The sequence below is a fragment of the Tunturiibacter empetritectus genome (genome assembly GCF_014201375.1).
Classification (GTDB): domain Bacteria; phylum Acidobacteriota; class Terriglobia; order Terriglobales; family Acidobacteriaceae; genus Edaphobacter; species Edaphobacter lichenicola_D.
The window spans coordinates 1-115,343 of record NZ_JACHDZ010000003.1 but is presented as its reverse complement, the minus strand read 5'-3'; the positions used below and the strand labels follow the sequence as shown (position 1 = coordinate 115,343).

Here is a 115,343-nt window from a genome sequence, read left to right as displayed (position 1 = left end):
ACCTGCTGGGCAGGATGGATGTGGTGTGTGAAGAGGCGAAGGATGGGAGCGACGCGCTGGCTGTGCTTCGGGCGGAGGAGTCCTTCGACCTGATGCTGCTGGATGTGAACATGCCGGTGATGAACGGGCTGGAGTGCGTGAAGAAGCTGCGCGAGGCAAAGCTTGGGCCTGAGATGAAGGTGATGATGGTGACAACCGAGGCTGATCATTCGTTTATTACGACCGCGCTCGACAATGGCGCGGATGAGTTTCTGATGAAACCGTTTACCCCGGAGAGCCTTCGGGAGAAGATGCTTCTGCTTGGTGTGATCGCAGCTTGAGGGTTGTGGGTGGAAGAGAAAGTCTGAGGAAAGCAGATATGGGACCCATGGAGGAACGGCCGCTCCGCATTCTTGCAGCGGACGACTCGGCGGTGATGCGCGGAGTGATGTGGAAGCTGTTTCAGCGGCACGCGGAGGATCGGTCGAGCGAGCTGCCGCCCATGGAGTTGTGCGGCGTTGCGTTGGACGGAGTGGATTGCCTGGAGTCGGTGAAGCGACTGTCGCCGGATGTTCTGGTGCTGGATCTTGAGATGCCGAGGCTGAACGGGCTGGAGGTTTTGCGTCGCCTGCAGGTAGAGAATCCTGGGCTACCGGTGATCATGTGTAGTGCGCATACAGAGCGCGGCGCGAGGTCGACGCTGGAGGCGCTGGCGTGTGGCGCTGCAGACTATGTGACCAAGCCGGCGGAGCAGCGTGATTTTGCTTCGGCGATGCTTTCGCTGTCGCAGCAGCTTCTGCCGCGGATTGCTGCACTGGCTAAAGGGGCAAAGCGGAAGGAAGAGAATGTTGTCGCGAGAAGTGGGGCGGCCAATGCTCCTAAGACTCTGGCTGGTGCGACGCTGCCGAGGTCGTCCGCTCCGATTGAGTTGGTGGTGATTGGGCTGTCTACCGGTGGGCCGTCTGCGCTGGAGCAGTTGCTGCCGCGGCTGCCCGCGGATTTTCCTGTGCCAGTGTTGATCGTTCAGCATATGCCGAAGCTGTTCACCGGAGCGCTGGCGGAGCGGTTGGATAAATGCTGTTCGCTGCGGGTGAAAGAGGCGTATGAGAACGCGATGATTCGGCCGGGCACGATCTGGCTGGCTCCGGGGGATGCGCACATGGAGGTAGGCGCGGGCAACGGGTTAACGGACAGACAGGATGGGGGGGTGGCGGGGCGGAGCAGCAGGGTTCGGCTGCATCAGCGGGAGCCGTTGAATCACTGCAGGCCGGCGGTGGATTACTTGTTTTTTTCTGCGGCACGGATGTATGGCGCGTCTGCGCTGGCGCTGGTGATGACGGGCATGGGTGCGGATGGCCTGGATGGAGCGCGGGCTGTTCATGAACGCGGGGGAGTGGTGCTGGCGCAGGATGAGGCGAGCTCAGCCGTATGGGGCATGCCGGCCAAGGTGACTGAGGCTGGAATTGCAAGCGCAACGCTTCCGCTTTCGGAGATCGCGGGCGCGTTGAAGCAGAGAGTTGACGCGGGAAGACTGACGAAGATGGAGACGGCACACCATGCAAGCTCCGCGATGGCGCCGCGACGGGAGATCAACGATGGCCTGCTCTGATACGGACTACGCTTATCTTCGTGAGCTTGTGCTGGAGCAGTCGGCGAACCTGATTGATCCGTCGCGCAATGCTCTGTTTGACACTAGACTGACACCGATCGCGCGATTGTCGGGTGCGGATAGCCTTCAGGATTTTGTGAATATGTTGAAGGCGGGGCGGCCGGCTCATCTGCATCGCGCGGTTGCTGAGGCGATGACGATCAATGAGACGAGCTTCTTTCGCGATATGAGACCGTTTGAGATGCTGCGGCAGATTCTTATTCCTCGGCTGATGGAACGACGAATGGAGGAGCGGCGGCTGAGGATCTGGAGCGCGGCGAGTTCGACCGGGCAGGAGGCTTACAGTCTGGCGATGATGTTTGCGGAGCACTTTCCGGAGATTGCGGGCTGGGATGTAAAGATCGTCGGCACCGATATCTCGCGGCATGTTGTCGATTATGCGCAGAAGGGGCGGTATCGACGGCTGGAGGTAAATCGCGGGTTGCCGGCGCGGATGCTGCTGAAGTACATGACTCGACATGGTGAAGAGTGGGAGATTAGTCCGCAGATTCGGTCGATGTGCGAGTTTCATTATGCCAATCTGTGTGCTCCGTTGCCTTTGCTGCCGACTTTTGATTTGGTGTTGTTGAGAAATGTGCTGCTTTATTTTTCTCAGCAGGATCGCAGGACGCTCTTCAGGGAGATTCATCGGAAGCTGTCTCCTGCCGGATACCTGGTGTTGGGAAATGCGGAGCAGGCAGAGGATTCTACGAATCTTTTTGAGGTGGAGTTTGCGGCGGACTGCTATTTCTATGGTCCGGCGAGCGGGAGTTGAAGGGATCGATCACAGGTCGCGGCTGGACCTGAGAGCTTGGGCGCGCATCCAATAGTGTGCGGCAAATATGCTGCTGAGAGCGCACACTTTGACTATGCCGCCAAAGACTACAAAGACGACGAAGCCTTCTAAGCCGAAGAAGAAGATAGTTCCGGAGAAGACAGAGCCGTTGCTGCCGGGGAATTTTGTGGGCGAGGAGGCGCTCTCGCTCTTTCATACAATTACAGCGAAGTGGTTTCGGGCGGTGTTTGATGCGCCGACGGCTCCGCAGGTGGAGGGCTGGCCTGCGATTGCCCGTGGAGAGTCGACGTTGATACTTGCGCCGACGGGCACGGGGAAAACCCTGACGGCGTTTCTGTGGTGTCTCGACAAGTTGATGATGCGGACGGCTCCTGAGGCTGAGCGTGGGTGCAGGGTGGTGTATCTTTCGCCGCTGAAAGCGCTGGCTGCGGATGTGGAGCGCAATCTTCGATCTCCTCTTGTTGGGATTGCCAACATGGCCAAGCGTGAGGGCGTTGCGGTGCGGATGCCGGAGATCAGCGTGCGCACGGGGGATACCTCGCAGAAGGAGCGCGCGCGGTTTCGGAGGCATCCTGGCGACATCCTGATTACTACGCCGGAGAGTCTGTACCTGCTGCTGACGTCGGAGGCGGGGGAGTCGCTGCGGTCGGTGGAGACGGTGATTGTGGATGAGATTCATGCGCTGGTGCCGAGCAAGCGAGGGGCGCATATGGCGCTATCGCTGGAGCGGCTGGAGGCGTTGACGGGGAGGAGGCTGCAGCGGATTGGACTGTCCGCTACGCAGAGGCCGCTTGAGGAGGTGGCTCGATTCCTTGGCGGTGCGGAGACCTCTGGATATGTAGCTAAGGAAGGCACAAATTTAAGCCAGGCCGCAGAGGCTGATGAGGAGACTGCCAGAGTGTTGATGGAGGTTGCGGGTCGCGAGGATTCGCAGGCAGAGGTGGGGGCTGGTGCGGCGAGATTTCGTCCCGTGACGGTGGTGAATGCTGGGGCTCGAAAGCTGCTGGAACTGAAGGTAGAGGTTCCGGTGGAGGATATGGCGCGGTTGGGGGAGATTGAGGAGCAGCCGAGCGGGCCGGCTTCGCAGGGGCCGAAGAGGACTTCGATCTGGCAGTCGATACATCCGCGACTGCTGGAGATTATTCAGGGGCGGACCTCTACGCTGATCTTTGTGAATGCGCGAAGGGTAGCGGAGCGGTTGGCCGGGGCGCTGAATGAGCTTGCGGGAGAGCAGATTGCGCGGGCGCATCATGGCTCGCTTGCGGCTACGCAGAGGACGGAGATTGAGGAGCTGCTGAAGGCGGGAAAGATCAAGGCGCTGGTGGCTACGTCTTCTCTGGAGCTGGGGATTGACATGGGGGCGATCGATCTGGTGATTCAGATTGAGGCTCCGCCTTCGGTGGCCAGTGGGATGCAGCGGATCGGGAGGGCGGGGCACCAGGTGGGGGCTCCGTCGCATGGGATTATCTTTCCGAAGTACCGGGCGGATTTGATTGCGTGTGCGGCGGTGACGCGGGCAATGCATGAGGGGCATGTGGAGTCGACGCGGTTTCTGCGGAACCCGCTGGATGTGCTGGCGCAGCAGATGGTGGCGGTGATCGCTCATCCACCGTTGAACGTCGCGGATGCGGAGCTGCGGTCGAAGCATAAGACGGAGGAGGAGGAGAGTCCCGGGATGAGTTACGCTGCGTTGTTTGCGCTGGTGCGGGGTGCGGCTCCGTTTGCGGGGTTGAGCCAGAGTGTCTTCGATGGAGTCTTGGATATGCTGGCGGGGCGGTATCCGTCGGATGAGTTTGCGGAGCTTCGTCCGCGGATTACATGGGACAGGACGAGGAACTGGATTACGCCGCGCGCTGGGGTGAAGCGCATTGCGATTCTGAACGGGGGAACGATTCCTGATCGCGGAACGTATGGGGTGTTTCTGGCGGGGCAGCGTTCTGGATCAGGCAGGGGGCCCGTGCGGGTGGGGGAGTTGGATGAGGAGATGGTCTTCGAGAGCCGGACGGGGGATACGTTCATTCTTGGAGCTTCGACGTGGCGGATCGACGAGATTACGCATGACCGGGTGCTGGTGACGCCGGCTCCAGGTGAAGCGGGGAAGATGCCGTTCTGGCATGGGGATCAGGCTGGGCGGCCGCTAGAGTTTGGGCGAAGGATTGGGGCGTTGGTGAGGGAGTTGCGGGATGCTCCGCGGAGCGTGGCGATGGCGCGCCTGACGAGTGAGCATGATCTGGAGCCGGGGGCGGCGGAGAATGTGCTGCGGTATCTGGCGGACCAGGAGCTGGCTACCGTGGTTGTTCCTGACGACCGGAATATTGTGATTGAGCGAGTGAGGGATGAGCTGGGAGATTGGCGGGTGTGTGTGCTGACTCCGTTTGGCAGTCGAGTACATGCGCCGTGGGCGATGGCGGTGACGGCCAAGCTCCGTGCGGGGAACGGGCAGGAGGTTGAGACGATGTGGTCGGAGGACGGCTTTGTGCTGCGCTTTCCTGAGACCGAGGAGGCTCCTGCAATTGAACCGATTCTGCTAGAGGCTGAGGAGGCTGCGGAACTGGTGCTGCGGCAGCTGGGGTCGACGGCACTGTTTGCAGCGAAGTTTCGCGAGAGCGCTGCGCGGGCGTTGCTGCTGCCGAGGAGGAGAGCGGATGGGCGGACTCCGCTTTGGCAGCAGAGGAAGAGGGCGTATGACCTGTTGAGTGTGGCGAGCCGTTATGCCTCTTTTCCGATTGTGCTCGAGGCTTACCGGGAGTGTCTGCGGGATGTGTTCGATATGCCTGCGCTGATGGAGACGCTGCGGAATATTGGCAATCGCTCGCTGCGAGTGCATACGGTGGATTCGCGGACGCCTTCGCCGTTCGCTTCGGCGTTGTTGTTCAGCTATGTGGCGAACTACATCTATGACGGGGACGCTCCGCTGGCCGAGAGACGGGCGCAGGCGCTTTCGATCGATCAGGATCAGCTGCGGGAGTTGATGGGGGATGCGGATCTTCGGGAGCTGTTGGATATCAATGCAATTGAGGAAACCGAGGAGCAACTGCAGTGTATGGCTGAAGGCTATCGTGCGCGGAATATGGATGGGGTGCATGATCTGTTGCTGCGGCTTGGGGATTTGACACGAGAGGAACTGCGATCTCGATGTGTAACGGACGAGGTTGCAGAATCAGTTGGGAAGCTGATGAGGGCTCGGCGGGCTCTAGAGGTGCAGGTCGCCGGGGAGAAGCGATTGATTGCGGTGGAAGATGCGGCGCGGTATCGGGATGCGCTGGGTGTGCCGCTGCCACCGGGGCTGCCGGGTGCGTTTCTTGAGGAAGCACCGGATGCGTTGCTGGATTTGATGAGGAGATTTGCGCGGACGCATGGCCCGTTTACGACGCCTGAGGCTGTGGGGCGTTTTGATCTGCCGATGGAGAGTTTGGAAGCAGTGTTGCAGCGGTTGATTCAGAGCGGCAAGGTGGTGGAGGGTGGATTTCGGCCAGGTGGGATTCATCGAGAGTGGTGCGATAACGAGGTGCTGCGATCGATTCGGCGGAGGTCGCTGGCTCGGTTGCGGAAGGAGGTCGAGCCGGTGGAGCAGAGGACGCTGGCGCGGCTCTTTACGAGGTGGCAGGGTGTGGTGCAGCCTCGGCGAGGACTGGATGCGTTGCTGGATGTGATTGAGAATCTGCAGGGAGCGCCGCTACCCGCTTCGATTCTGGAGACGGAGATTTTGCCGACGCGGTTGGTCGGGTATAAGAGCTCGGACCTGGATACGTTGATCGCCGCAGGAGAGGTGGTTTGGGTTGGGTTCGATCCGATTGGGGAGAGAGATGGGCGGATTGGGCTCTATCTCGCGGAGAAGCTGCCGGTGCTTTGGCCGATTGGACGGGTGGGTGTGCAGCAGAAGGAGCGGGGAGTTGGTTCTGCTCAGAGCGATGACCCTGCTGCGCTGAATGAGAGAGAGACCGCGATTGTGGAGTATCTGAAGGGGCGCGGGGCTTCGTTCTTTCAGGATTTGCATGATGGTGTTGGCGGCGGATATCCGGGAGAGACGCTCGAAGCTCTTTGGAGTCTGGTGTGGCGAGGGATGCTGACCAACGATGGGTTGGCGGCGTTGCGTGCGTACTGCGAGAGGCCGGCGGCGAGTGGGTCGAGAAAGCCAGCGCGTAGGCTGCATCAGCAGACGGGATTCCGTTCGAGAAGGACGACTCCGCCTACGGCGCAGGGGCGATGGGCGCTGAATCCTGCTGCGTTTGCCATGGACAGATCGGCTACGGAGTGGAGTCACGCGATTGCGCAGCAGTTGCTGACGCGCTATGGGGTGGTGTTTCGCGAGACGGCGCATGCGGAGAGTCTGCCGGGTGGGTTTTCGGCGATCTATGACGTGATGAAGGCGCTGGAGGAGAGTGGGAAGATTCGGCGGGGGTACTTTGCGGCGGATCTGGGGGCGACGCAGTTTGCTCTGCCGGCGGCGGTGGATCTGCTGAGGTCGCTGCGGGCTTCGAACCAAGGCGACAAGACGGAGATGCTGCAACTGGCGGCGACCGATCCGGCAAATCCTTATGGGGCTTTGATGCGGTGGCCTGCGGCTCCGGAGGTGGGATCTTCGTTGACGCGGAGCGTTGGGGCTCGGGTGATCCTTTGCGATGGGGCGCTGGTGACTTATCTACGGCGGGGGAATCCGAATCTGCAGGTGTTTCTGCCGGAGGAAGAGCCGCAGAGATCGCAGGTGGCGCGGAGTCTGGCGGAGTTTCTGGTGTCGCGGGTGCAGGACCAGGAGGATGCGCAGGGACGAGGTGGGATGTTGATTGCGAGTGTGAATGGAGTGGCGGTGGCGGAGCATTGGATGGCAAAGTTCTTGCTCGATGTGGGATTTGCGGCGGGGGCTATGGGGTTCAATGTGCGCAGGGGGTTACCTCCGCTGCCGGGCACTCGCGGTGAGGTGAGAGCGAATGCGTGACTCACAGGTAACCAAACCACCAATCAGTTCGTGTGGCCTTAATGTTTGCGAACCACCGACAAACGGGGTAAAGAGAGATGACGACGAACAGCCAGACAGCATAGACGACCCAAAGAGGATATCCAAAGTCTTCGGGGAAGATTTTTGCGGGGCCACCCATTGCCGGAGGAGAGCTGAAGAGGATTGGATACGAGTGGGCGCCGTAACGGATCCAACTTGTAAGAAGTGACAACAGATGGATGAGATAGAAGTGTGCGATGAAGTAGAAGAGAGGGACGCGTCCGAAGACTATAAGAGGATTCGCAATCTTGAACTGGTGGCGATCGAACGAGGCGAGAACGATCAGTGCCGGGCCAAGCGTCATGAGCAGGTACAGCAGTGAGGGCGGATACTTTGTGCAGTTCAGAAAAGAGAGAAGCGTGAACATCGCGGAGTGCTGTCGCGACCATTTTTCGGGGTCGCCGTAGAGGTTGATTGCGCGGAGGACGATGAAAGCTGTCGTCGTTGCACCGCCCGTGATGAGAATAATCTTCTGGCGACGTGTCGGTTCGAGCAGAAAGATTCGGCCGAAGCAAAAGCCTGCGGACATGACCGCGATCCAGGGGAACAGAGGATAGCCAACAACGATCACCAGACCATGCACGAGGAAAGCTCCTGGTTGATGGACTATGTTCCAGATCGGCGCATAGCTGCCGAAGGACGCGGCGTTAATTGGATCGAGGAGATTGTGCAGCGCAATGACCGCGATGCTGAAGACTACGAGAAGACGATACGGGAGCTGGACTAACAAGGCCAACGCTACCATGCAACCGCCTAATTCCCACATGACCAGAAGGAGGACCGGGAAACGAGAGGCAAAGTTGAAGTTGTAGGCGAGGCGCATGACGGTTACCTCGAGAAAAACCAGCCAAATTCCTCTTGTTAGCAAGAAGCTCGACAACTGAGCTTTCGTGCGGTCGCGCTGGAGCCACAGAAAAGCTCCGAAGCCAGCCGTAAAGGTGAAGACGGGAGCGCAGAAGTGCGTGATCCAACGAGTGAAGAACAGTAAAGGATAGGTGCGGGTGAGATCGGTAGGTGAGAAGTAAGCCGCGGAGACGTGAAAGAAATCACGCGTGTGATCGAGCGCCATGATGATCATGATGGCGCCGCGAAGAGCGTCAATGGACTGCAGGCGAGATCCGGATCTGACGATTGTGGCCATCCTGCTGGGTCATCATTATCGCCGGGGCGAAGAATATTCTGCAAGCGAGGTTGGTGCATCTGAGTAGAAGAGAGTTCAAACGAGAAGACTATGCCTGAGGGCGATACTATCTATCGGGCGGCGCGGGCGCTGCAGAAGGCGATTGGGGGCAAGGTGGTGACGGGGTTCGATACCGGGTTGGCTAAGCTGGCTCGGGTGAATGACGATGCGCCGCTGGTGGGGAGAACTGTCGAGAAGGTGGAGTCGCGGGGGAAGTGGTGTCTGATTTTTTTCTCGGGAGATTTGATTCTGGTGACGCATATGTTGATGAGCGGGAGCTGGCATCTTTATCGCACGGGAGAGAAGTGGTGGATGGGCCGCGATCGGATGCGGGTGGTTGTTAGGACGGCTAGTTGGGAGGCGGTGGGATTCAACATTCCGGTTGCCGAGTTTCATACGTCGCGGTCTTTGGAGCGAAGCAGCCAGGTGCCTAAGCTGGGGCCGGATATTTTGTCGGATGAGTTTACCGTGGAGGGTGGGGCGGCTCGGCTGGCTGCGTATGGGAGAGAGAATCCTGATGCGGAGATTGCGGTGGTGTTGCTGAATCAGCGGGTGCTGGCGGGATTGGGGAATGTTTATAAGAGCGAGGTGGCGTTTGCGGCGGGGGTGAATCCGTTTCGCGCGATGAGGACGATTACATCGCGAGAGATGGAGACGATGGTGGAGGTGTCGCAGAGATACATGAAGGCGAACGTGGTGGATGGAGCCGGGGATGGGATCGTGACTTACTCGGGAAACCGGCGGACTACTCATTCGTCGAATCGTGAGGAGAGGCTTTGGGTGTATGGGCGGCAGGGGCAGGAGTGCCGGCGGTGCGGGGCGACGGTGATGATGCGTAAGCAGGGGGTGCAGGCTCGGTCAACCTACTGGTGTCCGGAGTGTCAGCCCTGGGTGGGTGAGTTGCCTGCTCCAATAGGGAGGGCAACTGTGGTGAGGCGGGGGAAGATCGGGTGTTAGACGGCTGACGATTGACTACTGAGGGGGCGGGGTGGGTTGCTGTTGCTGTTTGTCTTTATCCTTGCCGCCGCCGAAGATCTTCTGGAGGAAGTTTTTCTTTTTGGGTGGGGCTGGCTGCTGCGTGGTGTCGGGGGCGTTGCCGTCAGGCGGGGTGTTGGGTGGGACGCGGACGATGGGTGCACCGGTGATGAGTGGTGGTGTGGTTGTTTCGGACTTGCCGCCTATGCCTAGGATTCTCTGGATGAGGTTCTGGGGGCTTTCGCTCATCTGGCTGCAGGTGTTGACCGGCGCGGTGCCGTCTAGGAAGGCGGCGTAGAGGACGTTGCTGGGGCAGGTGGAGTCGGCGATGAGGTTGGAGGTCTTGTCGATGCGGGCGGTGGTGATGCCGGCGGGCGCAACGAATGGCTTGACGTCGGAGTACTGGGGCAGGAGGATGGCGCGCTTCATGAACTCGGTCCAGATGGGTTCAGCGGCGTGCGCCCCTTCGATCTTGACGTCGGTGTAGTCGTCGTTGCCGACCCACACGATGCAAATGAGGTTGGAGGTGTAACCAGCGAACCAGGCGTCATGACTGGTTCCGGTCTTGCCGGCGGCGGGTGCGGTGAAGCCATGGCCTCGGACGCCGGCGGCGGTGCCATAGTTCATCACACCTTCGAGGAGAGATTGGGTGAGGTAGGCGGCGCGAGGATCCATAACCTGCTTGGCGTCGGGAGAGAAGTCGGAGACGACGTCCCCATTGGCGTTGCGGACGGAGGCGAGCATCCACGGGGTGAGGTGGACGCCGTTGTTGGCGAAGACTGTGTAGGCGCCGGCCATGTCGATCGGGGTGGCGTTGTAGGTGCCGATAGCCACGGAAGGAGTGCCGCGGGCGTTGGTGATTCCGGCAGAACGGGCGAGTGCCGCGACGTTGTCAAAGCCGACCATCTGGCCGAGCTGAACCGTGGCTGCGTTGAGCGAGTGAGCGAGAGCGTACGCTGCGATGACGTCGCCTTTATAGCCGCTGATGAGGTTCTTTGGCGTGTAGGTCTGGCGGCCATTGTCGTAGGTGAAGGTGGTCTCTTCGTCGTTGAGTTCGGTGAGTGCGGTGAAGACTCCGCTGCCGCCGGTGTCGTTGTTGCTGAGCGAGAGGCCGTTGAGGGAGCTGTTGTAGGCCGCGGCGTAGACGAAGGGTTTGAAGATGGAGCCGGTGGGGCGCTGGGAGACGGCGTGATTGAGCTGGGAGGCGCCGTAGTTGCGACCGCCGACGAGGGCGAGGATCTGTCCTGTGTGCGGGTTGATGGCCACGAGCGCGACCTGGGGATAGGTGATGGGTCCGGGCTGTTCGCCTTTGGGCGTCTTATGCTGTTTGCGGACGAGCTCGTCGACGTTCTTCATTCCGATCTCGACGGCCTCGGAGGCGGCGCGTTGAAGTTCGGGGTCGAGCGAGGTGTAGATGCGGAGGCTCTGGTGGGCGATGTCCTGGTCGCCGATGTGCTTGACGAGCTGATCGTGGACGAGATCGACGAAGTAGGGCGCTTCGCTGGCGTCGATGTTGGGCGGGGCGAGGCGGAGGGGTTCGGCTTTGGCGGCCTGCGCCTGACTGGCGGTGATGGCGCCGGTTTCGACCATGGACTCGAGGACTACGTTACGGCGCTCCATGGCGCGCTCGGGATGGCGGTAGGGGTTGAGGCGGGTGGGGGACTGGATGGTGCCGGCGAGGAGGGCGCACTCGGCGAGGTTGAGCTGCTGGAGATTTTTGCCGAAGAAGGTCTGTGCGGCCTCGCCGAAGCCGTTGATGGCGTAGCTGCCGCGCTGGCCGAGGTTGATCTCGTTGGCGTACATCTCGAAGATCTGCTTCTTGGTAAAGCGGGCTTCGAGCTGGAAGGTGATGAGGATCTCGATCATCTTGCGCTTGATGCGTTTTTCTGGCGAGAGGAAGAGATTTTTTGCGAGCTGCTGGGTGAGCGTGGAGCCGCCGCAGGTGCGGTGATGGGTGACGAGGTCGGAGAAGGCGCACTTGGCGATGCGCATGTAGTTGATGCCGCCGTGATTGAAGAAGTCGCGGTCTTCGATGGCGGTGACTGCCTGCACCATGCGGGGAGGGATCTCGTTGTAGGAGACGAGGCGGCGCTTGGTGCGGTTCTTGTCTTCGGAGAGGGCGGTGATGAGCTGGGGTTCGAGCTCGTAGGCGCTGAGGGTGACGCCGTTTTCGGCGGTGATGCTCTGCACGATACCGCCGGTGGTGTTGATGGTGGCGCCGTCGGTGTTGTGGTAGCTCTCGGGGCCGGGTTTGATGAAGATGTTGTCGGCGTTGAGCTGGTAGGTGCCGAGCTGGGAGTTGGCGTTGTAGCCTGCCTGGCGCAGGTCGGCGGCGATGGCGGCGGCGGAGAGTTTCTGCCCGGCGCGGACCTCGCGTGGCGCGGCGTAGATCTGCGAGACGCTGGCGAAGATGGGGCCGGAGGCGATACGGTCATCGACGACACGCTGGTAGTGGTAGTAGAAGTAGCCGAAGACACTGCAGCCGATGACCAGAATGGCGAGCAGAGCGATGAGAGCCACACGCAGGATCTGCGACTCCAGGCCAGAGGCTTTCAGTTTGTTTCGGACGTTGCTGCCGTATTTGAGTTTGACTGGCAAGAGGCTCTTTCGTTGGACGGTTAGAGGCCGGCTGTGGAGAGCGAGTTGTGCAGCGTGGAGGTTATCTGGCCGGATACCTTCGCGGTGACTTCGTTGAGGGCGACGTCTTCGGTAACGCTCCGGAGGCGATCGAGAAATTCTACCTTGCCCTCGGCGACTCCGCGACCGATATTGATTCGATAAGGGATACCGACGAGATCGGCGTCTTTGAACTTGACTCCGGCGCGCTCGTCGCGGTCGTCGAGGAGAACGTCTACGCCTGCGGCTTCGAGGTCAGCGGCGATCTTCTCTCCGGCGCTAAGGAGGGTCTCGTCGCCGATGTTGGTGATGGTGACGACGACCTGGAAGGGGGCGATCGCAGGGTGAAGGGCGTAGGCTTCCCCTTTGTTGGCGGCGGCTGAGCTTTCGATCGCGGCGGTGAGGATGCGCTCGATTCCGATGCCGTAGCAGCCCATGATGGGGATGACCTCTTTGCCGTCACGGTTGAGGACGGAGGCTCCCATGCTTTTGGTGTACTTGTTGCCCAGCTTGAATATGTGGCCGATCTCGACGGCTTTGCCGAGACGCAGGGGCTGGCCGCCGATGGGGTCGAGCTCACCTTCGACGATGTTGCGGACGTCGGCGGCGAGGGTGGGCTTGAAGTCGCGCATGGGCGTGACGTTGCGGAGGTGGTACTCCTCCTTGTTGGCTCCGGCGATGAGGTTGGTGCGGCCTTCGAGAGCCTTGTCGAGGATGACGAGGGTGCCGGGTTTTTTGGGATGTGGGGCGGCCTCGAGGCCGATGGGACCGAGGTAGCCTGCGGGGGCCTTGAAGGTGGCTTCGATCTCTTCGGCGACCATTGGGCGGAGTTCTCCGCCGGCGACGGCGAGGAGCTTGGCTTCGTTGAGGGAGTGGTCTCCGCGCAGGAAGACTACGACGGGGCGGAGCTTACCGAGTTTGGCGTGGTCGGCTTCAGGGAGTTCGACCATGTAGGCCATGGTCTTGATCTGGTGGACTGGCGCGAGGTTGAGGAAGGCGCCGACCTCGTCGATGGTGCGCTGGCCGGGGGTGTGGACGAGTTCGGGGAGGCCGTCGGCGGTGGGGGCGAGGTCTTGGACGGGGGCCAGCTGCGAGGTGGCCTTTTCGATGTTGGCGGCGTAGCCGGATGGGCTGCTGGCGATGAGGTCTTCGCCGGCGTCGGTGTAGACCATGAACTCCTGCGAGGCGGAGCCGCCCATAGCGCCGGAGTCTGCGTCGACGGCGACGAACTGCAGGCCGCAACGGGTGAAGATTCGGCGGTAGGCTACGTCGTGTTTGTTGTAGGAGACGTCGAGGCCGGCTTCGTCGATGTCGAAGGAGTAGGCGTCCTTCATGAGGAACTGGCGGACGCGGAGGAGACCGGATTTGGGGCGGGGCTCGTCGCGAAATTTGGTCTGGATCTGGTACCAGATCTGGGGTAGCTGCTTGTAGCTGCGGAGTTCGTTCCGGGCGATGGAAGTCATGACCTCTTCGTGGGTCATGGCGAGGCAGAGCTCAGCCCCCTTGCGGTCTTTGAGGCGGAACATGTTTTCGCCCATTCCGGTCCAGCGGCCGCTGGCTTCCCAGATCTCTTTCGGGTTGAGGGCGGGGAGAAAGAACTCCTGGCCGATGCGGTCCATCTCCTCGCGCACGATGGCGGTGATCTTGTTGACGGAGCGGTTACCGAGGAAGAGGTAGCTGTAGATGCCGGCGCCTAGCTGACGGATATAGCCGGCGCGGAGGAGGAGCTTGTGGCTGGCGACTTCGGCGTCTGCGGGTGCTTCGCGGAGGGTGGGGATGAAGAGTTGCGACCAGCGATGCATTGTCAAAAAAGGCACTTTCCGGCCTATCGCGTCGAGGCTCGCGTGGGCATTTTTAGGATGAGTTTTCATTCTAAACCGACGGTCGATATTTATTTTGAGATGAGGGTTGTTCTCGCTGATAGGGCATGCAATGGGGTTACCCCATAATTGGACTTGCTATGTCGTTCATGCGACGGACTTTCTAGTCTGATAAAGCCTATAGTCCAATCAATCGCATCTACCCGCCCTGCAATGTGTGGGCAACCCGTCTTTGCGGCTAGAGAGGCGACTCTCGTGCAAAGGACATCCAGGTGCGAAATAACCACACTATGACTGAGATACTTCCGCGACCAAGAAATCTCATACTGGCCCAGTTGCCGGATGCCGAGTATGAGGCGTTGGCGAGATTTCTTGTGCCTGTCGAGCTGCCTCTGGAGACTCGCCTCTCCGAGCCCAACGAGCCTATCGAGTTCATTTATTTTTTGAATAGCGGCTTGATCTCGACGGATGCGTTAACCGCGAAGGGCGAATCGGTGGAGGTCGGAGTGATTGGCCGTGAGGGGTTCTCCGGGTTGCCGGCGCTGCTGGATCAACCGCAGATGTCGCACTCGGTATTGATGCAGGGACAAGGCGAGGGGCTACGAATCCGGGCCTCTATTGTGCGCGATCAGTTTTTGAAGGGTGGAACGTTACAGCGACTCGTTCATTCGTTCGCCTATCTGCAGCTTGTGCAGACGACACAGTCGGTGTTGTGTAACCGGATGCACGAGGTGGATGCGAGGCTGGCGCGATGGCTGCTCACCTCTGCCGACAGGATGGAGTCGGAGTCGTTGCATCTGACGCAGGAGTTTCTGGCGCAGATGCTGGGGGTGCAGCGGTCGACGGTGACGGTGGCGGCGGGAGATATGCAGAGGGCCGGGGTGATCGGGTATAGCCGTGGGAAGATCAACATTCTGGATCGTCCGGCGCTGATCCAAACAGCTTGCGAGTGCTACAACATCGTGACTTCTTCGTACGATCGAATTATTAGCAAACGATCTTCAGAAGAGTTGAGTTATGCCGATTAGGAGAAGGATGTGCGGTTCCGATTGATCAGGTGAGTTGCAGGGTCCACAGGTCGTGGAGATGGACGACACCTTCTACGCGGCCGCCTGGGGCTACGACGATGAGTGAGGTGATCTTCTTATCCTCCATGATGGCCAGGGCTGAGGAGGCCAGCGCGCTGGCTGCAATGGTGTGAGGATGTGAGTTCATGATCTCGGCTGCGGTGTGCTCGAGGGCGTGGGAGCCGTCGCGCTCGAGGAGTCGGCGGAGGTCGCCGTCGGAGATCATTCCGGCAAGTTGGCCCTCTTTGAGGACGGTGGTCATGCCGAGTTTCTTTCGCGACATCTCGTAGATGACCTGCGGCATGGGTGTGGATTCGCCGACCTTTGGGAGGGCATCGCCAGTGTGCATCAGCTCGCGGACACGGGAGAGGCGTCTGCCGAGGCGGCCGCCGGGATGGAGGTCGGCGAAGTCTTCGGGCGTCCATTGACGGAGGCGGCTTACTTCAAGGGCGAGGGCGTCGCCGAGGGCGAGCATGACGGTGGTGGAGGCGGTGGGTGCGAGGTTGAGGGTGCAGGCTTCGGTGGAGACGCTAGTGTCGAGGAAGATATTGCCGGACTGGGCGAGGGTGGAGGTGGCGCAGCCGCTGATCGTGATCAGCGTGGTGTTGAGGCGCTTGAGCGTGGGGAGGAGGCGGAGCAGCTCTTCGGTTTCGCCGCTGTAGGAGAGAGCTATCACGATGCCGCCGGGCGCGAGCATGCCGAGGTCGCCGTGAATTGCTTCGGCAGCGTGGAGGAAGTGTGCCGGGGTGCCGGTGGAGCGAAAGGTAGCGGCGATCTTGCGCGCGATGATGCCGCTCTTGCCGATGCCGGTGACGATGACGCGGGTCTGATTTGTAGCGGCTTGAAGGAGATGATCGATGGCCTGGGTGAACGGGGCGAGCATCGTGGTGTCGAGGCGGAGGGCGAGGTCGTTGAGAGCAGCTGCCTCGATGCGGACGAACTCGGAGGGACGCGGTGAATCGGTTGGGCTGGTGGCTTTGCTGGACATAGTGACTGAACCATGTCGATGCTAGCAGAGGGACGCGTTGGGGAGCGCTGGTGTGGGCTTTAGGAGGTTTTCTGCTGAGGCGGCTGTGCAACTTGTGGAGAATGCTGTCGTTGCATCGTTTACAGGAGCTTTGCGTCTAAACTGAGAGGGTTAGTGTGGCGCGGAGTTTGCGCCGAAAGGATTCTTACGTGAAGCGGAGTGGATTGATCTTTGGTGTGATGGTGGGTGGGATTGCGCTGCTGTTGTGGGCGGGATGGCATAATCTGCGCGAGCGGAGGCTTGCCATGCAGCAGGCTCAGGAGAACCACGTGGTTCTTGTGCCGGAGAAGGCGGGATCGGCAGCGCAGGCGGATTCGCAGTCCCCTGAGGCGGAGGCGATGCAGATGCGTGGCAAAGTTGCACCTGCCTTTACGCTTGCGACTTTGGATGGCAAGAAGGTTTCGTTGAGCGACTACAAGGGCCGGCCGGTGCTGGTGAACTTCTGGGCGACGTGGTGCGGGCCATGCAAGGTGGAGATGCCGTGGTTTGAAGAGTTTCGCAAACAGTATGCGGCGCAGGGCTTTGAGGTACTCGGACTGGCCGATGACGTGGATGCGGGCAAGGATGCGATCGCGAAGGTGGCGCAGAAGACCGGCGTGACCTATCCCATTTTGTTGACAGATGGGAAGATTCAGAAGGCTTATGGCGGACCGGATGGGATGGACTATCTGCCGATGTCGTTCTACGTCGACAAAAACGGCGTGATCGTTGAAGAGACGGCTGGGCTTGGCAGCAAGGACGAGATCGAGGCGCACATCAAGAAGATAGTTGCTTCGGGAGCGACTGCGGCGGCGGGTGGACAGTGACGCGGTCGATAGGATTGACGAGGTTCTTCGCGGGATTGCTGATCGGGTTGCCGGTCGCGTTGACGGCGCAGCAGGTTGGGAGTCTTGATGCTCCTGTCGTGAAGCCGAAGTCGTATGTTGTGTATGGGGCGGAGCCGCAGAGTGTCGCGGCAGGGAAGCGCAGCGTGCTGGAGCTGCACTTTCGCGTGCTGGATGGCTACCATGTGAACTCGCATACGCCAAAGTCGGAGCTGTTGATCCCGACCAGGATTGAACTGCAGCCGGCTACGGGGGTGAAGGCTGAGGCGGTTGAGTATCCAGCTGGGACGTCGTACAGCTTTAGCTTCGATCCGACGGAGAAGCTGGATGTTTATACGGGTGCGTTTACGGTGAAGCTGCCGGTGGTGGCCGAGGCGGGGATGCATACGGTGGATGGGACGTTGCGGTATCAGGCGTGCGATCATGCGGCGTGCTATCCGCCGAAGAGCCTGCCGGTTCAGGTGATCTTTACGGCGAAATAGCTGGTGTTAGTAGCTCGTTGTGGCAGGATCGAGAAAACTTCTGTTGGTAGGCTCGATACGTCTGGCGGTTTTTCTCATGGAGTGGTGGCATCATGGAGGAACAGGACAGACAGGAGCGGGCGGACGGGAATGGAAGAATTTCGAAGGCTGACACGGCTGCCGGCGTATGTATTCAACATCACAAGCGAGCTGAAGGCTGCGGCGCGCAAGCGTGGTGAGGACATCATTGATTTCGGGATGGGGAATCCCGATGGCGCGACGCCGAAGCATATCGTCGACAAGCTGATTGAAGCGGCGCAACGGACGGCAACGCATCGGTACTCGTTGTCGCGTGGCGTTCCTCGACTGCGTCGGGCGATTTGTAACTGGTACAAGCGGCGCTACGATGTGGATCTCGATGCTGAGACCGAGGCGATCGTTACGATCGGTTCGAAGGAGGGGATTGCGCACCTCTGTCTGGCGGTGCTGGATGATGAGGATACCGTTGCTGTGCCGAATCCCAGCTATCCGATTCACATCTTTGGGCCGGTGATTGCGGGATCGAAGGTGCAGAGCATTCCTATGCGGGGCGGGACTGCGGAGGCGCTATTGGAGGAGTTGGAGCATGATCTGCCGCGTATGTCCCCGCGGCCGAAATTGCTGATTTTGAACTTTCCTTCGAACCCAACGGCGCAATGCGTGGAGCTTTCGTTCTTTGAGCGGATCGTGGCGTTGTGCCGGGAGTTGGGGATCTATATCGTTCACGATCTGGCCTATGCGGACATTGTGTTTGATGGATATCGTGCTCCGAGCATCCTGGAAGTGCCGGGGGCGAAGGAGATCGCGGTGGAGTTCTTTACGCTTTCGAAGAGTTACAATATGCCGGGCTGGCGGGTGGGCTTCATGGTGGGAAACCCCAAGCTGGTCGCGGCTTTGGGACGCATCAAGAGCTACTTCGACTACGGGACTTTTACGCCGATTCAGGTGGCGGCGATCTGTGCGCTGGATGGGCCGCAGGAGTGTGTGGCGGAGATTCGCGATATTTACAAGGAACGGCGGGATGTTCTGGTGCCGGGGCTGAATAAGCTGGGATGGCCGGTGGACTTGCCGAAGGCTACGATGTTTGCGTGGGCGAAGATTCCGGAGCAGTACAAAGGGCTTGGATCTATTGAGTTTTCGAAGAAGCTGCTGCTGGAGGCGAAGGTTGCGGTGAGCCCTGGCGTGGGTTTTGGCGAGCATGGGGATGGGCATGTGCGGTTTTCGCTGATTGAAAACGAGGAGCGGACACGGCAGGCGCTGCGGGGGATCAAGCAGATGTTCAAGGCGGGTTGAAGTTTTAATTTAGAAAAAAATATGCCCCGGTGAGAGCCGGGGCTTTTGCTGTTTTACTGGTATTTTGAGGGGTGTTTGGGAAAAACGTGGTGTTTGGTGATGGTTTTTTATGGTGAAGAACGTGGTGGATTGTGGTGAGATCGTGGTGTTTCGCCGCGTGGTTTTCGGGGTTGAAAAATACGCCACGGTTTTGAGATTTATTTTTGGGTTGCCGGTGGATTTGGGGCCCGGGGGATGGGGGTGCCCTGGTGGAAGGTGATCTGCCATTGGCCGTTGACGTGCATCCAGATGGAGCTGCGCCAGGATTGGCCGATGGGTTCTCCGGCGGAGTTTCGGCGGGTGGCTTTGTAGGTTGCGAGAATGACGTTGGGGGCTAGTTCTCTGGTTTTGAAGTCGGTGAGGAGTGAGGGCGGGCGGGGTGGTTCGGCTTGGAGGGCTTCGAGGATGGCGGCTTTGTCGAAGGCCCGGCCTGAGCCTCCGAACTCGAGGAAGTCGTCGGTGAGATGGGCGGCGACTGCTTTCGAGTCGCGGCGGATGGTTGGGTTGAGGAGCTGTTCTTCGAGCGACTTCAGGTGGTCGGCGATGTGCATGTTTGGCTGATAGTTTAGCGCTGCTCTGGGTTCGGGTTGCTCGGCTGTCAACTTCCGACCAACGGGAGGACCGGGCGAAGCAGGACAGAGGCGTGCTAACGCCCGCTCCACGCGCAGTGGGCCCGTCCGGCAGAACAAGTCTTCTCGTGTTGAGTCTGGGGTGTTAGTTCACTGTGAGGGTGAAGGTGGTTGAGGCGGTGATAGAGGAGTTGACGGAGTCTTTGCCGGTCAGGGTCAATGTGTAGGTGGTCGCATTGGGTGTTACTGCCGGTGGCGTGCCGGGTTTGCTTCCACCGCCTCCTCCGCATCCGGTGAGGACGGTGGTGATGCAGGTTAGGGAGGCCAGAGCGAGAAGCAGCGACAGGCGGATCTTGCGGCGGCGACCCGCCAGAGAGCCGCAGAGTATTAGCCCGGCGTAGAGAGCGATCTGCGGCGTTTTGCGCCATGGGGATGGAGTCTGCTGCTTCGAGGCAGCGCGAGAGTTGATAGGGCGAAGGTTCGAGCGCTCGGCCGGGGCCACTGAGTTGCATGCCGAACCTACGAAGATGGTGAGTGTCGCCGCGTTTAGGTTGTTGGAGGATGATGGGCTAATGGAATAGCACACTTCAGCTGTGCCATTCGTCGTTGCGGCGGCGAGAGACCAGGCAACTTTGCCAGTGTAGCCGCCGCTGGGTGTTGCGGCGATCTGAGTACTTCCCGTACTCCCGTTCGCAACGGTGAGATTGCCAGCCGTAACGCTGAAGCTGCCGGTGGCAGTTACGTTTCCTACGAGGACTGAAAAGGTTGCAGTCGAGGCAGAGTGCGTTGCGTCGCCAGGATAGGTGACAGTGAGAAGATGAGCGCCGGCAGTGGGGGGTGCCACGTAGCTGTAGTTGACCGACGCCTGGCTATATAACGGATTCGTTGATGTGATTGCAAGGGACGATTGTGCCACGACCCCATCCAGAGAGACCGAGAGGGCACCGGTGGGCGCAGGAGGAACGGCGTTCGCGTAAGACGAAGTAACGACGATCTGAACCGGAACGATATCTCCTGGGTTGGCCGTATATTGCGAACCGATAATCAAGACGGACGTGGGCGTAAGACTGTTGGTGCTGGTCGACGGCCATGCGGCTACGAGGTTGTTGAAGTCCACACTGCCTAGACCGGTTGCCTGGTCATAGCCGGGTGTTGCCGCATAGCCCGATTCCCCGGGAGTCGCACAGTTGCTGACGACTGGGATGCACGCGTTGGAGCCAGAGATGATGTCGTGAAAGGCGGAGGCGTAGGATTTCGGATTCGATGCCAGACTGTACAGTGTCGGATTGACGTTTCCCTGTCCGGTCGTATGCTTAGCCTGGTTGAGAATGGTGATGAGGCCGGCGAAGATGGGGGCTGCGAAACTAGTTCCCCCGGCTACGGTGTACTTGTTGTTACTGCCTACAAGTCCGTCGCCGCAACTGGATGTCTGACCTTCCGAACCGATGAGAGAAAGATCGTCTGAACATATGAGGAAGCCGGGATTTTCGATGGAAGCCTGAAGAGCTATATCTGGCAAGAGGCGAAACGATCCGGATGGTATTCCGGGTACGCCGCTCTGCCAGGTCGGACGAGTGAAGTGAGAGCTGGCGCCACCGCCACCCGCAGCGATACCGAACGAGGTTGAATCCTCATTCCAAGCTACCTCCGGAACGTAGGAGAGCAACGAGCCAACCGCATCGTGGAGGCTTGCACTTGCCCAATACTGGCTGGATCCTGCGGTGAAGGTTCCGGCCGCCATCTGAGTTCCACCGACTGCTGTGACGTAGGGGCTGGATGCGGGATATAAGACCGAGAGAGCTTGTTGTGTGGCAAGCGGAACACCTTCCGAAGTGGTGTAACCCGCGCAGGCTGTGGAGCCGCTGTCGCCTGCGGAGGCAACAATGGTTTGACCTTGTGCCGCCGCTTGTTCGAAGAGTGCATTCCCTCCGTCCATATCTGTAACGCTCATCAGCGACTCGCAGATGCCGTAGCTAATACTGACGACGGGAGCGATGTCCTGGTCGATAGCGAAACCTAAGGCATCGAAGACATCGTAGTTTTGGTTGTTGCCGACATAAACGAAGAAGATATTGGCGTTCGAAGCGATGCCTGTTGAGTATTCGATGTCAATCTCTGATTCGCCCTGATCTCCAGGGGAGATGGCCTCTACGCCGGAGCCGGGAACCAGGACGGGGCTGAAACCATTTCCCCCCATGACACTTTCGAACTGCCTGATGATCGAACTAGTCGACGTGTCGACATAGGACTGACCTACGACCGCCAGGCCCTGGCCTCCTCCCAGCTCTTGGTTCGTGAAGAACGAAGTCATGTCGTACATCGTGTAGATGTCTTTGGGGCCGAGGTAGTGGGTTTGCGTCGAAAGCGTCGTGTAGTCGGGTCGTGGACGGGTTTGTACCTTGACGTTTGGTCTGGGGCGGAAGTCGGAGAGGTGGAGGACGGCTGCGGTGACGGAGGCTAGATCGGCGGGGAGGGTGAGGTCGGCGGCTGGGGAGAAGTGTAGCTCGCCCTGGGCGCGGTAACGGTGGAGCTCGGTGCCGAAGGCGGCCTGGACTTGCGCGGCGGTGCCGGAGAAGGTGATGCGGTCGCGGCTGCGGGAGACGCTGTCGATATGAAAGCCGCGCGAGGTGAGCCAGCTTTGTGTGGCTGCGATGTCCTGGTCGGCGATGCCGAAGCGGGTGGCGAAGGTCTCCGGGGTGAGCCATTGGTGATAGAGGGGCGACGATGCGTTTTGCTGGGCGGAGAGAAGCTCCTGCAGGGTGGCTTCCTGTGAGGCGGAGCGCTTGAAGACGAGCGTGATGCCTGGGATGAGTGTCTCGGAGGAGACGGGGCCGAGGTCCTCAGCGTCGCGCACTCTTGGAGTGCGTGAGTTGGAGAGGACTGCGCTGGAGGCTTCGGTGAGGGGGCCTTTTATCCGGGGCTCCGGCGTTTGGGAGAAGGGGGCTTGGGCGAAAGAGGAGAAGGAAGAGACCAGCAGGGCCACTGTAAGGAGTGGCAGAACAACTCGACGAAGCTGCTTCATACGGGCTAATACTCTTTTCCGGGGCCTGAAAACGCGTTGGGAGGGACCAGAAGAGACTAGCAGACGAGGTTCGGGAGTTCCAATAGATTTTGCGTGAGAACAGCGCGACAGTAACGTGGCTCGGTCGTTCGATGGTCGGAGACGGAGGCTTTGGGATGCTTCGATTGCGAGTTGGAGCGCGACGGGGTGAGGCTTTTTCTGGAGTAGACTTTCCGCATGAAAAATCTCTTTGAAGTGTCGGCGGTGGAAGAGGTGAAGGGGCGGATGGCGCAGTTGAGGCCTGATAGCGCGGCGCAGTGGGGCAGAATGAATGCGGCGCAGGCGGTGGAGCATTGTGCTAGGGGAATGGAGTTGGCGTTAGGGGACAGGCGTCCGCCGCGGATGTTAGTCGGTAGGATTCTTGGGCCGATGGTGAGCCGAAGGCGTTTCGAGAGGGCGAGCCGATGCGCAAGAACTCGCCTACGGTGCCGGGGCTTGAGGTGGAGGACGAACGGGACCTGGAAGCGGAACGGAGGCGGCTGTGCGGGCTGATCGACCGATTTGCCGCAGCCGGGCCGGCGGGTTGCACTACGCATCCGCATAGCTTCTTCGGGAGGTTGACGCCGCAGGAGTGGTCGGCGTGGATGTATAAGCACCTGGACCATCACCTGCGGCAGTTCGGGGCTTAGTGCAGGCTTATGGTTGGCGTGGACGGGACAACCGCAGATTCCCTTCGGGAATGACAAGCAAAAAGGACGCGGCAAACTCTGTTGACTTGCCCGCAGCCAAAGAAGGAAAGCCCCAGTGTATCCGGGGCTTCCTTCTTACTTAATGATGGATGCGGTGATTATTTCGGCCTATTGCTCAGGCGAGTACTGGGGTTGAGATCTCAGTGATTTGAGAATGTTGGATGGAGGCTCCGATTGCCGGATCGGTGATGCTGTCTTCGCCGGTTTCGATGTGGCCGGCGAAGCGGCGATAGAAGCTGTCGTCGGAGCTGACTTTTACTATCAGGTCGTACCAGTTATGGAACTTTGCGAGAGAAAATGTAGCGAGGAATGTTTCGTTGGGTTTGAGGGTGCGATCGGTGTAGCCGTTGGTGTAGGCGTCGACGATGACGACCTTGGTCTCGGCGCCGTGATTGACGATCTCCACTCCGAAAGCTGAGCGATTTTCGTCGCGGAGGGTAACGTGGACGCTGGAGGTGTTCTGGCCTGAGGTTTTGCCTCTGAAGGAGCGGAGGAATCCGTTGGGGCCGTAGACCGAGAGATCGTACTCGCCGCCGGGGTTGGTGGAGAGGTTCCAGATATCGGAGACTTCTGTCCCGGCGCCGACGGTGTAGGTCCAGGGACCGGTTTTGGTGTTGCCGGAGCGGACCTGATAGACGACGGCGGCCTTGCCGGGATTTTTGAAGTCGAGGGTGAGGGTCTGGTCGTTTAGGTCGGGACGGCCGTGCACGTGGAGCTCATAGGGCAGGGTGCGAGCGGGGCGGGTTCCCGGCTCCTGTATGGGGAGAGCCTGGTCTGCGGGCGGTGTGGGAACGTAGTCGGGATGACGGTTGTTGTCGGGCGGGAGGTAGGCGACGGTGCTGGGTAAAGGCACTTTGGCGTCGTTGGGGGTTTTGAAGTTGAAGGCTGAGGTGAGATCACCGGTGACGGCGCGACGCCATTTGGTGATGTTGGGCTCCGTGATACCGGGGTACTGCGTGCCGAAGCGTTTCTCGACAAAGCGGATGAGGGAGGTGTGATCGAAGAGCTCGGAGTTGACGTAGCCACCTTTGCTCCAGGGAGAGATGACGACCATAGGGACGCGAACACCGAGGCCGTAGGGGCCGGCGGGATAGGAGGAGCTGCCGGGGAAGATCTCGTTGGTGATGTCCACGGTGGAGAGGCCCTGGGAGCGGGTCTGAGGGGGCGTGGGGGGAACCATGTGGTCGAAGAAGCCGTCGTTCTCGTCGTACATGAGGATGAATACGGTCTTGCTCCAGACGTCGGGGTTGGCGGTGAGGATATCGAGGAGCTGGGAGAAATACCAGGCGCCGTAGTTGGCCGGCCAGTTGGGATGCTCGGTGTAGGCTTCGGGGGCGACGACCCAGGAGACCTGGGGAAGGTTACCGGAGGTTACGTCCTGTTTGAAGATGTCGAAGAGAGTGCCTGATTCGACGATGTTGGTGCCGGTGCGCGCTTTTTCGGCGAGGGGTGAGCCCTGGGGGGCGTTTTGATACTGGTGGAAGTAGAGCAGCGAATTGTCGCCATAGTTTCCGATGTAGGCGTCGTCGGTATATCCCCAGAATTGGCTGGCGTTGAGGCCCAGGCCGGCGTCTTGGTAGATCTTCCACGAGACGCCTGCCTTTTGGAGACGCTCAGGGTAGGTGGACCAGTCGTAACCTGCTTCGGCGTTGTCAACGACGGGGCCACCTTTTTTACCGTCGTTGCCGACCCATCCGGTCCACATGTGATAACGGTTGGGGTCGGTGGGTCCGAGGAGGGAGCAATGGTAGGCGTCGCAGACGGTGAAGGCATCGGCGAGCGCGTAGTGGTAGGGAATGTCGCTGCGGGTGAGGTGCGCCATGGTGGTGGTGCCTTTTTGCGGCACCCACTGATCGTGATTGCCCTGGTTCCAGGCGGCGTGGGTACTGTCCCAGTCGTGGGCGAGATCCTGGATGAACTGGAGACCGAGGTTGGGGGCTCCGGGATGGAAGGGCAGGATGTAGTTGTTGCCGCCGTGGGGCTGATGGAAGACGGATTTCCCGGAGGGGAGGGTGACGGCGCGAGGGTCGCCGAAGCCGCGGACGCCGCTGAGGGTGCCGAAGTAGTGATCGAAGGAGCGATTTTCCTGCATCATGAAGACGATGTGTTCGACGTCGTCGATAGAGCCGGTACGATTGTTGGCGGGGATGCTGAGGGCGCGGGCGATGCTGGAGGGGAAGGTCGCGCCGAGAGCGCCGGTGGTTAGAAGCTGCAGGAAACTGCGTCGGTCGAGAGCCATGGGGACAGCCTCACTTTGAGTTGAATTTCGGACTGCGGGTGAGCGTATGCCCCTATTGTTTCGGCGACATGACAATTGAGTAATAATCTGTCCGGGTGGGTCGCGCTCTGGCATATGGAGAACAGGTGTCTTAAGACACCACGAGTGCCGGGCCGCTTATGTTTCTAAAAAGGCTTAGTTATTTTTTGGTGTTGGCTAGCTTCTTCTGGGTTTCGAGGAAGCGGCGGACTCGGTCGAGGGTGCGGGATTTGCCGAAGACGATCATGCTTTCGAGCAGCGGCGGGGACATGGTGCTGCCGGTGAGGATGGCGCGGAGGAGCATGAAGTTTTCTTTGACGGACCACTGCTGGGCTTCGCCTAGTTGCTTGAGAGCGGGCTCGAGGGCTTCGTGGGTCCAGTCGGTGGCTTCGAGGACGGTGAGTTGCTCGGCGGCGAAGGCGAGAGCGTCCTCGATGGTGCGCTTTTTGGGGATGAAGACTTCGGATGGCGGCATGATGTCGTCGGCGAAGAGGAAGTGGGTGAGGTTGCCGAACTCGCCAAGGGTTTCGACGCGGGTTTGGATGAGTGGGGCGATCTGCTGGAGGTAGGCGTCGGAGAGGATGGTATCGCGGAGGGCCTTGTAGAAGGCTTCGGGGGTGAGGGCGCGGATGTATTCGCCGTTGAGCCACTTGAGTTTGGTGAGGTCGAAGACGGGGCCGCCGAGGCGAATGTTTTTGACGTCGAAGCGGGTGACCATGTCGGGGAGGGTGAAGATGTCGGTCTCGCTTGATTTTGTTGCGGCGGGTTGTGCGGGGGTGAGTTCGGCGGTGGGTGCGGGCATGCCGCCGCCCATGAGGCCGAGGAAGTTGATCATGGCTTCGGGGAGGAAGCCAGCCTGGCGGTAGTAGATGAGGGAGACGGGATTTTTGCGCTTGGAGATTTTGGACTTGTCGAGGTTGCGCAGGAGAGGCATGTGCCAGAAGCGGGGGATGGCCCAGCCGAAGGCGTTGTAGAGCAGGACGTGCTTGGGGGTGGAGGAGATCCACTCTTCGGCGCGGATGACGTCGGTGATGTGCATGAGGTGGTCGTCGACGACGTTGGCGAGGTGATAGGTGGGGAAGCCGTCGGACTTCATGAGGACCTGGTCGTCGACGTTGTTGTGGTCGAAGGTGATGTCGCCGCGGAGTTCGTCGCGGAAGGTGGTTTGGCCGGCGGGGACCTTCATGCGCACAACGAAGGGGCGACCCTCGGCGAGGTAGGCGTCTATTTGTAACTGCGAGAGTTGGCGGTGGCCTCCGTCGTAGCGCGGGGGGAGCTTGGCGGCGATCTGGCGCTGTCTCAGAGCCTCTAGTTCTTCGGGAGTTTCGAAGGCGCGGTAGGCGGTTCCGTTGGCCAGGAGGAGTTCGACGTGCTGGCGGTAGATCTCGGTGCGCTCGGACTGGCGGTAGGGGCCGTAGGGGCCGCCGAGGTCGGGGCCCTCGTCCCAGGTGAGGCCGAGCCAGCGGAGGGAGTGGAAGATCTCCTGCTCGGAGGTGGCGACGAAGCGGGTGCGGTCGGTGTCTTCGATGCGGAGGACGAACTTGCCGTCGCGTTGGCGGGCGTAGAGGTAGTTAATGAGGCCGATGTAGGCGGTGCCTACGTGGGGGTCGCCGGTGGGAGAGGGAGCGATGCGGACGCGGATAGGGGTATCGGAGGTGTCGGGGGTGCTGATGCTATTTGTCATAAAGGCCAAGAGTTTAATGCTAGCAGAGGACGCGAAGGTGGTTGGTGCAGCACTTCAGGAATGCTTGAGGTCGGCAGGCTTCGTCTTGCCCAGCCGCTGATACCCAGGGTGAACACCGCGCGTGAGCCCCTGCTGGTCTCCAACCTGCTGGAGCAACTCCGTCAATTTCTTGCGATCGGCGGCGTTCAATGCGGAGAGAAGCGCTTCCTGGTGCTCGCGGGCCACCTTACCAATTCGCTCCAGGATTTCGCCCCCATCCTTCGTCAGATGTAGCGAATACAGCCGCCGGTCGTTGGGGTTTGGCTTTCGCTCGACAAGTTGGCGGCGTTCCAGATTGTCCAGGATGGCCACCAGGCGGCTTGGATGGATGCGCAACTTCTCGGAGAGTTCCTGCTGGCTGATCGCCGCCGCGACGCGCAGCAACCGCAGTATCCCCGCATCCGCTGGGGTAAGTTGCAGCACAGCTAATCGCTCGGTGAATTGATTGGCGGCATGCGCGCCCAACTGCGCGAGCAGAAATGCCGGCTGTCCTCTTTCCATCTCTTTGTGGTCCATGTCGTAAGAATATCATTGCATTTAATATTCATTTATAATATAAACGATTACATTATGAAAGTATCTTCGAAATTTCGTGGACCTTCGTTAACTCTGCTCGGGACGATACACATCCTGCTGTTCGCGGCGGGTCTCGTAGCAGCCGCGACGCTCCGGCACGGGGCGCCTTATATCAACCCTTTTGCGGCGGCTGAGGCTGTCCGCGCCTTTTTTGAACAAAACCCCGCCGCTGTCCGGGTGAGCAACTTCTTCTTATTCGCCTCCGCCGTACCTCTCGGGCTCTTTGCCGTCACCATGGTCAGCCGGTTGCAGTTTTTGGGGGTTCGGGCTGCGGGTACGAAGATCGCGCTCTTTGGCGGATTGACGGCGGCCAGCGCGTTGATTCTTTCCGGACTATTCGGCTGGGTGTTGTCTTTGTCTGATGTTGCCGCGTCTGTGCCGGTGGTTCGGGCTATCTTCTTTCTCAGCTTTCTGTTTGGAGGAGCTGCCTACGCGGTTGGATTCGGCTTGCTGGCCGCAGGGGTGTGCGTCACGTGCTATTTTTTTTGTCTTCTTCCACGCTGGTTGGTTGTACTGGGAATGCTTGTCGCAGTTGCGGGAGAGTTCTCTTCGCTCAGTCTGCTTGTATATCCGGCAAACTTTCTGATCCCAGTCACTCGATACCTGGGGTTCATATGGCTGATGCTGGCGGCTGTGAAGTTGCCGAAGAGCCGCGACGCAGGGGATGTGGTGGGTGTCTTCGAGGCGTAGGACGAACTTGCTAGCGTGCTGCAGATCGGTTCGGATGTGCGGACGCGCCGATGTCTTTAGATGCCTGCGTACCAGGAATAGCCGAATTCGGGCTCCGAGGAGCCCAAACCTTTTCCGAAGCCTTTGAGCGAATCGGTGGCTGTGATGCGCTGGATGAACTTCACACTCTTGTAGCCGAGCTGGCGGGGGACGCGGAGGCGAAGAGGGCCGCCGAAGGAGACCGGGAGGTCCCCGTCGTTCATGCCCCAGGTAAGGAGCGTTTGAGGATGCAGGGCGTCAGCCATGTCGATGCTATCCCACCAGTCGGCATCGATGGAGTGGTAGACGATGTAACGCGCCTGCGGCAGGATCCCTGCGCTGTGGAGCACGTCGATGAGCGGGGTGCCGATCCATTCGGCGATGTACGACCAGCCCTCTTCGCAGGCGACCTCGGTGATCTGGCTGCGAAGAGGCATGCTGCGGAGATCGGAGAGCGAGAAGCTGGTGGGATGCGCGACCATGCCTTCGACGTCCAGCTTCCAGTTGGCGAATCCACTTGCCTGATGAGCCTTGAAGGCGTCGTTGGGTGGGGCGATTGCGTTGGCAAATGGCATCTTCGAGATCATTCCGCGTGGGAACTCACGCGCCAGCGAGTGCGTGGTGATGAGACGTTGCGCGGCGTAGGTGAGTGTGGTGCCGAGGCCATAAGGACCGGCGCAGTCGGGTGGGATGAGTCCGAAGCGGCGAGAGAGATGGGAGGCGACGGCGAGGCCCGAGACTCCGGCGGTCGCGGCCAGGCCAGAGGTGATGAGTTTGCGTCGTGAGATAGGAGTCATGGCTGCTCCGGGAGGGATGCTACAGGTTGGGGAGCTGCTTGCGTGGGTGCGGGAGTGTCGGAGCGGCGACCGGTGATCATCGCCCGGACATGGCTGCGAAAGCCTGCGTGGATGACCATGGCGATGTGAGTAAGGACAAAGAGCAGGAGTGCTCCGGAGATGAGGAAGTGCAGCGTGCGTGCGGACTGCCGGCCTCCGAGTGCGGTTGCGAGGAAGGGATAGGCGGAGACAAGCGACGGCGATTGAGCGAGGCCCGTCCAGATGATGAGCGGGAAGAGCACGAAGATTACAGTCAGGTAGGCGGTCCGCTGCATCACGTTGTAACCATGAGCCCCGGATACCTCAGAGGGTGGGCGGCGGTGGAGGTACATTGCGATCACGTCGCGGTAGGCTCGCCAGGTGCGATGGCCACGGGGAGGGAACAGGTCGTTGCGGAGGTGCCCGTTCCACAGGCTTGCCCCGAGGTAGATCAGCCCCGTGAGAACGAGAACCCATGCGGCCTCAAAGTGGAGGTAACGACTCCAGCCGTTCTGGTCGGGGAGGACACGATAGCCAGTCGGTACTGTCCCCCGTGATGAAGGAATATGCAGGTTGACGAGCGGAGTCATGTTCACGTTGCCGGTCTCGCCCCAGTAGAAACGGGGATGAGAGATGACGATCTCAATGCCGGTCAACAGCAGGGCGAAGAAGGCTGCGGTTGTTATCCAATGCGTGAGGCGAACGAGTGCGGTGTGGCGGGGATCTTCGGATTCGCGCAGTACGGTCGTGCGTGGCACACCCGGAGGATAGCACCGAGAATGGAGGCGCTACATTTTTATTGCTTGTCGACCTTTCGCTGGTTTCTAAGGGCGTTTTGGCTTCGGGCGCTCAGATTATTTTCAGCTCCTTCAAGAGGAGCCATTCGAGGCAGTGCAATTGACTTTTGTCAGGCATTTATATATATACCTACTAGTACGTATTTTATTAGGAGGTATATGAGATATCTATCCGGTGCACCGTTCGTGCTTATCCTTCACGCGTCTTTATGCGTGCCAACCCATCTCTCGGCTGCAACCATCCAGGTTGTTTCCCAAGATCATGCCGTTCTTGCCACTGTCGCAACCTGGAAGTCCGCCAAGGCTGAGCATGTGTATGGGCTTCCTGATATGAAGCCCAATAAAAAAGGGACATTGACGCTCAGCGGGGATGCTCTTACGTTCACAGGAAAGTCGGGCAATACGTCCATTCAGCGCAGTGCTGTAACGGCGGTGAGTGCTGGCAACCAGAGAGTCGAAATCTGGGGTATTGGCGGAAGGCTCTTGAGAATGACGATTCCGGATGGTGGTGGCGTTGCAGCTGCAGCTGTTATGCATCACCGGGTAGACATGCTTACGGTTGAGTTCACCGACAGCAGCGGCGGCTATCACGCTGCGGTTTTCTTACTACCAGCCAAAGAGGCAGACCGTGCTCTTGAGAGCTTCGTCCTAACCCCTGTCCCGCCACGGAAACTTTCGGACACTGTCTGCCGGAACGCCCCGATTGAACCGAAGAGCGTGCTTGTGTCCGCTCCCAACTGGGATCAAGCTGAGGTACCGGCTGCCTATCGAGCACTCGTCTACGAGCACTTGATCGATCGTATTCAGAGTACGAAAGAAGTCGCGCATGTCTACCGGGGTGGCGAAGATAATGGTCAGGGTGCGTGCCCACAGTACAAGGTTCACCTGTCGATTGCGACTTTCAAGGAAGGAAGCTCGGTGAAGCGCGCGGCTCTGGGCCCTGCTGGAATGTTTGTTGGGACCACGCAGATGAAGTTCGATGTCACTTTCACCGATTCGTCGGGAAGGCTGAACACGAGCGAACAGATTACGGCCACGATGCGGGGCGAGTCCGAGAGCACAAACGTCGCGGACCACGTCGCCAAAAGTATTGCCAAGCACTACGCTACCGTGCTGAAGAACGCCGACAAGAGCAACTCAGCGAAAAACACAGTCAATCCTGCTTCGTAGATCCGCAGAAGCGCCGTCCGTCATGGAGGCTGTGTGACGGCGCTCTTAGAGAGTTTCTCGCTCGTTTCGACCCTGTAACAAGAACTTCACTTTCTGGGCTTTGAGCGACAACAGAGAGGAAACATGAACAGCCGCGAAATTCCGCACACGACTGACAACCGTTGGAGTAACGATTCCCACCTCGAAATGGATCACCAACTCAATTCCCTGCGCTCGCTTGTCTGTGATCTTCTCAAGACCAATCAGGAGCTCCGTCAGGCTCTTGTGACGGCGAGGTCAGGCATACCTAAGGACTAGGGCTCGCAGTCATCAGATGCTCCAGTCAGCCTGGACTGAGTCCGTCCTCGAACCACACTATGATGAGGAACAGTCTTCACGATTGCCCAGTACCATTGTCCGGAGCGCGTTTCCGCAGCCGAGAAAAAACTTACTTCACTAAAATGAGATCAGAGAAGATGACAGTCAAAACAGCCAACAAACACGAACTCAGAACAAGAGAGACGCGGGGGCTTTTACTCCAGGCCGCTGAAACGATCTTTGTACGGGACGGATACGAAGGGGCAGAACTGGGAGAGATTGCGGCTCTTGCCGGTCGCACCAAGGGCGCGATCTATGCGCAATTCAAGAGTAAGGAGGACATCTTTCTCGCGCTCATTGAAGACCGCGCGAGTTGTCACCGGGCTCGAATGGAAAAGATTCTGGCCGCATCAACGACCGTTGACGGGAACATGAATGCTCTTCGAAATTTTTTCCTCGAGCGCACTGAGGACCAGGCGTGGTCCCTTTTAGTATTGGAGTTCAAACTTTTTGCCTTGCGGCATCCTGAATCGAAGAAGAGGCTGCAGACGTTGTACGCCGGAATCCTCTACCGGACTGAGGAAAAGAAGCTTGCAGACATACTAGGGGCAGCCGCGAAAGGAAAAGATGCGATCAGTCGGGCGGTCGCGGTCCAAACCCTGGGACCTGTGATCTCTGCTCTCGTACTCGAATCTCAATTGGAAAACCATCTTTTGAATAAGACTGTCATCAAGAAGGTTGCTAACCGAATATTTGACGCTCTGCTGGAAGTTCCGACACGTTAGTTTGAGAGGAGATCAACATCTCTTCGGTGTGGGAAGGTTGCTATTTGAGTTCGCGGACCCAGATGTTGCGGAAGCTGATGGGTTCGCTTTTGTCGCCGTGGGCCTGGAGTTTGATGGGGGCAGTGTCGTACTTTTTGTAGAAGGGCTGGCCGATGTAGCGCGTCTCGCCTTTTAGTTCGAAGTGATTCTGGACGAGGACGCCGTTGAAGAAGACAGTAGCGTAGGCGGGGGTCTTGAGGGTGCCGTCTTCGTTGAAGTTGGGTGCGGTCCAGATTATGTTGTAGGTCTGCCACTCGCCGGGTTTGCGGTTTGGATTGGCGAGGGGAATGCCTTGTTTGTAGATGCTGCCGGCCTGGCCGTTGACGTAGGTTTTGTTGTTGTAGGAGTCGAGGATCTGGAGCTCGTAGCCAGCGTCTCCTGTGCCGGTGGAGGCAAGGAAGACGCCGCTGTTGCCGCGGGCCTGGTCGCTGCCGGTAATGTTCTCGGGGATTCGCCACTCGATGTGGAGCTGGTAGTTCTTGAAGGTGCGTTTGGTTTCGATGTTGCCGGATCCGGGTGCTTTGCTGACGGTGAGGATGCCGTCGGCTACGGTCCACTGAGCGGGGGATTTGTCTTTGGTGGAGACCCACTGGTCGAGGTTTTTCCCGTCGAAGAGGACGATTGCGTCGGAGGGAGGCGCAAAGTCGGTGGTGCCTGGTGTGACGATTGGGGGGACGGGCTCGTAGACTTCGGTGTCCTCGTGTTTTGGCGCGGCGGACTGTTGCGCAAAGGCGGTGGCGGCGAGGACGGTCACGGTTGCGAGGGCGAGGAGCGAAGTGTGGATGCGCATGATTTTCTATACGATTTTCTAGACGAGGATATACCCAATTGTGCGCTGCCTGAACAGAGGCATTGGTGGAAGTTCTCGGCTAGCTGCGGGCGGAGCGGACGGCTGCGGCTAGTTCGGCGAGGGCGGTTTTGGTTTCGGGCCAGTCGATGCAGGCGTCGGTGATGGATTGGCCGTAGACGAGGGGTTTGCCGGGGATTAGTTTTTGCGCGCCTGCGACGAGGTTGCTTTCGAGCATGACGCCCATGATGCGATTGTCTCCGGCGACGATCTGGGCGGCTACGTTGCGGGCTACGGCTGACTGCTGGGTGTGGTCTTTGTGGCTGTTAGCGTGGCTGCAGTCGATCATAACCTGGGGACGGATGCCGGCTTTTTCCATCTGCTTGCAGGTGTCTTCTACGGCAGCGGCATCATAGTTGGTGGTGTTGCGGCCGCCGCGCAGGATGATGTGGCAGTCCTGGTTGCCTTTGGTGACGAAGATGGCGGTCTGGCCGTGCTTGGTGTGGCCGAGGAAGTTGTGCGCCTCATTGGCGGAGAGGATGGCCTCGATGGCGATCTGCACATTGCCGGAGGTGCCATTTTTGAAGCCGACGGGGCAGGAGAGGCCGGAGACGAGCTCGCGGTGGACCTGGCTTTCGGTGGTGCGAGCGCCGATGGCTCCCCAGCTTACGAGGGAGGAGACGTATTGCGGGGAGATCATGTCGAGGAACTCGGTGCCGGCGGGGACGCCCATCTCGGCGAGATCGAGGAGGAGATGGCGGGCCTTGCGGAGGCCGTCGTTGATCTTGAAAGACTGATCGAGGTAGGGGTCGTTGATGAGGCCCTTCCAGCCGAGGGTGGTGCGGGGCTTCTCGAAGTAGACGCGCATGATGATGCAGAGGTCGCGGGAGTGCTCGGCGATGGCGGATTTGAGGAGTTCGGCGTACTCGCGGGCGGCGTCGGTGTCGTGGATGGAGCAGGGGCCGACGACTACGAGGAGGCGGTGGTCTTCGCCGCGGAGGATTTTGATGATCTCGGTGCGGGCTTTGTAGACGGTCGCCGAAGCGGCTTCGGTGATGGGGAGCTCATCTTCGAGGGCGACGGGCGGGAGGACGACTTTGGTCCAGGTAATGCGAAGGTCATCGGTGGGAAAGAGCATGGGTCTCGCTTGAGGTTGATCAGATGGAGCGGCGTTCCGCTGTGAGTCTTGAGAAATTATCACGTCCTCTCATCTTATAGCCTGATGCTGGCGATTGTAGGGCGGTGGCTGCGGACGATGCAATGCAGACTAGAATGTTAACTGCGGGTTGTCTTCGACGAGGCCGCGAGTCAGCTGCGAGACGCAACAGGAAAGGTTCCCCCAAGTGAAGGCATTAGTGAAGAGCCGCGAAGAGCGCGGCCTGTGGCTCGAGGATGTTCCTGAGCCTGAGATGGGTATCAACGACGTTAAGATTCGGGTTCTGGCTACCGGGATTTGCGGCACAGACCTTCACATCTATGAGTGGGATGCTTGGGCTCGTTCGACTATCAAACAGGGGCTGACGATTGGACATGAGTTTGTCGGCGAGGTGGTGGCGGTTGGGTCGAATGTAAACGATATCCCGATTGGGCAGCTGGTGAGCGGTGAGGGGCATGTGGTCTGCGGGCGCTGCCGCAACTGCCTTGCGGGGCGGCGGCATCTTTGTGCGTTCACGCTGGGCGTTGGGGTGAATCGTAACGGGGCGTTCGCGGAGTACGTTGTGCTGCCGATGTCGAATATCTGGATTCACAGCGCTGGCGTGCCGCGTGAGATTGCGGCGATCTTCGATCCGTTAGGCAATGCGGTGCATACAGCGCTGGCGTTTCCGGTGCTGGGCGAGGATGTTCTGGTTACTGGGGCAGGGCCGATTGGGATTATGGCTGCGGCTGTGGCTCGACATGCGGGGGCTCGACATGTGGTGATCTCGGATCCGAACGAGTATCGCAGGACGCTGGCGGAGAAGGTGGGGGTGACGCTTGCGGTCGATCCTCGGGCGACTCCACTGAAGGAGATTCAGCAGAGGCTGCATATGCAGGAGGGCTTCGATGTGGGGCTGGAGATGTCGGGAAATCCGAATGCGTTTCGGGATATGCTCGCGAATATGAGCCATGGCGCGAAGATTGCAATGCTCGGGATTCCTTCGGAGGACATTTCGATTAATTGGAATCAAGTGGTGTTCAATCAACTTACGATCCGCGGCATCTACGGACGGGAGATGTATGAGACCTGGTACAAGATGACCGTGATGCTTCAGAGTGGGCTGGATATCTCGGGCGTGATTACGCACCGGATGAACTGGCGTGACTACGAGGATGGCTTCGCGGCGATGCGGTCGGGGAACTCCGGAAAGGTGATTCTTGACTGGAGCGATGTTGCTTAGGTTGTTGCGACAGTCATTGAGTTGCGCTAAATAATCTAACGCTCGGCGATGGCTCGCTCTTGCTGCATAGAGCGGGCCGTGGTGCGTTTGGGTCCGTGGGCTGGGGATTCGTGAGTGCGACTTTCTCTGCGATCAACAAAAAGCTCAAAATTTCAAACAATTTCGATTGCCGAGGTGGCTTTCGCCCCAATGTCGGCGGATGACAGCTGTCTGCAGCGGGAGCGGCAATCCACCGATTTCGCGTAGCCGTAACCTTAATGGAAGATGTGCATCCAACCACGCAGGAGCAGAATGTTGAAGATTCCAGAGTAGTAAGCGTCTATTATCTGAGTCATTGCAAATCAGGGAGTTCTCGACCGAAGCGCACGTTCAAAACTTGACAGGGCCAAGAATGGAAACAAGCGACTGCGAAATGCCCGGCAGAACCTTCACGCATCCTCCTGCGCACCAGCCGGACAGCCTCTTTGAGAGTTGCTCCTGGTTTTACGCTCTTTGCCGTGAGTACTTGTTTCGCGATCACACCCCGGAGATCAGTCGAGCGCTGTTTCCTCCTGAGGGGCCGGCGCCGGGTACCAGGGTTTTTGAGTTGGGTTGCGGCCCCGGCTTCTATGCCTGTCGACTGTCGCAGGAGTATCCGCAGATTCATACCACCGGAGTCGATCTTTCGCGCAGGTTGCTGGCGAGGGCGAAGTCCCGGGCGGCCAGTCGCAGCCTTCAGAACTGCACCTTCGCTCATGCGGATGCGCACTCTCTCCCGGATGCTTCCAACTCTGTCGATGCAATTGTGGTCTCGCGACTCTTTCTGATTGTGGCAAATCGAGAGGCTGTTCTGGGCGAGATCTTTCGGGTTCTGCGGCCGGGGGGGCGATGTTTTATCGCAGAGCCTACCTCGGGCTTTCGCACCCGAATACCACTTGGCTGCATGTGGCTGCTCTCCAAGGTGACGAATAGTCCCGCAGGAAGATATCGCGAGCCGCGACAGGCTGATGTAATGACTGCGCCGGACTTTTCGGCGTTGATTCATTCGCAACCGTGGGGCGAAGCCGATCTGCAATATGATGGCTGGTATCAGTATGCGGTCTGCGAAAAAAAGGCGGCAGCTTCGGTCAACTCTGAGTGGCGGCCGCCGGTTGGCGTGGTGGACGGTCTAGTCCTATGACTCCTCCAACGATGTCTTACCCGATTCTCGATCCTGCGAGGCCGCTTGCTGTGAGAGCCGGGCAGACCGCTCTTGCGGTGATGGCGAAGGCTCCGCGCGCCGGCAAGGTGAAGACCCGCCTCGCACCTCCTCTTACGCCGGCTCAGGCGGCGGATCTCAATGTCTGCTTTCTTAAAGACACCGCTGAAAATATTTTCACTGTTGCTGGATCGGGTGGCGCGGCTGGGGTTATCTCTTACACCCCGGTTGGCGAGGAAGCTCTCTTCGACAATCTTCTGCCTGCGGACTTCGCCCTGATTCCGCAGCGGGGCGACAGCTTTGGCGAGCGCCTGCTTGCGACGGCACAGGATCTTTTGTCGTGTGGCTACGGGAGTGTTTGCCTGATCGACTCCGATTCGCCCACGGTTCCGGCTTCCGCTTTTGAGCAGGCTGTCGCGGAGTTGCAGAAGGAAGGCGATCGCATTGTTCTTGGTCCGGCGGTGGATGGTGGTTATTATTTGATCGGACTCAAGCGGGCTCATTCTGAGCTCTTCGCCGATATTGCGTGGAGTACTTCGTCTGTATTTTCCGAGACGGTTGCTGCGTCGAAGAAGGCAGGCATTGAGGTAGTCGTTCTGCCGCTTTGGTATGACGTAGATGATCGAGAGACGCTTGAGCTGTTGGTTGCAGAACTGCTTGGTGATGCGCCGCCGTCGTTTGCCAGGCTTTCAGGGTATCGCGCCGAACATACTCGCACTTACCTGCGTGAACTTCGGTTGCAGGGAGGGGAAGGTTGATGATCGCAACGACCGACTCGGCGACGAATTCAGCTGCAAGTGCTGCGCTGGGGTCTCGTGTTCGCCGACATTGGTCGGTCGCTCGTGCCTGGCAGACCAACGCTGCCTTGGGTCTGATTGGGGTTGCTCTATTTTTACTTACGCGACAATTGGTCAGCGAGTACGACCACTTCACGATTGGGTTTTCCGGCGTGTCGGGGTGGTCCTGCATTCTCTATCTTGGGGCAGCGTTTCTTGTGCTAACCCAACCGGTCGATAGATTTACTTTTCCGATTATTCTTGGTGTCGCCGTTGCGTGCCGTGTGGTTGCGCTAGGTGAGCCGCCCTATCTGTCGAGTGATATCTATCGTTATGTGTGGGATGGCGTGGTGCAACATGCACACGTCAGCCCCTATCGGTATGTTCCCGGCGATGCTGTGCTTGCGTTTCTGCGTGCGCCGCATCAGAGCATCTTCGAGAAAATCAATCGGCGAGATTATGCCCATACTATTTATCCACCTGCGGCACAGATGCTCTTTTATCTGATTACGTGGATCTCTCCGACGATCACTTTCGTGAAGACTGTGATGGTCCTGTTTGAAGGCGTGACGATGTATGCGCTGGTGACGCTTCTTCAGGCTCTTGGTCTTCGCCGCGAGCAGACGTTGCTCTATGCGTGGTGTCCGGTCTTGGTGTGGGAGATCGCCGGCTCGGGCCATCTCGATTCTGCTGTCATGGCATTCATTGCGCTTGCTCTGCTGGCGCGCTTTCGAAGACGTCCGGTGCTGACAGGGATTTTTCTCGGTGTCGCTATTCTGCTGAAGCTTTATCCGCTGGTGCTATTTCCCGCGCTCTATCGTCGCGGTGACTTCAAGATGCCTGCCACGGTTGCCGCCGTTGTTGCGCTGGGCTATGCGGCCTATTCGAGCGTTGGCGTTCTCGTCTTTGGATTTCTTGGGGGCTATGTACAAGAAGAGGGCATGGCGACTGGTGCGCGATATTTTCTACTGGAGCTTTCGCAACAGATTCCTGGACTGCGTGGTCTTTCTACGGCGTCCTACTACGTTTTCTGTGCTGGGGTTTTCGTGGGAGTCGTCTGGTGGTGCTGGCGGGTCGCGGGCTCTGACGGGAGCAACCGTAGAAAGCCGTTTGCTTCGGACGGGGTTGCGGGTTTTCTTCCGCCTGCCTTCGGGCTTGCGTCAGCATTGATGTTTCTGTTCTCTCCCCACTATGCCTGGTACATCGTCTGGCTGATTCCGTTTTTCACACTGATGCCGAATCTGCCGATTCTTACCTATGTTCTTGGCTTCTTCTATCTGTACACGACCCCTTTGGCAGAACCTGGTCCCAGGATGTTTCTTGCTAATAAAATTCTCTACGCCTCGGTGCTTGCAGCGTTCATAATTCAGTTAGTTCTCAACCGGTGGCCGATCCATCGCAGCTTGTTCGTCCAGCCAGTTATAGCGAGCGAATCTCTATGAGTACACTTCTTCCGATTCTTCCTCCCGACGACCTGCTCCATGATAAGGAGAGACTTAGCCCCGCGGCGCAGCAGGCGGAAGAGGAGAAGAACCGCATGCGCCGGTACTTCGAGAAGCCTGAGGCAGATGCGCATCTTGCTGCTGTGGCTGCGCAGGAGCCGGTTTGTCTTTATCTGGAGACGACGAACCGATGCAATCTGCTGTGCACGACCTGTCCGCGCACCTACGAAGAACTGGAGCCCGAGGCTGATATGCCGTGGGAGCTTTTCACTTCGCTGATCGACCAGTATCCGAAGATTGCGCGGGTTGTGCTGCACGGCATCGGTGAGCCTATGCTGGTCAAAGATATTGCTCAGCGCGTGAAGTATCTGAAGAATCGGAACATCTATGTTCTCTTCAACACGAACGGGACTTTGCTGACGGAGGCAAATGGGCGGGCACTGATCGAAGCAGGTCTGGATGAACTTCGCGTATCGCTCGACGCGGCTGAATCTGAGGCTTTTCAGATGGTTCGGGGCAAGGACTTCTTCGACAAGATAGTCGCCAACGTAAAGAACTTTACGCGGCTTCAACGTGAGCTTGATGCTCCCAAGCCGCGCGTGTCGCTGTGGCTGACTGGTCTGCGCGAGACGGTGGATCAGCTTCCTGACTTCGTGCGCCTGGCTCACTCGATTGGGGTCACTGAGGTCTATCTGCAGCGGCTGGTATTTTTCGATGTGCCGATGGATGAACACTCTCTTGCGCGTGCGGAGTCGGCGCTGTTTGAACACACAACTGAGCGGGAAGAGGCGTTGATTCGTGAGGCGGAGTCGGTTGCGCGGGAGCTGGGTGTGATGTTTTCGGCGTCCGGCGCAGTTGATCCCGGCGAGTCGATCAAGATGCAGCGCTCCGATAGTCCGTGGTCTTTGTGCCGACGGCCGTGGTCTCTGATGTACATTACCGCTAACGGCCGGGTACTTCCGTGTTGTATTGCGCCTTTCAGCATGAAGGGCTACGGTAGCTTTACGCTGGGCGACGCTACGCAGAGTAGCCTGCGAGAGATATGGAATGGGCCTGAGTATCAACATTTCCGCGAGGGGCTTCTGACCAGCTCTCCGCCGCCGGCGTGTGTCAACTGCGGGCTTCGTTGGAGCCTTTGAGGATCGCTCTTGCACCTTTACGGCAAGCCCTTATAATCGCACCTGCGAAACATAGAGAGGATGCGATGACTATCCAGCAGCACTCCGGGTTCTACGTGGTAGGCGTAGCGGCTCGCACGGATAACACGGCTGAGAGGAACGGCAAAGGAAAGATCGGGGAGATCTGGCATAGACTGCTGCGCGATAATCTTGCCGCAAAAATTCCGAACAAGCTTGGTATCGATCTGATTGCGGTGTATACGGACTATGAGAAGGATCATAGCGGCCAGTACACCTATCTTCTCGGGTTGCCTGTGTCTTCGATTCACAACGTGCCTGCGAAGTTCGTTGCGAAACATATTCCGGGAGGCCGCTACGCTGTTGTTACGTCGAATAGAGGGCCGGTGACAAAGGTTGTTCCTGAGACGTGGCAGCGTATCTGGTCTATGTCGGTTGCTGAGTTGGGTGGTACGCGATCGTTTCGAGCCGACTACGAAGTCTACGATCAGCGTTCGGCTGATCCAGAGAAGGCTCAGATTGAAGTGTATGTCGGCCTCCGTTAAACACACACTCACGCACTGCAACTCAGATTGAACAGACGCAAAGAATCAGGATGCCGCCACAAATATCTGTCATTATTCCCGCACTGAATGAAGCCGAATCGATCGGCCCCGTTGTCTCTGAGATGCCCTGGCAGCTTATCGCCGAATGTATCGTCGTCGACAATGGGAGCACTGACGAGACTGCTGCGATTGCCGAGGCTGCGGGTGCGCGTGTTGTCCGGTCTGCGCGCGGATACGGAGCGGCGTGTAAAGTGGGGGGCGATGCGGCAATATCTTCGAGCACTATTCTGGTCTATATGGACGGTGATGGCTCCGATGTTATTGCGGACCTGCCGAGGCTGGTGGCTCCGATAGAGGCCGGCGATGCGGACTTCGTTCTTGGATCGCGTATTCGTGGCAGGCGCGAGGCGGGGTCGATGCTCGGTTCACAGGTTTTTGCTGCTCACTTGGTCGGAGCTCTCCTACGCGTCTTTCAAGGTGTTCGATATACCGATATGGGGCCTTTTCGTGCAATTCGCAGAACGTCACTTAATGAGTTACAAATGTCAGAGTTGACCTATGGATGGAATCTCGAGATGCAGATTCGTGCTGCACGGAATAAGCTTCGCATTCAGGAGATTCCTGTTGATTATCGTAAGCGCAGGGGAGGGGCCTCCAAGGTTTCGGGTGATGTGAAGGCTAGTATGAAGGCTGCGGTTCGGATTCTCGAGGTGTTGTTTCGTACGGGCTTTTCGCGCAAACCAGGCTAAGAGCTGTCCGAACAAGGGGAGGTTCGCCGGCCACGTATACTTGTTGCGTTGCGGTATGAGGAGACCTTATGCAAAGTCGCATTCTTGGCACTACCATGCCCGTCCTTGAGTTTGCCCTTGGCGCGAATGACGCGGTCATCTCGGAGGCGGGAGAGCTCTCGTGGATGACTGCTTCTGTTCAGATGACCACGCACACTCAACATGCCGGCGGCGGTGGGTTCTTCGGTGCTATCGCGAGGGTGGCTGGAGGCGGATCGCTGTTTATGACGGAGTACCGCGCGATTGGAGGCCCCGGCGAGGTGGCGTTCGCGACGCGAGTGCCAGGACACATCGTGCCTGTGGAGGTTGGTCCGGGGCATGAGTACTTGGTTCATCGGCATGGCTTTCTCTGCGCTACCGCCGCGATCGAGCTTGGGGTTGGTTTTCAGCAGTCGCTTGGCGCGGGGATCTTCGGTGGTGACGGATTTTTGTTGCAGAAGATCAGCGGGCAGGGCATCGCGTGGCTTGAGCTATCTGGGGAACTCGTTATCAAGGATCTTGCTCCCGGTGAGACGCTGCGAGTTCATCCCGGTCATGTGGGCGCGTTTCAGTCTACCGTTTCATTTCAGATTCAGCGCGTTCCTGGCATCAAGAATCTGATCTTTGGCGGCGATGGTGTCTTTCTTGCGGCGCTCACTGGTCCCGGTCGTGTGTGGTTGCAGACTCTTCCTATCTCGCGGCTGGCACATCAGATTCAGGAGTACCTGCCGAAGGAACGCGCACAGCAGGCTGCGGAGGGTGGGGTTGTTGGCGGCATTGTGGGCTCTATTCTGAAGGGGATGTAAGTCATTTGGGCCCGATGCCGAAATTATGGCTGGTCGAGTCTAAACTCATGTAGAGGTCCAAATGACTACGGTTGCACTGGATATTCATCCTGGACGCTCGAAGAGATACCCTGCAGGTCCTTCTTTTCTTCCACGGTTTGTCTCTGGCCGCATGTTTCGACAGACAGCGGTGGAGTCTATGACAGAGTCTGCGCGTCGTTATGGAGACTTTGTTCATTACACGGTCTTCGGACGACACATCTACCAATTGAATCATCCTGAGCTAGTTGAAGATTTCCTTCTCAAGGATGCAAGTAAGCATCATCGCGGCATTGTGATGCAGCGAGCAAAGACTGTGCTGGGCGAGGGCTTGCTGACCAGTGAGGAGCCACTGCATATGCGTCAGCGAAGGCTTGCGCAGCCAGCATTCTTGCGTCAACGAATTGCGGCGTATGGTGAGGTGATTGGACAAAACGCTGCGGGGATCTCAGAGAGTTGGAGGCCGGGTTCGGTTCGCGATGTGCATGAAGATATGCTGGAGTTGGCTCTGCGGATCGTCGGCAAGTGCCTGTTCGATCTGGACGTTCAGTCGCACGAAGAGGTGAAGAAGGTTTCGACGGCGGTCGATGCGTTCATGGGATTTCTTCCGCTGGCTATTCTGCCTTTCTCCGAACAGATTCAGCGATTGCCTCTGCCTGCCATGAAGCGAATTCGCAAGGGACAGGCTGATCTCGACGCCATTATCTATGGAATGATTCGGGAGCGCCGCCGGTCGCCGGGAGATCGGGGCGACCTACTTTCCATGCTGCTTGAAGCAGTGGATGTAGAAGACTCCAGTGGCCGCATGTCGGATCAACAGGTGCATGATGAGTGTCTGACGATTATGCTTGCGGGGCATGAGACGACTGCGAATGCGCTGAGCTTCGCGTTATGGCTGATCGCGAAACATCCGGAGGTGCAGACACGTCTGTGGCAGGAGGCACGTGCGGTTCTTGGCGAGCGAGCGCCAACAGCGGACGACTACTCGCGTCTGCCTTATGCTACTCAGGTCTTCTCGGAGACCATGCGGCTTTATCCTCCGGTGTGGGTGACGGCCCGTACCTGTGTCGAGCCTTATGAGATCGCCGGCTACGCGATTGCTAAGGGCGCTGTGCTTATCGCGTCGCAGTTCGTCGTTCATCGGGACCCGCGCTTTTACGCTGACCCGCTTCGCTTCGATCCCGATCGTTTTGCCGTGGATAAAAGAGAACCGCGGCCACGATTCGCCTTCTTTCCGTTTGCGGCGGGAAGCCGACAGTGCATCGGCGAAGGGTTAGCCTGGATGGAGGGAGTGCTGTCTTTGGCTACGATCGTTCGTGACTGGCGGCTCAGCCTGCCCCCGGGATCAGCAGCTGAGATCGCGCTTAATCCTGCGATCAGCCTTCGGCCGAAACATGGAGTTCCGCTGCTGGTGGAACGAAGAGATTAGCGGCACTTCATCCAGGAGTCGATCGAGTATCCGTTGTATCGATGCAGAAAGACTAGCGTGAAGTAGACCAGGGCATAGGTTAGTTGGGTTCCTGTGGCGGCCCAGTCCTGCAGGAGCGCCGAGCCGAACGTCAACACTGCGATGAGGAGACTCGCGGCGATGAGCGCTGCTCGGGTTCTTAGGCCGATGAGAACGAGGAGACCTAGGAGAGATTCGATTGAGGGCAGGATTAGACCGAAGAACCAGATACTCCACGCTGGGAGCGGAGCATGGCTGAATTGCATGACCAACTTCGCGGCAAACTCTCCCGGGCCTGCGATCATGCGGCTTACGCCGTGCATCATCAGATTTATGCCGACCACTATGCGCAGCAGGGCGTAGGCTGTGCGCTCGTCAGCAAACTTTGATTCTTCCGCCATTCCGTTCTCCGCTTCTTATTTGTACGCTGCGTTCGAGACTATGTTGTTTCATCAGATGCCAAAACTGGCACAGGGTTAGGGACTTGCAATTTGAGCACAAGGAACGGCCGAGTGATGCTAAGTTAGTGGCTCTCTCTATATTCTGAAGCTATGCAAGGGAACCTAGTAGAACCTTTTCTTCATCTCGCCCACGTGAATGTAGCCCGTGGAGAGAATGTTGTTCTTCACGATATCAACCTGTCGGTCAATGCGGGGGAGCACATCGCGATTCTTGGCCCGAATGGGTGTGGCAAGTCGACGCTGATCAAGACTATTACTTGCGAATGTTATCCGCTGGTGCAGCCGGAGACGAAGGTCAGGATCTTTGGGCGGGAGCGGTGGGATCTGACGGAGTTGAAGAAGCGGCTGGGTGTGGTTTCGGCAGAGTTGCCGGGGAAGCAGACGCTGCAGACTACGGGGCGGGATGCGGTGATTACTGGCTTTTTTTCTAGTAGTACGCTGTGGCCGAATCTTGTTGTGACAGAGGCAATGCGGGCCTATGCCGAGGAGGTGTTGGAGCAGATTGATGCTTTGGGCTTTGCGGAGAAGATGGTCGGGGAGATGTCGGCGGGGCAGCAGAGGCGGATTATGATTGGGCGGGCGCTGGTGGGGTCGGCAGGGATGTTGCTGCTAGATGAGCCGTCGAATGCATTGGATCTGGCAGCGCAGACGGAGTTGCGGGGGTTGTTGCGGCGGCTGGCGCAGCAGGGGACTGGGATCATGCTGATTACGCACCATATTGCGGATATTCCTCCGGAGATTGACCGGATTTTGATGATGCGGGAGGGACGGATTGTGGCGGATGGGTCGAAGGGGGAGCTGCTTACGGCGGTTCGGCTTAGTGAACTTTTTAAGACTGAGGTGCAGCTTTCGGAGCGGGACGGTTTTTATCACGCCTGGTGAGGATTATTTTCTGGCGTGGTGATTTGCGGGTTTTGCAGTATATTTTGCGAAATGTGGGTGCGTAACGTGGTGTTTTGGGTGGTGAAACGTGGTGTTTAAGCACGGTAAACGTGGTGGGTTAGCAGTCGCTTTTTCAGTGATGAAAAATGCGCCACGGTTTTAAGATTTATTTTGAGTGGTTGAAAGAGCCGTCCGGGCAGGACGGCTTCTTTACTCTGCGTGGGGGATTACGCCGGTTTGGAGTTTGACTAGTTCAGGTTGTGCGATGCGTGACGGGCCGAGGACGGCGATCTTTGGCAGGGGGCCGCGGACCATGGCGACTTCGTCGCAGGCGTAGAGGCGCGGGCAGGTCTGGCAGTCTTTGTAGATCTTGTCGGGCAGGGTAGTGCGGTCGACTACGCGGAAGCCGAAGTGGAAGAAGAAGTCGGGGATGCGGGTGAAGAGGCAGACGGCGGTGACCTTTTGCTCTTCGGCTTCTTCGAGGAGTGTGCGGAGGAGACGGCCGCCTGCGCCCTGGCCCTTGGCTTCGGGTTTGACCACGATGGAGCGGACTTCGGCTAGGTGGGGGCCGTAGAGGTGGAGGGCTCCGCAGCCGAGGAAGACGCCGCCTGAGCCTCCGTCGATGGGGGATTCGGCTACTGCGAAGTCGCGGATGTTCTCGCAGATCTCGGCGTAGTTGCGGCGGAGGAGGGTGCCGTCGCCGGAGAGGGAGTTGACGAGGTCGAAGATGTCGACGGCGTCGGGGAGTTTGGCTTTGCGCACAGTTGCTCCGCCTACGCGGGGGCGTGTGGTCGAGGTGGACTCACTGACGGACATGAGAGGCGAAGTGGACAACGTGCGTTTTGCTCCTTCTTTATTTTCGCAGAGTATTGGATGTGTGATCGAGGAGTTTGATGCGGGGGTTGAAGAGTGCGGTTCGCGCGTGGCGCGAAGCCCCACTCATGCGGTGAGACTGCATGAATGGGGCACCCGGCTTCGTCGTCACGCGTGCTCCGTGAGGCGGGATTTTGCTTCATCGAGGGCGGTTTTGACGCGGGGGCGGGCGGTGCCGCCGATGACGTCGTGGCAGTCGAGGGTGGCTTCGAGGGTGATGGCGGAGAAGAAGTCTTCGCCAAACTGGGGGCAGATGGCGCGGAGTTCTTCGAGGGTGAGTTGCTGGAGCTCGCGTTGGGTTTCGAGACCGAGGCGGACGGCGTTGCCGATGTGCTCGTGGGCTTTGCGGAAGGGGATGCCCTTGTCGGTGAGGTAGGTTGCGGCGGCCATGGCGTTGAGGTAGCCGCTGTGGGCAGCGGTCTTCATGGTGTCGAAGCGGAATTTGAGAGATGCGGTGAAGGCGGGGAGGACGCTTAGGATTCCGGCGATGGTGTCGGCTGCGTCGAAGACTGGCTCCTGGCCTTCCTGCAGGTCTTTGTTGTAGGCGAGGGGTAGACCTTTGATGAGGGTGGCTAGTGTTGTCGCTGCGCCTAGCAGGCGGCCGGACTTGCCTCGGATGAGTTCGGTGAGGTCGGGGTTTTTCTTTTGCGGCATCGCGCTGGAGCCGGTGGAGAAGCGCTCGGGGAGATCGAGGAAGCCGAATTCGGCGGTGGAGTAGAGGGTGAGTTCTTCGGCGAAGCGGGAGATGTGGATGCCTAGTGTGGCGATGGCTTGGGTGAAGTCGAGGGCGAAGTCGCGGTCGCTGGTTGCGTCCATGCTGTTGGGTGTGGGGGCGTCGAAGTTGAGGGCGCGGGCGGCGAGGTTGCGGTCGAGGGCGAGGGTTGCTCCTGCGACTGCGCCGGAGCCGAGGGGGCAGAGGTTCATGCGCTTGCGGGCGTCGGTGAGGCGGCTGGCGTCGCGCTCGATCATCGTTACATAGGCTAGGAGCCAATGGACTATTAAGACGGGCTCGGCGCGCTGGAGGTGGGTGTAGGAGGGCATCGTGGCTTCGCCTGCGGATTCGGCGAGGTCGATGAGGGCCTTGCGCCATGCTGTGAGGCTGGCGAGGGTGTTGTCGATGGCTTCGCGGACGAAGAGGCGCATGTCGGTGGCGATCTGCTCGTTGCGGCTGCGGCCGGTGTGGAGCTTGAGGGCTAGGTCGCCGATTATCTTTGTTAGTTGGAGTTCTACGAAGTGGTGGATGTCTTCGGCCTGGGGATTGAGTGCCACGATACTGCTGTAGGCGGAGATGACGAAGCCGACACCGGGGCTGTTGAGTTTGTGGGCGTCGCGGAGGGCATCGAGGTTGGTGAGTTTTGCGCTTTCTTCTAAAGAGAGCGGGATAACGCGGTCCAGGCCGTAGAGCATTTGCTTCAGTTCATCCGATACGAGGATGCCGGCGGCCGCGATGGTCTCTGCGTGCGCTTTTGAAGCTGCTATCTCATGCGAGAGAAGCCGCACATCGAAGGGGAAGGAGCGCTGCCAAGATTCGAAGGTGGCGTCGAGTGGTTCGCGGAAGCGGCCTGACCACATTTTGGCGGATTGTTGATTGATGTTCGTCATCTGTTCCTGTCTTTACGAATTAGCGAAAATATGGGCAATCCTCACGAAGGATTGCGTGAAATTCGTCTGGAGTCGGGCCATCCGGATAGACGAAGGCGGAATTTCTGAAGAAATCCACTCTGCCGCACTTGTAAGAGATTTCAATCTTTGACGGTGAAAGCCAGTGGACCGAGAGATCGCTATCGAAGTCATAACCGTGAAGGAAACACTGTTGCTTTTCGTTCTGAATGCTTCGGTCAGATATCTTGGCTATGCAGATATCTACATTAACTGGGCCAGAATTGTTGAATTCCTGAGTGCGGATAATGGCTTTGTAATTTCCGGACGGCGTTTCCGTAAATGTTTCTTTCGGCTTGCCCCTTACGACCTTGGGCAAAAGATAAGCCGCAAGCAATATCACAACGCATGAAACCCCGAGGATCGTCAGTCTTCTCATAGAAATTCTAGTCTCAGCTAAAAACGAAAAGCAGATTCCTCCGCTTTGCTGCGGAATGACAACAAAAAAGCAATGACAAAGAACAGGCAACGACAAAGGCGAAATACGGGGATCCTTCGCTTCGCTCAGGATGACGACGGTTTCGGCGACAGCAATGGTACGGTGTGGCTATTCCTTAGTGTTGCTGCTGTTGAGGTGGGGCATTTCGGAGCCTTTGCTTAGGGTGATCAGGCCGGATTGGGCGTAGGTGATTAGCTTGGCGCGGGTGTCGGTGATGTCGAGGTTGCGCATGGTGAGCTGGCCGATGCGGTCGCGGGGGGAAAAGGTGGATTCGCCCTTTTCCATGGTGAGGCGCTCGGGGTGGAAGGTTAGGTTGGGGGAGGCGGTGTTGAGGATGGAGTAGTCGTTGCCGCGGCGGAGTTCGATTGTAACTTCGCCGGTTACAGGCTTGGCGACCCAGCGTTGGGCGGCTTCGCGGAGCATGATGGCCTGGGGATCGAACCAGCGGCCCTGGTAGAGTAGGCGGCCTAACTTGCGGCCGTTTTCGCGGTACTGCTCGATGGTGTCTTCGTTGTGGATGCCGGTGATGAGGCGCTCGTAGGCGATGAAGAGGAGCGCGAGGCCGGGGGACTCGTAGATTCCGCGGGACTTGGCTTCGATGATGCGGTTTTCGATCTGGTCGCTCATGCCGAGGCCGTGGCGGCCGCCGATTGCGTTGGCTTCGAGCATGAGGGCTACGGGGTCGGAGAGCTCTTTGCCGTTGAGGGCTACGGGGAAGCCTTCTTCGAAGCGGATGGTGATCTCTTCGGGCTTGATGGCGACGTCGTCACGCCAGAAGGCGGTGCCCATGATGGGAGCGACGATCTTCATGCTGGTGGTGAGGAGCTCGAGGTCTTTGGCCTCGTGGGTTGCGCCGAGGATGTTGGAGTCGGTGGAGTAGGCTTTTTCGGCGGACATCTTGTAGCCGAAGCCGGCCTTGGTCATGAAGGCGGACATCTCGGCGCGGCCGCCTAGCTCGTCGATGAAGGTGGGGTCGAGCCAAGGCTTGTAAACTTGCAAGTCGGGGTTGACGAGGAGGCCGTAGCGGTAGAAGCGCTCGATGTCGTTGCCTTTGAAGGTGGAGCCGTCGCCCCAGATGTTGACGTCGTCTTCCTTCATAGCCGTCACTAACATTGTCCCAGTTACAGCTCGGCCGATGGGGGTGGTGTTGAAGTAGGTGACGCCGGCGGTGGTGATGTGGAAGGCTCCGGACTGGAGGGCGGCGATGCCTTCGCGGACGAGGGGGCCGCGGCAGTCTATGAGGCGGGCTTTTTCGGCTCCGTACTCAAGGGCTTTGCGGGGGATCTCGTCGTAGTCGGCTTCGTCGGGCTGGCCGAGGTTGGCGGTGTAGGCGTAGGGGAGGGCGCCCTTCTGCTTCATCCAGTGAAGGGCGGCGCTGGTGTCTAGGCCGCCGGAGAAAGCTATGCCGACTTTTTGGCCGAGGGGGAGGGTTTCAAGTATTACTGACATTTGGGGAAGACCTCAGGAGTAGGTTTGGCTGGAGGTAAACTCAGCGGGTGAGACGAGTTCAGAGATGTACAGTTGCAAGTTGAGTCGAAAGAAACGCGCTTTGGACTTTCTTTGGGGCAAGCCATCGGCCACCCGCAGCGCTTAGTTAACAACCCATCGACTCATACTGTTTCCAAACGACGGGATCATCTGTTACATAAAAGATCGGCTCCATCTTTCTATGCTCGATGATTTCAGTTATGTCGTTAACAGTAATGGCTTCATAAGCCGGGTAACCGGACGGAAATCCTTGTGGCGGATTTTCTAGCTCAAAAGGCGCTCTACATCCCATCTTGCCATTTTCTTTATTGAGAATACGTTCATTTTTATCTCGCAATATAAATTTCGCTCTACGCCGTGGCACAACGTAATAATTCAGGGTAAGCGAAGAATTGGCTCGCGTGAGTTCCGGTGGGAGAGTCACCCATTTTGGCAGCCTCGACTCACTCGCTAATTCGAATGTTGACTCAGGGAAGTATTCACATCCAATCATCGAACCTGAAACTGCTAATACGACCCCCAAAACCACATACCATTTGAGGTGTCGAAGTATCTTGATCATTTGCTGCGGCCTCTGCTTGTTCATCAATACCGTGGTGCGAATTGATGAAGATAGATTTAGTTGCGCTTGCGGGGTTGGATTCCGCGAGTGCGGCTGTTGGAGGTGCGCTTGGCTCCGCCGAGGAGCATGAGCAGGATGGCTTTTTGGGCGTGCATGCGATTTTCGGCTTGATCGAAGACTAGCGACTGGGGGCCGTCTAGGACGGCGTCGGTGACTTCGGCGTTGCGATGCGCGGGGAGGCAGTGCATGAAGACTGCGTCGGCTTGCGCGTGCGCCATGAGGCCTTCGTTGACCTGGTAGGGCTTGAAGATGGGGGCGCGCTTGGTGGCTTCGTGCTCGAAGCCCATGGAGGTGCAGACGTCGGTGTAGACGGCGTCGGCTCCGGTGACGGCTTTGACGGGGTCGTGCATGAGGGTGATGCTGCCGCCGGTGGTTTCGGCGATCTCGATGGCCTTGTGGATGATTTCGAGTTTGGGGGCGAAGCCTTTGGGCGTGGCTACGGTGCAGTGTGCGCCGAGTTGCGCGGCGGTGAGCATGAGGGAGTGGCAGACGTTGTTGCCGTCGCCGACGTAGGTGAAGTGGAGGCCCTCTGCGGAGCCGAAGCGCTCTTCGAGGGTGAAGAAGTCGGCGATGGCCTGGCAGGGGTGCTCGAGATCGGAGAGGGCGTTGATGACGGGGATCTTGGAGCAGGCGGCGATCTCGGTGATGGTGTCGTGGGCGTAGGTGCGGAGGACCATGATGGACATCCAGCGCTCGATGTTGTGGGCCATGTCGGAGAGGGACTCGCGTTCTCCGAGGGGGGATTGGGTCTGGTCGACGAAGATGGCGTTGCCGCCGAGGGTGTTGATGGCGGTCTCGAAGGTGAGGCGGGTGCGGAGGCTGGCCTTCTCGAAGAACATGACCATCTGGCGGGCGTCGAGGGCGTGGCGGAAGTCTTCGGGGTTGTTCTTGACGGCGTGGGCGAGCTCCATGATGGCGGCCATCTCTTCGACGGTGAGGTCAGCGATGGAGCAGAGGTCGCGGCCGTGGAGGCGCTTGGAGGCTTCGCTGAAGGCGGTGTCGGACTGGATGCCGAGGGGAGTGCGGGCGCGGGCGGGGACGAGGTCGTCGGTTTCGGGTTTTGAGGTCATGACGGTTTTGCTACCCATGAGATTTTTCTCCTGCCGGTGCTGCTCCGGCCAGTGCTGCAGTGAAGATCTCGTCGAAGGCTTTGATGGCGGTGTCGACGTGTTGCCGCTCCAGAAGGAAGGGCGGGAGGAGACGGAGGACTGTCTCGCTGGTGCGGTTGATGATGATGCGGCGCTCCATCATTTGGGCGGCGACGCGCTGGGCGAGGTCGGCGGAGTTGATCTCGAGGCCAAGCATGAGGCCTTTGCCGCGGACTTCGGTGATGCAGTCGTGGCGTTTGGCTAGCTGCGTGAGTTGGTTGTGGAAGTACGCGCCTACTTCGTTGATGTGGGCGAGGAGGTTGTCGCGCTTGATGGTGTCGATGACGGCGATGGCTACGGCGCAGGCGAGGGGATTGCCGCCGAAGGTGGTGCCGTGCATGCCGGGGGTGATGGCCTCGGCGGCGGCGTTGGTGCAGAGCATCGCGCCCATGGGGATGCCGTTGGCGATGGGCTTGGCCACGGTGGTGACGTCGGGCAGGATGTTGTAGTGCTGGTAGGCGAACCACTTGCCGGTGCGGCCCATGCCGGATTGAATCTCGTCGGCGATGAGGAGGGCGCCGGTGGAGTCGCAGAGCTCGCGTGCTGCGGCGAAAAACTCCTGGGTGACGGGGTGGATCCCGCCTTCGCCCTGGATGGGTTCGATGCAGATGGCGCAGACTTCGCTTGAGAACTTTGCGCGGAGGTCGGCTACGTCGTTGAAGCGGACGAAGTCGACGCCGGGCATGACGGGCATGAAGGGTTCGCGGTATTTTTCTTTGGCCGTGGTGGCGACGGAGCCCATGGTGCGGCCGTGGAAGCTGTGGTCGAGGGCGAGGAACTTTGTGCCGATGGTTTTGCCCTGGGCGCGGAGACGGCCGGCGTTGGCGCGGGCTAGCTTGAGGGCGGCCTCCCAGGCTTCGGTGCCGCTGTTGGTGAAGAAGGCACGGTCGAGGCCGGTGATCTCGGTGAGGCGGAGGGCGAGCTCGGCGGTGTGCTCGTGGAAGAAGAGGTTGGAGGTGTGGATGAGGCGCTTCGACTGATGAGCGATAGCCTCGGTGACGGCGGGGTGTGCGTAGCCGAGGCCGCAGACGCCGATGCCGCTGAGGAGGTCGAGGTAGGCGTTGCCGTTTTCGTCGTGCAGGTGAACGCCCTCGCCGCTGACGAAGAGGATGGGGTTGCGCTCGTAGGTGTTGAGGAGCAGTTTTTTCTCTGCTGCCTGGATGGATTGCAAGTTCGGTGTTGCGTTCATGCGACCATGACCTCCGTTCCGTCGTTGACCCGTGTGGAGACGAGGTCAGGTAGTAGAGATGCTGCTTCTGCGGGAAGAATGCGTACGCGCTTGACGCCGTGGGTGAGGGCGTCGCGGCAGGCGTTGAGTTTGGGGAGCATGCCGCCTGAGACGATCTGGGCCTGCTCCATGGCGGGGATCTGGGCGAGTGTGAGCCAGCGCATGACGTTGCCGTCGGCACCTTTGACGCCGGGGACGTCGGTGAGGAAGACGAGGGTGTCGGCCTTGGCGCCGATGGCGCAGGCGGCGGCCATCTCGTCGGCGTTGATGTTGTAGTACTCGCCGTCGAAGCCGAGGGCGATGGAGGAGATGACGGGGACAGCGCCCATGGCCCAGATGGCCTCGAGCCACTTGGGATCCATAGCGGCGATCTCGCCGACGAAGCCGAGGTCGGGGGTGGTTTTTTTCTTGCGTGCGCGGAAGACGTGGCCGTCGCCACCGGAGAGGCCGACGGCGGACTGGCCGTGCGTGCCGATGGACGCAACGAGGGACTTGTTGACGCGGCCGGCGAGGACCATGAGGGCGGCGTCGCGGGTTTCGGCGTCGGTGATGCGGAGGCCGGAGATGAACTCACTCTTTTTGCCCATCTGGGCGAGGGTACGGGTGAGCTGGACGCCGCCACCGTGGACGACGGCGACCTGATTACCATCTGCGACGAGGTCGGCGATGGCTTTACCGCAGGCGTGGAGGATCTTCTTGTCCTCGAGAGCGGCACCGCCTAGTTTGACGACAAATCTCACAGCAAGCCCTCCTCTTCATTCCATCCGCACATCAGGTTGAGGTTTTGAACCGCCTGACCGGAGGCTCCTTTTAAAAGATTATCGAGGCAGGAGACCAGGATCAGACGTTTACCGTCGGGTGCCAGTGCAAAGCCGAGGTCGCAGAAGTTGGTGCGAACGATGTGTTGGATCTCCGGCAGGTGCGGCGTGTTGCGTAGTCTCACGAGAGGACTGTGTTGATAGAAGTTCTGGAGCACAGCGGTGATTGCGGCTGCTTCGGTTTTGGTTTTAAGACGAAGGTAGATCGTGGAGAGGATTCCACGCGGTATGGGGAGTAGATGCGGGGTGAATTGGATTTGATCCGAGGTGATGTGAAGCTGCTCGAGGAGCTCGCCGGTGTGGCGGTGGCCGAAGACTGCGTAGGCGGAGAGGTTGTCGGCCGCGTACATGAAGTGGGTCTTTGCAGTCGGCGCTTTGCCTGCTCCGCTGACTCCGGATTTTGCATCGCAGATGATGCCGTGGTCGAGGTCGACGATGGCGGCCTGGAGGAGCGGGGCGAGGGCGAGGATGATCGACGTTGCGTAGCAGCCGGGGTTGGCGACGAGACGGGCCTTGCGGATCTCGTCGCGATGGAGTTCGGGGCAGCCGTAGACGGCTTCCAGTTGAAGCTTCGTGGCGTGGTCGGCGTTGGCGTCTTTGAGCTTGTAGATGTCGCGGTTGGTGTGGTGCTGGAGACGCCATGCGCCGCTGAGGTCGATGACCTTGATGCCGCGTTCGATGGCCTGGGGGACCCACTCGCGGGATTGCTCGTGGGGAGTGGCGAGGAACAGGACTTCGGTTCCGGCGTCGGTGATGTGGTCCCAGGAGAAGGGAAGGATCGGGTGCGCGTGATGGTTGCCAGCGACGGCAAGCTGGGGATGGATGTCTTCGAGGTAGTGCGGACTGGTGGACTCTGGCTCGCCTGCGCGGCCCAGGAGTGTGGGTGTGGTTCCGCGGAGTCGGGGATGATGCAGAAGCAGGCGCGCGAGCTCCCCGCCTGCGTAGCCGCCGATGCCGGCGATGGCAGTGCGGGGCGCGGTGGTGCGTGCGGCGACAGATTGATCGAGTACGTTCGTCATTGTGAAGTTAGCCAAGATAGTCTTCGATTCGTGTCTTCAGGAGGTTTGCTTGTTTTTCGTCGGGGCAGATGATGAGGACGGTGTCGTCGCCTGCGATGGTGCCTATGACTTCGGGCCAGTCCTCGTAGTCGATGCCGGCGGCGATGGGTTGAGCGCTTCCGGTGGTGGTGACGAGGACGAGGAGATTGAGGGCCTGACGGACTTCGAGGCCGAAGCTTTCGAGGACCTCGCGGATTCCAGGGAGCGCGTCCTCGTCGTCGTCGTTGCCGTTGGGGAGAGAGTAGCCGTTTGGTCCTTTATTTAATCTCAGCTCGTGGATATCGCGCGATAATGTTGCTTGAGTGACATGAAATCCGCGTCCGGCTAGTTTTCGACGTAGCTCGTCCTGGCTGGTGACCGCGGTTTTGACCAGCAGTTCTCGAATTACGGCGTGACGCTGTTGTTTCATTAGTTTTGTTGTACCTGTGTTTCCATAGTTAAGTCGTCAACAGCGGCTCAATTTAGTAGACGCGCTATTTCTCAGATGTAGTCGTTATGTATAAATATACATTGTTTGTGTATATTTATACATATTCTGTCTCGTCAGTCTCTTCGCTTTTTCGTTGATGAGCGCTCCACACAAAAAGGAAGGGTCGTGACCGGGATTTTGATGCCGGGTGCGACGTATAGTGAAGCATGGAACGGTCCCAGGCAGCTAGTTTGTCCCGAACTCGCCTCGATGCGGGTGTGTCTTCCGCGGTTTCGCCGTCGCTTCTTGACGCGCGTTTTGACCATGATTCGTGTGGTGTGGGTTTTGTTGCTTCGGTGGAGGCTACGTCTTCGCATGTGATTCTGGAGCAGGCGCTGACGGCGCTGGGACGGCTGGCGCATCGTGGTGCGACAGCGGCTGATGGAAAAAGCAGCGACGGGGTCGGCGTGATGACTGCGGTTCCTCGGTCGTTGCTGGTGAAGGCTGCGAATCTTTCTATTGACGACAAACAAGTGCTGGGTGTTGGGATGCTGCTGATTCCGGTGGCGGAGACGCGTGCCGAGGAGGTTGTGGAGCGGTGCCTGCAGTCTCATGACTTTGAGATTCTTTGTTGGCGCGATGTGCCGGTGCGGACCGAGTACCTGGGACAGACGGCGCTGGAGACGATGCCGAAGATTCGCCAGGTGCTGGTGGTTGATGCGGCGGATGCAGAGCCGGAGACGATGGAGCGGCGGCTGTATCTTGCGCGGAAGCAGTTTGAGCGGGCGCATGAGCAGGGTGATGTGACGGGGTATGTGTGCTCGATGTCGTCGCAGACGATTGTTTATAAGGCGATGTGTACGGGCGTTTTTCTGCGTGATTTTTATCCGGATCTGGCTTCGGAGGACTACGTTACGCCGTTCGCGGTGTTTCATCAGCGGTATGCGACGAATACGCTGCCGACGTGGCATCGGGCACAGCCGGGGCGGAAGCTGGGACACAACGGCGAGATCAATACGGTGTGGGGAAATAGGGCGCGGATGGATGCTCGCGACTCGACGCTGCCGGTGGAGTGCAAGCCGGTGCTGACGAAGGATGGGACGGACTCGACGAGTCTGGATGAGGCGGTGGAGCTGCTGTCGCAGAATGGCAGAACGCTGGCTGAGGCGGTTCGCATGTTGCTGCCGCCGGCGTCGGAGGGGCATCATGAATCTTCCTTTTTGCGATACCACACGGATTGCGCGGAGCCGTGGGATGGTCCGGCTGCGCTTGCGTTCAGCGACGGGCGCGTGGTGGGTGCGGCGCTGGATCGGAATGGACTGCGGCCTTGTCGATTTGCGATAACGAGCGCGGGGCTGGTGGTTGCGGGGTCGGAGGCGGGGTTGGTGGATCTCGATCCGGAAGAGGTGACGCATAGCGGACGACTGGGGCCGGGGCAGATGCTGCTGGTGGATCTGGAGCAGCACAAGATCTATGAGGATGAGGAGCTGCTGGAGCTGTTCGACGTGGGGGCGACGTACGCGAAGCTGGTGGAAGATACTCCGCTGATTGCGGCTGAGGCGCCGGTGGTGGATTCGGCTGCGCTGGCTGCGGTGCAGCGTGGGTTTGGGTATACGCGCGAAGACGTGAAGATGATCTTGCAGCCGATGGCGCTGGAGGGGAAGGACGCTGTGTATTCGATGGGGGATGATACGCCGCTGGCGTTTCTTGCCCGGTCGCCGCGTCCGATCTATGCGTACTTTCGACAGAGGTTTGCGCAGGTGACCAATCCGCCGATTGATTCGCTGCGCGAGTCCTGCGTGGTGTCGCTGCATACGCGGCTTGGGCCTTGGCCTCACATGCTGGATAAAAATGCGCCGCTGCCTGGAGTTTCGTTGCCTTCTCCCTTTTTGACGCTGGGGCAGGTAGAGGCGCTGCGGAAGGGGGAGTATCCGCACAAGGAAGAGCTGAAGCTGGCGGAGTTGCAGGCGGTCTTTGGTGCGGAGAAGACGCTGACGCAGGGGCTTGATGATCTGTGCATGCAGGCGATCAAGCTGGTGCGTGAGGGTGCTCGGATTCTGTTGCTCTCCGATCGCAGTGCGAGTGCGGAGAGGCTGCCGATTCCGATGGCGATGGCTACCGGGGCGGTGCATCATGCGCTGGTGGATGCGGGACTGCGTACGCTGGCTGGGCTTGCCGTTGAGGCTGGAGACTGCAGGGATATTCATCATGCTGCGGTGCTGATTGGGTATGGCGCTGGAGCGGTTTGTCCGTGGCTTGCGCTGGAGACGGGCAGGAGTCTTGCGCCTGCGGGTACTGATGCGGCGGATGCTGAGCGGAAGATGATGAAGTCGCTCGATGCGGGGCTGGCGAAGGTGATGTCGAAGATGGGGATCTCGGTGGTGGATAGCTACCGTGGGGCGCATCTGTTCGACATTCTGGGATTGCACTCGAGTGTGGTGGCGCGATGTTTCTTTGGGACGCCGGCTCCGTTGTCTGGTGTGGGATTTGCCGAGGTGGAGCGGCAGTTGCGGCAGACCTGGACGCCGGACGAGGCTTCGGCTTCGGCTGAATTGCCTGACTACGGCTGGGTGCGATTCCGGAAGGCGGATATTTCGGAGCCTCACGCGTGGCAGCCGCCGACGGTGAAGGCGCTGCAGTCGGTGGTGGGGAGTGCGCGGAATGTGCCGCAGCCTACGGACCCTGCGGGTGCGTTCGCGATCTATACGCGGGATGTGATTGCGCGTGATCCTGCGGTGTTGCGGGATCTGCTGGAGATTCGTCCGGCGGGGCCTGAGCTGGCGTTGAGTGATGTGGAGACGCCTTCGAGTTTGTGCAAGCGGTTTGTGGCTAGCGCGATGTCGCTTGGGTCTTTGAGCCCGGAGGCTCACCAGACGATTACGGCTGCGATGAATATGCTGGGCGGCCGGTCGAATACGGGTGAGGGCGGCGAGGATTCTGCGGTCTATCGAGTGCATCCTGAGGGCGCGGAGAGGGTCGATGCGGGCGGAGGGATGAGCCTTGCGGCTCGGTCGGGCGGAGGTGCGGCGGTGGCTGAGGCTGCGGTGGAAGCGCCTGCGGTGCATGTGAACCTGAATAACAAGATCAAGCAGATTGCGTCGGGGCGTTTTGGCGTGACGGCGGAGTATCTCGTGCATGCTGAGGAGATTGAGATCAAGGTGGCGCAGGGAGCGAAGCCTGGTGAGGGTGGGCAGTTGCCTGGGCACAAGGTGAGCGGATTGATTGCGCGGTTGCGTCACGCGCAGCCGGGGGTGGCGTTGATCTCGCCGCCGCCGCACCATGATATTTACTCGATCGAGGATCTGGCGCAGCTGATCTATGACCTGAAGCGAGTGAATCCGAAGGCTGCGATTGGCGTGAAGCTGGTTTCGGGTTGTGGTGTGGGTACGGTGGCTGCCGGTGTCGCGAAGGCTTATGCGGACTACATCGTGATCGCCGGAAATACTGGCGGGACTGGCGCGGCTGCGCTTTCGAGCATCAAGTATGCGGGGAATCCGTGGGAGCTGGGACTTGCGGAGGCGCAGCAGGTGCTGATGCAGAACGGCATGCGCGGACGTGTGAGGCTGCGTACCGACGGCGGGCTGGCTACGGCGCGGGATATCTTGATTGCGGCGCTGCTGGGCGCGGATGAGTACGCGTTCGGCACGGCGGTGCTGGTGGTGCTGGGCTGCGATATGGCGCGGCAGTGTCACTTGAATACTTGTCCGACTGGGATTGCGACACAGAAGCCGGAGCTGCGGGCGAAGTTCCGTGGGAAACCGGAGCATGTGGTTCGGTTCTTCGAGCAGCTCGCGGGGGATCTGCAGCATCTGCTGGCTCGTTATGGTCTGCCGTCAATTGAGGCGGCGATTGGGCGCTCGGATCTGTTAGAGCAGGTTCGGTTCGATGGGAATCTCGATCTGCAGCCGATGCTGGCGAGGGTGTCGGATGGGCCAAGCCGGTTTATGGGCGTGCGGAATACGCAGCCGGTGGCGGGGCCTCCGCTCGATGAAGCCTGGGTTGCACCGGCCATGACGGCAGTGGATGCAGGAGCGCCGTTTGTGGTGGACTCGAAGATTGCTAACAGCGATCGCGCGGTTGGTTCGCGGTTGGCTGGCGAGTTGGCGTTGCGTCGAGCGCAGGGAGAGCTTGCGGCGGATGTTACGTTCAACCTGTCGGGAACGGCGGGACAGTCGTTTGGCGCTTTCACAGTGGATGGGATGAAGCTGGTGCTCGAGGGACAGGCGAACGACTTTGTCGGGAAGGGTCTGTCGGGTGGGGAGCTGGTGATTCGTGCGCGTGGATTGGCGGCGAAGGATAGTGGGAATCATGTGATTCTTGGCAATGTTGCTCTCTATGGCGCGACGTCTGGAAAATTGTTCGCGGCGGGGCGGGCGGGAGAGCGTTTTGCGGTTCGTAACTCCGGTGCGATTGCCGTGGTCGAGGGCGTTGGCGACCACGGGTGCGAGTATATGACCGGTGGTGTGGTGGCGATTCTTGGCCGCGTGGGGATCAACTTTGGCGCTGGGATGACAGGCGGACTGGCGTGGGTTCTTGATGCTGACGGCTCCTTCGTGTCGGGGCTGAGGTATCATCCGGAGTTTATTGATGCCGAGCCGTTTAGTGCTATTGGTGTTGAGGCTCAGGAGAGTCTGCGGGCTTTGATTGCGGAGCATGTGAAGGAGTCGGGGAGTGGGCTGGGGCAGGCGATGCTGGCGGATTGGCCAACGCGGGCTGCGGGGTTCATTCGGTTGACTCCGCGTCCTCAGGCTTAGGCGCGGATCAGGCTGCTGTGGTGTGGCGTGGGATGGCGCGCCGTGGCAGCGTGAGAGGGACTGGTTAGATTGGCTTGGGTCTTTGATGTGTTTGGTGAGGCGCTTCGGAATTGCATAAAGATTCATTTTGGCGGAATGAATCGCAGTTCATTCTTGGCAAAGTCGGGTGGATTCATTAGAGTGGCGGCACCGGAGATTTCCGGTTTGAGGCCTGGACTGAAACGATTAGTGAAGAAGACGAGGCCTGATTCGATCAAGGCAGAGGTGCCGGCGACGGGACCCGGAAGCGAAAAATATCAGCGCATTCTGGATGCGGCGGTGGAGGTGATCGCCGAGCATGGGTATTTTAGCTCGCCCGTGAGTGCGATTGCGAAGCGCGCCGGGGTGGCGGATGGGACGATCTATCTCTACTTCAAGAGTAAGGACGACGTGCTGCGAACAGCAATAGACTCGACCTTCGATAAGTTTCATCGACAGGTGGAGGAGGAGTTCAGGACTCTGCATGATCCGCGGGCGCAGCTGGAGTACATCGCCCAGGTTCACCTGGAGAGTCATGCGGTGAATCGCAGCATGGCGGTGTTGATGCAGACCGAGGTGCGGCAGAGCGCGAAGTTTATCGCGGAGTTTTCGCATCATCATCTGGTGAAGTACATTCAGGTGGTGCGCGAGGTGGTGCGGAGGGGACAGCAGGAGGGAATCTTCCGGCGCGATGTTTCGGATGGCGTGGTGGCTCACTGCATGTTCGGGGCGATTGATGAGCTGTTGAGTTCCGCTGTGTTCACGGGGCGGGTCTATGATTCGAAGGCGACGGCTGCGCAGGTGATGGATGTGCTGCTAAGCGGGATTCAGGCGAGATGACAGGGTGAAGGGCCGCAAATAACTACGCCAGAGATTTCTGAAACATGGCTCTAGCAGCTGATTTTCCACGCTAGAGAGTGAAGAAGACTGGACAGCGACAACAGCAGGACCATATTTTGGGAGAGACGATGTTTGATTTTTCGACGTTGAATGATGTTCTGGAGCGGACTACCGGTTGGGGCAGTCGGGCAGTGATGATGGGGCAGGGCGCGGATGGGGCATGGAAGCCAATTACCTCGGACGAGCTTTATGGGCGGGTGCGGGCGCTGGCGGATGTGTTTCGCGGCTGGGGCGTGGGGAAGGGCGATCGCGTGGCGATTCTGTCGGAGAACCGGTGGGAGTGGCCGGTGACGGACTTTGCGACCCTGGCGATTGGAGCGGTGGATGTGCCGCTGTATCCGACGCTGACGCCGGAGCAGATTGGGTACATGTTGCGGGACTCGGGAGCGAAGGTGGCGGTGCTGTCGACGCGGGAGCAGTACGACAAGCTGGCTGCGGTGGGGGATCTGCCGGAGCTGGAGCGTGTGGTGGTGATGGATGCGGGAGAGTTTGCGAATGCGGAGAGCTTTGGCGCGCTGATGGAGGGGGCGACGGCGAAGCAGCAGAGAGATGTGGGATTCGAGGGGATGCTGAAGACGGTGAAGCCGGAGGATCTGGCGACGATTATTTACACGTCAGGTACAACGGGAGAGTCGAAGGGCGTGATGCTGACGCATGGAAACCTGACGAGCAATGTGAACTTCTCGACGGGAAAGATGGGATTTTCGGAGAAGGATAGCTGCATCTCGTTTCTGCCGTTGTCGCATGTGACGGCGCGGCATACGGACTATGCGTTGCTGTGTCATGGGGTGAAGCTGGCTTATTGCCCGAAGTTCGATCAGCTGGCGCCGGCGATGCAGGCGGTGAAGCCGACCGTGTTTCTTGCGGTTCCTCGGGTGTATGAAAAGATTCGGCAGGCCGTGGAGGGTAAGTCGGCTGCGTCGCCGGCGAAGTTGAAGATACTGCGCTGGGCGCTTGGCGTTGGGAAGAAGCATCGGGCGGAGATATTGGTCGGGAAGACGCCTGGTTCGGTGAGCTGGAAGATTGCGAACAAACTGGTGTACACGAAGATTCGCGAGGCGTTTGGGGGGCGTGCGGAGGTGTTTATCTCGGGTGGTGCGCCGCTGGGGATGGATTCGGCAGGGTGGTTCGCGGATGTGGGGATTCGGATCTTTGAGGGGTATGGCTTGACGGAGACCTCGCCGGTGATTGCGGTGAACTATCCGGAGGCGCATCGGATTGGCACGGTGGGGCAGGCGCTGAAGAATGTGGAGTGCAGGTTTGCGGAGGATGGAGAGCTGGAGGTGAGGGGGCCTTCGGTGTTTGTGGGGTATTGGAAGAAGGAGAAAGAGACTGCCGAGGCGTTTACTGCAGATGGGTGGCTCAAGACTGGCGATATCGGGAATATCGATAAGGATGGGTACCTGTCGATTACGGACAGGAAGAAGGAGTTGCTGAAGACCAGTGGTGGAAAACTGATTGCTCCGCAGCCGATTGAGAATAAGCTGAAGGCAAATGTGCTGGTGGCGCAGGCTGCTCTGGTTGGAGATAGGCACAAGTTTGCGTGTGTGCTGATTTCGCCGAACTTTGCGGCGCTTGAGGGATGGGCGAAGGGGCAGGGGATCGCCGTCGGTGATCATGCGGCTCTGGTGAAGGATGCGAAGGTGGTGAAGGTTTACCAGGAGATTGTGGATAAGGTGAATATGGGGCTGGCGCACTTTGAGAGTATGAAGCGGATGAGCGTGGTTGCCGAGGAGTGGAGCGTGGAGGATGGAACGCTGACGCCCAGTATGAAGCTGAAGCGGCGGGTGGTGGAGCAGAAGTACGCGAAGGAGATTGGAGATTTCTATGCGGATGAGGCGACTGCATCGAAGGGATGAGTTGAGTGCTGTAGGAACTGGCGTGTTGCGCATGGTAGGTGTGGTGGCGCTGGCTGGTGGAGTTTGCCTGGCGCAGATTGGGCCGCCGGTTTGTGCGGTGCCGGCGGGGAAGCAGGTGGCAAGCTTGCGTCCACAAGTGGGCCCGAGGCCTACTGTGGAAGCCGCGGTGGCTACGGCGGAGACGGCGGCGGCGGATCCGACGATGTTGGTGGCGGCGGAGCCGATGGAGAACTTCGGTGTGGCGCGGTATCGGCTGTCAGACTATGCCGATTGCGTGGGGACGGGTGGGTGTTACTGGGCGGATCTGGATGCTCAAGCGAAGAGGGCGGAGGCTGAGTTGAAGAGGCTGATCGCCACGGAGAAGGCTGGCGAGAAGCTGGCGCTGGTGCTGGATATCGATGAGACTTCGCTGACGAACTACTGCGAGATGAAGCGGGAGGACTATGGATTTATCTCGGTGCCGTTCAATGAGTGGGCGGTCTCCGCAGAGGCGGATATGGCGATACCGGGGACGCTTCGGCTGTTCAATGAAGCTCGTGCTGCGGGGCTTGAGGTCTTCTTTATTACGGGGCGGCCGGGGGAACAGAGGGCTGCGACGGCGAGGAATCTAGAGGCCGCGGGGTATCGGGGATGGAAGGGGCTTGCGCTGCGGGAGGGGGATGAGAAGACGATGGCTACGGTTGCTTACAAGAGTGAGGAGCGGAAGAAGATTGTGGATGCGGGGTATCGGATTGTGATGAGCGTGGGGGATCAGTGGAGTGACCTGAATGGGGAGCCCAGGGCGGAAATCAGCGTAAAACTGCCGAATCCCTTTTACTATTTACCTTAGGGGTTGCAGGGGGGCTTGATTTGGGGACTTTAGTATCCGGCGATACGACGATGCTGCGACGAGCGAGTAAGGTGGGGCGGAGATTTTTGAATCCGGTGCCTACGGTGATCGGTGGGTTGAGCACGATGTTCAAAGTGCTGCCGCGGTTTTTGTTGAAGAAAGCGGAGACGGTGCCGGCGAAGGCGCTGGGGCCTTTCCATACTGATGTCTCGGTGTATGCTGCGCGGCCGGTCAGTGGTCTTCGGGTGACCTGGATGGGGCACTCATCGTTGTTGATGGAGTTTGATGGGTTGCGAGTGCTGATGGACCCGATGTGGGATGAGCGGGCCTCTCCGACGCGATGGGCGGGCCCGAAGAGATTTTTTGCTGCTCCGATGCGGTTGGAGGAGTTGCCGCCTGTGGATGTGGTGCTGGTGTCGCACGATCACTTCGACCATTTGGGAGAGGCTACGATTCGAGGATTGGCGCGGCTCGATTCGATGCGTGAGGCGAAGTGGGTGACTTCGCTGGGAGTAGGAGAGCTGCTGCAGGGGTTTGGGGTAGCTGCGGGGAGAATCACAGAGCTGGATTGGACGCAGAGCGTCTTGGTAGGCGAGGTGGAGATCACCGCGGTTCCTTCGCGGCACTTCTCTGGGAGGAGTTTGTTCAATCGCTTCGAGACGCTGTGGTCTGCGTTTGTGTTTCGAGGACCGAAGCATAAGGTCTATTTCGGCGCGGACTCGGGATGGTGGGACGGGTTTGCGGAGATTGGCGCTGCGTATGGGCCGTTCGATCTTACGATGCTGGAGATTGGAGCATTCGACGCATTGTGGGACGCGATTCATCTTGGGCCGGATGGCGCGGCGCGTGCGTTTGAGGCGCTGGGCGGCAGGGGTTTGATGATGCCGATTCACTGGGGGCTCTTCGATCTGGCGCTACATGCGTGGCGACAGCCGATTGAGCGAATGCTGGAGTTGGCGGAGGAGCGGGGAATTCGGTTGTGGGCACCCGAGCCTGGGCGGCCAACCGAGGTTGCGGGTGGGGTTGAGGTGCGGTCGGATTGGTGGCGGTAAAGACAGGAGTGCGAGTTGGGTTCTTCGGAGCTGGTTTTATAGCTTTGGGTCGAGTGAGAGTTTGATCATTTTGTTTTGATGGAGAAGTCGATCTTCAACTCGTCTTTGACCTTGACGGTGCCACCGCCTGCGCTGACGGGTTGAATCCCGAAGTCGGTTTGTTTGATGATGGCTGTTCCTTCGTACTTGCCTTCGAGAAGTTGAACGTGCACCAGGACTGGTTTGGTTTCGCCGTGGAGGGTCAGTTTCCCGGAGACCTCCCATTGACGATTTGCAGAGGATTGAACGCGGTCCGAGCTGAACTGGATCTCGGGGAAGCGAGCGCTTTCGAGAACTCGTTCCTGCATGGTGTGTTGAACCTCAGCCTGATGATCTTCGGGGAGCACTGTGAGCCGCCCGGATTGGACACGGAAACTGACATGCGGTGTTGAACCATCGTCTATGGTTCCTTCTTGAATGGGAGCTGTGACGATGTGCTCGTGTCCGGCGGCTGAGAACAGGCCGGTTTTACCGACATGGATAGTGAGCGTGCTTTGGGTGGGATCGATATCCTTCTGAGCTGCGAATGCGGCGGTTACTGGGAGGGAAAAAAGCAGGGCCGACAGCACGAAAACTTTCAACGGAACTCTCCTTGGCGATCTCTTTGCACGAATCGTTCGACGCAGGGAGGAGCTAGAAGTGAAGCACCAGACCACCGGTGAAGAGAACATTATTTTGCCGCGAGCTTGTGGTGGAGAGGCCGTAGTTGGGCTGGCCGGAGTAGAAGTCGCGGACCTCGGCTCTGGCGCCGATGGGAAGTCTACCGATGAGGGGGAGGCCCTTGAGTTGGGTAAAGGGTTTTGTGTCTATGCCGCCGCCGAATTCGAGGGTGCCGGAGTTCCCGGTGCCAGAGACGTTGACGTTGCCAGAGTGAGGTGCGGCGGGGGCGAAGTCGGCGTAGCCTCCACCGAAGAGGAGCCACGGCTGGAGGACCCCGGTTGCGTTGAGTTTAACTCGCACGTGCGGTGTGAGGAAGAGATAGGCGTACTGAGGGCTAATATCCGAACCCGGTACACTCACCTTCACGTCGAATGGCGATGCGAAGAAATCAACGCCTGCGGAGACGGTTGTCCGACTGCCAAGCAGATGCCTGTCGTATTCGGCGCCCAGAGTGAGGCTGGAGTTCAGGTTGATGTTGCCGCCGCGTTGCAGGCCGATGCTGGGGGTCTCGGCTGCTCCGATGACGAGGCCAAGTTCGTTCTTCGAAGGGACACTCTGAGATCGGGCAGAGTGGGCTGCCCACGTGATCGATAGCAGAGATGCAAAGACGGATACGAGGGATCGAACGGTGTTTCTATTCATTTCTTCTCCAGGTGTTTCATCAACGCTCTTGTTTTTGGCATAGCAAAGGCGCTGTCGCGAGTGGTGACGCGAAGGGGTTGAAGCCGCTTCAATGTAGGTGTCAGCGATGGTGACGACGGATTCGCTGGGTGCAATCAGAGTCGACTGAGGGAAGATGCCGAATCTCCCATCCGCTAATGAGAGTCGTGCGTTGGCCAGAGGTTACAGTTCAAGTGAGAGACCCATCGATTGAGGAGAAGATCGTTGTGAATCAGTTGAGCAAACGTATTCGAAGGATGAGGATTTGGAGAGAGCAGAGTATGATTTCGCTGATGTCAAAAGGAGAGATTAATGAGGATTGGAATGTTGACCGGCGGCGGAGATTGTCCTGGGCTGAATGCGGTGATTCGGGCTGCGGTGCGTAAGGGGATCCTGCACCATGGGGATGAGTTTGTTGGGTTCATGGAGGGCTGGCGCGGCGTGCTGGATGATGTGACGATGCCGCTTACGCTCGAGACGACCTCGGGGATTCTGCATCGGGGTGGGACAATTCTGCGGTCTTCACGGACGAATGTGAAGAAGATTCCGGGTGGGTTTGAGAAGTGCGTTGAGGTGCTGGGGAAGCATAAGCTGGATGCCCTGATTGCGCTGGGTGGTGACGACACGCAGTCGATTAGTCTGGCTCTGAGCGAGAAGGGCGTGAAGTGCGTTGGCGTGCCGAAGACGATCGATAATGATTTGAATGGGACGGATGCCTGCTTTGGGTTCGATACGGCTGTGGGGATCGCTACTGAGGCGGTGGACCGGTTGCATTCGACCGCGGAGGCTCATAACCGCGTGATGGTGTGCGAGGTGATGGGGCGCGATGCGGGATGGATCGCGATTACGGCGGGCATTGCCGGCGGCGCGGATGTGATTCTTGTGCCGGAGGTGCCAATCGACATTGAAGAGGTCTGCCGGTTGGTGAAGTATCGGCGCGAGCATGGGAAGAAGTTTTCGATTGTGGTAGCGGCCGAGGGAGCGCAGTTTCCGGAGACGGGGCAGGCGACTCATGGGACCTCTGTCGATTCGTTTGGCCATGCGCGGCTCAGCGGGATTGGGCAGGCTCTGGCGGAGGAGATTGAGAAGCGGACAGGGTATGAGACGCGCAGCGTAAACCTGGGGCATACGCAGCGGGGAGGGACTCCTTCGGCCTATGACCGGATGCTGGCTACGCGGTATGGCGTGGCGGCGATCGATCTGGTACATGCTGGCAAGTTCGGCCGTCTGGTGGTGCTGAAGGGGACTGCGATCACGGATATTCCGCTGGCGGATGCGATTGCGAAGACGAGGACGGTAGGGGAGGACTTACTGGCGGTGATGAAGGGGTTACAGCCGTTAGCTTCCAGTTAACAAAGGAGATTTTTGTTGTGCCGGTAGACAAAAGGGGGTACAAAGAGGGTGCTGGGTGCTTCCGCGCCTGGCACCCATGCTGGAGCACTGCTTTTAGGTCGAACGGAGACTTGTGATGGCTGTGTCGGTACAGGCAACGGTGCGTGAGGTGATGGACATCCGGCAGGCGTCGGAGTATCTGGGGATCAGCGGGGATACGCTGTACCGGTATGCGTCGGAGGGGTTTATTCCGGCGTTCAAGCTGGGGAATCGGTGGCGGTTCAAGAAGACGCTGCTGGATGCGTGGATGGATGAGAAGTCTGGCGTGAAGCCGCCTTCGCCGATTGCTGTGATGCCAAAACAAAAGAAGCCGGTTGCGAGGGCGCGGTAGACGGATTGATCAGACTTCTGGCGGTTCACATCGACGGGTATATCGTCTTGTTTGGGGCTGTCGCGGTGGCAGCGTTCTGGTTTGCGATTCAACTTTGCTGGTCGGCTGCTGGCAAACCCTGGTATGGCGTGTTGGGACGACTGATGGGTGCGCTGGCCCTGCTTGGACTAGGAATAGTGATGATCTTTTTTACTGCCTTCGGGAGCTGACGGAAGGCTTTTCCTTGTTGCGCTGGAGATGCGAGCGTTATGGCACTCGCGGCTTAGGCTGGCTGAAGGGTGATGACGGTGATTTCCGGGGGGCAGTTGAGGCGGAAGGGAAGGCCGACAGTGCCGATGCCGCGATTCACGTAAAGCTGCATGCGATTGAACTGGTAATGTCCCTCTGGATATTTTTCGCCTAGTGGAGGCAGGATGAGTGGCCCGAGGAAGGGCAGACGGACCTGGCCGCCGTGGGCGTGGCCGGAGAGCATGAGATCGACGAGCGGCCCGCGGGGGTGGGCGACGACGGAATCGGCGTAGTCGGGCTCGTGGGCCATGAGAATGACTGGACCGTCGGGCTTTGTGGGGATGGCGAGGTCGAGGTCTGGGGCACTGGTGCCGGGGTCGTCGACGCCGCAGAGCCAGAGGCGGGAGCCGCTACGTTCGATGGGAAGGTGCTGGTTGACCAGAACGGGCGTGCCGCGGCTGGAGAGAGCCTGTATGACCATGGGGGCGTTGACTGCTACGTCGTGATTGCCGAGGATGGCGTAGCGCAGAGGGGCGGTAAGGGTGGCGATGATCTCCGCGCAACGATGGGCGGCGTGTTTGCCGGCAATGAACGTGATGGAGCCGTGGGTGATGAAGTCGCCGGTGAGGAGGACGAGATCTGCGGCCAGCGTGTTGACCTTGCGGATGATGCGCTCGAAGAAGAAGGGTTCGGTGTACTCGTCGAGGTGGATGTCGCTGAGTTGAACGATGCGGTAGCCGTGGAAGGCGGCGGGGAGATTCGCGATGGCGATGGGGCGTTGGACGACGTCGACTTCGTGGCGAGCGATCTCTCCGGAGTAGAGAGCCAGAGCTGCGGCGGCGGTCCCTGAGCCTATAAGGAAGTCGCGTCGGGTAAAGCGCGACGGCTGAGCGGATTGAGAGCCGGGCATACTCCTATGATACCGGGTGGAGCGGTGTTGGCCAAAGGCGGGTGCGGGACGCTGGGGTTGGGTAGAATCAGAGCTGATGAATTTTAGTTTGAGGAAGAAAAGAGCCGCTGCGGCGGCGAAGGCGGCTGGTGTCGATGGGATGCTGATCGCTCATCTGCCGGATGTTCGTTATCTGTGCGGGTTTACGGGTTCGAATGCGGTGCTGGCGTTGGTGGGCGGACGCTCAGTGCTGTTTACCGATGGGCGGTATACGGTGCAGGCGCGGGCAGAGGCACCCGGGACTAAGGTTGTGATTGCAAAGAAGCCTGCGGTGGTGGCGGCTTGTGAGTGGCTGGAGGCTACTGAGGTGAGGCGCTGTGGATTTGATGCGGCCCATACTACGGTGGCGGCTTTGGAGACGATGCGGAAGGCGCTGTCGGCGAAGGTGCGGCGGGGGATGTTTGTGGCGGCGGGGCCGGTGGTGGCACGGATGCGTGAGGTGAAAGACGCCGACGAGGTGAAGCTGATACGCACCGCCGCGTTGGTGGGGTGCGATCTGTTTGAGGGCATGCTGACGTATCTGGAGGCGGGGCTGACCGAGGTGGAGGTGGCGGCGACGCTGGAGTACGCGGCGAGGCTTGCAGGGGCGGAGGGGATGTCGTTCGACACGATCGTTGCGAGCGGGGAGCGATCGGCGCTGCCGCATGGGCGAGCGACGGGGGCGAGGTTGCCGAAGCAGGGGTTCGTGACGCTGGACTTCGGTGTTATTCTCGACGGATATTGCAGCGATATGACTCGTACTGTGCACATTGGCAAGGCGTTGCGCGATGAGCGGGACGTGTATGATTCTGTGCTGGAAGCGCAGGAGGCCGCCGTCGCCGCTGTGGCGCCGGGAGTGACTGCCGGAGAGGTGGACGAAGCGGCAAGGAGCGTTTTGCGGAGGGTGAAGCTGGATAAGTACTTCAGCCACTCTACCGGGCATGGTGTTGGGCTGGAGATTCATGAAGGACCAAGGCTTGCGGCGAGGCAGACGCAGGTGTTAGAGCAGGGAATGGTGATTACAATCGAACCTGGTGTGTATATGCCGGGACGGTTTGGATTACGCATCGAAGATATGGTTTTAGTGACGGCTAATGGCGGCGAAGTTTTGACGCCCAGCGTGAAGGCCTGGATAGAGCTCTAAAAACGACATGGTGCCGGAAGAGGCACGGGAAGAGACATGATGGACGGAAATAAGTTGAACGAGCTGCGCGAACTGGTCGAGTTTCTGAAAGCGAACGACATCGCCGAGTTCGATATGGAGCAGGACGACCTGAAGGTGCGGATCAAGTTCGCGGGTGAGCCTGCTGCCGCTGCTCCTGCTGGTGGATTTGATATGGCGCAGTTGAGCCGGTTGATGGCGTCGGCGCCTGCTGCTGCATCGGTTCCGGCTGCTGCTCCTGTGGCTGCTGCGGCGGCTGCTCCGGCGGCTGAGGTTGAGGAAAAGCTGCATGAGGTGAAGTCGCCGATTGTAGGGACGTTCTATGAGTCGCCGTCGCCTGGCGCGCCTGCGTTTGTGAAGGTGGGCGATCAGGTGGAAGTTGGACAGGTGCTCTGCATCGTCGAGGCCATGAAGCTGATGAATGAGATTGAGGCCGATGTGGCCGGCGAAGTGGTGAAGCGAATCGCAGCGAGCGGGCAGCCGGTGGAGTATGGGCAGCCACTGTTTGCCATCAGGGCCCGGTAAGAGGCGGTAGCGATTCGTCAGCAAAAGATTCGTCAGCAAAGATCGATGGAAGGCACCTGCATTTATGTTTCGTAAGGTATTGATTGCCAATCGTGGGGAGATTGCACTGCGCGTGATCAGCGCCTGCAAGGAGATGGGTATCCGCACGGTTGCGGTGTATAGCGAGGCAGATCGGAATTCTCTGCATGTTCGGTTTGCCGATGAGGCGATCTGTATCGGTCCGCCAAGATCGGCGGACAGTTACTTGAATGTTCCGGCGGTGATCTCGGCGGCCGAGATTGCCGATGTGGACGCGATTCATCCTGGGTATGGGCTGCTGAGCGAGAATGCAAACTTCGCCGAGGTGTGCCGCGCATCGAACATCAAGTTCATCGGACCTCCGCCCGAGGTGACGCGGATGATGGGCGAGAAGTCCACGGCGCGTCAGACGATGAAGAAGGCGAAGGTGCCGATTTTGCCAGGGTCGGATGGCATTATTGCCGATGAGAACGAAGCGCTGGAGTGGGCGAAGGAGGTGGGTTATCCGGTGATTCTGAAGGCGGTCGCGGGTGGCGGCGGTCGCGGGATGCGCATCTGCCGGAATAAAGAAGAGCTGCCGGGAATGTATCAGCAGGCTTCGACCGAGGCGGCGAATGCGTTTGGGAACGGCGATATGTATATGGAGAAGTTCATTGAGCGCCCACGGCATATCGAGTTTCAGGTGTTGGCCGATGAGCACGGCAATGTGATGAGTCTGGGCGAGCGTGAATGCTCGATTCAACGACGGCACCAGAAGTTGATTGAAGAGGCACCGAGTTTGATGGTGACACCCAAGCTTCGAGAAGAGCTGGGCAAGACAATCAAGCGGGCGCTGGAGAATATTGGATATTGGAACGCCGGGACGATCGAGTTTTTGATGGATGAGGATGGCAAGATCTACTTCATCGAGATGAACACTCGGATCCAGGTGGAGCATTGTGTAACCGAGATGGTTACAGGAATCGATCTTGTGAAGGCGCAGCTGCGGATTGCTGCGGGGGAGAAGCTGACGTCGATCATTACGCGTCCGGTGGAGATTCGCGGGCATGCGATCGAGTGCCGGATCAATGCTGAGCATCCGGAGAAGTTCACGCCGAGCGCAGGGAAGATTACGGCTTTCAATCTGCCGGGCGGGAATGGGGTGCGGGTGGATACAGCGCAATACGCGGAGGGGTTTGTGCCGCCCTACTACGACTCTCTAATTGCGAAGCTGATCTGCCATGGATCGGATCGCGAAGATGCGATGAACAAGATGCAGCGGGCCCTGAGCCAGTTTGTGGTGCGGGGAATTCATACGACGATTCCGCTGCATGAGAAGATCTTTGCGGATAAGGAGTTTCGGTCGGGGCAGTTCGATACGAAGTTTATGGAGCGGTTCTTCGAGCGGCAGAAGGAAGGCTAGGTGGGGATCCCGCTGTCGCGTTTGTATCCGATTCTGGACGATGGTTTTCTGGCGGGTCGCGGATTGGCGGTTGAGCGATTTGCGAAGGAGCTAAAGGCAGCTGGGGTTGGGCTGCTTCAGTATCGCAATAAGACGGGGGTTCCTCATGAGATCCTGCGGGTTGCTGCGCTGATTCGTGACACGATGGCTGATAGCAGGTGCCGATTGATCCTGAATGATCGGGCGGATCTTGCGGCGATTGCCGGATGGGATGGAGTACATGTAGGGCAGGAGGATCTGTCGCCTGAAGATGCGCGACGGGTTGTGGGGGCGGGGCGCTGGGTTGGGGTCTCAACTCATACGGAGGAGCAGGTTCGACTAGCGGAGTTGAGTTGCGCGGATTATGTTGCCGTGGGACCGGTGTTTGCTACGGGGACGAAGCTTGACGCGGAGCCGGTGATTGGGTTGGCGGGTGTTGCTCTGGCGCGGACGTTGACGAACAAGCCGATTGTGGCGATTGGCGGAGTTACGCGGGCGAATGCGCGAAGCGTGATCGATGCGGGGGCGGATTCGGTTGCGGTAATCAGCGCGTTGATTGCTGAGGGGGAGTCGGTTGAGAAAGTGGCGAGAGACTTTCTTGATGTTTTACGGTAGAACTGACGAACGTGAATCTTGTGAAAAAAAATGAAATTGACACCCCTGTGCTAACGGCTGAAGGCGAAGGAACGTCGTCGGCTCCTCAGTTTGTACAGGGGATGGGGTTGTTTTCGGCGACGGCGATTGTGATGGGCTCGATGATCGGGTCGGGCATCTTCATTGTGTCGGCGGATATGTCGCGTGGGCTGGGGTCGCCGGCGTTGCTGATTGCAGCCTGGCTGGTGACTGCGCTGATGACCATCATTGGCGCTCTGAGCTATGGAGAGCTGGCGGCAATGATGCCCAAGGCCGGTGGGCAGTATGTTTATCTGCGCGAGGCGTTGGGGCCGTTGTGGGGTTTTCTCTATGGGTGGACGCTGTTCCTGGTGATCCAAACGGGGACGATTGCGGCGGTGGGAGTGGCGTTCGGGAAGTTTCTTGGGGTTTTCTTTCCGAGTGTGAGCGCGCAGAACTGGATCTGGCATATCGGGCATGTTCCGGCGTGGCATGTGGGACCGATGGTGCTGGGCAATATGGATATTGGGTTGAATACGGCGAACCTGTCGGCGATTGTTGTGATTACGCTGCTGACGCTGCTGAACACCTTTGGCGTGAAGATGGGTGCGGCGGTGCAGAATGTCTTCACTTCCGCGAAGGTGCTGGCGTTGGCGGCGGTGGTGCTGGTGGGTGTGCTCGCGAAGAACTCGGTTGCGGTTGCCGCGAACTTTGGTGCGGGCTGGCATAACTTCTGGAAAGGGGCCGGATGGCATACGATGCACGCGGTGCAGGTGGGAGTGGGTGGCCCGACGGCTTATGTTGGACTGCTGACGATGGTGGCGGTGGTGCAGGTGGGGTCCCTGTTCAGCTCGGACGCGTGGAACAACGTTACGTTCACGGCAGGGGAGATCAGGAATCCGAAGAGGAATCTTCCGTTGTCGCTGGCGATTGGCACGGGCGTCGTGCTGCTGCTGTATGTTCTGTGCAACTTCGTTTACCTGAGTGTGCTGCCGCTGGCGGGCAGTGCGACTGCGACGACGATTGCGGGCCGCGGGATTCAGTTTGCCTCGGAAGACAGGGTTGCGACGGCGGTGATGGAGCAGGCCTTTGCGGGCTACGGCGCGAAGCTGATGGCTGCGGCGATTTTGATCTCGACGTTTGGATGTGTGAACGGAATGTTGTTGGCGGGTGCGCGGGTGTACTACGCGATGAGCCAGGATGGGTTGTTTTTTAAATCGGTGGGCAAGTTGAGCGAGCGGTCGAAGACGCCGGTGAACTCGCTGTGGGTGCAGTGGGCCTGGACGTGTCTCTTGTGTCTGTCGGGGAGTTACGGGCAGCTGTTGGACTATGTGATCTTTGCCGTGCTGGTCTTTTATATTTTGACAATTGCGGGGTTGTTTGTGCTTCGACGGACGCAGCCGAATGTGGTGCGACCTTATAAGGCGTTTGGATACCCTGTGCTGCCGGGACTTTATATCGTGATGGCGCTGTGGATTTGTGCAGTACTATTGCGTTACAAACCTCAATACACTTGGCCGGGCCTGGTTCTCGTTCTGCTGGGGATCCCGGTGTATCTGGTGTGGACACGGATGCCGCGTACGGTTGGGATGGATATTGCAGCAAGGGAAGAGTCGTAGACAGTTTCAGGAAAGTGGAGAAGAAGAATCAATGGCGAAGCTGCTGGCAGTCAAACCCCTCTCTCGTTTGTTGAAGGAGGCGGAGAATGAGGGTGAGAGTGGACTCAAACGTACGCTGGGCCCCCTGAATCTGATTACGCTGGGAATTGGAGCGATCATCGGCGCGGGGATCTTTGTGCTTACCGGTCAGGCTGCGGCGAAACATGCAGGGCCGGCGGTTATGTTGAGCTTCGTCGTCGCTGGGATCACCTGCGCGTTTGCCGGTCTTTGCTACGCGGAGTTCGCTTCTCTGATTCCGATTGCCGGCTCGGCTTATACGTATGGCTATGCGACGCTCGGCGAGTTTGTGGCATGGATCATTGGATGGGATCTGGTGCTGGAGTATGCGTTTGGCGCGGCTACGGTGGCTTCGGGATGGAGCGGGTACTTTGTCGGGCTGTTGCAGGACTTCCATATTCATATTCCGCCGCAGCTGACGACGACGCCGGGAAATATGCTGTATCTGTATCACGATCGCTGGCAGGCGCTGGCAGCTTTGCCCGCGGGGATCGATGCTTCGGCTCTGCCGCATGTGGCTGGTGTTTTCAACCTGGTGGCATTTCTGGCGATTACGGTGATTACGACGATCCTGATCATCGGGATTCAAGAGTCGGCCAATCTGAATACTGCGATTGTGATTGTGAAGCTGGGCGTCGTTGGAGTTTTTCTAGTGCTGGGGATTGGGTACATCCTGCATCATCCGGCGGAGGCTCATGCGAACTGGACTCCGTTTATTCCGCCAAGCCAGGGCCCCGGAGCTTTTGGCATTGGGGGCATAACGGCAGGGGCAGCTTCAATCTTCTTTGCGTATATAGGGTTTGACGCGGTGTCTACGGCGGCGCAGGAGGCGAAGAATCCGAAGCGCGATATGCCCATCGGCATTCTGGGGTCGCTGGTGATCTGCACGCTGCTCTATATCGTTGTCTCGGGCGTGTTGACTGGGTTGGTGAACTACAAGGCATTGAACGTCGGCGATCCGGTTGCGGTCGGTATCGATGTAACAGGTGTTCGGTGGGGCAGCATTCTGGTGAAGATTGGCGCTGTGTTCGGTCTCGCGACCGTGATGCTGGTGATGCTGCTGGGTCAGTCTCGCGTGTTCTTTTCAATGTCGCGGGATGGACTTCTGTGGAAGTGGGCTGGGGTGATTCATCCTAAGTTCCGGACCCCGTGGATCTCGAATATCGTAGTGGGTGCGATCGTTGCGTTTATGCCGGCACTTTTGCCCATCGACAAGTTGAGCGAGTTGGTGAACATGGGCACGCTACTGGCGTTTGCGATCGTCTGCGCAGGCGTTTGGATATTGCGACGGCGCAATCCCGACTTGCATCGGCCGTTCAAGACGCCCCTGGTTCCTCTGGTGCCGATACTGGGCATCCTCAGTGCGTTGTATCTGGTTTGGACTTTGCCGACGCTGACCAAGGTTGTAGTCTTGGGTTGGCTCGCGTTTGGACTACTGATCTACTTCACCTATAGCGTGAAACATAGCAAGGTGCAGAAGGCGATTCGCGACGGCGTTGTTGAGTAGGTCCGCAGGTGCGTGGTGGAAGTTATTTTTTAACCCCGCCACGCTTCCCCATCGTTGTCGGCCTTTGCTGCGGCCCCGTGGGGAGGGCTGCTGCTAGTTTTTGGGCAGGATCCTGGGACCGGCTGCTGTTGCGGAGGCATTGGGTGTCGGTGAGGATGGCTGCAGCAGGATTGGCAGAATTACTATGTTTGCGGCCGTGGGGTCATCCCGGAGGCGAAGAAAGAAGCCGGTCTTTGCTGGGTGGGGGAGCGTGAGGGCGGTGCCGACGAAGCCCTCCGGAACCGTGGTGGGCGATGTGAAGGCGGAGTCGGTGGCGATCGAGTCGACGAGATAGAGGCTTGAGCCGGTGACGGTGCAGGGTAGGGCGGTGTCCGCCGGGCAGTGAAGGTCTTTGAGGGTCGGGAGGCGAACGAGAGTGACCAGCGGGAGCCAGTCGCCGGTGGTTCCGTCAGGAGAGACTGGGCGAAGGCGGAGCGGGCCAAAGGCGGAGGCGCCAAAGTCTTTGAGGGGATCGAGAGTGGCCAGGAGGGTGTGCGGGTTCTGAAGCACCAGGTTGCCGGAGGCGACGCTCAGGGTGGTGTGGAGGCTATCGTCGGCGTTCGACACTTCGATCTTTCCGGTGCGGGGGAAGGGGGCTATCGATTTCAGGGAGAAGGTGAGTTGCTGGTCGGCGGGCAGGTCGTCCTGGTCGGCCAGGTGGATGGGGGTTGTCGTCGATTGGCCGATGTTTTTGCTGAGAAGAGTAACGGAGGGACGTGGGGGTGAGACGGTGACGGGAAGGGTGAGGGTGCGACCGTCTTTGAGTGAAAAGTTTGCGGTGAGATGATCGCCAACCCGGAGCTTGGGCGCCTGGCTGTTAGGCGGAAGGGTGAGGCGGAGTTGAGTGTCGGGGTTCACAGGTGCGGGTGTGGGAGTCGCGGTGTCCTGGTTGGATGGAATGTTTGGCGGGGCAGGAGTGAATATGAGGTTGTTGATGGTGAGCTGCTGGACCTGATCGAGGCTGGAGCCTGTGAGATCGGCGGTGGTGTCGCCGGCGTGGAGTTCGAGCGCGGTGAGGCGGGCGGGTTCGGAGTAAGTTTTGGCTGCGACGGTGTCGGCTTTGTCGTCGCCGAATTGCTTGATGGCGAGATGGAGGGAGCCGGGGTCGATGGATTTGAGGGAGACGGTGACATCGATCGCAGAGGGCTTGTCGGCAGGCTTCCACTTGGTTTCGACTAGTTTGCCTGTGCTGGTATCGAGAGAGATGGTGTCGACGCAGGCGGTGCCGGTGGAGCTCAACATGAGGTGATTTTCGCGTCCGGCAATCAGGACATCATCGTCGGCGAGCTTCCAGTCTTTGCCCGGGGAGTCCTGGAGCTTGAGGGTGGGACCTTTGAAGGGGTCGAAACCCCAGAAGCCGGTGATGGTGCCGGTGATGGTGTTTGTGCCTGGATGCGCAGAAGCTGTTTCTGTGGGATGGGGTTCGGGGGGTGCGCTGGAGTTGGTGTTCGGTTTGGAGTCGGTATCTGAAGGGACGCTTGAATCGAGGGGCAGTGGCTTACGGGCGGGAAGGTGAGCGAGGACGAGGCCGCCTCGAAAGGCGTCCGGAGTGACGGGAATGTCGGTACCACCGTTGGGGCCGTCGAGGTGGAGGACGAGATCGTGCGCCAGAGCTGTCGCGTAGACCAGAGGTGCGCCATCAACGGGAAGAGCCACTTCCGGTTTTAGCAGGCATGAGATGGCTTCGGGGTTGGGCGAGCGCAGAGGCGGGGGAACTGCAGCCTGAATCGCGGGCAGACCGATAACGATGACAGATTTGGGGTTGTTGAAGGAGGGCGGGGTGTTGAGACGGAGGTTGAGGGCGTCACCCTCCGGGAAGGCGATGGCGGGGATGTACTGATATTTGGCGGTGTGGAGGGTGCTGGTGATGCGGATGAGGTCAACGATGGCGCCGACGTAGGGGCTATAGTTTCCGCCGCCGGCAAGCCTGGTATAGCTTGCCTGGTTGATGAGGTCGGAGTTGGATCCTTCGTTGAGTGCGTCGGCGACGGATTGGCCGTGGCCGTCATCGAGGAGGGTCTGATTTCCGGCTTGGGTGAGGCAGGTAGATTGGGTATCGACGGGGCGTTTGAAGCAGTCGCCGTTCGGTTTGAGGTTGAGGGTCCGGGAGAGGAGGTCGGAGTGCTCGGCGAGACCTTTGGTGTCTTCGGGTGGGACACGGCGGATGGCTGCGAGGTAGGTTTCAATGCGGGCTTGCTCGAAGCCGGCCTCGATGAGGTCTTGCGAGGCGCGCACGAAGATGCCAGGGCGGCCGCGAACCGCGGAGCGCAGAGTGCTGAAGTCGCCGCCGGTTTCGGGCGCGAGGAAGAGAATCACCTGCTGGGCCTCGGCGGGGACGGTTATGGTCACGCCCTCTTCGCGGACTTTTTTATTCCAGGTTTGAATCTCAAAAAACCAGTTGTCTGGCGGAGGATTTGTGGTTCCACGCAGGAAAGCGGCGACGAGAAGGTAGTGGACCGATTGTGTGGGGGGCAGGTCGGCACGAAGCCAGATCTTGTCGCCTGGTTGCAGACTGGGGACCTGGGCAATGGGTAGAACTTTGCCGGAGCGGGTGACGTGAACGTCTACCTTCGGCCCAGCCAAATCGAAGCGCACGGGGTCAGCGTGGAGCAGCGGACAGGCCAATAGGGTGGCAGCGAGAGTTCCAAGGAAGCGTGAGCGGCGAAACGCTTTTGCCATCATTCCATTTTAGACGGGAATGAGGTGGGTACGGATGTCACCGTGGCACAATGAATCCGCAACTGACTTTGCAATTAGTTACGGACGCGCGCCGAGAGATGGTCGCCGGCGATGACGCCGTCGCGGATGGTGACGATGCGGTGGGCGTATTCGGCGATGTCGGGCTCGTGGGTGACGAGGATGATGGTGTTGCCCTTGGAGTGGAGGTCGTCGAAGAGCGCCATGATCTCGTCGCCGGTTTTGGAGTCGAGGTTGCCGGTGGGTTCGTCGGCGAGGATGATCGAGGGTTTGTTGACCAAAGCGCGGGCGATGGCGACGCGCTGACGCTGACCGCCTGACAGCTCGTTGGGTTTGTGCATCATGCGAGTGCCGAGTCCTACCGACTCGAGGACACTCTTTGCTCGCTCGGTGCGTGCAGCGGCTGGTGTGCCGTTGTAGATGAGGGGCAGCTCGACGTTGTGGAGCGAGGTGGCGCGGGCGAGCAGGTTGAAGGTCTGGAAGACGAAACCGATCTCCTTGTTTCGAATGCGAGCGAGTTCGTCGTCGTTTAGTTCGGAGACATCGTGGCCGTTGAGCCAGTACCGGCCCTGAGAGGGCGAATCGAGGCAGCCGATGAGGTTCATCAGAGTTGATTTGCCGGAGCCGGAGGGGCCCATGATGGCAACGTACTCGTTGTGGCGGATGCGGAGGTTGACGCCGCGAAGGGCGTGCACCTGCTGGTCGCCCATCTCGTAGGTCTTCCAGAGATTGTCGGTGACGATGACGTCTCCGGGAGTAGGTCCGGAGGCGTTGCTGGTGCTGAGGTTGGATTCGACTGCGGTTTCGATGGCCATCCGGTTCTCCGTGCTCCTACGTGTTTCAGGATAGTACGTTTGGGGTGGTGGGATGGTTCCGCGGTATTGACTGAGTCACTCCGAGAACAAAATTTTAAGACTTTTCGCCAATATTTCAATTTTTTATGACTTGTCGGAGTCGCTTGCGGCTTCGACGCTGTTATCTACTTTGACGGAGGTTCCGCTCTTTAGGGTTCGCAGGATTCGATAGCGGCCAGTAACGATCTCGTCGCCGTCTTTCAAACCACTGAGGACCTCGATATCTGTGGCTCCTGTGACCCCGGTTGTGACTGGAACGAAAATCGCTCTGCGTTTTTTGTGGTCTGTCTGGAGAACGTAAACTCCCTGGACCGGTTGAGGTTTGCGGTTGGGAGTGCTGGAGGCGGAGACGGCGACTACGCTCGCCTTGCCTGCGTTCGCCGCGAGTGCGGTTTCGATGGCCGGGTCACGCTGTACAAGCGCTTGGATGGGTATGGTGAGGGCATTCGGCTTGTGGGCAGTGGTGATCTTTGCCGTGGCGGAGAGGCCCGGACGAAGATCGTCGGAGGCCTGGTCGAGGGTAACGACGACCTTGAAGTCCTTGGCTTCCTCGGTACCTGTGGTGCTCTGTGTGGTCGAGAGACCGGTGGTACGGAGAAGCGCCTGATCGCCGACCTCGGTGACGTGGCCTTTGAAGACCCGACCTGGCAGCGCGTCGACGGAGACATCAGCGGGTTGGTTCAGGGAAATGTTGACGATGTCAGTTTCGTCGACCTTGACCTCAGCTGTGATGACGGACATATCGGCGAGGGTCATGATGGTGGATCCGCCAGCGTTCTGGATGCCAACGACGACGGTTTCGCCCTCACGTACTGGAACGTTGGTGACGAGTCCATCGAAGGGGGCGCGACTGATGGTTTTGTCGAGGGCGTCGAAGTTTGCACGCTGACTGGCGACTGCCTGGTTCATGTGGCCGCGTTGCGATTCAGTCTGGGCGGTCGCTTGTGCAAGAGCTGCCTGTCTTTGGGCCAGCGTAGCGGAAGCCATGTCGTATGCGGCTTTCTTGGCGTCGAAGTCCTGTTTGGCGATCAGCTTTTCGTTGTATAGGGACTCGGCTCGTCCGAAGTCGAGTTTTTTCTGTTCGAGGTCGGCTTTTCCCTGGGCTATGTTTGCTTCGGCGGTCTTTTCTGCGGCGATGTAGCTGGTGATGTCGGTGCGGGAGGAGGCGATGGTCGCTTGCTGGGCTGCGACGGTGGCCTGGGGTTGAACACTTTCGACCGTGGCGAGGGTCGCACCGGCCTTCACGTGATCGCCTTCTTTGACGTAGAGGTGAGTGATGCGCCCGAAGGCGGTGGCGCCGACGTTGACGTAAGTCTTCGGCTTGATCTGGCCAGTGCCGTTGACGATGGAGACCAGATCCTGGTGGGCGGCCTTGGTGGTGGAGACTTTCGTTACGTTGGCCTGACCGTGAAGGATGGTACCAACGACGATGCCTGCGAGAACCAGGACCGCAACTACGATCAAGAGGATTTTCTTTATGCTCATTGCCGCTTTCTATCGCACCTCCGCGGCAGTGCAGAGGTGGCTGGGAGTCGGTGCTTGCTAAAGACTGTACGGAAGTGGAAGAAATTGCGTTCCATAATCTTCCAAAACTTGAGTCAGATCACTTTACGAGACATTGTGCAAAAGCCTGCAACTATCCGTTACACGAGACTTATGAGCTTGCCCAGGAACAGCAGCGATGATATCAGGGGCGGGTTATAGTCTCCTCTTGTAACGAAGATGTAACCGCTCTACAATGTTGGTTGGTAACAGGAGTGCACCCCTTCTTTATGACGACTTCTCGGCGCTTGGTATCCGGCACGACCCTATTTCTGTTGATTGTGATGGGGGGGCGTCCTTTGACTGCCCAGGAGACACCTGCTGACTCCGCACAGACTGACGGCGTGACGAGGGGACCGGTGACGGTGGAGAAGCCGGATCCGCTGAAGCGTCCTCTGAGCGATAAAGAGAAGCGCGACCAGCAGAAGGCGCTGAAGGCTGAGTTGAAGGGTGTTTACAAGAAGTGGGTGGATGAGGACGTTCGCTGGATCATCACAGACCAGGAGCTGCAGGCGTTCAAGAGTTTGAGCAACGACGAGGAGCGCGACCAGTTTATTGAAAACTTCTGGCTGCGTCGCAATCCGAATCCTGACTCGCCAGAGAACGAGTTTCGCGAAGAGCACTACGCGCGCATCGCTTATGCGAACGACCATTTTGCAGCCGGCAAACCTGGATGGAGAACAGATCGCGGTCATATCTACATCGCCTACGGCAAGGCTGACAGCATCGACTCGCACCCGAGCGGCGGCAGCTACGAGCGTCCGATCGAAGAAGGCGGCGGAAATACCTCTACGTTTCCATTTGAGATTTGGCACTACCGATATTTAGCGGGTATCGGGGATAACATCGATATCGAGTTTGTCGACACTTGCATGTGCGGCGACTATCACATGACGATAGATCGCTCGGAGAAAGATGCGCTGAAGCATACTCCGGGTGCAGGTCAAACACTCTATGAGCAGTCGGGACAGTCGAAACAGGCGGACCGTTTTTCGGGCGGCGGACTGGAGCAGCTTGGTGCTGGGCCCTTATCGTCTCAGAACCAGAGCAAGCAGTTTGATCGGCTGGACAGATTCGCCAAGCTGATGGCTCCGCCTGAGATCAAATTCAAAGACCTCGAGTCGTTTATGACGACATCGAAGATTCTGACTGGGCCGCCGTTTCTATTTGATGTTCGGACCGACTACGTGAAGGTTACCAACGATACGATTCTGGTTCCTGTGACTTTACAGATCAAAAACGGTGACATCACATTTACCAATAAAGACGGCGTCGCGATGGGCACTGTGAACATTCTGGGGCGCGTCTCGAATCTGAATCACAAGGCGATACAGACCTTTGAGGATACGGTCAGCGTGCAGGTGCCGAGCGAACTGCTTGCGCGCAAGCGGGCTGATCAGTCGGTCTATTGGAAGTCTCTGCCGCTGCGTCCCGGGTTGTACAAGATCGACATCGTTATCAAGGACGTCAATAATCCCGACCATATTGGCAGGTGGCAGCGTAGTTTGAATGTGCCTGCCTACGATGATGACCGCCTTGCTTCGTCTTCATTAATTCTGGCTTCTTCCATGGAGAGGGTTCCGTCGAAGGATATCGGCGCGGGAAACTTCATTATTGGCGATACCCACATTACTCCACGGGTCCCTACTGGAATCGGGGTTCCGGTTACGTTTCATCGAGCGCAAAATCTGAACTTCTGGATGCAGGTGTATAACCTGGGAATCGACGAGAAGAGTAAGCAGAATGGCGCGACGATCGAGTATCAGATTTTGGATGTGGCGACGAACAAAGCTATTCTTGAGACGCAGGAGTTGACCTCGAAGACCAACCCCAACGCGGATCAGGTTACGATTGAAAAGAGTTTGCCGCTGGCGAGTCTTCAGCCCGGTAAGTATCAGGTCAACATCAAAGTAAATGATGGAATAACGAAGCAGCAGATCGCAGAATCTGCGCCGTTTATCGTAGATTAGACAGGTGCGGCTTTAGAACATGGGTATGCAGACTCCAATTCGCGATAACCAGTTCCCTCGCACTCTGTAACGCCGCTCCCTACTTTTCTGGGTGCGGGATCATTCGGACCGCCATTCGACGCGCAGGACGGATTCACTGTGCAACGACCCCAGGTGAAGATCGCGCTTTTGCCGCTGATGCTGCTTCTTGCAGCTACTAGCGTTGCTGTGGGCCAAGGTGCGGCTGTCTCAGGGGTGGTTCGCGACGCGCAGGGAGTGGCGCAGTTGGGTGCTCTGGTACAAGTCATAGCTGCGGATTCTGCCATGGCTGGAACCGCGTTTACAGATCTCCACGGGCGCTATTTCATTGCGCATCTACTTCCTGGCCAGTATGAGGTACGCGCTAGTGCAGCGTTGTTTGTTCCGGCGATGCGAGGCAACCTCCAGCTTCAGTCTGGAGCACAGGCGGTCGTCAATCTCACTCTGAGCACTCTCTTTGAATCGACGGCATGGCTTCCTGCCGAGCGTCGCAAGGCGGACGAGCCGGGTGACGATTGGAAGTGGACTTTGCGGTCTGTCGCCAATCGTCCCATCCTTCGGCTAGCTGAAGATGGGGACGTGATCATGGTCTCGTCAAGCGTTCGTGAGTTGATTAAGCGTGCAGAAAGAGTGCGTGCCGAGGTTATGGCTGGCGATGGCGGCTTTGGGAGCAGCGGAATTCATAATGTCTTTGCGTTCGACCGAGTGCTCGATGACGGAGCCGGTTTGACCCTGCGTGCGGATATCGGGACGCAACCTGGGGCACCATCAGCCGGGCAGTCGACAGAGGTTGCGACCGGATATGGAATGCAGCTTGGAATGGGGGGCGCGGCACGGACGGTGTTGAGCTATCAAGTGCATCCTGAAGTGTTGGGGCCGGATGGATCTTCTGGCTTGCAAGTCGTGCAGCTGGCCAGCGGACAGAAGATGCAGCTTGGGGATCTGGTAGACGTGGAGGCGGGAGGTACCGTGTATGTCGCCCGGACGTCTGGTTATGCCTCCGGATCGCGGCCGTTTTTGAAGGTAACAGCGCACCCGACCGAGAATTGGAACGTTGGCTATCGGATGGCCACGTCGCAGGATCTGCAGTCGTTTGCAGGGCTCGATACAGTGAAGCGTGAGCTGCCTGTTGCTGTGATCTATCAAGGGAGAATCCAGACCGAGGGCGGCCTGCACCAGGAGTTTACGGTTGGCCGGAAGACTGGCCGCGGAATGGTGCAGGTTGCGTATTACAGTGATTCTCTGAACCGGGTTGCAGTCTCTGGTGGCGGCGCGTTGACTGCTGCTGATATTGCGCAGACAGGACAGAGTGGCGCGAGCGGGATTATCGCCGATTCGACGACGGGGAACTTCCGTTTTTTGAGTGCCGGCTACAACGCCAGAGGTCTGAATGTCATGTTGACTGAGCCGCTGACGACGAGCCTTTGGTTTGCGGTGGAGTACGGCACCGGGGCAGCGCTTGGCGCGAAAGATGGGGCTGCTGTCGGCCTGCCTGGGACTGGATCTGATCTGGCGCCTGTGAGTGCTCGGACCGCGACGGTCGCTTTGCGGGGCAGGGTGCTTCGCAGTGGAACGGCAATTCGAGCGGCCTATCGCTGGCAACCGACACGATTGGTGACTGCGGTTGATCCCTACGCTCCTTTCAGCGATCAGGCATACCTCAGTTGCTATCTGCGGCAGACCTTACGGCTGGGAAGTCTGTTGCCGCCGGGACTCGAGGCTACGGTCGATGTCACGAATCTTCTGGCGCAGGGATATCGGCCGTTCCTGTCGGCGGATGGCCAGACCCTGTTCCTGGCGCAATCGCCCCGGACTGTTCAGGCAGGGCTTGCGTTCACGTTCTAGCCGTCCTCTATTCTTCATCTCCTTCGTCCTCATCCAAACGGTATGATGTGTCTCTGTTTGATTCGACGCTCAAGGTCGATACCGAACATGAGGAGGTTTGCTTGCGAGTTGGTCTGATGACACGAGAGTATCCCCCGAATGTGTACGGCGGGGCTGGAGTTCACGTTGAATATCTCAGTCGGGAGTTGGCCAAGTCGATCGAAGTTGAGGTTTATTGCTGGGGGAATCAATCGTTCGATGAAGGCAACCTGCATGTGCATGGCGCAGAGCCATGGTCGGAGATCACAAACGGCACAGAGGGGAAGTACAAGACGGCCCTTGAGGCGTTGAGTCTCAATCTCGCACAGGTGAAGTCGCTTGCGGGGATTGACGTTGTGCATACGCACACGTGGTACGTGTCGATGGCAGGCTTTCTTGCGAAGAAGCTCTTCAACGTTCCTTTCGTACTGACGACACACAGCCTGGAGCCGTTGCGTGCATGGAAGGCGGAGCAGCTAGGCAGCGGTTATGCGATGAGCTCTTGGATGGAACGCACTGCAATCCTGGATGCCGATGCGGTGATCGCTGTGTCGAAGGGAACGAAGGAAGATATTCTCCGGTCTTACCCTGAGATCAGCCCGGAACGCATTCACGTTATCTATAACGGGATCGATTTGAAGGAGTATCAAAAGACTTCGGACACGTCGGCGCTGATCAAGTACGGGGTTGATCCGACGGTACCTTATGTTTTGTTCGTCGGTCGGATTACGCGGCAGAAGGGCGTTACGCATCTCGTCGAGGCGATCCCTCATCTTCCGAAGGGGACGCAGGTCGTGCTTTGCGCGGGTGCACCGGACACGCCGGAGATCGCGGCGGAGATGCGCGAAAAGGTTGAGGAGGTCAGTAAGATCAACTCGCACCTCGTATGGATCGAGAAGATGGTGACCAAGCCCGAGGCGATTCAGCTTTACAGTAACGCGTCTGTTTTTTGTTGCCCTTCTGTCTACGAGCCATTCGGCATTATCAATCTGGAGGCGATGGCCTGCCACGCTCCTGTGGTCGCGAGCGCGACCGGGGGGATTCTGGAGGTCGTGGTGGATGGGGTAACGGGTTATCTGGTGCCGTTTGAGCAGGACCCGGTGACGACGTTCCCTTCGAATCCAAAGAAGTTTTCGCGTGATCTAGCGGAGAAGATCTCCGACCTGCTCGTTGATCCTGAGAAGGCGAAGAGGTTCGGGGAGGCAGGACGCAGACGCGTGGAAGAGACCTTTGCGTGGTCGGCCATCGCGGAGCAGACGATCGATCTTTACCGAAAGCTCCTCCGAGATCGCAGTGAGGCGAATAGTCGCGGTTGATGGCTGCGTACCGAGAAAGCTGATATTTGGCTGGCGACCCTAAAGGTGAGATGAGCGGAGATTCCCGGACAATTCGTGTTGGCCTGATCGGCTATGGGTATGCAGGGAAGACCTTTCACGCTCCATTGATTCGTGCGGTTCCGGGGCTTGCGTTGACGATGGTGGGTTCGAGCAGGCCTGAAGTTGTGCGGAACGATCTGAGTGAGGTAACGATCTGTTCTGCCGCGGAGGTGGCGATTCATCCCGATGTCGATCTTGTGGTGATCGCTAGCCCCAATGACAGCCACTTTCCGCTTGCTTCGGCTGCGCTGCGCGCGGGGAAGGATGTGGTCGTCGACAAGCCGTTCACGGTGACGCTCGCCGAGGCGCGCTCGCTGCTGGAGATTGCGGAGGAGCAGGGAAGGATGATCTCGGTCTTTCACAACCGTCGCTGGGAGAGCGAGGTTCAGGCCACACGCGCGGTGCTGCAGTCGGGTGCGCTTGGTGTGGTCTCACACTATGAGTGTCACATGGACCGCTACCGGCCTCACGTGCGCCAGCGCTGGCGCGAGGAGGAGGGCCCAGGTGCGGGGTTGTGGTTTGATCTGGGGCCACATCTTATCGATCAGGCGCTGTATCTCTTCGGCCTCCCGCAGTCGATTAGCGCAAGCTTTGCCACGCTGCGTGAAGGCGGAAAGACGGAGGACTGGGCTCATGTTCAGCTGAACTATGAACGTCTGCGGATTGTTCTTCATGCGTCGCTGCTGGTCTCGAGAGGTGGTCCAAGATCGATCGTTCATGGGACACGAGCGAGTTGGGTGAAGTACGGTGCGGATGTGCAGGAGACGCAGCTGAAGGAAGGCATGGTGCCTGGTAGTCCCGGCTTCGGCTACGACCCTGACCCTGGCGTTCTGTACGACGGCGAGACGGGCAGGCGCACGGAGATTCCAGCGCCATTGGGAAACCAGCAGATGTACTACATGCAAATCAGGGACGCGATGCTGGAAGGACAGCCAGCTTCGATTCCAGGGATCGATGCTGTAGCGGTGATGGCTGTGCTGGAGACAACATTTCGCTCGGGTGAGCAGGGAAGAGTGTTGACGCTTCCGATGAGCCCGAGCGAGGTCGCTCAGTGGCGTCGAGCTCATCCTGCTCTTTAGACGCGAATCCGAAGACCCGGCTTACACGGGATCGGAGAGCATTGCGATGCTAAATGGCTCGGGCACTTCTGCTGCCAGGTTTGGGGTATGGAGCCGTCCGTCGGTGGGCTCTGCTGCAAAACGCAGCACGCCGTTGAGGGTATCGCTTACGACTAGGAGGGTATTGCGTTCAGCTGTTATGGCGACGGATCTCGCGGAGTGCTGGTGCCAGCTCTGGAGTCGATTCAGTCTGCCAGTAGTTCGATCGATGTGCCAGGCTTGAATGACATCGTCTTCGCCGCCGCCAGTGGTGTAGAGCGTGCAACCTGATGGATGGAGAGCCAAAGGACCGCCTGTGTCTTCGGCGACGCGTTGTATGCAGTGGAGAATCCTGCCCTGTTCCGGGTCATATTTGTAACTGCAGAGGGAGCGATTGAGATGGTTGGCAACGAAGAGAATATCTCCTTTGGGATGTAGAACGAGATGGGCCGGTCCGCTGCCTGCATCAGTGGCGAATCTCTGGTGCACTGTGAGGCTGGTTTCGTCGACCGCGAAGACACTGATTCGATCGCTACCCGTGTCGGAGGTGAGAACACGGCGTTGGGTCGTGTCGAAGAGAGCCATGCTGGGATGGGCGGAGAGCTGATGCAGTGCGTTGGGGCCGCAGCCAGTCTCCTTGAGAATTCCGGCTATCCGTGCGGGCTGGCCGTCATCGGGAAGGGCGAGGAGATTATAGGCTCCTCCACCGTGAATCGCTACGACGGCTCTTTTGCCATCGGGCGATAGGGCGAGGTGACGGGGCAGGGTTGCGGAGAGCGAGAGGGAAGTTTTGCTGAAAGCGGCAAGTCTGCCGTCAGGTGCGAGGGTGAAGGTTTCGACTGAGCCTGTGGGCAGGTGCTGGTGGCTGTCTACCTGGTTGACCGCGTAGAGAATACGGCGATTCGGATGGACTGTGAGGGAGGCGGGGGCTTTGCAGGCTACGATCTGCTTCAACGTCCAGTTAGGACCATCGATGTGAAAGACGTAGATCTCGCCGCAGCCGCTCCCAACGTATGCAAGACGCGGAGACGATGGAAGCCCGCGCGCCACGCTCGTTCGCAGCGCAAGCGGGGCGGCTCCCACGATGCGAAGGAAGTGTCTGCGATTGAGAGAGGAGCGCTGATTCATCGGAGTTCCTTATGGTTCGACTCTTCAGGGGCGTATCGACATGGCGTGATGAAAGATGTTGTTGGGGTCGTACTTTCGCTTCACGGTTTGGAGGAATGGGTAGAGTTCTCCGTGGCCATAGTAGAGCTGAGGCCAGTAGGTGTAGGAGAGCATATCCCGGTCGGGGTAGTTGATGTAACAGCCTTCGTGGCGGGAGCTCCACCAAGGAGTTTCTTTGTGGTCGGAGTCGGAGTCGGGGCCCGAGTAGAGATCTTTGTAGAGGTCGCGGATCCACTGAAGTCTTCCGGCGTCGTCTTGAGGTTCTCCCCAGAAGGTCATGAACTGGAGCTTGAGTACAGATGCTCGCTGCACCACGGAGGTAGTCTCGAGGAGTTCTTTGCGGTTGATCGCCCCACCGTAGGAGTCCATTTCGATCACCGAGCCACGAAGATCGACGTTCGGGATCGTCCGGGTCATGTGCTTATAGATGCAGCGGGCCTCGGCCTCGGTGAAGCCGCGTTTCATGTAGGCGGATTTGTACTTTGCGCGGGTGCTGCTGCCGGAGCTGTTGTTGCCGGCTGTGGCATCGAGCCAGTTTCGTCGTCGGACGATGTGGACTCCAGAGCAGAGAGGGTCGCCTGCGTCTTTTCTGGCTGCGAGTCCTGCATGGCCAGTGCCATCTGCCGGAGATGCTGGGGAGCCGCACTGGAGAAAGCGGTCCAGATAATCGTTGAGTATGGTCAGGTCGCGGCATGTGCCGTCGGGGTTACAGAACTGGATGGACATTCCCATGTGTCCTCCGCCTGCCTGATGCGAGACTACCAGGACCGCAAACATCCCCCAGGTCTCGGGATCCTGGCCGTGGGTCTCCCAATACTCTCCGAATGTCTTCAGGAGCGATACGAACTTTTCTTCTGTCATGCCCTCCCACGGAAAGGAGATGTAAGCTTCGACGACCTCCACTGGCGGCTGCGGGAGCTTGTCGAATTCGTAGGAAGTGATCACGCCCAGGCCACCGCCTCCTGCGCCCCGGCAGGCGCGAAAGAGGTCGGCCTCGTGGCGGGCGTCTACTCGGCGGGGGACTACCTTCCCACTCCCATTGACCGTCAGAATCTCTACCGCAGTCAGCCAGTCGGAGGAGAGCCCATGAAGCCTAGACAGGAGACCATATCCTCCGCCGCTGATGTGGCCACCTGCCGCGACGGTGCCGCAGGTCCCTCCGGGAAGCGTTACACCGTAGCGTTTGTAGAGCTCGAGGTATCCGTTCCAGAGCTGCACTCCGGGACCAATCCGGTAGGGCGGGGCACTTCTGCCGTCGTTGATGCCGGAGAGAAGGCTGAGATCCAGAATAGCGCCGCCGGGATTATTTGCGACGAAGTCCTCGTAGCAGTGACCTCCGCTGCGTATGGTGGGCCGCAGGCCAGAACTCACGATCTGCTGAAGAGCAACAGCCGCGTCGGCGGAGGTCTCACACAGGAAGATCCGTTTTGCTGCGTCGATCTCGGTCTCGGGGAATCGCGCGTTGTGGCCTTTTTGCAAGCTCACGTATCGCGGGTCGTCGCGTGTAATGATAATGGGCATCTTGTTTATTTCATCTCAATTGCCACAAAGGTAAGGGCCAGAAGAGTATGTATCAGTGACTAGAGCGAATTCGACAGCAGCGTCTGTAATTTGTCATCGGGCGAGCGGCCGATTCTCAAGTAGGCTAAATGACCTAGCTGTCAGATTCCAGTGTCGTCGACGACGATGGACCGGCAGTGTTGAGTTTCATCAGGCGAAGTCTCTGCAAGTGATATAGGTCATAAGTCCTAAAGAGAAATGCTCGAGGCGTTGTTCAATAGGAGGTCGGAGCGCTCTGTCAGAGTCGATTGCAAAGATCTGTCCGGGCCACGTATCGCGGTAGGAGGACCACCAGTGTATTTCGAACGCCATACCCGAGTCAGGTTTCTGCTTGCCTTCTGGCTCTTCGTCCTGAGTGGCGTCGCATTTCTTGATCGAACCAACATCTCGATCGCCGGGATACAGATCAGTAAAGAGTATGGACTGGGGAATCAGCGGCTGGGCTGGATCTTCAGCGCGTTTCTTATTGGGTATGCGGGCTTTCAGCTTCCGGCGGGATGGCTTGCGGCTCGCTTTGGCCCGCGCCGGGTTCTGACCCTTGGAGTTTTGTGGTGGGGGATTGCGACGGCGCTGACGGCGATGCTGCCTTCAGGGATCTCGCATGCGGTGATGTTGCTTATTGCGATCCGGTTTGCGCTGGGCGCAGGCGAGGCGGTGATCTATCCCGCGGCGAATCAGTTTGTTGCTCGATGGGTTCCGATCCGCGAGCGCGGCTTCATCAACGGGCTTATCTTCGCCGGAGTCGGTGCCGGCAGCGGCCTCACTCCACCACTGCTTACGTGGCTGATCACCCATCGCGGATGGCGCGCGGCCTTCTGGTTCAGTGCGATTGTCGGTCTGATCGCGGGGGCCATCTGGTGGCGTTACTCGCGGGATACCCCCGAGGAACACCCAGATGTCGGTCCACTGGAACTGAGCGAGATTCACGCGGGAATCAACGGAACCGTGCAGGAGCAGCGCGCTCTCAGCTCCGAAACGGTTGCGATCTCGTGGCGTGCGATCTTCCATCGCCGCGATCTTCCGGCGCTGATGATCGGCTACTTCAGCTTCGGCTACATCGCGTGGATCTTCTTCAGCTGGTTCTTTCTTTACATGGCGCAGGTGCGAGGCTTCGATCTCAAATCGAGCGCTCGCTACTCTATGCTTCCATTCCTGTCGATGACGATCTGCTGTCTGGCCGGCGGTGCGATCAGCGACAGACTGACGGATCGGTATGGGCTCCGTGTCGGCCGCGCTGGTCTGGCGGCGGTGGCGCTCTTTGCGACGGCGTGCTTTCTGGTGATCGGATCGATGGTTCACAGTCCGCAGCTTGCAGGAGTCATCCTCGCAGGCGGGGCCGGGGCGCTATATCTGTCGCAAAGTTCGTTCTGGTCTGTCTCCATCGACATCGCAGGTCGCAGCTCTGGAGTGTTTTCGAGCATGGTGAATATGGGAGGCCAGATCGGGGGTGCGGTGACGGCGTCACTGACTCCGTGGATCGCTCAGCGCTTCGGCTGGACGACCTCTTTTGCCCTTGCTGCGGTCTTGGCTGTGATCGGGGCGCTTTGCTGGTTGACGGTGCATCCGGAACGTCCGCTCGACGCCTAGCGAGTTCGTTCGGAGCGGATTCGCTTGCAACGCAGAGAAATATGTGTTCGCCTTGAGATCTATCTGAATATTGACCAGGCGATTCCATCCCGTTCGAGTGGAGCGTGACCCTTACGCCGCGACGACAGCGTGTCTTCCGCGACGCGTGGGGTCGATCTCGGCCGAGAGCCAGTTTCGTCGTGGCAGGGGACTGATTCTGTGTGTTCTTCTTTGCTTAGCTGCGGAGATGTTCGCAGGTGGGGCGCGGGCGCTAACATCGTCTCCGCTCAGGCTCTCCGAGTATCAGAAGCAGGACTGGCAGATCGAGGACGGACTGCCTGACAATAACGTCCGGATGATTGCGCAGCGGCCGGATGGACTGCTGCTGCTTGCTACCGGATCGGGGCTCTCCACCTTCGATGGACAGCACTTTCACAGCCTTCCCATTGTGGTCGGTGGCCTCGTTGATAATGAAGCTATTAATGCGGTGCTTCCGGAGGGCAATGACGATCTCTGGATTGGAACCGATGGCAGCGGGATACTGCACCGTACCGCATCCGGTACCGTTCCGATCAGCGAGCTGGCGGGATTTCATAACGAGCGAATTCGAACGTTTTTTCGTGATGCACAAGGGGTGCTGTGGATCGCTACCCAGAACGGGATCGAACGATTCGTTCACAATCACCTCGAGGCGATTGCCGGCGCCGGAATGATCTCCGGTGATATCACGACTCCCTTCGCCGAGGATGGTCATGGAGGGATGTTCTTCATCACCTCTTCGGGGCTCTACCACTGGCAAAGCGGTAAGGTCCAACGCTATCCGGTTGGTACGTCGGCCTCCGATACTGAGGTCGCGGTCTATCGCGATGCGGCACAGCGGATCTGGGTGGGAACGATGACTCATCTAGTGCAGCTGGTTCCACGCAAGTGCGTATTATGCGGCGAGGCCCCTGCATTCGATCCTGTGGTGCGTGCAACCCTCGCAAGTCCGATCACTGGTCTGCTCGGTGATTCCGCCGGAGATCTTTGGTTGGGGACCCGCCACGAGGGGGTGTGGCGTTTTGCTGCAGACGGGCTCTCGCACTGGGACTCGCGTAATGGACTACCTGATGACGCCATCCGAACTCTGTTTATGGATGACGAGCAGAACCTTTGGGTCGGGATGCTCTCCGGTGGCCTGAGCCGATGGCACAAAGGAGCGTTTGCTCCGTTCGGAGAACCTGAGGGTTTTCACGCCTCCTACGCCGCCAATGTGTTTGCGGACAGCCGTGGCGATCTGTGGTTTGGCACGTGGGGGAACGGTTTGTTTCGGCGGCACAACGGCCAGATCATTCCTGCCAGTCCTCCGGGCATGCCGATCACTACGGCAATCCGAGCCCTTGAAGAAGACCAAAAGGGGCGAATGTGGATAGGAACGTGGTTCGACGGAATCTACAGCTATGACGGCCACTCCTATCGGCACTATCTGCTTGGCAACGAGTCGCCAGGCAATGCTGTCAGCTCTATTCTTGCCGACAGTCACGGCGGTCTGTGGGTGGGGACTTATATAGGGGTTTTGTACTTTCCGCAGGGGCAGCCGGATCAACGAAATCGCAGACAATTCGTCGAGACCAAGCTGATTACATGCCTGATCGAGGATAAAGACGGCTCGATTCTCGTCGGAACGAGCAGTGGTCTGTATCGTGTTCGGGATGGAACGGTATCGGCGGTCTCCGGCCTTCCTCATCCATATGTGCTCTCGCTGGTGCTTGATAGTGGAGGATATCTCTGGGCGGCCACCAAGGCCGGCGGAATCGTTGCAATTAGGCAGGATCATGCGGTTGCTCTGCCTGGCAACGTCAACGCACCGGCGCAACCGGTGAACACGGCGACGGAGGATCAGGACGGCCATCTGTGGCTTGGCACCTATCGAGGGATCGTGCGCCTTACGGTGGCTGAGCTGCATGCGGTGATCGACGGGCGACAGCACCCGTTATCAGTTGTGACTCTGGGGAAGGCGGATGGAATGCGGTCCTCAGAGTGTGGCGGACCATCGAAGCCGTCTTCTGCGCTTCAGCCTGACGGGACTCTGTGGTTTGCGACGACCAAGAGCTTCGTACATACGACGGATGTTGCCGAGAAGCTAGGCACGATAAATCCTGCCGCGACAATCACGGGCTGGACACTGTCGAGCGATCCCGATGCCGCCGATACCGAGACGAGGACGGGCGATTCGCGGATCGAACTCGAGGCAGGGCAGCCTGACATTTTGTTCTTCTTCAACGCGAAGCTGCTTTCGAATCCGGCGCATGTGGAGTATCGCTATCGTCTCGCAGGGTACGACGCGGAGTGGACGAATACGCGCGCTCATGTGGCTCGTTACCGCCGTCTGCCGCCGGGAACCTATAGGTTTGAGGTGCAAGCCCGGGCCGGTGGTGAGGACTGGACCTCTCCGGTGAGTGCGGTCGAGGTGAAACAGCGGCCTTATTTCTACCAGACGTGGTATTTCGCTGCGGGTCTTTGCCTTGTTGTTCTTGTTCTTGCGACACAATTGTTTCGTCGTCGTCTTCAGTTGATGAAGGGTCGAATAGGCATCGTACTGGAAGAGCGGAATCGCATCTCCCGCGAGTGCCACGACACGCTGATGGCTGGATTTGCCGCGATCTCATGGCAGCTGGAGGCGACCTCGAAGTTATTTCGCGACAGTGATTCGAGCTCTACTCCTGCCGCTCGGTCGTGCGAGCTGGCTCGAAGCATGGTCTCGCACTGCCAGGCGGAGGCGCGACGAATCATCTGGGATCTGCGTGATGCGGACGAGATGACCAATCTATTGTCACGAGCGCTTGGTCGCGTCCTTGAAGCTAATCCGCTCCAGGAGAGTTTCAATACTACCTTTGAAGTTGAGGGTGAGGAGCAGCCACTTGCTCCGGGCTGCGTCCATCATCTGGTATGTATTGGCCAGGAGGCGGTCTCGAATGCGATTCGTCACGCCAATCCTTCACGGATTCTCATTTTGCTGAGGTATGAGGTCGATTCGCTGAGCCTCTCTATCTACGATGACGGGCGCGGTTTTCAAGGCTCGGAGGCGAACAGCTCGCGTCGCGGCCACTTCGGCATTCCCGTGATGGAGGAGCGGGCGCGAAAGATCGGAGGCACCTTCCGGCTGCAGACCTCTGCCGAAGCCGGTACTGAGGTGACGGTGAAGGTGTCTTTCAACGCGGCACGGCAGTCGCTAAGGCAGGAGCATCATGTTATACGTTGGATAGGGATATGAAACAGATTCGGGTGTTGCTGATCGAAGATCATTTTCTTGCGCGCATGGCGCTGCACTCGGTGCTCTCGGGCCACTCGCAGATCCAGATTATTGGTGAAGCCAGCGACGGTGAGACAGGTGTTGAAATGTACCGGAGTCTGCGTCCGGATGTGGTGGTGCTCGATCTGCGCCTGCCACGGCTCAGCGGCTTCGAAGTAATCGATCAAATTCGCAAGGAGTGTTCCTCCGCTCGCATCGTGGTGCTATCCAACTATCAGGGCAGCGAGGATATCTATCGTGCGGTACGAAGCGGCGCGATGGCATATCTGAATAAAGATGCGAGTGGAGAACAGCTCTTGAATGCTATCCAGAACGTGGATCGGGGGCTAAGGTATCTTCCTCACCTTGCGCTCGACCGCCTGGCCGAACGCACACCGGTTCTGGAGTTGACGCCACGCGAGAGCGAGGTGCTCGCCGGAATTACGCGAGGACTTAGTAACCGGGAGATCGCAGAGGATCTTCATATCGCTGAGAAGACGGTGAGAATTCATGTCAGTTCACTGCTCGATAAGATGGGTGCACGCGACCGGACTCAGGCGACGATCTACGCTTTTCAGCGCGGACTTGTCCACCTGAACTGACGAACCTAGGACATTTGTCCTAGCTAAAGACATGGCAACAGCCTAATGACAATCAGATGACCCCGTAATCAAATCCCTGTTAATCCTTAACCTGGGATTTGAACCGCTGTACCTGCCGAATCAGCCGACGGTGGGCTACCGCCTTCGCTCTGCAAGCCAGGCGAATGGACTGTGAATAAATCAACGGACGTCTTTCGGAGGTCGTGCTGTGAACAAAGTTCTTCTACGAGTTTGTTTGATGTGTCTTCTTGGTGTTTCGGGCGCATCCGCGCAGATCGCTAACAACACAGCTCTGGTAGGGACGGTCGTTGACGCGAGCGGAAGCTCAGTCGTCGGTGCTCAGGTCACGGCCACGGAAGAGGCCACGCAGGTGAAGTATACGGCGACTACCAACTCGCAGGGATACTACTCCATTACCTTCATCAAGAGTGGCGTCTACGATCTCTCCGTCGAAAAGGGGGGATTCAAGAAGGAACAGACGGTGGGTGTTCCCGGATCGGTGGACCTTGCCGTGCGTACGGACTTTGACTTGAAGATCGGGTCCACAACGGAGACCGTCACCATCACCGCCGCTACGGCTCCGCTCTCTACCGACGACGCGAACCTCGGGGAGACGTTTTCGACCAAACAGGTCGAGGATCTTCCGGTTCAGGGGCACAATGCGCTCGAGGTGGCTGCGCTAGCCTCGAACGTCACGATCGGATCGAAGACCAGCTACAGCGGAAACCCTCCCGGCGTCGACTTTATTGGAGCAGGACAGCGTGAGACTCAGAACGATCTGACTCTCGATGGTGTCTCGATCATGAATAACCTGGGAAACGTCACTCCTGCGCGCCCGGGCACGGATATGATCTCCGAGGTTCAGATGCAGAGCGGCAACTATCCTGCACAGTATGGCGCCTACCTCGGCGTTCACATCAACCTCGTGAGCAAGGTTGGCACCAATGACTTTCATGGCGTGGTCTACGACTATGTCAAGAATACGGCTCTGAACGCGCACAACTTTCTTGACTCTCCTACGCAGAAGAAGGCGCCTTTGAACTACAACCAGTATGGGTTTACCTTAGGCGGCCCTGTCTGGATTCCGAAGCTCTATAACGGCCGCAACAAGACCTTCTTCTTTGGTTCCTACGAGAAGCTCAATCAAAAGGCACAGAGCGCCGGCACCTCCACCGTCATGACAGCGGCCCAGGAGGGCGGCGACTTCTCAGCGTTAGGCACCCTGAATCCCAACGGCAGCTGTACGGGCATCTGTCTTAAAGACCCGTATAACAACAATGCTTACTACCCGAACAATCAGATTCCGGCCAGCGAACTATCGACTCCTGCAGCGTTGATTGCCAAAAAGTACGAGGCATATGTGCCGTTGCCGAACGTCGCGGGGATAAACAACAACCTCAACAATGTGTACTTCCCGAACAACTTGTTTATCGCCCAGACGCTGGAGCGCGTCGATGAAAACATCGGGGAGCGGGTGCGGCTCTTCGTACGCTACCACTGGCAGAACCTGACCTACTCCAACGGAAATCAGGTTCCAGTAGCCGGCGGATACGGACCTGGTAATAGCCGAAATCTGGCTATCGGATACTCCCACGTCATTACGCCCCGACTCGTCAATGATTTTCACTTCGGTATCAACAAGTTTCTGACGGACTCTTTGAACTACTGGTATGTGAACAACCTCAAAGGAGCCGGCACCTCTCTCGGCATTCCCGGCTTCAACTACGACACGACAACGGGAAACCTTGGAATTCCCAATGTCCAGCTCACCAGTGCAAGCGGCATGAACATTGGAAACAACGGAACGAACTGGTTCCAGGACGACCGTACGCTCGACGGGTATGACCAAGTCAGCTACACCCGTGGGAAGCACAGCATCATGACTGGTATAGAACTGCGAAAACTGACCTTAGGCCGTGCCGCGACCAACGAATCTCTTGGATTGTTTACTTTCAATGGCACGCTGACGGGCGACAGCCGGGCCGACTTTGCGTTGGGCCTGCCTGCCAGCGATCAGACGCCTGTAAGTACCATCAAGGGTTCGGTGGGCGAGTGGCGTGACGGATTCTTTGTTCTGGACAACTGGCAGGCTACCTCAAAGCTCACCATCAACTATGGTCTGCGTTATGACCTGCCGACCGTCCCTTACAGTCTGAACGGCTACGCCCGTTTGCTGAATGCCAACGAGACCGCGTTGATTCCGCCCACAACTGCGCAGACTCCAGGGGCCTTCACTCCGACTCCCGGGTTCAAGCTTGCCAGCGCAACACATGACAATTGGGGACCGCGTCTGGGAATCGCCTATCGCGCGACCGATAAGACGGTGATCAGAGGAGGAGCGGGCTTTTACTATAACGCCAACCAACTCAATAGCTTTACTCTGCTCAGCAACAACTATCCACTGGGAGCTTTCGTCGGATACAGCGCAATTGGAACGAAGTTATCCTTAGCAGATCCAACTGCGGGAGCAAATAGCTCTTCTTCAGCTGCTGGAATTCCCGGCAGCTTTCAGAGCGCAGTTCAATACGACCCGAAGAACAAAACACAGCGCAGTTATCAGTGGAACGTGAGCGTTGGGCAGGAGTTGTGGAGGGGGGCGGCTTTTGAGCTTCAGTATCTGGGGTCTCACTCTCTGCATCTGGATATCAGCGACTACACCAATCTGCCCATCAATCCTAGTGGAAACGAGATTGCGTCCTACAAAACTACTAAGCCGACGCTCAACTCTCGGCGGCCAAACCAGCTCTTCGGTTCGATCCGCGACCTCAACAATATCGCCTACTCCCACTACAACGGCTTGACCACAATCTTTCGTCAGCGGCTCTTCCATAGTCTATCGGGACAGGCGAGCTATACCTGGTCTCACGATCTGGACATTGGCTCAGATTCGAACGGCGGCGGTACCGCCTCGCAGCCATTCAATATCAAAGCCGACTATGGCAACGCCAACTGGGATATCAGGCATCGTTTCGTCGGCGTAATGACCTACGATCTGCCGTCCTTCAAAGGAAGAAACCGCTGGGTTCAGGAGACACTTGGTGGCTGGCAGCTCAATGACATCGTAAATCTGCAGACTGGCATGCCCTTCAACGTAGTGCTCGGCTATAACAGCGCAGGATTCGATCAGGGTACGACCCGACCGAGTTTTGTTCATCTGGCCAGTGCTCACTGCAGTCTGCACAACTACATTACCGGCAACAAGACGTCGTGCATCGACACGACAGCCTACACACTTCCCGTAGCTCCGCAGACGTTGAACTCCTCTGGAACCATAGTTGCTTACAACTATGCCTTCGGAAACACCTCCAGAAATACTCTTCATGGGCCCGGTTTCTCGTATGATAATCTTTCGCTTTTCAAAAACTTTGGGCTGCGTGAGCGCATGAAGATTCAATTCCGGGCTGAGGCTCTGAACGTGTTCAACCATCCCAGTGCGGCAAATCCAAACTCTTCGAACGGAAGCGGAAATCCAACTCTCAACGCTGCGTCTCAATCAAGCACTGCTGTGAGCACCAGTGGATTCGGTCAGGTTATCGGGGTCCAGACCCTTCCCGGTGAGTTGAGTGGAGCTCGTTCGCTGCAACTCGCGGGCAAGTTCATCTTTTAGCGACTTGTTCGATTCGGCAGCAGCCGGTAATGCCGCCGGCTGCTGCCCTTTGTATATCGAAGGAAGTGCTGGGGATTTGGAAGGGCCGGGGATCACAGTTGAAGCGCAAAGACCTATTATTTTGTGGAGGAGAACCTTTCTATCATGACCTCGAACAAGACGAATTGGATTCGTCCCTTCATCGGCATAGCTGTGGTCGTTTTAGTTTGTTGTACAGTGCTTACCCTTGTGCAGAAGGTGAACGCCGACGCACAGAAGACCTCAGCAGAATATGCCGCGGATCCGGCAGCCATGATTGATGCGTATCGTCATGTCGAAGCTGCTTCCGTCTCCGACGCTATCGAGCAGGCGCTCCATGAAAAGCGGTACATGTCGCATCGCATGCAGTCGGTGTTTCCCGCAAAGTTTGCCGGTGCTGCGCTCACTGTCAAGCTGATTAAACAAGAGAACCAAGACCCAGCGGCGCTGACCGGGATGCTTCAAGCGATCGACTCCGGAGGGGCTGGATCCGTTTATGTCATGCAGGTAGAAGACGGGGCAGATATTGCCGGCATGGGTGGACTTATGGGTACGGCCATGTTCGCCAGGGGGTTCGCCGGTGCGGTCGTCGATGGAGGAGTTCGCGATCTGCCGCAGCTCAAGCGCATCGGCTTTCCAGTCTATTCCACGGGCCCGGTGCCCTCCACTTCGGTGAATCACTATCGCTTCGCGGGAGTTAATGTTCCCATCGTTTGCGACGGCGTTGCGGTTGCTGCCAACGATATCGTTGTTGCTGATCAGGACGGTGTCGTGGTGGTGCCGCGTGAGCATGCAGCTGACATCCTCGTTCTCGCACAGAGGCTGGATAACAGCGAACACTCTATGTATCCCTTCATTGAAAAATTTCATTCCATCACAGAGGCTGTCCGCCAGTTTGGCAGAATCTGATCGCACTACTTTCTTAGAACGATGTGGCTACTGGAGGCTTTGGTGACATTCCCTGCACAAGATTCAACAATCTTTACGCGAAGGCGATTCCTGGGTTGGTCGCAGGCTGCGCTGGCCGCTCTCGGTGTGATACCTTTCCTGTCGTCGAGGTCCGATGCCCTGTCTCCCATCTCTGAGTCTGTGTCACCGGAGGACTACTATGCAAAGCTCGGCGTCGAGAAGATCATCAACGCCGCCGGAACCTACACCTATCTCACTGCCGCCGTTATGCCTTCGCAGGTGCAGCGCGCTGTCGCAGAGGCGGCTCTGCATCCCGTTGTCCTGAAAGATCTACAAATAGCTTCGGGAGATTACATTGCCAAACGACTTCGATGCGAAGGAGCTCTGGTGAGTTCTGGCGCCTCTGCTGCACTCACGCTCGCAACAGCTGCCTGCATTGCCAACGCGAATGGCGTTCCAGCAAACCTGATTCCGGAGAGTGTAGGCGGCATGAAGAATGAGGTGATCGTTCAGAAAGCTCATCGCTACGAGTACGACCACGCGATGCTGCTGTGTGGAGTGCGCATCGTCGAGGTTACAACGCTGGATGAGTACAGACGCGCATTCTCTCCAAAGACGATCATGACGAACTTCTTTAATTCAGCCGAAGAGGGTGAGATCGATCGCCAGACCTGGCTTGAGATTGCGCATCAACATAACGTGCCTTGCCATATGGATGCTGCGGCGGATATGCCTCCCATTGAGAATCTGTGGAAGTACACGAGCATGGGCTACGATCTTGTCTGCTTCTCGGGCGGGAAGGGAATACGCGGTCCACAAAATGCGGGACTGCTACTCGGGAAAAAACATCTTATCGATCTGGCGATGGAGAGCAACAACCCAAACTCAGACGCGGTAGGCCGCGGTATGAAGGTTGCCAAGGAGCAGATCGTCGGCATGGTCGCTGCGGTGGACTGGTTGCTCGAACAGAACGACGAGGCGGATCAGGCCGAGTATAGGCGCCGCGCCGATGTGATTGTTCGGGAGGTGAAGACCATTCCCACGATGAAGACGGAGATCTTCGTGCCTGATATCGCCAACCATGTGCCGCATCTGATGCTTGCGTACGACCCGCAGGTTGTTGGTATCACGCCAAAGCAGGTTCAGGAGCGGCTTCGTGCACAGCGTCCTCGAATTGAACTGAACCCTGCGACAGGCTCATCTGGCCGTTTTGGCTCTCACTCCAACGAAAACACCATCGTCGTTGGAACGTGGATGCTACAGCCTGGCGAAGCCGAGATCGTGGGCCGTCAGCTTCGCGCAGCCCTCTTTCACCCTAACGCCTTAACATCGCGCAACGCTCGATCAGCCTAACAACAGAAAAGGAGTCAGTCATGGAAAAGCAGTCCAGAAGAGGTCTTCTCAAGAACGCTGCCAAAGCAGCCGTCGTTGCAACAGGAGGCGCAGCCCTCGCCGGGACGGCGAAGGCGCAGGTAACCGGCAAGCTCGAGAAGAAATCCTATCCGGCCAAACCAGCTTCAGAACCGGTCCCGCTCTTCTCAAGCGCCGTTTCATATGGCAACCTTCTTTTTCTTGCGGGAGTCGGAGCGCACTTTCAAGGGACAATTGAAGAGCACACAAAGCATGTTCTTGATGAACTTGAGAAGAATCTGACCGCAGCGGGCTCTTCCATGGAGAAGGTTCTCAAGGTCAACGTGTATCTCAACGACATCAACGACTGGGCAAAGATGAACACCGTGTACGGCGGCCGGTGGGGCAAGATCCCTCCGGTACGCACTACGATTGCCCCGGCCGGAGGCATTCCGGGAAATTCGCTCGTAGAGATCGATCTTATTGCCTACATCTGAACTTGATCCGAGCCGCCGGTGCACTTCCAAAAACATGACTTATTTCAGGTAAAGGAAACGGGTTCTTATGTCTCTCTTTCGCACCGCACGGTGGTCACGGCGAGAAGTCCTCAAGCAGTCTGGCATGCTCTCGGCTTTTGGAGCTGTAACTTCAATCTCACCCCTGGCTGCGACGGCGCAGCAAAAGGCATCGGCTCAGCGGACGATCACGCATGAAGGCACAGAGAGCGACAATCTCTTTACCCGCATTGGCGTACGGCCTATCGTGAACGGTCGCGGTACTTTCACCATTATCAGCGGTTCCCGGTCTCTGCCTCAGGTGAAGCAGGCGATGTACGACGCATCGTTTTACTTTGTTCATCTCGACGAGCTTATGGATGCTGTTGGCAAAGAGCTGGGGCAGTTGACAGGGGCGGAGTGGGGCATTGCTACGACCGGATGCGAAGCGGCCATTGCACTCGCTACGATTGCATGTATCGCAGGAACCGATCCGGAGAAGTCTCAGGCTCTTCCTTACATCAAGACACGCGATCAGGTCATCATTCCTAAACACTCACGGAATCCTTATGACTTCGGCGTTCGCATGACGGGAGTAGAGATCGTTGAAGTGGACTCCGCAGACGAGCTTCGCAGTAAGCTTTCAGAGCGCACGGCGATGATCTATATTCTGTCGGGGCCAGATGCAGAACGGGGTCCGCTTAGTATCCCCAGTATCTGCTCGATAGCAAAGGAAAAGGGGATTCCCGTCTTCGTGGATGCCGCTGCTGAGGAGCCGCTTGTTCCTAACATCCACATTCAGCACGGTGCTTCGCTAGTCGGCTACTCGGGAGGCAAGTGTATGCGCGGGCCGCAGTCATCTGGAATGCTTATCGGACAGAAAGATCTGTGCCGGGCGGCTTACTTTCAGGCAGCGCCGCATCACAACTACGGCCGCGCGTACAAGTGCAGTAAGGAAGAGGTGATGGGACTGCTGGCTGCGGTGCGCCAATGGTACAAACGCGACCATGCGGCAGAACAGCAGGAGTGGCTCTCCTGGCTTCAGTACATCGAGAGACGAGTGAAGGGGCTACCTTCAGTGACGACCGAGTATCTGCAGCCAGAAGATCTTTCCAACCGCTCACCGCGTCTCCGTATTCACTGGGATGCGACCTCACTGAAGATCACGGGCACTGAGCTTGTCGCGCGTCTTGATGCAGGCGCACCACGAATTCTTGTCGATGGGGGCACCGGCACTCGTCCCGCCCATATGGCCAGCTCGATTACCATCATGCCGTACATGATGGATCCCGGGGAAGACCGCATCATCGCGGATGCGATCTACGAGGGTCTCACTAAACCTGGCCATTATGAAGATCCTGTCATTCCGACCGGAGCCCCAGCACAAGTAGACGGCAAGTGGGCCATTGCGATTCAATATTCGCGTGGCGTCGGGGAGCAGCACTTCATTCTTGAACAAAGCGGAGGAGACCTTACTGGTAGACAGCAGGGTGAACTCTACAAAGCCGATCTGAAAGGCTCCATTCATGCGAACCAGCTTGAACTGCATAGCAATATGGACGTTAGCGGAAACACAATTCCGTGGACGTTTCGTGGAATAGTTGAGGGCAATACAATCGTCGGAACCGTCAACATGGGAGAGTACGGAGACGCAAGCTGGAAGGCGACCCGTGTCTAACGTTCGTCGTCGGGGCACTGAAGACCTGTCATGTTCCCAGCGCCGAAACCAAATGAGTATCACGTATTCAAACTTTGTTTGCATCATCAACGCATCGATTGGGGAGTCATGAATTTGTGTTCCTGGAAACAAGGTATAGCGCCTTTCTGTCTCGCAGTTGCCCTCGCGACAAGCGGTAGCTTATCGGCTCAGCAGGCTTTGCCGGCATACGATCTGTTATTGAGCAACGGCCATGTCCTAGATGATAAGAACCATGTCGACGCCATCATGGACGTGGCAATCAAAGACGGCCGAGTTGCAAAGGTTGCCGTACACATCCCTGCGACCGATGCACTAAAGACCATTAACGTTAAGGGACTTTATGTCACTCCTGGACTCATTGACCTTCACGTTCATGTCTACGCGGGCACGGGTGAGCGCAACTCCTATGCTGGCGATAATAGCGTTCCACCGGATGGGTTCACCTTCCGGGTCGGCGTAACGACCGTGGTGGACGCAGGCTGTTCTGGCTGGCGCAACTTCGAGGACTTCAAGGACCGCATCATTGACCGTTCGAAGACCAGAGTTTTTGCAATGCTCAACATCGTCGGCGCAGGAATGCGCGGGGGCAAGTACGAACAGAACACCGCTGACATGGACGGAGTGGCAACCGCTGCGATGGCTCTCAAGTACCCCAACACGATCGTCGGTATCAAGACGGCACACTTTGAAGGTCCTGAATGGACACCGGTCGAGCAAGCTGTTATTGCTGGGACCCGCGCTAACATTCCCGTCATGGTCGACTTCGGCGTAGATCGTCCAACTCGCCCAATTTTCGATCTGATGACCCAGAAGCTTCGCCCTGGCGATATATACACCCACATGTACTCGGGTCTTCGCCATGAGCAGGATCCGGTCACGCTGGGTCCGAGCAAGGCTCTCATCGAGGGTCGCAAACGCGGGATCTACTTTGACGTGGGGCAGGGAGGCGGCAGCTTCAAATGGTCGCTCGCAGTCCCGATGATCAAGGATGGATTTATTCCCGATTCCATTTCGACCGATCTTCACATCACCAGTATGAATGCGGCTATGAAAGACGAGTTGAACGTCGCCGATAAGATCATGGCTGTGGGTGTGCCTCTCAAGGAGGTCGTTGCGGAGATGACCTCTCATCCAGCCCGTGAGATTCGCCATGAAGAGCTGGGGAATCTCTCTGAAGGGTCGCTTGCGGACGTCGCGGTGCTTCGTCTGGAAAAAGGCGAGTTCGGATTTACCGATATGGTGGACAAGCGCTTCGACGGCAACCAGAAGCTCATCTGTGAACTCACCGTCAAGGATGGAAAGATCGTGTACGACCTGAATGGAATCAGCGCCACGCCGTGGACAGCGAAACCTGATCCTAACGAAAAGGAGGCGTACCGATGGAGCACCTTCGCACCTCGCCGCCACGCAGAAGCAAGTACAGACCCCGAACATTAAGCGTTCAGAGTTCGGTTAGATCATCAGAAAACGAGTGATCAGGTTTGTTGTCTCTTTTTAGATTGTGGTTTCGGGCCGGTTGCGGTGACGCGTCGGGCGTTTCTACGCCTACATGCTCTATTCTCAAAGTCATGGGCCACCTCTGGCGATCGGACAAGGGACTTCGCATCTTTAGGGTTCTGTCGTAGAAGTGCGACTCTGTCTCGCCTTATGTCTATCGGGGTGCTTCTTCACCTCGCTCGCCGAGGACCTCCCCGTGAAGCCGTTGAGAACGTACGGAACCAACCATCCGAAATCGGTATTCACTTGATACTCGAGGAGGAAGTGGTGGACGCGGTAGGGATCGAACCTACGACCAGTCGATTAAGAGTCGGAAAATGAAGATATTGCAGGGGGTTGCAGCGTGCTGCACAGGAACGAAGTAAGTCCCTTGAGAACAATGAGTTGTATACTTAATTCATGGCGCAGACAGTTGCAGTGAATCGCAGCAAATACGAAGGGAAACAGCCACTAAAACAGCCACTATTCGCTTCTGATGAACCACCTTCGAAGCGCGGCAGGCAGGCTCCGAAGCCCGTTCGTGGCGTCTTTGAGCACCCGCCTAACAGTGGCATTTGGTGGGTTAACTATTACGTTGATGGGAAACGTCACCGCGAGAAAGTCGGAACCCGCAAAGCGGCTTCCGACCTCTACAGCAAGCGCAAGAACGACGCGCGAATGGGAGTGAAGCTCCCAGACTCGCTTAAGGCCAAGAGAGCTGTATTATTTGAGGAGCTTGCCAAGGACGCCATGGAGTACAGCAAGGCCCACAAGAAGAGCCACCGTGGGGACATCTCGAATCTGAGCAGTTTGCTCCCCGTATTCGGAAAGATGAAGGCCGAAGAGATCACCCCTCAGACCATCTCGGCATACTTCAGCACACGAACGGACCTCAAGCCAGCGAGCATCAACAGATATCGCTCCACTATGTCGATGATCTTTGCGGAAGGTATACGGAACGGAAAAGTCACCGCGAATCCTGCTCGCTTGGTTCGACTTCGCAAGGAGAATAATGCCCGCCTCAGATTCATCACGTTTGACGAGGAGGCGCAGATTCGAAGCATTATCCGGAGGCGTTGCCCAGTCCACGAGCCCGACTTTACGGTCGCAATAGAGACGGGCATGCGGCTGTCTGAGCAGCATTCCTTAGAATGGCCGGATGTGCATTTGAATCGTCAGCAGATTCAGCTTGTCGCTACGAAGAACGGGTCGAGCCGCGTCGTGATCTTGAGCAAAGAGGCGGTCGAGGCATTGAAGGTATGCCAAACCAGACGAATGCCGCACACGCCAAGAGTTTTCCTGACTCGATACGGCGAGCCAATGGAGAACCCAAGGGCATGGTTCCGTCTGGTCATGGAAGATGCCGTCAAGCAAAACAAGCAACTCGCTGACGTGACTTGGCATGTCTTCCGCCACACGTACATCTCACGCCTGGTAATGGCTGGGGTAGACCTCAGAACTGTTCAGGAATTGGCCGGTCACAAGGACATCAGCATGACGACTCGTTACGCGCACTTGTCACCAGATCACAAGTTGAGCGCCGTGGCCAAGTTGAGTTCGTTCCGTGAACAGAGCGAAGCGAGACAGCAAAATATCACGGCACTACATCAAGCGTGAAATGTTTCCGTCGCCTATCCCGCGCCGATTTCTGCTTATGATAGCGCAGCCTTATACCAAGTGAGATCCAAGTGGCAGAGCGCCTTACGGAATGCAGACCTTTCTAACTGTTCCAGCTGAGAGAGCTTTGGAAGTATCAGATCGGCCAGTAATGCAAAAAGGTAGGTCTGGTCGAAATCAACGGAGTCCGTATGTGTCAGTGCTTCGAAGAATCTTGTAGTCCCTGCGAGAATCGTCTCCGGTGTGAGGGATTTAGTTCGTAGATGAGCCACAATCGCCCGACGCTCGACCGCTGTTGGGTTGGAAGAGGTCAAACTGCCAATCGCAAGCCTCTCATTTGGATGCCGTAACCGCTCAATCAGCTTGTCTCGCACGTTGCCTCTGACTTCCAATCCCTTTAGGAGAGGGATGATGCCATCTATTGTTTCCGTCGTTTGCAAGATGAAATAGTAAACAGGGTGGTAATAAGACTGCTCGAAACAGATTGCCTTCAGATACTCAGTTGGTGAAAGCACAGACTGCCGTCGCAGGAAGGCCGATATAATTTGTGCCTCTCGGATTGGAACTGGAACCTCAACGGTTGAGTGAACGAATAGTCCCTCGGTTGACTGAAGGTCACCAAGGAGTCGAAGTGCCATAGCTCCGTCGCTTTCGACGAACTCCCCTTCCCGGATGAATTGCAGTTTAGGAAGAAGTTCCTCACCGATGTAGAACCTTCCTTTACCACCGGATACTTCACCTGATTCAAGGTCTAGGATTGCAGCATTCTCAACTCCGACCTCGGCGATCTTGCGGATTTGCTTCATCCAAAGATTTCGCTCCTTTGCTTTGTCATCGTCAAGAAGTCTTCGTAGTTCGGCATACCTTATGGCTTCACTGCGACCTCTGTATCGGTAGTAGATAGCCCCTTGGTGCAAACAGCCGCTGTTCTTCGTACATACCACTGGCTTCTGAGTGGCTTCAGCGAAATACAGGATACCTACTTTGAGATTCCGGACAAGATGGGTGTGGGGTTCCCAGCGAATCTCTGGTGAAAAGCGTTCATTGAGCGCGTTGGTTAGCTTTGCAGAATCGAAGGTGTTGAAATGCTCTGACTTGAGTCCCACGAGCTCACGGGGCGCGTCCTTCACCCCAAAGACGATGTAACCGCCTTGAGCGTTGGCGAATGCCGCTCCGGTTTTCGCGTACTCGTCCACGCTGCCGAGGTTGAATTGCTCTTTGAACTCAAGACGACCGTTTTCTCGTGAGTTGAGTCGGACACTGCTGGACGATTCGAAACTGAAGATTTTCTCCAGTTCGCCCTGAGAAAAATGGGATGGAGATAAGGATTCCACGTGCGCAGCTCCGAGGGGCCATCAGGTTGGGACTACGTTTAGTCGCGGCGCGAAGCAGCTATCGCGCCGATGAAAATGAAACCTCCCCAGCAGGCAACCAGTCCCAGTAGCCACATGCGAACGTCATGTTCGAGTGAGGGGGTTAGAACTGCGGAGATGGCCATCAGAAATCCTAGACGCCCGACGGCGGCATTCCAGTTGATTGGTTAACGCGCGATGCTTGCCTGCTTCACAACGGCTACAGCCGCGATCAATGTTCCAGTCCATGAAGCGATGTAAACGTGGCTCTCAAACCAACTCACGAGTCGCTCTCCTTCTGAATAAGGTGGGAATCGACGCCCGGCTCCAGTAGCCTAGAGATGATCGCCCCTGCATCGAGCGTAGCCGCCACGACAGAATTACCTTCTATCAACTTGATGACCGTCAGGGCTCTTCGAAGCTCTAGCAATCGGTCGTGGATTCGCGATGCGCGTCGAAATAGAAACATGGACCTAACCAGAAAGATTGAGCACAGGCCGAGAAACGTAGAGACAGCGACCCATATGAACATGCCAGTGTGCTCTCGGACGGCAAGGTCTGGACGCATGTTCGCTAGCCACACGTTTGCGGAGCCCACACCAATCCCCGCAACCAGCGAAAGAATCGACCAACGGAAGCTGCTTCTTGCATAGCTCTCCGTGGAAGCATAACTCTTATTTAGTGCCTCGATGCCATATGTATCCACGTCCAGGAGTCCCTTCAGGGCAGGAGGAACAACAACCGCAGGTTCAGCGGTCTTAGCAGGCCCAAAAGCCAATTGAAAGTCCGGGCCTGACACCACGGCAAGCCAGAGCAGGGTAGGCGTCACAAAGAAGGTTGAAATGGACGGGAAAACGAGAGAATGCCATTTGTAGCCGGCGCTTGTGGCCAGCCATCCTAGCACCCAAAGAATGCCGACGGCTGCGGTAAGGGTGCGCATCTTCGGACGCTGACGCAGATATTCCACCACCCCATACTTTATGGTGGCCCACTCTCCCCCTCCGAGAGTGATCGTCCATTTGACTTTGGGCGCAGGAGGGGTAGGGCTCGGCAATTTTTCCTCAGTTTCGGGCATCCTGAAAGGTTAGTCTCTCTATGCGAAACCTCCAAGCATAATCATAGTTCCGCCTTGATTGAAGGGGATCATCCTCTGTCTAGCAGCTGAAGTTTTAAGTCGTAAATGCATATCGTCGGCGTTTACAAGCAACTAACAGGGTAGGCCCTCGACACCCTTCGCGGATTACCCTCCGCTACAGCGTCCGTCAAGGCGCTTCGCCCGCTGCGCGGCGCGCAAAAAAACGCGCGGCCCTGACGGACGCATCCGCTCCGGGTAGTGCGCTGTCATGAGAAGAATGTCTTCTTCTCATGTGTCAAAACATATGAAAGAGCAACGGCGCTGGGCAGTAGCGAAGCGCCCGAAGACGGGAATCAAACCGCTAAAGCCGAAAGCGTTCGAGCAAGGGACGGAACGCCTATCGCCACTGTGTTTGCATCGATGGGATACGGTTCAAGACCCGAGTTCACGACGAACTGTTTGGCGGGTTTAAGGTCTTGGCAAGCGATGTAAAAGCCCTTCTCAGGACGACCCGACAGGCTCCGTTTGACCTCGATTGCCCACAGTCCATGACCGGGAATTTCCAGCAAGAGATCAATCTCGGCTCCTGCAGCCGTCCTATAAAAACTAGCGACGGTTCGCTCGGGCGCTGCGGCTAACAGATTGTCGATAACGAATCCTTCCCACGAGGAACCGGACACTGGGTGTCCAGCGAGATCGTTGAAAGTTTTCAGTCCCAACAGTGCGTGTACCAGACCACTGTCCCTGATATAAACCTTGGGCGACTTCACCAAACGCTTTCCTGCGTTGTTGTGGAACGGCTGGAGGCGTCTGACGAGCAGCAGATCGGAAAGCAAGTCGATATAGCGTTGTACGGTGGGAGCGGTGATTTGAAGCGCAGATGCCAGACGTGAGGCATTTAGCAACGTCCCTTGCCCATGCGCCAGCATTGTCCAGAGTCGTTCCAGCACACCCGCCGGCACACGCGGCCCGAATAGGGGAACGTCTCGCTCCAGATACGTGCGTATAAAGTCGCCACGCCAGCGTAGGCTCACCGTGTCGTTTGGAGCGAGATAGCTGCCGGGAAAGCCGCCTCGTGTCCAAAGTTGGAGGAGCGTAGGTTCATCGGCGGGCAGCTCCAGTACGTTGAACGGGCCCATATTGATGTAGGTAATTCGTCCAGCAAGGCTCTCGCTCGACTGCCGCAGCAAGTCAATCGAGGCCGACCCCAGAATTAAAAATCGACCCTTACCGTGACCCGTTCTGCGTCCCTGATCGATGATGCCCCGGAGCGAGCTGAAAAGTTCCGGGACGCGATGGATTTCATCGAGGACGACCAGGCTATTCTCGTACTGCCGAAGGAAGAGAGCTGGCTCTGCCAGTCTGTCTCGATCCTCCCGAGCTTCAAGGTCTAGGTAGAGCGACCCTGGACGCGCGTCTGCGATCTCTCGTGCCAAAGTTGTTTTACCTACCTGACGCGGCCCGATGATAGCGACAGCGGCTTGCTCGGCGAGGGAATGCTCAATGAATGGAGTGACGGACCGGGCAATCATCCTTGCATAATAAAACATCCGCTTTCAATTTGCATGGTTGCCGCCGGCTCTGGTGTCTCGGTGCTGAAATGTAGAGAGCTACGCTGCTTCGCAGCGGGTATATGCTGACACGTCATCCCCACTAGGGAACTGCAAAGCTACCCAAAGTTCACGATTGATAACGTGTTTGCTTTCAATTGCTTGGATTCTTGCGTTTCCGGCTGTAAACGCCGCTGCAGTGAACAACATTTCTCTGTCAGCGACGGCGTTTGCAGAAACCGGTGGTGCGGTGGAAGCATCCAAGCGCTTCAAGGGAATATCTGTTCCAGGTGGCAAATCGAATGGCCTTCGGTACCGACAAGCCGCAAGAAGCTGTTACGCCGTCCGCATCTACGGTCTCGGTAAATGAGACCTCCCGTGCAAGATCCATTGCCACGCGCCTTACCGACGCGGAGTTCGGTGAGGTTGAGGCAGCAGCGGCTGATGCCGGTAAGAAGGTGGCGGAATGGCTACGCGAGGCGGCGCTTACCCACGCCCGCGCGGGTGCCAGTACAGAGGAGCAGACCGATCCTATCTTGCTGGCAGAGATTATGGGGATGCGCTCACTCATGCTGAATCTGTTTGCGAGAGCCTCGGAAGGTCCACTGACAACCGAAGATTTACGCAAGATGTCGGCCTGTTCGGACTCGATTAAGGAGCAACGGGCGCAGGATTACATGGCGCAGAGGCGTCGCCGGACCAGTCCCAAAACTACGGACAAGCCATAATGAAAATCTCCTGCATTCGGTTTGCGTTTCCCTGGCGGATCGCGTTGATCCTGGCTCTGCTTCCGTGTCTCCCATTGCTCGGTTTCTGGGCATGGTTGCATTGGGAAGTACCGCCACTGCAGCGGTATTATCTGGTGGCATATTGGCACAGTTCCGAGACAGCAAATCAACTAGATTCTCAGACTCAAATCCGATGGCTCATGGAGACGGCTCCCGGGCGTAAGAGACAGTGGCTATTCGCTCCCGATGTCACTGAGGGAGGCCTGAATGATCTCTCTATTAACCTCTCGTCTTTTGCTGTTGGACAAGGATGGACGGGCATAGAAAGAACCCCGGTTGAAAGCGTGGATTCCACCGAGGTCGAGAAGCTCCTGCGTAAAGATTTTTACGACGGCGAAAGTTTCCGCCGACTCGTCCATGAACCGCTGCTCTATGGTGTCGCGGCGTGGCTGATCGTCGCCTATTTAGCATTCGTGATGAGAGAGGACATCGGGTACGAATGGAGACAGCTTCGACGAGAGGCTACGGAGCCCCAATGGTCATCGAATTATGGAGGGGATTGGCCCGAGAATCGAGACGGGATTGTTGCTCGACTTCGGTTGCGAATTGCCCACTGGATTAGTGAGCAGAAGACAGCGCTTGAGTGGCCGAGTTTTGGGCCTGCAACCAGTCGCAGATTCGGTCTTAAGAAGTTGCCAAATACAGAAATGCTTCGTGAGAGTGACCGACCGGCATCGACTCAAGTTCGCGGCGAGGTTTCTACTGCACGGCAACTGGCTACTCCGCCCCCTTTGCACTCCCCGAAACCATCCTCTCAGCGACGCACTATCTTCCCCGGATCGGCTACATCGGATGCTGCGCATTCGCAATCACAACCGTGGGATGAATCGAAATGGATTGATTGACGAAGAGGCTTCCGACGTCTCTGTGTATTCCAGACCGATTCGTCTATCAACTTGGCATCTCTTCGCTCAACTCTAGGCAGCGTAGATAGCCTTCACGTGAATCTCCCTTCAACTCGTCTCAAAGCGCTGCTTGACGAGAGCTATTTGAGAGTGAGAACGTCCCCGTCTTGAGCATGGAGTACACCAGTTAGAACTCACGTGGAAGGTGCTGTTGGGAATGTTCTCAGGCACCGTATCGAGCCTCGATTGAGTCAGCTATAACTCTCGTGTTGGTGGAGTAATTACGGCTCAAATCACTGGTCCATTACTCCGCGAATAGCTTTGATTAAGTTAGAAATAACCAATGGCCATAGGGGTTTCGACGATCATGAGGCGAAAAATATTTCAGCAATAACGACCCGCTTATCCACAAATCTCGGCTACGATGGGAATCAAGACAGTAACTATTTGCTGTCTCACGGGCCAAGGTATGTTGACTATCTCTAAATCGCTATCTGCTGGACAAGCACGAACGTATCACGCGCGTGAGTTCACCTCTGAACGACAGCACTACTGGAGCCGCGATAAGCAAGGGCATAGTGAGTGGCAGGGGAGCCTCGCAAAGGAGTGGGGCTTGCGTGGCAACGTAGGGGCTGAAGAGTTTGCTCGTTTGAGCGAAGGACGGCACCCGGCGAACGATGCGCAGCTCGTCAAGCACCAGCCTGCCAGGACCTACGAGAATCAGTACGGCAAGCAGATCACCAGTTCAGAACACCGTGCAGGATGGGATGCGACGTTCTCCGCACCCAAGTCTGTTTCGCTAACAGCCCTTGTGGGTGGCGATGATCGTGTACGTGAGGCGCATCGTGAAAGTGTTCGCGTGGCGTTGCAGGAGTTGGAGCGTTACGCACAGGCTCGCATTGGTAACGTCCATGCGCCCGAGACAACAGGCAAGTTCGTCGCCGCTACCTTCGAGCATGACACCGCTCGTCCTGTAGACGGCTATGCTGCGCCGCAGCTTCATACTCACGCAGTCGTCTTCAATGTGACTGAGCGACACAATGGACAGACGCGCGCATTGCAAGAGCGCAGTCTCTTCCAATCGCAACAGTATGCGACAACCGTGTACCGATCCGAGCTTGCAATGAAGTTGCAGGGCCTTGGCTATGAGATTGAACGCGGCAAGCATGGCCAGCCGGAGATCAAAGGATATTCGCAGGAGTATTTGGAAGCATCGAGCCCGCGTCGTGTGCAGATCAAAGAACACCTACAGGAGATTGGAAGAAAGGGCGCGGGCGCAGCAGAAGTAGCAGCTCATCGCACACGCGACAGCAAGGAAATCCATTCGCCTGCAGAGGTATTGCAGCAGCACCGCGACCTGGCTGCTCGATTCGGCCATCAAGCAGATCGTGTCGTCGCAAAGGCACAGGAAGAGCACCATGCGGTGCAGCCGGAGAAGACGGCGCAACAGTCGGTGACGTATTCCCGCAATCACGTCTTTGAACGCTCTGCTGTTCAGGACGAGCGTGCGATCCTGCAAGCGGCAATCGACCGCAGCATGGGGCAGGCTTCCTACAGTCATGTTCGACAGGAGTTTGAACAGCGGGTGGCGCGTGGGGAGTTTCGGGCGATTGAGCGGACGGATGGCCGAGCAGCGTCACTGTATACGACCTCTGAAATGATCCGAATGGAGCGGGAGATCGTCGGTCACATGCAGCGCGGCAATCAGCGCGGCTATGACGATCCAATGTTGGTATCGCCACAGCTGAGAATCTGGACGGAAGATCGCCATCCTGAATTGAACCGTTCACAACGCCAAGCGGTCGATGAGATATTCCTGAGTCGCGAGAAGATCGTGGGCCTGGATGGTGTCGCCGGTGCAGGTAAGACGACGACGCTCGCCGTGGTGCGTGAGGGTGCTGAAGCGCAAGGCTACAAAGTCGAAGGATTCGCGCCGACATCGCGCGCAGCTCACAAGCTGGCTGAGGCCGGCATGGAGACTTCAACTCTCCAGCGTTATCTTGCCAAAGGGACACAGACCGACACTGGAGAGAAGTGTTTGTATGTACTCGATGAGTCGTCGCTTGCGTCCACGCGCCAGATGCACGAGTTCATCGAACGTCTCCATCGGAATGATCGAGTGCTGTTGGTGGGAGATAGTCGTCAACATGAGGCCGTAGAAGCAGGGCGTCCGTTCGCGCAATTGCAGGAAGCAGGAATGCGAACGGCGACATTGAACGACATCGTTCGGCAGCGCGATCCAGAGTTGAAGCAGGTTGTCGAACAGTTGGCACGCGGGCAAGTAGGCGCCGCCGTCGAGAGTCTTGACCAGCAGGGTCGAGTACATCAGGTGAAGGGCCACGAGGAGCGTATTGCTGCTATTGCGCGGGAGTACGCCAAGTCTCCCGCCGGAACGCTCGTCGTTTCACCGGACAATCGTTCCCGCAGCGAGATCAATTTACGTATACATGATGAGTTGCAATCGCGCGGGCTTGTGAACAGGCAGGACCATTCCGTGCGGACGCTTGTTCCGCGTCAGGAGATGACCGGTGCTGACCGTAGTTGGGCACAGCAGTACCAGGTCGACGACATCTTGCGTTACTCGCGCACATCGAAGGAGACCGGCATCGAGAAAGGCGAATACTCGCGGGTTCTTGCTGTGAACGCTCAGGCGAACACTTTGACGGTGGTGCGAGGGAACGGAGAGCAGACCAGCTACGATCCGCGCCGCCAGGTCGGAGTCTCCGTCTACCGAGAGGAAGAGAAGAGATTCTCCGTTGGAGATCGCATCCAGTTCACCGCGCCCAGCCAGGAACTGAAGATTGCCAATCGTGATTTGGGAACCATCGAGAACATCGGGCGGGATGCAACGATGCGGGTGCGGTTAGATGATGTGCGCAAAGTCGAATTCAATCCGCAACAGCATCCGCATGTCGACCATGGGTATGCCGTCACCAGCTATTCAAGCCAAGGCCAGACGGCAGAACGCGTATTAGTCAACGTAGACACGGAGCTTGCTGCAAGAGATCTGCTCAACGGTCGCATGGCTTATGTCTCGATCTCGCGTGGTCAATTCGACGCGCAGATATTTACGGACAGTCTGGAAAAGTTACCAAAGGCATTAGGACATGATGTTTCGCACCAGAGTGCCTACAAGCCGGAACAGGCTGTTGCCTTATCTGAGTCGAAGGTTGTGACGCCGAAGCATGATGTCGAGGTGAGCATGGGGTACGGGTTGAGCCTCTGAACGCGTTCTGTGGTCAGTAAATGGAGGCAATCATCTTTGCGAGTTCGGTTCGAGAACGGTTTTTCAACTTTTGAATAGGAGGTTGAGTTATGGCGGCAGAGCATGTCATTGACTTCGACAGAGGAATAGGCAAATCGCTAATACGAGAAGACGCAGGTTCGCAATTCGAAGTTCATCGCCGCAAACCTCCACAACGCGCTATAGTGGCGACGGAAGACAAGCTGCTGGTGAGCCGCGAAGAGGCCGCGCAACTTCTTTCCATTAGCCAACGTGCGCTCGACTATCTCGTAGCGTCGAAGCGACTGCCAACCAGGAGAATCGGGGGACGAGTTCTGATTCCAATGGCGGACCTACGGAAGTATGCTCGCTGCGACCATCCTGAACGAATCGTGAGTTGAATACAGATGGGGCGCTAGAGACGATGCAGGCGATAAGCCGACTTTCTATGAGCAGGTCACTAGTGTCAAGGGATTGTTCTTTGTTTTTCCTTCATAGGGATTCTGCTTTTTGTTGTTGCTCTTGGTATCGTTGCTCT

The 115,343-nt window shown here is 58.1% G+C and carries 90 protein-coding genes (1 of these 90 running past the window's edge); 54 read left to right on the top strand and 36 right to left on the bottom strand.

The genetic code is table 11. From position 1 onward, the window contains the following. The 4 genes from HDF10_RS09470 to HDF10_RS09455 form a co-directional block, all read left to right on the top strand. A protein-coding gene (locus HDF10_RS09470) for a response regulator (RefSeq protein WP_183761681.1) crosses the window boundary here: on the top strand, window positions 1-320 show its 3' portion. Its footprint begins 52 nt before the window's first position; the window shows 320 of its 372 coding nt (coding positions 53-372); its start codon lies beyond the left edge, outside the window; the stop codon is at window positions 318-320. A gap of 38 nt (window positions 321-358) precedes the next feature. Then, complete coding sequence (locus tag HDF10_RS09465) at window positions 359-1,588, top strand: protein-glutamate methylesterase/protein-glutamine glutaminase (protein ID WP_260177784.1); 1,230 nt, start codon at window positions 359-361, stop codon at window positions 1,586-1,588. Further along, on the top strand, window positions 1,575-2,402 hold the full coding sequence (locus HDF10_RS09460; protein ID WP_183812792.1) for a CheR family methyltransferase: 828 nt from the start codon (window positions 1,575-1,577) through the stop codon (window positions 2,400-2,402). Before HDF10_RS09465 ends, HDF10_RS09460 begins: the two co-directional genes overlap by 14 nt. A gap of 94 nt (window positions 2,403-2,496) precedes the next feature. Beyond that, window positions 2,497-7,359, top strand: coding sequence for an Lhr family helicase (locus HDF10_RS09455; RefSeq protein ID WP_183812790.1), 4,863 nt, complete (start codon window positions 2,497-2,499; stop codon window positions 7,357-7,359). Between the two features lies 1 nt (window position 7,360). Here the strand turns inward: HDF10_RS09455 and HDF10_RS09450 are convergent, their stop codons facing one another. Continuing rightward, window positions 7,361-8,560 carry an acetyltransferase domain-containing protein gene (locus tag HDF10_RS09450; RefSeq protein ID WP_183812788.1) on the bottom strand — a complete coding sequence of 400 codons (1,200 nt, stop codon included), beginning with the start codon at window positions 8,558-8,560 and terminating at the stop codon, window positions 7,361-7,363. Window positions 8,561-8,650: 90 nt separating this feature from the next. Here HDF10_RS09450 and HDF10_RS09445 point away from each other — a divergent pair, with 90 nt between their 5' ends. Beyond that, window positions 8,651-9,556: an Fpg/Nei family DNA glycosylase gene (locus tag HDF10_RS09445; protein ID WP_183812786.1), complete on the top strand. Its 906-nt coding sequence runs from the start codon at window positions 8,651-8,653 to the stop codon at window positions 9,554-9,556. A gap of 15 nt (window positions 9,557-9,571) precedes the next feature. On the opposite strand, the gene HDF10_RS09440 is transcribed toward HDF10_RS09445, so the two are convergent. Beyond that, window positions 9,572-12,172 (bottom strand): transglycosylase domain-containing protein, encoded by a 2,601-nt coding sequence (locus HDF10_RS09440; protein WP_183812784.1) that lies wholly within the window; start codon window positions 12,170-12,172, stop codon window positions 9,572-9,574. 20 nt (window positions 12,173-12,192) lie between these two features. Then, window positions 12,193-13,992, bottom strand: coding sequence for a proline--tRNA ligase (locus tag HDF10_RS09435; RefSeq protein WP_183813642.1), 1,800 nt, complete (start codon window positions 13,990-13,992; stop codon window positions 12,193-12,195). Between the two features lie 308 nt (window positions 13,993-14,300). Between HDF10_RS09435 and HDF10_RS09430 the strand changes: the two genes are divergently transcribed. Beyond that, window positions 14,301-15,038, top strand: a complete 738-nt coding sequence (locus HDF10_RS09430; protein ID WP_183812782.1) for a Crp/Fnr family transcriptional regulator — start codon at window positions 14,301-14,303, stop codon at window positions 15,036-15,038. A gap of 25 nt (window positions 15,039-15,063) precedes the next feature. Here the strand turns inward: HDF10_RS09430 and HDF10_RS09425 are convergent, their stop codons facing one another. Next, complete coding sequence (locus tag HDF10_RS09425) at window positions 15,064-16,065, bottom strand: KpsF/GutQ family sugar-phosphate isomerase (RefSeq protein ID WP_183812780.1); 1,002 nt, start codon at window positions 16,063-16,065, stop codon at window positions 15,064-15,066. Window positions 16,066-16,253: 188 nt separating this feature from the next. Between HDF10_RS09425 and HDF10_RS09420 the strand changes: the two genes are divergently transcribed. The 3 genes from HDF10_RS09420 to alaC all read left to right on the top strand — a co-directional run bounded on the left by HDF10_RS09420 (window position 16,254) and on the right by alaC (window position 18,721). Continuing rightward, the gene (locus HDF10_RS09420) at window positions 16,254-16,910 is read left to right on the top strand and encodes a TlpA family protein disulfide reductase (RefSeq protein ID WP_311732722.1); all 657 of its coding nucleotides are present in this window, start codon (window positions 16,254-16,256) and stop codon (window positions 16,908-16,910) included. 14 nt (window positions 16,911-16,924) lie between these two features. Then, window positions 16,925-17,410 carry a protein-disulfide reductase DsbD N-terminal domain-containing protein gene (locus HDF10_RS09415; protein WP_221271613.1) on the top strand — a complete coding sequence of 162 codons (486 nt, stop codon included), beginning with the start codon at window positions 16,925-16,927 and terminating at the stop codon, window positions 17,408-17,410. 129 nt (window positions 17,411-17,539) lie between these two features. After that, complete coding sequence (gene alaC, locus HDF10_RS09410) at window positions 17,540-18,721, top strand: alanine transaminase (RefSeq protein WP_183812778.1); 1,182 nt, start codon at window positions 17,540-17,542, stop codon at window positions 18,719-18,721. Between the two features lie 197 nt (window positions 18,722-18,918). Here alaC and HDF10_RS09405 read toward each other — a convergent pair whose 3' ends face one another. Continuing rightward, a complete protein-coding gene (locus tag HDF10_RS09405; RefSeq protein WP_183812776.1) occupies window positions 18,919-19,311 on the bottom strand; it encodes a nuclear transport factor 2 family protein in 393 nt (130 codons plus the stop codon). Between the two features lie 163 nt (window positions 19,312-19,474). After that, on the bottom strand, window positions 19,475-22,351 hold the full coding sequence (locus HDF10_RS09400; protein WP_183812774.1) for a S53 family peptidase: 2,877 nt from the start codon (window positions 22,349-22,351) through the stop codon (window positions 19,475-19,477). A gap of 443 nt (window positions 22,352-22,794) precedes the next feature. On the opposite strand from HDF10_RS09400, the gene HDF10_RS09395 reads away from it, so the two are divergent. Then, complete coding sequence (locus tag HDF10_RS09395) at window positions 22,795-23,019, top strand: DUF1569 domain-containing protein (protein ID WP_183812771.1); 225 nt, start codon at window positions 22,795-22,797, stop codon at window positions 23,017-23,019. A 175-nt stretch (window positions 23,020-23,194) separates the two neighbouring features. Here the strand turns inward: HDF10_RS09395 and HDF10_RS09390 are convergent, their stop codons facing one another. The 3 genes from HDF10_RS09390 to HDF10_RS09380 form a co-directional block, all read right to left on the bottom strand. Beyond that, window positions 23,195-25,318, bottom strand: coding sequence for a phosphocholine-specific phospholipase C (locus tag HDF10_RS09390; RefSeq protein WP_183812769.1), 2,124 nt, complete (start codon window positions 25,316-25,318; stop codon window positions 23,195-23,197). A gap of 178 nt (window positions 25,319-25,496) precedes the next feature. After that, on the bottom strand, window positions 25,497-27,020 hold the full coding sequence (gene gltX / locus HDF10_RS09385) for a glutamate--tRNA ligase (protein WP_183812767.1): 1,524 nt from the start codon (window positions 27,018-27,020) through the stop codon (window positions 25,497-25,499). A 54-nt stretch (window positions 27,021-27,074) separates the two neighbouring features. After that, window positions 27,075-27,575, bottom strand: a complete 501-nt coding sequence (locus tag HDF10_RS09380) for a MarR family winged helix-turn-helix transcriptional regulator (RefSeq protein ID WP_183812765.1) — start codon at window positions 27,573-27,575, stop codon at window positions 27,075-27,077. A 54-nt stretch (window positions 27,576-27,629) separates the two neighbouring features. On the opposite strand from HDF10_RS09380, the gene HDF10_RS09375 reads away from it, so the two are divergent. Beyond that, window positions 27,630-28,325 carry a hypothetical protein gene (locus HDF10_RS09375; protein ID WP_183812763.1) on the top strand — a complete coding sequence of 232 codons (696 nt, stop codon included), beginning with the start codon at window positions 27,630-27,632 and terminating at the stop codon, window positions 28,323-28,325. A 56-nt stretch (window positions 28,326-28,381) separates the two neighbouring features. On the opposite strand, the gene HDF10_RS09370 is transcribed toward HDF10_RS09375, so the two are convergent. Both HDF10_RS09370 and HDF10_RS09365 read right to left on the bottom strand, forming a co-directional pair. Further along, window positions 28,382-29,140 carry a molybdopterin-dependent oxidoreductase gene (locus HDF10_RS09370; protein WP_183812761.1) on the bottom strand — a complete coding sequence of 253 codons (759 nt, stop codon included), beginning with the start codon at window positions 29,138-29,140 and terminating at the stop codon, window positions 28,382-28,384. Further along, window positions 29,137-29,916 (bottom strand): cytochrome b/b6 domain-containing protein, encoded by a 780-nt coding sequence (locus tag HDF10_RS09365; RefSeq protein WP_311732721.1) that lies wholly within the window; start codon window positions 29,914-29,916, stop codon window positions 29,137-29,139. Before HDF10_RS09365 ends, HDF10_RS09370 begins: the two co-directional genes overlap by 4 nt. Window positions 29,917-30,114: 198 nt before the next feature. Here HDF10_RS09365 and HDF10_RS09360 point away from each other — a divergent pair, with 198 nt between their 5' ends. Then, window positions 30,115-31,125, top strand: coding sequence for a hypothetical protein (locus HDF10_RS09360; protein WP_183812759.1), 1,011 nt, complete (start codon window positions 30,115-30,117; stop codon window positions 31,123-31,125). Between the two features lie 455 nt (window positions 31,126-31,580). Further along, the gene (locus tag HDF10_RS09355) at window positions 31,581-32,207 is read left to right on the top strand and encodes a TetR/AcrR family transcriptional regulator (protein ID WP_183812758.1); all 627 of its coding nucleotides are present in this window, start codon (window positions 31,581-31,583) and stop codon (window positions 32,205-32,207) included. Between the two features lie 40 nt (window positions 32,208-32,247). Here HDF10_RS09355 and HDF10_RS09350 read toward each other — a convergent pair whose 3' ends face one another. Both HDF10_RS09350 and HDF10_RS09345 read right to left on the bottom strand, forming a co-directional pair. Beyond that, entirely contained in the window at window positions 32,248-33,036 is a 789-nt protein-coding gene (locus HDF10_RS09350) for a 3-keto-disaccharide hydrolase (protein ID WP_183812757.1), read from the bottom strand. A gap of 79 nt (window positions 33,037-33,115) precedes the next feature. Beyond that, on the bottom strand, window positions 33,116-34,171 hold the full coding sequence (locus HDF10_RS09345) for a 3-deoxy-7-phosphoheptulonate synthase (protein WP_183812756.1): 1,056 nt from the start codon (window positions 34,169-34,171) through the stop codon (window positions 33,116-33,118). Window positions 34,172-34,376: 205 nt separating this feature from the next. Between HDF10_RS09345 and tdh the strand changes: the two genes are divergently transcribed. From tdh to HDF10_RS09300, 9 genes are all read left to right on the top strand, one after another. Continuing rightward, window positions 34,377-35,411 (top strand): L-threonine 3-dehydrogenase, encoded by a 1,035-nt coding sequence (gene tdh / locus HDF10_RS09340; RefSeq protein WP_183812755.1) that lies wholly within the window; start codon window positions 34,377-34,379, stop codon window positions 35,409-35,411. Window positions 35,412-35,823: 412 nt separating this feature from the next. After that, a complete protein-coding gene (locus HDF10_RS09335) occupies window positions 35,824-36,570 on the top strand; it encodes a class I SAM-dependent methyltransferase (RefSeq protein WP_260177783.1) in 747 nt (248 codons plus the stop codon). A gap of 11 nt (window positions 36,571-36,581) precedes the next feature. Beyond that, window positions 36,582-37,346 carry a TIGR04282 family arsenosugar biosynthesis glycosyltransferase gene (locus HDF10_RS09330; RefSeq protein WP_183812753.1) on the top strand — a complete coding sequence of 255 codons (765 nt, stop codon included), beginning with the start codon at window positions 36,582-36,584 and terminating at the stop codon, window positions 37,344-37,346. After that, window positions 37,346-38,806, top strand: a complete 1,461-nt coding sequence (locus HDF10_RS09325; RefSeq protein ID WP_183812752.1) for a glycosyltransferase family 87 protein — start codon at window positions 37,346-37,348, stop codon at window positions 38,804-38,806. The genes HDF10_RS09330 and HDF10_RS09325 overlap by 1 nt, the downstream gene beginning before the upstream one ends. Next, entirely contained in the window at window positions 38,803-39,945 is a 1,143-nt protein-coding gene (locus HDF10_RS09320; protein ID WP_183812750.1) for a radical SAM protein, read from the top strand. The genes HDF10_RS09325 and HDF10_RS09320 overlap by 4 nt, the downstream gene beginning before the upstream one ends. Window positions 39,946-40,010: 65 nt before the next feature. Further along, on the top strand, window positions 40,011-40,487 hold the full coding sequence (locus HDF10_RS09315) for a GyrI-like domain-containing protein (protein ID WP_183812748.1): 477 nt from the start codon (window positions 40,011-40,013) through the stop codon (window positions 40,485-40,487). A gap of 50 nt (window positions 40,488-40,537) precedes the next feature. Next, a complete protein-coding gene (locus tag HDF10_RS09310; RefSeq protein ID WP_183812746.1) occupies window positions 40,538-41,236 on the top strand; it encodes a glycosyltransferase family 2 protein in 699 nt (232 codons plus the stop codon). 68 nt (window positions 41,237-41,304) lie between these two features. Then, window positions 41,305-42,060, top strand: a complete 756-nt coding sequence (locus HDF10_RS09305; RefSeq protein WP_183812744.1) for a TIGR00266 family protein — start codon at window positions 41,305-41,307, stop codon at window positions 42,058-42,060. Window positions 42,061-42,121: 61 nt separating this feature from the next. Next, window positions 42,122-43,507, top strand: coding sequence for a cytochrome P450 (locus tag HDF10_RS09300; RefSeq protein ID WP_183812742.1), 1,386 nt, complete (start codon window positions 42,122-42,124; stop codon window positions 43,505-43,507). Here HDF10_RS09300 and HDF10_RS09295 read toward each other — a convergent pair. Continuing rightward, entirely contained in the window at window positions 43,504-43,926 is a 423-nt protein-coding gene (locus tag HDF10_RS09295) for a MauE/DoxX family redox-associated membrane protein (protein WP_183812740.1), read from the bottom strand. The two genes, HDF10_RS09300 and HDF10_RS09295, sit on opposite strands and share 4 nt — an antisense overlap. A gap of 150 nt (window positions 43,927-44,076) precedes the next feature. Here HDF10_RS09295 and HDF10_RS09290 point away from each other — a divergent pair, with 150 nt between their 5' ends. Further along, on the top strand, window positions 44,077-44,868 hold the full coding sequence (locus HDF10_RS09290) for an ABC transporter ATP-binding protein (RefSeq protein ID WP_183812738.1): 792 nt from the start codon (window positions 44,077-44,079) through the stop codon (window positions 44,866-44,868). A gap of 210 nt (window positions 44,869-45,078) precedes the next feature. Here HDF10_RS09290 and HDF10_RS09285 read toward each other — a convergent pair whose 3' ends face one another. The 10 genes from HDF10_RS09285 to HDF10_RS09240 form a co-directional block, all read right to left on the bottom strand. Continuing rightward, a complete protein-coding gene (locus HDF10_RS09285) occupies window positions 45,079-45,684 on the bottom strand; it encodes a GNAT family N-acetyltransferase (RefSeq protein WP_183813638.1) in 606 nt (201 codons plus the stop codon). A 165-nt stretch (window positions 45,685-45,849) separates the two neighbouring features. After that, window positions 45,850-47,343, bottom strand: a complete 1,494-nt coding sequence (gene argH, locus HDF10_RS09280; protein WP_260177782.1) for an argininosuccinate lyase — start codon at window positions 47,341-47,343, stop codon at window positions 45,850-45,852. Between the two features lie 19 nt (window positions 47,344-47,362). After that, window positions 47,363-47,779, bottom strand: a complete 417-nt coding sequence (locus tag HDF10_RS09275; RefSeq protein WP_183812736.1) for a hypothetical protein — start codon at window positions 47,777-47,779, stop codon at window positions 47,363-47,365. Window positions 47,780-47,947: 168 nt separating this feature from the next. After that, the gene (gene argG / locus HDF10_RS09270) at window positions 47,948-49,288 is read right to left on the bottom strand and encodes an argininosuccinate synthase (RefSeq protein ID WP_183812734.1); all 1,341 of its coding nucleotides are present in this window, start codon (window positions 49,286-49,288) and stop codon (window positions 47,948-47,950) included. Window positions 49,289-49,433: 145 nt separating this feature from the next. Continuing rightward, complete coding sequence (locus HDF10_RS09265) at window positions 49,434-49,889, bottom strand: hypothetical protein (protein WP_183812732.1); 456 nt, start codon at window positions 49,887-49,889, stop codon at window positions 49,434-49,436. 56 nt (window positions 49,890-49,945) lie between these two features. Continuing rightward, complete coding sequence (gene argF, locus HDF10_RS09260; protein ID WP_183812730.1) at window positions 49,946-51,037, bottom strand: ornithine carbamoyltransferase; 1,092 nt, start codon at window positions 51,035-51,037, stop codon at window positions 49,946-49,948. After that, window positions 51,030-52,286, bottom strand: coding sequence for an aspartate aminotransferase family protein (locus HDF10_RS09255; protein ID WP_183812728.1), 1,257 nt, complete (start codon window positions 52,284-52,286; stop codon window positions 51,030-51,032). The genes argF and HDF10_RS09255 overlap by 8 nt, the downstream gene beginning before the upstream one ends. Continuing rightward, entirely contained in the window at window positions 52,283-53,065 is a 783-nt protein-coding gene (gene argB, locus HDF10_RS09250) for an acetylglutamate kinase (RefSeq protein ID WP_183812726.1), read from the bottom strand. Before argB ends, HDF10_RS09255 begins: the two co-directional genes overlap by 4 nt. After that, window positions 53,062-54,162 (bottom strand): N-acetyl-gamma-glutamyl-phosphate reductase, encoded by a 1,101-nt coding sequence (gene argC, locus HDF10_RS09245; RefSeq protein WP_183813635.1) that lies wholly within the window; start codon window positions 54,160-54,162, stop codon window positions 53,062-53,064. Before argC ends, argB begins: the two co-directional genes overlap by 4 nt. A 7-nt stretch (window positions 54,163-54,169) precedes the next feature. Further along, entirely contained in the window at window positions 54,170-54,610 is a 441-nt protein-coding gene (locus HDF10_RS09240) for an arginine repressor (RefSeq protein ID WP_183812724.1), read from the bottom strand. 338 nt (window positions 54,611-54,948) lie between these two features. On the opposite strand from HDF10_RS09240, the gene HDF10_RS09235 reads away from it, so the two are divergent. From HDF10_RS09235 to HDF10_RS09215, 5 genes are all read left to right on the top strand, one after another. Further along, window positions 54,949-59,364, top strand: coding sequence for a glutamate synthase-related protein (locus HDF10_RS09235; protein WP_406706029.1), 4,416 nt, complete (start codon window positions 54,949-54,951; stop codon window positions 59,362-59,364). Window positions 59,365-59,592: 228 nt separating this feature from the next. Then, complete coding sequence (locus tag HDF10_RS09230) at window positions 59,593-60,222, top strand: TetR/AcrR family transcriptional regulator (RefSeq protein ID WP_183812720.1); 630 nt, start codon at window positions 59,593-59,595, stop codon at window positions 60,220-60,222. A 128-nt stretch (window positions 60,223-60,350) separates the two neighbouring features. Then, window positions 60,351-62,141, top strand: a complete 1,791-nt coding sequence (locus HDF10_RS09225; protein WP_183812718.1) for an AMP-dependent synthetase/ligase — start codon at window positions 60,351-60,353, stop codon at window positions 62,139-62,141. Next, a complete protein-coding gene (locus HDF10_RS09220; protein ID WP_260177780.1) occupies window positions 62,110-62,970 on the top strand; it encodes an HAD family acid phosphatase in 861 nt (286 codons plus the stop codon). The genes HDF10_RS09225 and HDF10_RS09220 overlap by 32 nt, the downstream gene beginning before the upstream one ends. Window positions 62,971-62,990: 20 nt before the next feature. Next, window positions 62,991-64,022: an MBL fold metallo-hydrolase gene (locus HDF10_RS09215; protein WP_260177779.1), complete on the top strand. Its 1,032-nt coding sequence runs from the start codon at window positions 62,991-62,993 to the stop codon at window positions 64,020-64,022. Between the two features lie 65 nt (window positions 64,023-64,087). On the opposite strand, the gene HDF10_RS09210 is transcribed toward HDF10_RS09215, so the two are convergent. Continuing rightward, window positions 64,088-64,642, bottom strand: coding sequence for a YceI family protein (locus HDF10_RS09210; RefSeq protein WP_183812716.1), 555 nt, complete (start codon window positions 64,640-64,642; stop codon window positions 64,088-64,090). 52 nt (window positions 64,643-64,694) lie between these two features. Then, window positions 64,695-65,363, bottom strand: coding sequence for a hypothetical protein (locus HDF10_RS09205; RefSeq protein WP_183812714.1), 669 nt, complete (start codon window positions 65,361-65,363; stop codon window positions 64,695-64,697). 330 nt (window positions 65,364-65,693) lie between these two features. Between HDF10_RS09205 and HDF10_RS09200 the strand changes: the two genes are divergently transcribed. The 3 genes from HDF10_RS09200 (at window position 65,694) to HDF10_RS09190 (ending at window position 67,313) form a co-directional block, all read left to right on the top strand. Beyond that, window positions 65,694-66,734 (top strand): 6-phosphofructokinase, encoded by a 1,041-nt coding sequence (locus HDF10_RS09200; protein ID WP_183812712.1) that lies wholly within the window; start codon window positions 65,694-65,696, stop codon window positions 66,732-66,734. Window positions 66,735-66,849: 115 nt separating this feature from the next. Beyond that, a complete protein-coding gene (locus HDF10_RS09195; RefSeq protein WP_183812710.1) occupies window positions 66,850-67,104 on the top strand; it encodes a helix-turn-helix domain-containing protein in 255 nt (84 codons plus the stop codon). 5 nt (window positions 67,105-67,109) lie between these two features. Further along, window positions 67,110-67,313, top strand: a complete 204-nt coding sequence (locus tag HDF10_RS09190) for a hypothetical protein (protein ID WP_183812708.1) — start codon at window positions 67,110-67,112, stop codon at window positions 67,311-67,313. A 53-nt stretch (window positions 67,314-67,366) separates the two neighbouring features. Here HDF10_RS09190 and HDF10_RS09185 read toward each other — a convergent pair whose 3' ends face one another. After that, complete coding sequence (locus HDF10_RS09185) at window positions 67,367-68,242, bottom strand: metallophosphoesterase (RefSeq protein ID WP_183812706.1); 876 nt, start codon at window positions 68,240-68,242, stop codon at window positions 67,367-67,369. Between the two features lie 88 nt (window positions 68,243-68,330). Between HDF10_RS09185 and HDF10_RS09180 the strand changes: the two genes are divergently transcribed. From HDF10_RS09180 to HDF10_RS09155, 6 genes are all read left to right on the top strand, one after another. Next, window positions 68,331-69,404 (top strand): M24 family metallopeptidase, encoded by a 1,074-nt coding sequence (locus HDF10_RS09180; protein WP_311732720.1) that lies wholly within the window; start codon window positions 68,331-68,333, stop codon window positions 69,402-69,404. A 39-nt stretch (window positions 69,405-69,443) separates the two neighbouring features. Beyond that, window positions 69,444-69,947 carry an acetyl-CoA carboxylase biotin carboxyl carrier protein gene (gene accB, locus HDF10_RS09175; RefSeq protein ID WP_183813629.1) on the top strand — a complete coding sequence of 168 codons (504 nt, stop codon included), beginning with the start codon at window positions 69,444-69,446 and terminating at the stop codon, window positions 69,945-69,947. A gap of 64 nt (window positions 69,948-70,011) precedes the next feature. Beyond that, the gene (gene accC, locus HDF10_RS09170; protein ID WP_183812702.1) at window positions 70,012-71,367 is read left to right on the top strand and encodes an acetyl-CoA carboxylase biotin carboxylase subunit; all 1,356 of its coding nucleotides are present in this window, start codon (window positions 70,012-70,014) and stop codon (window positions 71,365-71,367) included. Then, window positions 71,368-72,000 carry a thiamine phosphate synthase gene (gene thiE / locus HDF10_RS09165; protein WP_311732719.1) on the top strand — a complete coding sequence of 211 codons (633 nt, stop codon included), beginning with the start codon at window positions 71,368-71,370 and terminating at the stop codon, window positions 71,998-72,000. A gap of 101 nt (window positions 72,001-72,101) precedes the next feature. Then, window positions 72,102-73,616, top strand: coding sequence for an APC family permease (locus tag HDF10_RS09160; RefSeq protein WP_183813625.1), 1,515 nt, complete (start codon window positions 72,102-72,104; stop codon window positions 73,614-73,616). A 31-nt stretch (window positions 73,617-73,647) separates the two neighbouring features. Then, the gene (locus HDF10_RS09155; RefSeq protein WP_183812700.1) at window positions 73,648-75,180 is read left to right on the top strand and encodes an amino acid permease; all 1,533 of its coding nucleotides are present in this window, start codon (window positions 73,648-73,650) and stop codon (window positions 75,178-75,180) included. A 93-nt stretch (window positions 75,181-75,273) separates the two neighbouring features. On the opposite strand, the gene HDF10_RS09150 is transcribed toward HDF10_RS09155, so the two are convergent. The 3 genes from HDF10_RS09150 to HDF10_RS09140 form a co-directional block, all read right to left on the bottom strand. After that, on the bottom strand, window positions 75,274-77,901 hold the full coding sequence (locus HDF10_RS09150) for a hypothetical protein (RefSeq protein WP_260177778.1): 2,628 nt from the start codon (window positions 77,899-77,901) through the stop codon (window positions 75,274-75,276). A 71-nt stretch (window positions 77,902-77,972) separates the two neighbouring features. Continuing rightward, window positions 77,973-78,731, bottom strand: coding sequence for an ABC transporter ATP-binding protein (locus tag HDF10_RS09145; protein ID WP_311732718.1), 759 nt, complete (start codon window positions 78,729-78,731; stop codon window positions 77,973-77,975). A gap of 123 nt (window positions 78,732-78,854) precedes the next feature. Then, entirely contained in the window at window positions 78,855-80,255 is a 1,401-nt protein-coding gene (locus HDF10_RS09140; protein ID WP_183812698.1) for an efflux RND transporter periplasmic adaptor subunit, read from the bottom strand. Window positions 80,256-80,542: 287 nt separating this feature from the next. Here HDF10_RS09140 and HDF10_RS09135 point away from each other — a divergent pair, with 287 nt between their 5' ends. From HDF10_RS09135 to HDF10_RS09120, 4 genes are all read left to right on the top strand, one after another. After that, window positions 80,543-82,282 (top strand): GWxTD domain-containing protein, encoded by a 1,740-nt coding sequence (locus HDF10_RS09135; protein WP_183812696.1) that lies wholly within the window; start codon window positions 80,543-80,545, stop codon window positions 82,280-82,282. A 138-nt stretch (window positions 82,283-82,420) separates the two neighbouring features. Beyond that, window positions 82,421-84,145, top strand: coding sequence for a carboxypeptidase-like regulatory domain-containing protein (locus HDF10_RS09130; protein WP_183812693.1), 1,725 nt, complete (start codon window positions 82,421-82,423; stop codon window positions 84,143-84,145). A 101-nt stretch (window positions 84,146-84,246) separates the two neighbouring features. Beyond that, the gene (gene glgA, locus HDF10_RS09125) at window positions 84,247-85,479 is read left to right on the top strand and encodes a glycogen synthase (protein WP_260177777.1); all 1,233 of its coding nucleotides are present in this window, start codon (window positions 84,247-84,249) and stop codon (window positions 85,477-85,479) included. A gap of 50 nt (window positions 85,480-85,529) precedes the next feature. After that, the gene (locus HDF10_RS09120; RefSeq protein ID WP_183812691.1) at window positions 85,530-86,618 is read left to right on the top strand and encodes an oxidoreductase; all 1,089 of its coding nucleotides are present in this window, start codon (window positions 85,530-85,532) and stop codon (window positions 86,616-86,618) included. Window positions 86,619-86,639: 21 nt separating this feature from the next. On the opposite strand, the gene HDF10_RS09115 is transcribed toward HDF10_RS09120, so the two are convergent. Both HDF10_RS09115 and HDF10_RS09110 read right to left on the bottom strand, forming a co-directional pair. Beyond that, the gene (locus HDF10_RS09115) at window positions 86,640-87,764 is read right to left on the bottom strand and encodes a lactonase family protein (RefSeq protein ID WP_183812689.1); all 1,125 of its coding nucleotides are present in this window, start codon (window positions 87,762-87,764) and stop codon (window positions 86,640-86,642) included. Window positions 87,765-87,788: 24 nt separating this feature from the next. After that, on the bottom strand, window positions 87,789-89,324 hold the full coding sequence (locus HDF10_RS09110; protein ID WP_183812687.1) for an FAD-binding oxidoreductase: 1,536 nt from the start codon (window positions 89,322-89,324) through the stop codon (window positions 87,789-87,791). 333 nt (window positions 89,325-89,657) lie between these two features. Between HDF10_RS09110 and HDF10_RS09105 the strand changes: the two genes are divergently transcribed. From HDF10_RS09105 to HDF10_RS09060, 10 genes are all read left to right on the top strand, one after another. Continuing rightward, entirely contained in the window at window positions 89,658-90,950 is a 1,293-nt protein-coding gene (locus HDF10_RS09105; protein WP_183812685.1) for an MFS transporter, read from the top strand. 70 nt (window positions 90,951-91,020) lie between these two features. Then, window positions 91,021-94,182, top strand: coding sequence for a sensor histidine kinase (locus HDF10_RS09100; protein ID WP_260177776.1), 3,162 nt, complete (start codon window positions 91,021-91,023; stop codon window positions 94,180-94,182). Then, window positions 94,179-94,802 carry a response regulator gene (locus HDF10_RS09095; RefSeq protein ID WP_183812683.1) on the top strand — a complete coding sequence of 208 codons (624 nt, stop codon included), beginning with the start codon at window positions 94,179-94,181 and terminating at the stop codon, window positions 94,800-94,802. Before HDF10_RS09100 ends, HDF10_RS09095 begins: the two co-directional genes overlap by 4 nt. Before the next feature lie 238 nt (window positions 94,803-95,040). Next, window positions 95,041-98,409, top strand: a complete 3,369-nt coding sequence (locus tag HDF10_RS09090; RefSeq protein ID WP_183812681.1) for a TonB-dependent receptor — start codon at window positions 95,041-95,043, stop codon at window positions 98,407-98,409. Window positions 98,410-98,553: 144 nt separating this feature from the next. Continuing rightward, window positions 98,554-99,336 carry an RraA family protein gene (locus tag HDF10_RS09085; RefSeq protein ID WP_260177775.1) on the top strand — a complete coding sequence of 261 codons (783 nt, stop codon included), beginning with the start codon at window positions 98,554-98,556 and terminating at the stop codon, window positions 99,334-99,336. Between the two features lie 42 nt (window positions 99,337-99,378). After that, window positions 99,379-100,689, top strand: coding sequence for a selenocysteine synthase (locus tag HDF10_RS09080; protein WP_311732717.1), 1,311 nt, complete (start codon window positions 99,379-99,381; stop codon window positions 100,687-100,689). Between the two features lie 20 nt (window positions 100,690-100,709). After that, window positions 100,710-101,183, top strand: coding sequence for a RidA family protein (locus tag HDF10_RS09075; protein WP_183812677.1), 474 nt, complete (start codon window positions 100,710-100,712; stop codon window positions 101,181-101,183). Window positions 101,184-101,250: 67 nt separating this feature from the next. Further along, the gene (locus tag HDF10_RS09070; protein ID WP_183812675.1) at window positions 101,251-102,858 is read left to right on the top strand and encodes a PLP-dependent transferase; all 1,608 of its coding nucleotides are present in this window, start codon (window positions 101,251-101,253) and stop codon (window positions 102,856-102,858) included. Window positions 102,859-102,888: 30 nt separating this feature from the next. Further along, the gene (locus HDF10_RS09065) at window positions 102,889-104,316 is read left to right on the top strand and encodes an amidohydrolase/deacetylase family metallohydrolase (protein ID WP_311732716.1); all 1,428 of its coding nucleotides are present in this window, start codon (window positions 102,889-102,891) and stop codon (window positions 104,314-104,316) included. A 459-nt stretch (window positions 104,317-104,775) separates the two neighbouring features. Then, on the top strand, window positions 104,776-105,972 hold the full coding sequence (locus tag HDF10_RS09060) for a tyrosine-type recombinase/integrase (RefSeq protein ID WP_183812673.1): 1,197 nt from the start codon (window positions 104,776-104,778) through the stop codon (window positions 105,970-105,972). Window positions 105,973-106,007: 35 nt separating this feature from the next. On the opposite strand, the gene HDF10_RS09055 is transcribed toward HDF10_RS09060, so the two are convergent. The 3 genes from HDF10_RS09055 to HDF10_RS09045 all read right to left on the bottom strand — a co-directional run bounded on the left by HDF10_RS09055 (window position 106,008) and on the right by HDF10_RS09045 (window position 109,949). Further along, window positions 106,008-107,306 (bottom strand): AlbA family DNA-binding domain-containing protein, encoded by a 1,299-nt coding sequence (locus HDF10_RS09055; RefSeq protein WP_183812672.1) that lies wholly within the window; start codon window positions 107,304-107,306, stop codon window positions 106,008-106,010. 298 nt (window positions 107,307-107,604) lie between these two features. After that, window positions 107,605-108,399 (bottom strand): hypothetical protein, encoded by a 795-nt coding sequence (locus tag HDF10_RS09050; protein ID WP_183812670.1) that lies wholly within the window; start codon window positions 108,397-108,399, stop codon window positions 107,605-107,607. Between the two features lie 353 nt (window positions 108,400-108,752). Continuing rightward, a complete protein-coding gene (locus HDF10_RS09045) occupies window positions 108,753-109,949 on the bottom strand; it encodes an ATP-binding protein (protein WP_260177774.1) in 1,197 nt (398 codons plus the stop codon). 290 nt (window positions 109,950-110,239) lie between these two features. Here HDF10_RS09045 and HDF10_RS09040 point away from each other — a divergent pair, with 290 nt between their 5' ends. Together HDF10_RS09040 and mobF are read left to right on the top strand one after the other, a co-directional pair. After that, window positions 110,240-110,677 carry a plasmid mobilization protein gene (locus tag HDF10_RS09040; RefSeq protein ID WP_183812668.1) on the top strand — a complete coding sequence of 146 codons (438 nt, stop codon included), beginning with the start codon at window positions 110,240-110,242 and terminating at the stop codon, window positions 110,675-110,677. A 1,329-nt stretch (window positions 110,678-112,006) separates the two neighbouring features. Next, window positions 112,007-114,808 (top strand): MobF family relaxase, encoded by a 2,802-nt coding sequence (gene mobF / locus HDF10_RS09035; RefSeq protein WP_311732715.1) that lies wholly within the window; start codon window positions 112,007-112,009, stop codon window positions 114,806-114,808. 137 nt (window positions 114,809-114,945) lie between these two features. Here the strand turns inward: mobF and HDF10_RS20910 are convergent, their stop codons facing one another. Further along, window positions 114,946-115,077, bottom strand: a complete 132-nt coding sequence (locus HDF10_RS20910; RefSeq protein ID WP_260177772.1) for a hypothetical protein — start codon at window positions 115,075-115,077, stop codon at window positions 114,946-114,948. Between HDF10_RS20910 and HDF10_RS21390 the strand changes: the two genes are divergently transcribed. Further along, window positions 115,036-115,206: a helix-turn-helix domain-containing protein gene (locus HDF10_RS21390; RefSeq protein ID WP_406706228.1), complete on the top strand. Its 171-nt coding sequence runs from the start codon at window positions 115,036-115,038 to the stop codon at window positions 115,204-115,206. The genes HDF10_RS20910 and HDF10_RS21390 overlap by 42 nt on opposite strands. The last annotated feature ends 137 nt before the right edge of the window (window positions 115,207-115,343 follow it).

Bases quoted from the DNA above. Each gene is read 5' to 3' on its own strand.
- HDF10_RS09465 (WP_260177784.1), top strand. From the start codon at position 359: ATGGGACCCATGGAGGAACGGCCGCTCCGCATTCTTGCAGCGGACGAC.
- HDF10_RS09460 (WP_183812792.1), top strand. From the start codon at position 1,575: ATGGCCTGCTCTGATACGGACTACGCTTATCTTCGTGAGCTTGTGCTG.
- HDF10_RS09455 (WP_183812790.1), top strand. From the start codon at position 2,497: ATGCCGCCAAAGACTACAAAGACGACGAAGCCTTCTAAGCCGAAGAAG.
- HDF10_RS09450 (WP_183812788.1), bottom strand. From the start codon at position 8,560: ATGGCCACAATCGTCAGATCCGGATCTCGCCTGCAGTCCATTGACGCT.
- HDF10_RS09445 (WP_183812786.1), top strand. From the start codon at position 8,651: ATGCCTGAGGGCGATACTATCTATCGGGCGGCGCGGGCGCTGCAGAAG.
- HDF10_RS09435 (WP_183813642.1), bottom strand. From the start codon at position 13,992: ATGCATCGCTGGTCGCAACTCTTCATCCCCACCCTCCGCGAAGCACCC.
- HDF10_RS09430 (WP_183812782.1), top strand. From the start codon at position 14,301: ATGACTGAGATACTTCCGCGACCAAGAAATCTCATACTGGCCCAGTTG.
- HDF10_RS09425 (WP_183812780.1), bottom strand. From the start codon at position 16,065: ATGTCCAGCAAAGCCACCAGCCCAACCGATTCACCGCGTCCCTCCGAG.
- alaC (WP_183812778.1), top strand. From the start codon at position 17,540: ATGGAAGAATTTCGAAGGCTGACACGGCTGCCGGCGTATGTATTCAAC.
- HDF10_RS09405 (WP_183812776.1), bottom strand. From the start codon at position 19,311: ATGCACATCGCCGACCACCTGAAGTCGCTCGAAGAACAGCTCCTCAAC.
- HDF10_RS09400 (WP_183812774.1), bottom strand. From the start codon at position 22,351: ATGAAGCAGCTTCGTCGAGTTGTTCTGCCACTCCTTACAGTGGCCCTG.
- HDF10_RS09395 (WP_183812771.1), top strand. From the start codon at position 22,795: ATGCGCAAGAACTCGCCTACGGTGCCGGGGCTTGAGGTGGAGGACGAA.
- HDF10_RS09390 (WP_183812769.1), bottom strand. From the start codon at position 25,318: ATGGCTCTCGACCGACGCAGTTTCCTGCAGCTTCTAACCACCGGCGCT.
- gltX (WP_183812767.1), bottom strand. From the start codon at position 27,020: ATGACAAATAGCATCAGCACCCCCGACACCTCCGATACCCCTATCCGC.
- HDF10_RS09380 (WP_183812765.1), bottom strand. From the start codon at position 27,575: ATGGACCACAAAGAGATGGAAAGAGGACAGCCGGCATTTCTGCTCGCG.
- HDF10_RS09375 (WP_183812763.1), top strand. From the start codon at position 27,630: ATGAAAGTATCTTCGAAATTTCGTGGACCTTCGTTAACTCTGCTCGGG.
- HDF10_RS09370 (WP_183812761.1), bottom strand. From the start codon at position 29,140: ATGACTCCTATCTCACGACGCAAACTCATCACCTCTGGCCTGGCCGCG.
- HDF10_RS09360 (WP_183812759.1), top strand. From the start codon at position 30,115: ATGAGATATCTATCCGGTGCACCGTTCGTGCTTATCCTTCACGCGTCT.
- HDF10_RS09355 (WP_183812758.1), top strand. From the start codon at position 31,581: ATGACAGTCAAAACAGCCAACAAACACGAACTCAGAACAAGAGAGACG.
- HDF10_RS09350 (WP_183812757.1), bottom strand. From the start codon at position 33,036: ATGCGCATCCACACTTCGCTCCTCGCCCTCGCAACCGTGACCGTCCTC.
- HDF10_RS09345 (WP_183812756.1), bottom strand. From the start codon at position 34,171: ATGCTCTTTCCCACCGATGACCTTCGCATTACCTGGACCAAAGTCGTC.
- HDF10_RS09335 (WP_260177783.1), top strand. From the start codon at position 35,824: ATGCCCGGCAGAACCTTCACGCATCCTCCTGCGCACCAGCCGGACAGC.
- HDF10_RS09330 (WP_183812753.1), top strand. From the start codon at position 36,582: ATGTCTTACCCGATTCTCGATCCTGCGAGGCCGCTTGCTGTGAGAGCC.
- HDF10_RS09325 (WP_183812752.1), top strand. From the start codon at position 37,346: ATGATCGCAACGACCGACTCGGCGACGAATTCAGCTGCAAGTGCTGCG.
- HDF10_RS09320 (WP_183812750.1), top strand. From the start codon at position 38,803: ATGAGTACACTTCTTCCGATTCTTCCTCCCGACGACCTGCTCCATGAT.
- HDF10_RS09315 (WP_183812748.1), top strand. From the start codon at position 40,011: ATGACTATCCAGCAGCACTCCGGGTTCTACGTGGTAGGCGTAGCGGCT.
- HDF10_RS09310 (WP_183812746.1), top strand. From the start codon at position 40,538: ATGCCGCCACAAATATCTGTCATTATTCCCGCACTGAATGAAGCCGAA.
- HDF10_RS09305 (WP_183812744.1), top strand. From the start codon at position 41,305: ATGCAAAGTCGCATTCTTGGCACTACCATGCCCGTCCTTGAGTTTGCC.
- HDF10_RS09300 (WP_183812742.1), top strand. From the start codon at position 42,122: ATGACTACGGTTGCACTGGATATTCATCCTGGACGCTCGAAGAGATAC.
- HDF10_RS09295 (WP_183812740.1), bottom strand. From the start codon at position 43,926: ATGGCGGAAGAATCAAAGTTTGCTGACGAGCGCACAGCCTACGCCCTG.
- HDF10_RS09290 (WP_183812738.1), top strand. From the start codon at position 44,077: ATGCAAGGGAACCTAGTAGAACCTTTTCTTCATCTCGCCCACGTGAAT.
- HDF10_RS09285 (WP_183813638.1), bottom strand. From the start codon at position 45,684: ATGTCCGTCAGTGAGTCCACCTCGACCACACGCCCCCGCGTAGGCGGA.
- argH (WP_260177782.1), bottom strand. From the start codon at position 47,343: ATGACGAACATCAATCAACAATCCGCCAAAATGTGGTCAGGCCGCTTC.
- HDF10_RS09275 (WP_183812736.1), bottom strand. From the start codon at position 47,779: ATGAGAAGACTGACGATCCTCGGGGTTTCATGCGTTGTGATATTGCTT.
- argG (WP_183812734.1), bottom strand. From the start codon at position 49,288: ATGTCAGTAATACTTGAAACCCTCCCCCTCGGCCAAAAAGTCGGCATA.
- HDF10_RS09265 (WP_183812732.1), bottom strand. From the start codon at position 49,889: ATGATCAAGATACTTCGACACCTCAAATGGTATGTGGTTTTGGGGGTC.
- argF (WP_183812730.1), bottom strand. From the start codon at position 51,037: ATGGGTAGCAAAACCGTCATGACCTCAAAACCCGAAACCGACGACCTC.
- HDF10_RS09255 (WP_183812728.1), bottom strand. From the start codon at position 52,286: ATGAACGCAACACCGAACTTGCAATCCATCCAGGCAGCAGAGAAAAAA.
- argC (WP_183813635.1), bottom strand. From the start codon at position 54,162: ATGACGAACGTACTCGATCAATCTGTCGCCGCACGCACCACCGCGCCC.
- HDF10_RS09240 (WP_183812724.1), bottom strand. From the start codon at position 54,610: ATGAAACAACAGCGTCACGCCGTAATTCGAGAACTGCTGGTCAAAACC.
- HDF10_RS09225 (WP_183812718.1), top strand. From the start codon at position 60,351: ATGTTTGATTTTTCGACGTTGAATGATGTTCTGGAGCGGACTACCGGT.
- HDF10_RS09220 (WP_260177780.1), top strand. From the start codon at position 62,110: ATGCGGATGAGGCGACTGCATCGAAGGGATGAGTTGAGTGCTGTAGGA.
- HDF10_RS09205 (WP_183812714.1), bottom strand. From the start codon at position 65,363: ATGAATAGAAACACCGTTCGATCCCTCGTATCCGTCTTTGCATCTCTG.
- HDF10_RS09200 (WP_183812712.1), top strand. From the start codon at position 65,694: ATGAGGATTGGAATGTTGACCGGCGGCGGAGATTGTCCTGGGCTGAAT.
- HDF10_RS09195 (WP_183812710.1), top strand. From the start codon at position 66,850: ATGGCTGTGTCGGTACAGGCAACGGTGCGTGAGGTGATGGACATCCGG.
- HDF10_RS09185 (WP_183812706.1), bottom strand. From the start codon at position 68,242: ATGCCCGGCTCTCAATCCGCTCAGCCGTCGCGCTTTACCCGACGCGAC.
- accB (WP_183813629.1), top strand. From the start codon at position 69,444: ATGGACGGAAATAAGTTGAACGAGCTGCGCGAACTGGTCGAGTTTCTG.
- accC (WP_183812702.1), top strand. From the start codon at position 70,012: ATGTTTCGTAAGGTATTGATTGCCAATCGTGGGGAGATTGCACTGCGC.
- HDF10_RS09160 (WP_183813625.1), top strand. From the start codon at position 72,102: ATGGGGTTGTTTTCGGCGACGGCGATTGTGATGGGCTCGATGATCGGG.
- HDF10_RS09155 (WP_183812700.1), top strand. From the start codon at position 73,648: ATGGCGAAGCTGCTGGCAGTCAAACCCCTCTCTCGTTTGTTGAAGGAG.
- HDF10_RS09150 (WP_260177778.1), bottom strand. From the start codon at position 77,901: ATGATGGCAAAAGCGTTTCGCCGCTCACGCTTCCTTGGAACTCTCGCT.
- HDF10_RS09145 (WP_311732718.1), bottom strand. From the start codon at position 78,731: ATGGCCATCGAAACCGCAGTCGAATCCAACCTCAGCACCAGCAACGCC.
- HDF10_RS09140 (WP_183812698.1), bottom strand. From the start codon at position 80,255: ATGAGCATAAAGAAAATCCTCTTGATCGTAGTTGCGGTCCTGGTTCTC.
- HDF10_RS09135 (WP_183812696.1), top strand. From the start codon at position 80,543: ATGACGACTTCTCGGCGCTTGGTATCCGGCACGACCCTATTTCTGTTG.
- HDF10_RS09120 (WP_183812691.1), top strand. From the start codon at position 85,530: ATGAGCGGAGATTCCCGGACAATTCGTGTTGGCCTGATCGGCTATGGG.
- HDF10_RS09115 (WP_183812689.1), bottom strand. From the start codon at position 87,764: ATGAATCAGCGCTCCTCTCTCAATCGCAGACACTTCCTTCGCATCGTG.
- HDF10_RS09110 (WP_183812687.1), bottom strand. From the start codon at position 89,324: ATGCCCATTATCATTACACGCGACGACCCGCGATACGTGAGCTTGCAA.
- HDF10_RS09095 (WP_183812683.1), top strand. From the start codon at position 94,179: ATGAAACAGATTCGGGTGTTGCTGATCGAAGATCATTTTCTTGCGCGC.
- HDF10_RS09090 (WP_183812681.1), top strand. From the start codon at position 95,041: ATGTGTCTTCTTGGTGTTTCGGGCGCATCCGCGCAGATCGCTAACAAC.
- HDF10_RS09085 (WP_260177775.1), top strand. From the start codon at position 98,554: ATGACCTCGAACAAGACGAATTGGATTCGTCCCTTCATCGGCATAGCT.
- HDF10_RS09075 (WP_183812677.1), top strand. From the start codon at position 100,710: ATGGAAAAGCAGTCCAGAAGAGGTCTTCTCAAGAACGCTGCCAAAGCA.
- HDF10_RS09070 (WP_183812675.1), top strand. From the start codon at position 101,251: ATGTCTCTCTTTCGCACCGCACGGTGGTCACGGCGAGAAGTCCTCAAG.
- HDF10_RS09065 (WP_311732716.1), top strand. From the start codon at position 102,889: ATGTTCCCAGCGCCGAAACCAAATGAGTATCACGTATTCAAACTTTGT.
- HDF10_RS09060 (WP_183812673.1), top strand. From the start codon at position 104,776: ATGGCGCAGACAGTTGCAGTGAATCGCAGCAAATACGAAGGGAAACAG.
- HDF10_RS09050 (WP_183812670.1), bottom strand. From the start codon at position 108,399: ATGCCCGAAACTGAGGAAAAATTGCCGAGCCCTACCCCTCCTGCGCCC.
- HDF10_RS09045 (WP_260177774.1), bottom strand. From the start codon at position 109,949: ATGTTTTATTATGCAAGGATGATTGCCCGGTCCGTCACTCCATTCATT.
- mobF (WP_311732715.1), top strand. From the start codon at position 112,007: ATGGGAATCAAGACAGTAACTATTTGCTGTCTCACGGGCCAAGGTATG.